We start from the raw sequence: 113,545 nt of genomic DNA, 5'->3' as shown, positions 1-113,545 counted from the left end.
GCGAGTGCCTTGCGGACCTGTCCCAGCGTCCATCCGGTCCACCATTTGATATCACCGATCGGTGCGGGCCCGAAGGTGTGCAACCACGATCGGACGATTTCGGTGCGGGCCGCCTCGGCCTCGATATCGACGAGGGGGCCGGGCAACCAGGACTCCACCGGCGTCCATGAGTACTGGCTGCTCGACCAGGTACCGTTCGGCCGTGCCCGCACGATCCGGCCCTCGGTGCCGAGCAGCACCAGCACCCAGCTGGTGATATTGGTGGGCCGCGAATACGACTTCCCCGGCGCGGTATCGATCTGTGTACGTAGTTCGGGAACGTCCTTGCTCAACTGGGCCCCGGTGGCACTGCCGCGCGCGAGCAGCGCCCGATGCGTACGATCGGCGATCTCGGCCAGCCAGCCCGGAGCGTCGCCCTCCCCGATCCCCGCCTGCTCCAGATACCGCGCGTAGGTCCGGCGCTGTTCGGCCGCGAGATCGGCACCGCAGGAGGCGTGCAGCACGGGTACCAGATCGACCGGCGCGACGAACATCGTGCGCCGCATCGCCAGCATCCGCACCAGCGACCGATCCTCGTAGAGGGCCCGCTCGACCTGCCCGGGACCGAGATCGTGACCGCGGGCCGCCACCGACAGATGCACAGTGGCCGGATCGGTGGCGTGCAGTACCACCATCGACCGCGTGATCTCGGCCGGATCGGCGCTGCGATGCGCACCGGAGAGCCGGTGGCGGACGCCGATCCGGGCACGGCGTTGCGCAGTACTGATCGAATACATGGCCCGGATGTTAGCGGCGGGATCCGACACCCGGGCTCGTCCGGCCGGGTTCCTGCGAATGTGGCCCGCGCCGTGCAATATTCGAAGGATGAGCAGACGCGCAGTGAGCTTCCTGGCCGGGGTGCTGCTACCGGCGTTGACGGCGACGCTGCTGGCCGGGGCGCCCGCCGCCGCGACCCAGGCGTGCACGGTCCAGAGCCGTCCGATCTCGGTGCCGGTCGACGGTGAGCAGGCCACCGGCCTGGTCTACCAACCACGAGGGTGCGCGGTCGGTAACGCACTGATCGTGGCCGCGCACGGGCACAAGGGCTCGGCGACCCAGTATTCCGAATACCTCACCTCGATCGCCGCGCGCACCGGGACACCGGTCGTCTCGATGGATATGCGGGGTAGTGCTCAGTGGCGTACCGGGGAGTGGAATCTGTGGGCCGGGTGGCAGGATCTGGTCGCCGCGACCCAGTGGTACAAGAATTCGCATCCCGGTGTGGCGCGCACCATCCTGTGGGGCTGGAGCCAGGGCGCGATGACCTCCGGGCTGGCCGCCGCCTACGGTCCGGCCGGACTGTTCGACTACTGGGTGGACACCTTCGGCCCGTCGGATCTGTTCACCCACTGGTCGGGCCCGGCCGCCGACTATCCCGCCCTCCAAGCGCAGATCCAGCGTGACGCCGGCAATTGCATTCCCATCGTCTGCCCGCTCGCCTACGCCGACCGGTCCCCGGCGCTACAGGCCGGCCGGATGGGTATCCGCCACGCCTTCCTCGTCCACGGCACGGCCGACGAAGTGGTGCCCTACACCGCCAGCACCCAGATGCGGGCCGCCCTCATGCTCGCCGGTAAGCCCAGCACGCTGTACTCCATCGTCAGCGGGCGCACCCTGAACGGAGTGGTCGAACCCGGCCGCCACAATATCGGCCCGGCCCTGTTCGAGGCGGGCTGTGTGGTGGAGCGGCTCGCTCTGGGCACCGAACCGCTCGACGGCAACCGGGACTATGTGGTCGATGTGGCCCGGGGCATCGTGGCTGCGCCCCCACCGCCGCCGAACGCCAAATGCGCCGCTTAGCCGGGGTACCCGGTGGGCCAGGGTGCCACCGCGTTGACCCGGATACGTGCGTGGCGAGTATTTACCGCCAGGTGGGCCGTCGGCCGGTGTCAGAGTGATTTCACCCAGTTGGAGAGCAGTTGTGCGCCGGCGTCACCCGATTTCTCCGGATGGAACTGCGTCGCCGAGAGCGCACCGTTCTCCACCGCGGCCAGGAATCGGCCGGTGCCGTATTCGCACCAGGTCAGCCGAGGTGCTGCGAGATGTTCGCTGGGCGGCAGTTCCCAGGCGCGGGCGGCGTAGGTGTGCACGAAATAGAACCGGGTGGTGGGGTCCATTCCAGCGAAGAGCACGCTGTCCGCGGGCGCGGAGACGGTGTTCCAGCCCATATGCGGCAGGACCGGCGCTTCGAGTTTGTCTACGATGCCCGGCCATTCACCACAACCGTCGGTCTCCACCCCGAACTCCACGCCGCGGTCGAACAGGATCTGCATCCCTACGCAGATGCCCAGTACCGGCCGGCCACCGGCCAGCCGCTGACCGATGATCCGTTCCCCGCGCACCGCGCGCAGCCCGGCCATACAGGAGGCGAAGGCGCCGACACCGGGCACCACCAGGCCGTCGGCGGCGAGCGCGGCCTCTGGATCGGCGGTCACCTCGACCCGCGCACCCGCCCGGACCAGCGCCCGTTCGGCGGAATGCAGATTGCCGGACCCATAGTCCAGCAGAACCACCGAAGTCATAGTGCCTTCTCCCCACCGGATGCATGTGATTCGCGGAGGCAGGAGCGCAGGTAATCCATCACACCATCCCCACTATCGCTCTGCGTGCGGACGCGGAAGCCGCAGCGAGGGCGGCGGTATCGCAGCATCACAGTGCTCCCTTGGTCGACGGCACACCCTGTACCCGCGGGTCGGGTTCCACGGCGGCACGCAGCGCGCGCGCCACCGCCTTGTACTCCGCTTCGGTCACATGATGCTGGTCACGGCCGTAGAGCACCCGGACGTGCAACGCGATCCGGGCGTTGAGGGCGATCGATTCGAAGACGTGGCGGTTGAGCACCGTCGAATACGGGGCCCCGGGATCGTTACGACCGCGCACCGGCGCGCCGGGGATCACCGCGTGCAGCAGATGGTCCGGTTCACCGGTGTGCACACAGTAGGGCCGCCCGGAGACGTCCACCGCGGCATGCGCCAACGTCTCGTCCATCGGAATGTAGGCGTCGCCGAACCGGCGGATGCCCGACTTGTCGCCGAGTGCCTGTCCGAGTGCCTGTCCGAACACGATCGCCGTGTCCTCGACGGTGTGGTGCGCCTCGATCTCGATATCGCCGTCGCTGCGTACGGTCAGATCGAAACTGGCGTGGGCGCCGAGCGCGGTGAGCATATGGTCGTAGAACGGGACACCGGTGGAGATATCGGTCTTTCCGGTGCCGTCCAGGTTCAGCTCCACCACGATGCTCGATTCCTTGGTGGTGCGCTCCACCCGCGCGGTTCGGTTCATACTCTCTTCCGTCTCGGTGATCAGCGCTGCGCTGTCGGTTCGGTGGCGGTCAGTTTCGCGCTGACCCGCAGGAATTCGTCGTTCTCGGTGGCCAATCCGATAGTGGCGCGCAGATATCCGCTGATTCCGACATCGCGGATCAGCACGCCTTCGTCCAGGTAGTGCTGCCAGGCGCGCGCGGCGTTCTCGAACTTGCCGAACAGCAGGAAGTTCGCGTCGCTGGGTACCACCTCGTACCCCATCTCGGCCAGCCCCCGGGCTACCCGGTCGCGCTGGGCGGCCAATTCGGCGACACTGCCCAGGGTTTCGTCGGCGTGCCGCAGCGCGGCCCGTGCGGCCGCCTGGGTCACCACCGACAGGTGGTACGGCAGCCGGACCAGCAGCAGTGCGTCGATGACCGCGGGGGCGGCGACCAGATAACCGAGTCGCCCGCCGGCGAACGCGAACGCCTTGCTCATCGTCCGGCTGACGACGAGTTTCGCCGGGTAGCGGTCGATGAGGCCGATTGCGCTGGGCGTCGAGGAGAACTCGGCGTAGGCCTCGTCCACAATGACGATTCCGGGTGCCGCGTCGAGTATCCGGGCCAGGTCGGCGGGCGCGATACTGTGCCCGGTGGGGTTGTTCGGGCTGGTCACGAAGACCACGTCGGGCCGGCGTTCGGCGATGGCGGCCGGCGCGGCGTCGATATCGATAGCGAAATCGGCGCCGCGTTTCGCCTCGACCCATTCGGTATCGATGCCCTCGGAGATGATCGGATGCATCGAATAGGACGGAACGAAACCGAGCGCCCGCCGGCCGGGGCCGCCGAAGGCCTGTAGCAGCTGCTGCAGGATCTCGTTGGAACCGTTGGCCGCCCACACATTGGCCGTATCCACCGCGAACCCGGTTTGCCGGGTGAGATACGCGGCGAGATCGGTGCGCAGAGCCACCGCGTCGCGGTCGGGGTAGCGGTGCAGATCCGCGGCTGCGGCTCGGACGGCCTCGGCCACATCGTCGACCAGCGCCCGGCTCGGCGGATGCGGGTTCTCGTTGGTGTTGAGCTGGACCGGAACACTGAGTTGCGGTGCGCCGTACGGGGATTTGCCCCGCAGGTTCTCCCGCAGCGGCAGCGCGTCGAGCCCGACGCCGGATCCGGGAACAGTGGTCGCAGTGGTGTTTTCGGAGTCGGGAGTGCTCACGACAGCGCCTCGAACCGCGCGCGGACGGCCTGTCCGTGCGCGGGCAGATCCTCGGCGTCGGCCAGCGCGACCACATGCCCGGCCACATCTTTCAGCGCCGACTCGCTGTACTCCACGACGTGGATCCCGCGCAGGAAGGTCTGCACACTGAGGCCCGACGAGTGCCGCGCGCAGCCGGCTGTGGGCAGCACGTGATTGGATCCGGCGCAGTAGTCGCCGAGGCTCACCGGCGCATAGGGGCCCACGAAGATCGCGCCGGCACTGCGTACCCGCGCGGCCACGCCCGTGGCGTCCGCGGTCTGGATCTCGAGGTGTTCGGCGGCGTAGGCATTGACCACCCGTAGACCCTGATCTATATCGTCGACCAGCACGGTTCCCGACTGGGTGCCGGTCAGCGCGGTGGTGACCCGGTCGGCGTGTTTCACCACGGACAGCTGCGCGGTGAGCGCGGCATCCACGGCATCGGCGAGTTCGGGGCTGTCGGTCACCAGCACACTGGCGGCGAGTACATCGTGTTCGGCCTGGCTGATGAGATCGGCCGCCACGTGCACCGGATCAGCGGTGGCATCGGCCAGTACCGCGATCTCGGTCGGACCCGCCTCGGCGTCGATCCCGACCAGGCCGCGGCACAATCGCTTGGCTGCGGTGACGTAGATATTGCCGGGGCCGGTGATCAGATCCACCGGCAGCAGATCGGTGCCGTCGGTGTCGGTACCGCCGTAGGACAGCAGCGCCACCGCCTGCGCGCCGCCGACCGCCCAGACCTCCTCGACGCCCAGCAGCCGGGCCGCGGCCAGGATGGTCGGATGCGGGAGCCCGCCGAACTGCTGCTGCGGCGGCGAGGCCACCACCAGCGAGTCCACCCCGGCGGCCTGGGCCGGGACCACGTTCATCACGACGCTCGACGGGTACACGGCGTTACCGCCGGGTACGTACAGCCCGACCCGCTCCACCGGAACCCAGCGTTCGGTCACGGTACCGCCCGATACCACCTGGGTGGTGGTATCGGTCCGGCGCTGATCGGCGTGGACCGTGCGGGTGCGTTCGATCGCGACCTCGAGTGCGGTGCGTACCGCGGGATCGAGCTCGTCCAGGGCGGTGGCCAGCCTGTTCGCCGGGACACGGACGGATTCCGGGGTGACCCCGTCGAATTTCGCGCCGAATTCCAGCGCGGCGGCCGCTCCGCGGTCGCGGACGGCCTCCACCATGGGCTGCACCTGATGCAGTACCGAGTCCACATCGACCCCGCCGCGCGGCAGCGCGGTGCGCAATTGCGCGGTAGTGGGAGTGCGACCGCGTAGATCGACGCGGGCGAGCTCGATACGGGATGTCATGGTGGTTCCGGTCCTTGTCTTCGGCCTGGCTACATCAGCACAAGGTGCCGTTCCAGCCTAATAGGTGCTGTTGGGCGGGGCCCATCCGCAGTCCCGCGCACGGCCGGAGCGAAGGCGGAGGTACGCAGAACGCGCACGGCCGGAGCGAAGGCGGAGGTACGCCGATGGCGAATCAGCGTGGTCGGTGATCAGGAGATCCGTGTGTAGGTGAAGTCGAGCTTGTGATCCCAGCTGCGCGGGTCCAGTTCGGAGTCCGAGTGCTCCCAGGTGGCGCGGAATGTGCTTCCCGTCTCGTCCAGGTTCCCGGTGAACCGCTGGGAATGGCCGGGCGCATCACGCCACACCCGCCAGAGCGGTCCGTCGAAGGAACCCTGGTAGACGCGGTGCTCGCCGTACTGGTCGTAGTGCAGGATGACGAGGTGGTCCTGGTGCAGATCGTCTGCGCCGACGAGCCATGTCCAGCTGACCCCGGGATCCGGGACCGTGTAGCGGACCACCAGGAACCGTGCGTTGGGTATCCACTCGATCGTCGTGAGCCCGGTGAGATCGGGGTGCAGGCTCGTGGTCGTCTGCCATTCACCGACCATCCTGGCCATCGCGTTCAGTGCCGACTCGGTCATCTGCGCGTCTCCCATCGGTGGCGAAGTCGGATGTTCAGCTACAGCGGCGACGCAGTTCCGGGACCCCTCGCCCTCGAGCTCGTCGAGGAGCACCGGACGGCCCCACCACCGCCAACGCTAGCGCCTCACCCGGCCCCTGTACCGGAGGACCGGACCCCTTGACCCAGTCGAAATCTGTCGGGGCGAGTTGTAACCCCCTCGTATACCACCATGAGCGGGCGAACGGATCGGCCGGGCGGAGCCGGGGCCGGCAGCGCGAGACCGAGCCCGGTGCCGTTCCGCCGAAAACCATGCCGTACACGAAAACCCGGCCGGACTCCGGTTTCCCGGCGCCGACCGGCAGTCTCAGTGGGTATCGCTGTCGATCAGCAGAGTGCCGCCGGAGCTGATGATCCGCAAGATCGGATTGCTGGTCTGGCCGCCGTAGCTGAGGTTGTTCACCCGCATATCCACCGAGCCGTCGGGGTTGTTGCCCTTGTATGCCTCGATGCGGCTGAAATTCTGTACGGTCCGGGTCGACCAGTACTGCTGGAAATCCTGCTGGCTGCCGTATGCCTGCTGTGCGGCCGGTGTCAGCAGTGACCACGAACCCGTGGGGTCGAGATAGAACTGCTCCACCAGCTGACCTGCCTGCACCCATTCGACCGAGCCGGTACTGGGGGTGGACCCGAGCGCGGGGCTGTTCGCAGCGGGGATATCGGGCGAGTTCGAGACAGTGGCGCTGGTCGAGGTATCCGCCTGTGCCGCGCCGCTGTCCCCGGAATCGGAGGAGTTGAAGAACAGCACCCCGCCGACGACCGCAGCCCCGGCGATGCCGCCGATGGCCACGGCGCGTTTGACCCCACCGTTACCGCCGGATTTCCGCGCGACCGGCTGGGCGCTCGTCGGTGGATGGTTCGCCGACCGGCGTGGTGGCCGGGCATCCTGGCCGTCGCGTCCCGCGGACCGCGGTTCCGCCCGGCGCCGCGGCGGGGTGTCCCCGGCCGGGCCGCTGTACCGGCCGGGCACCGGGGACTCCATGGTGCTGACAGCGGCGCCGCCGTGGCCGTTGCGGTCGTGGCCGTTGCGGTCGAAGGCTTCGCGCGCCGGAACGAAACCGGCGTGCTCGGACGCCGCGCTGTCGTAGCCCGCGAAACGCGCCAGCGCTTCCCGGGCCTCACGCATACTCGGCCGGTCGCTCGGATCGGAACTGAGTAGATCCAACACGAAATCGGTAGCGGGCCCGGCATTCTGCGGCTCGCTCACCTGGCCGTTGGCCGCCGCGTAGAGCACCTTCAACGGATTGCCGGACCCGAACGGCGGTTCGCCCTCCAAGGCGTGGAAAAGAGTGGCACCGAGCGCGAATACATCCGCGGCGGGCGTCGGATCGGCGCCGCGCGCCACCTCCGGTGCCAGATACGCGGCGGTACCGCAGATCAGACCGGTCTCGGTGAGCGTGACGTCGCCGGTGGCCCGGGAGATACCGAAATCGGTGATCTTGACGGTGCCGTGATCGTCGAGCAGGATATTGCCCGGTTTCACATCGCGATGCACGATGCCGGCCGCATGTGCCGCGATGAGCGCGGAGGCTACCTGTTCACCGATCCGGGCCACCTGCGGGAGTGGTAGCGGGCCCTGCGCCGACAGCACCATAGCGAGGCTGCGGGATTTCATGTACTCCATCACCAGGCACGGATCGCCGCCGTGTTCGGTGATGTCGAAGACCACAATGGCGTTCGGATGCTGGAACCGCGCCGCGTTGCGGGCTTCCCGGGTCGCCCGCTGCCGGAGCACATCGCGCTCGGCGGGCGGCAGGCTGGGTTTGATATGGATCTGCTTGATCGCCACCGACCGTTGCAGACGCTCGTCGACGGCACGCCAGACAACGCCTGTGCCGCCGCTACCAATCTGCTCGACCAGGCGGTAGTGATCCGCGATCAACTGACCGGTATCGATGGCGCCTACTCCGAACCTTCTCGAAATCGTGACATGCCGCGTCCTTGACCACTCACGCGTTCGGGACGAGTGTAGCGGGCACCTCGACCGCCCCAGTGGGTGATGTCACCTTAACGGGCACCGGTTCGCCGGCTCGCGGCGGCCGGGTGGTCGCCACGGGCCGGGTGCGGACTGCGGATGGGCCTCGCCCGACCACACCTACTACGCTGTTCCGAGTGAGTCTTGTGCTGCTGCCCGCTGTCGATGTCGCCAATGGAGAGGCCGTCCGCCTGGTACAGGGCGCGGCGGGTAGCGAAACCAGTTACGGTTCGCCCCGCGACGCGGCGCTCGCCTGGCAGGAGTCGGGCGCGCAATGGGTGCATCTGGTCGATCTGGACGCGGCATTCGGCCGGGGGTCCAATCGTGAACTGCTGGCCGCGGTTGTCGGCGAACTCGACGTGGCCGTGGAACTGTCCGGTGGCATCCGCGACGACGAATCGTTGAAGGCCGCCATGGCCACGGGCTGCGCCCGGGTCAACCTCGGGACTGCCGCGCTGGAAGACCCGCAGTGGTGTGCCCGGGCCATCGCGGAGTACGGCGAGCGGGTCGCGGTCGGCCTGGATGTGCAGAAGGTCGACGGTGAGTACCGGCTGCGCGGCCGCGGCTGGGTCAGCGACGGCGGTGATCTGTGGGAAGTACTCGAACGGCTCGAGCGCGACGGTTGCTCCCGTTACGTCGTCACCGATGTCACCAAGGACGGCACCCTGACCGGGCCGAACCTGGATCTGCTGAGTGAGGTGTGCATGGCCACCGATGCGCCGGTGATCGCCTCCGGCGGGGTGTCGGCACTGGCCGATCTGACCGCGATCGCCGATCTGGTACCCGAGGGTGTGGAGGGCGCGATCGTGGGCAAAGCCCTCTACGCGGGCCGGTTCACCCTTCCCGAGGCGTTGGCCGCGGTCCGTTGAGCCGCGATGATCGGGGCCTGAGGCGATGACCGGGACAGAGACCGAGCTGGCCACCCTGATGGCCACCGCCGCCGAAATCCTCGACAGCGTGAGCGAACGTTTCCTCGAGGGCCGCGGCGCACCCAGCGCGGTGGCCAAGGGATCACGGGATTTCGCGACCGAACTGGATCTCGAACTCGAACGCACTATTTCCGGTCAACTCCTCGACCGGACCGGAATCGAGGTACACGGTGAGGAATTCGGCGGGCCCGCGCTCGCCAGTGGCACCGCCTGGGTACTGGACCCCATCGACGGCACTTTCAACTATTCCAACGGACACCCGCTGACCGGCACCCTGCTGGCCCTCGTCCGCGACGGGGAACCGGTGATCGGCCTGGCCTGGTTCCCGCCGCTGGACCGGCGGTACGCGGCCGTCCTGGGGGGGCCGCTGCTGCTCGACGGCAAACCGCAGCCGCCGCTGGCTCCGGCGGTACTGGACGAGGCGATGATCGGTTTCGGCGCCTTCAACATCGAATCCACCGGCCGGGTGCCGGGACTGTTCCGGCACCGGGTCCTCGGCACGCTCAGCGCGCTGTCGTCGCGGGTTCGGATGCACGGGTCCACCGGAATCGATCTCGCCTTCACCGCGGAAGGCACCCTCGGCGGGGCCATCGTCTTCGGCCACCATCCCTGGGACAACGCCGCGGGGGCGCTCATGGTGCGTTGCGCGGGCGGGGTGGTCACCGATCTCGAGGGTGTCGACTGGACCATCGAATCCGGCTCGGTATTGGCAGCCGCGCCGGGGGTGCACGCCGAACTGCTCGATATGATCGCCGCGACCCGGGGCAGCGGATACACCGCCGTTTCCGACCGTATGGATACGGCTGCGCCGCGCGGCGAGGAGCAGGACCGATGATTCGATACTGCGATCCCTCCGTCTTCGCTACGGCCTCCGCGGACCGCATGCACTGCCTTCGCTGCGGCCTCCGTGGATTGCATGTACCGGCCTCGATAGGACGTCTATGACACTGGCTACTCGGGTGATTCCTTGTCTGGATGTCGATTCCGGGCGCGTGGTCAAGGGGATCAACTTCCAGAACCTGCGCGATGCCGGAGATCCCGTGCAACTCGCCGCGGCCTACGATGCCCAGGGCGCCGACGAACTCACCTTCCTCGATGTCACCGCCTCCAGCGGTGATCGGGGCACCATGCTCGATGTGGTGACCCGCACCGCCGAACAGATCTTCATCCCGCTCACCGTCGGCGGCGGGGTCCGCACGGTCGAGGATGTGGACCGGCTACTGCGTGCGGGGGCGGACAAGGTTTCGGTCAACACCGCCGCGATCGCGCGCCCCGAGGTGCTGCACGAGATGTCGCAGCGGTTCGGCTCCCAGTGCATCGTGCTGTCCGTCGACGCCCGAACCGTGCCGGACGGCGAGCCGGAGACCCCGTCGGGCTGGGAGGTCACCACCCATGGTGGCCGGCGCGGGACCGGTATCGACGCGGTCGAATGGGCGATCCGCGGCGCCGAACTCGGGGTGGGCGAGATCCTGCTCAACTCGATGGACGCCGACGGCACGAAGACCGGCTTCGACCTCCGGATGATCGCGGCGGTGCGCGCAGCGGTCTCGATTCCGGTGATCGCATCGGGCGGCGCCGGCTCGGTGGAACATTTCGCCCCGGCGGTACAGGCGGGTGCGGATGCCGTTCTGGCCGCCAGCGTTTTTCATTTCGGCGAGCTGACCATCGCGCAGGTCAAGGACGGTTTACGGGCGACCGGACTGGTGGTGCGCTGATGAGTCTCGATCCGGTGATCGCGGCACGACTCAAACGTAACGAGGCCGGGCTGGTAGCCGCGGTCGCCCAGGAGCGCGATTCCGGTGCGGTCTTGATGATGGCCTGGATGGACGACGAGGCGCTGGCCCGCACGCTCGCCACCCGCCGCGCGACCTACTATTCGCGCTCCCGCCGGCAGTACTGGGTGAAGGGGGAGACCTCCGGCCACACCCAGTACGTGCACGAGGTACGGCTCGACTGTGACGGCGATACGGTGCTGCTGATCGTCGACCAGGAGGGCGCGGCGTGTCATACCGGCACGCACACCTGTTTCGATACCGATGTCCTGCTGCCCGCGGACTAGTGGCGCGGTCGGCGATTCGAGTACGCGGCGGCAGTCCGGTCGACGACAGAAGCGGCCCGGTCCCGCTCGCGGCGAGAATCGAACGGATTCACGAAATACGAATAGCCTCTGTACTTCTCGCTGACCTGCTGTTGATCTCGGCGACCGTGTCGTGCTGGTCGTCGGCCGCCGCTGGATGACTCCGGAGGTACCCGCGAGCTCTGAGTTCCAGCCCGATCCTCGGGCTCCTGGCGGATTGAATCGATTGATTCGCAATCGGTTTCATGTACCGGCTCCCATGGATGGGGAGGGCCGGTCCCTTGACCGGTGACCTGCAACACACGAAACTCTAACTGCTCCAGTAGTTCTGGAGACTTGTCGGCCGACAGGGTGAGTTCTTAGTGAATCGAGGACCGGGCTATGACGACGAGTATCGCGGCCGTTTCTGCCGAAACCGAAGTGCCCGCTGCGGATTTCGACACGACCCATCTGAAAGAGAACCTGCGCTGGGGCCATTTGTTCTGGCCGGGTTCCGCGGCATTGACCGAGGAGCAGATCGACGATCGAGTAACTCGCTACCAGCGGTCGCTCGAGCGCTTCCGGGCCAGCGGCATGGAGGGCAACTATCTGCCCGATGACCTGGAAGTGGATTCGGCGTGGCATGCGCACCAGTGCGATCCGGTGGGGTACATGGAGTTCTGCACCCGCTACTTCGGCGGAATTCTCGCCCACACGGTGCAGCTGTGTATCTGCAAGTTGGTCGATCTCGACAAGAAGTGATCCCCGCTTCGGGCAACGATCAGTGACCTGTCCGGCGTAGCTCCCCTACCAGGGGAGCTACGCTCCGGACCGCTCGGATCCGACTGTCGGTGCAGCCGGTGACGACCGGCCGTTCGCTGTCCGATCCGAGCGAGATCACGCGGCTACCCGGCCGATCGGCCGGGTAGCCTGTCGGTTCTCGCGGGTCCCTGGGTCCGAAGGTGTCCCGCCGACCCGGCGGTATCCGACCCTCTTCCACGGCCGCAAAGCTTTCGAGGAGCGAGCAATGAAGTACTCGACCGAACAGGCGCAGGACGCGACGGTCACCTCCGGACGCATCACGCGAGAAGATTGGGCGGCCGAATTCTTCGACGAAGGTTTCCGCGAAACATTCTCCACCCTGGGTGTCTACGATGACACCGACAGCGAGGTCGACGCGATTGTCGCCCTGCTCGGGTTGCCCCCCGGAGCGCGAATTCTCGATGTGCCGTGCGGCTTCGGCCGCCACGCCGGCCCGCTCGGCCGGCGTGGCTATCGCGTAGTCGGTATAGACAACTCGCCGGAGCAACTCGACGACGCCCGCCGTCGATACCCCGGCTGCACCTTCGTCCTGACGGATATGCGAACGCCACCCGCCGGTCCCTACGACGCGATCCTGAATCTGTGGACCAGCTTCGGTTTCTTCGATACCCGCGAGGAAGACCTCGCGGCCCTCACGGCATGGGCTCGCGTTCTGGCCCCGGGGGGCAGACTCGTCATGGAAATCGATACTCTCGAGTGCTTCGAGCATCGTGCACGCAATGGCAGCGAATTGCTCAGTACCCAGCTCACTCGCCGTTCCGATCTCGTAGGTAACGCCCGATATGATTGGAGCGCACAGGAACTCGAACTCCACTGGACGCGTCCCGGTTGGTCCCGGCAGTGCCGGCTCCACATGTATTCCCGCCCGCAACTCGAGGCGGCATTCCACGAGGCCGGATTCGGCGATGTGGCGTTCATGGGTGACTTTCACGGCGGGCCGGTGGACCCGGAGAAGAGAACCGTCATCGTCGTAACCAAGTAACGCCGGGCTGGTTCCCGGCGGTGCCAGGGGTCGACCGGCGGGTAGGTGGCACAGCGGCCTGAAAACGGCGACCTGTTGCGTTACGACGGAACGGTCAGCGGCCCGGTTTCGACGCGATCGGTTGCCCGGATCGGCCGAGTGTGGCGGCCAGATGGTCGATGAGCGTCTCCCCGAGATCGGCCAGGGCCGCGGTCTGCTCGGCATCCAACGCGTCGAAGACCAGGCGGCGAACCACGTCCATATAGCCGGGTGCCGCCTCCACGACTTTCTGATGGCCCTCGTCGGTGAGCAGGGCCAGCACACCGCGACGGCCGGTAGTGGCCGTGCGGGTCGCCCATCCCATGCGCTCCAGTTTCGACACGACATGCGAAAGCCTGGATAGCGATGAATTAGCTCTATGGGCGAGTTCGCTCATCTGCAGCCGGCGGTCCGGCGCTTCCGACAGCAGGGTGAGCACCCAGAACTCGAAATGAGTGACACCGGATTCTCGCTGCAGATCTGTGTCCAGGGCGCCCGGCAGGCGATTCAGCAGCGCGACCACCGCGCGCCAGGCGCGTCCTTCGACTGGGTTCAGCCAATCCGTCACTAGTCCGCCTTCTCTCCACCCCGGCGACGATTGCGGCACGCTCGCTCGGCTATGAAGAGTTTGCCACGACTTCGCTCGGTCGTGCGGCATCTCGGAAACGAAGGTGAGTTCACTCACAAGGCCGGGCGGAGTGGCCGGGCGGATCAGGCTCCGGCGCGCTCGCGCAGGAAGACCAGCGCATTGTCCGCGTGCACATTCGCGCGCAGTTCACTGCTGATCACAGTGAGAATGTGGCGGTCGGGGGCGATCACGAAGGTATGTCGTTTCACGGGCATGAGCTTGCCCAGCAGACCGCGTTTCACGCCGTACTGCTCGGCGACCGCGCCGTCGATATCGGAGAGCAGCGGGTATTCCAGCCGCTGTGATCCCGCGAACCCGGCCTGCACGTCCACCGCATCGGCGCTGATTCCCGCGCAACCGGCGCCGAGCGCGGAGAATTCGGCGGTGAGGTCGCGGAAATGACATGCCTCGGCCGTGCACACCGGCGTATTCGCGGCCGGATAGAAGAACAGGACGAGTGGCCCGTCGGCTACCAGGGAATCGAGGGACCGCAGAGTTCCGGTCTGATCCGGGAGTTCGAACGTGGGGGCGAGCTGGCCGATCTTCATACCCGGACAGTACCGGCGGCGGCGAGTTGCGCGGGGTGCGTCGCGACGGCGGGGGACGGAGCTGGAATGATGGTGCGAATGCACGGCGCGCCTACTCCCGCGACTACCTCCCGCGAACAGTTCCTCGAACTCGCCGCCGAACACCGGGTCGTCCCCGTGACCCGGAAGGTGCTGGCGGATTCGGAGACACCGCTGTCGGCCTACCGCAAACTGGCCGGTGACCGCGCGGGCACCTTCTTGTTCGAATCGGCGGAGAACGGCCGATCGTGGTCGCGCTGGTCGTTCATCGGCGCGGGCAGTCCGTCCGCGCTCACCGCGGTGGACGGCGCCGCCACCTGGCTCGGCGCCACCCCGGCGGGCGCTCCTTCGGGCGGCGACCCGCTGGACGCGCTGCACGAGACCCTGGAGTTGCTGCGCACCGAACGGCTGCCCGGACTGCCGCCGCTCACCGGTGGCATGGTCGGTTACCTCGGCTACGACGCGGTGCGCCGGATGGAACGCCTGCCCGAACAGGCGCTCGACGATCTGCGGCTGCCGGAGATGGTGCTGCTGCTGGCCACCGACCTGGCCGCGTTCGACCATCACGAAGGCGCGATCACCCTGATCGCCAACGCGGTGAACTGGAACGGCACCTCTGAGAATGTTGACGCGGCCTATGACGACGCCGTGGCCCGGCTGGACCGGATGACCGCCGCGCTGGCCGCGCCCGCGCCCTCCACCGTCTCGGTGTTCGATCAGCCCGAACCGCAGTTCCGGCGGGCCCGCACCCCCGATGAGTTCGGGGCCGGAGTGCGTCGCCTGGTTTCGGAGATCGAGGCCGGTGAGGCGTTCCAGGTGGTGCTCTCGCAGCGGTTCGAGATGGACTACGCCGGTTCGCCCATCGACCTCTACCGCATGTTGCGCGCGTCCAACCCGAGCCCCTATATGTTCCTGCTGCACATCCCCGACGGGCAGGGCGATACCGCGTTCTCCATCGTCGGGTCCAGCCCGGAGTCGCTGGTCGCGGTGCAGGACGGGGTCGCGACCACCCATCCGATCGCGGGTACCCGGTGGCGCGGAGCGACCGAGGCGGACGATCTACTGCTCGAGAAGGGCCTGCTGGCCGACGAGAAGGAGAACGCCGAACATCTGATGCTGGTCGACCTCGGCCGCAACGACCTGGGCCGGGTGTGTGTACCGGGTACGGTGCGTGTCACCGAATACCGGCACGTCGAGCGGTACAGCCATGTGATGCACCTGGTCTCCACGGTCACCGGGCGGCTCGCCCCGGGCAAGATCGCGCTCGACGCGGTCCGCGCCTGTTTCCCGGCAGGCACGCTCTCCGGGGCGCCCAAGGTCCGGGCCATGCAGTTGATCGAGGAACTCGAACCCACCCGGCGCGGCGTCTACGGCGGGGTGGTCGGCTATCTCGATTTCGCCGGTGACGCCGATACCGCGATCGCGATTCGCACCGCCTTGCTGAAGGACGGGATCGCCTATGTGCAGGCGGGTGCCGGAGTGGTCGCCGATTCCGAAGCGGAATACGAGGACACCGAATCCCGCAACAAGGCGATGGCGGTGCTACGCGCGGTCGCCGCTGCCGAAACAGTACGCGCCCTCGACGAGGGAGCTGATCCCCCGGACCGGGAAGCCGCTGCCTCCCTCCCCGGCGGCAGCGCATGACGGCCGCCGGGGACCCTGCTTCCGGTCCGGTGGATGCGGCCGGCTCCGGCGGTGGCGAGCCCCCCGGCTCTTCGGCCGGTGTCCCGAAGCCGGGTCCGGCCGACTGGGGTGACGACGAACTACCACCCGGTGAGACCGCCGTGCCCGCCCGGGGCGCCCGATATCCGCTGACCGCGATCGCGTTGCTCGCCGTCGCCGCGGCGGCGCTGTGGGGATCCTCGCGACTGACCTGGGTGACCGTTGATTCGGCGGACGGCCTCACCGAACCTCGCACCGACGAGTTGAACGGTGGGGTCTGGTTCGGTGCGCTGACGCCGCTGGCGCTGGTACTGCTCGCCGCGATCGCCGCTGTCCTGGCCACCCGGGGCTGGGTCCGCCGGTTGGTGGGAGTCCTGGTCGCCTTGATCGCCGCGGTGACCGCGGTGCCGGCGCTGGCGTTGCTCACCGGGTCCGGCGCGACCAGCGAGCGGGCGGCGGCATTGGCCGAACTGCCCGGCCGGGCCGAGGTGCAGGAACTGGTGACGGCACCCGGCCCCGCGGTACTCGCGCTGGTCGGGGCGCTGGCGGCGTTCGGGGCCGGGCTGTCGCTGGCTCGCATGCCGGCCGCTGCGAAACAGCTCTCCGGGAAGTACGACGCCCCGGCCACACGCAAGGCCGCCGCGACCCGGGCGGTTCAGGAGGGGACAGCGGGCGGCCCGCTTCCGGAACGGGTGCTGTGGGACGCCCTCGACGCCGGCGCCGACCCGACCGACTCCGCGGACCCGGACCTCGACTCGGCGTCCGGCCACGCGCGGGACACGCCGAAACGGTCCACTACCCGATCCGGCACATCCGGAAACATCGAAAGTGGGCGTGTGCAGGCCGGGAACCCGCCCGATACGGCGGGGAAGGCCGGTTCGAAGGGATCCGGCGACGCCCCCTAGCAGGTCGGCCGGGGCAGGGTGACCCGCCCCCGGCGTCACGGCGCGGCGCCCTTCCATTTACTCTTGTTCAGCATCGGTGAGACATCGCCTGGGGGAATCCTTCAGGCAATAACTCGCGTCTCCCCAGAAAGGATTCGAGCCAGATGACGGTACTCGACTCGATTCTCGACGGGGTCCGCTCGGATGTAGCCGCTCGGGAAGCGGTGCTGGACTTCCCGGCGGTGAAAGCAGCGGCCGCCGCCGCCACGCCGCCGCTCGATGCGAAGGCAGCGCTTCTCGAAGACGGTATCGGCGTGATCGCCGAGGTCAAGCGGGCCAGCCCTTCCAAGGGGGCTCTCGCCGAGATCATCGATCCGGCCAGCCTCGCCAAGTCCTACGAAGACGGTGGCGCGCGTGTGATCAGCGTGCTCACCGAAGGTCGTCGCTTCCACGGATCGCTGGACGATCTCGACGCGGTTCGCGCCACGGTGAACATTCCCGTGCTGCGCAAGGATTTCGTCGTCGGTCCCTACCAGATCCACGAGGCCCGAGCCCACGGCGCCGACGTGATCCTGCTGATCGTCGCGGCGCTGGAACAGGACACACTGGCCTCGCTCATCGATCGCACCGAATCGCTCGGGATGACCGCGCTGGTCGAAGTGCATACCGAGGAGGAGGCCGATCGGGCACTCACCGCGGGTGCCACTGTTATCGGCGTCAACGCCCGTAACCTCAAAACACTCGAGGTCGACCGGGACTGCTTCTCCCGGATCGCACCGGGTCTGCCCACCGAGGTGATCCGGATTGCCGAGTCCGGTGTCCGCGGTACCGCCGATCTGCTCGCCTACGCCGGTGCCGGCGCGGACGCGGTACTGGTCGGCGAAGGGTTGGTCACCAGTGGCGACCCGCGTGCGGCAGTTTCCGAATTGGTCACCGCGGGCACGCACCCGTCCTGCCCCAAGCCGGCCCGGCGGGGTCGATGATGGCCGGAGGCGGACCGTCCTCCACCAGTGTCCCGCTGCCCCCCGCCAGCCGCGGGGTCGCGCAGCGCAGTGACCACGAACCCGACCAGGGTGGTCATTTCGGCGTCTACGGCGGTCGGCATGTGCCCGAGGCGCTGATGGCGGTGATCGAGGAGGTCACCGCCGAATACGACAAGGCGCGGCTGGATCCGGACTTCCTCGGCGAACTGGACCGGTTGCAGCGTGACTACACCGGTCGTCCCTCGCCGGTCTTCGAATGCGCGAATCTGGCCGAGCACGCCGGTGGGGCGCGGATCCTGCTCAAACGCGAGGATCTGAACCACACCGGCTCGCACAAGATCAACAACGTACTGGGCCAGGCGCTGCTCGCCAAGCGGATGGGCAAGACCCGCATCATCGCCGAAACGGGCGCGGGCCAGCACGGTGTCGCCACCGCCACCGCGTGCGCGCTGCTCGGGCTCGACTGCATCGTCTACATGGGCGCGGTCGATACCGCGCGGCAGGCGCTGAACGTGGCCCGGATGCGGCTGCTCGGTGCCGAGGTCATCTCGGTGACACTGGGGTCGCAGACCCTCAAGGACGCGATCAACGAGGCACTGCGCGACTGGGTGACCAACGCCGACGACACCTACTACTGTTTCGGCACCGCCGCCGGGCCCCACCCCTTCCCGGTGATGGTCCGCGATTTCCAGCGGGTCGTCGGACTGGAGGCCCGCGCCCAGGTGCAGACTCTCACCGGGCGGCTGCCCGACGCGGTCACCGCCTGCGTGGGCGGCGGTTCCAACGCGATCGGTATCTTCCACGCCTTCATCGACGACCCCGGCGTCCGGTTGATCGGCTACGAGGCGGCCGGCGACGGGGTGGAGACCGGCCGGCACGCAGCCACCTTCGCCGGCGGATCGCCGGGCGCTTTCCAAGGTGCCTACTCGTACCTCCTGCAGGACGAAGACGGCCAGACCATCGATTCGCATTCCATCTCCGCCGGTCTCGACTATCCGGGTGTCGGTCCCGAACACGCCTTCCTCCGGGATACCGGCCGCGCCCAGTATCTGCCGGTGACCGATTCCGCCGCGATGGACGCCCTGCTGCTGCTGAGCCGCGCCGAGGGCATCATTCCGGCCATCGAATCGGCGCACGCTGTCGCGGGCGCGATGGAACTGGGCCGCGAACTCGGCGAGGGCACGATCATCCTGGTGAACCTGTCCGGGCGCGGCGACAAGGACATGGACACCGCCGCCCGCTGGTTCGGGCTCTTCGACGATGCGGACACCGGCAAGGAGAACGGTCAGTGAGCTCCGAATCCCGCCTGGGTGCCACCTTCGCCGCCTGCCGAGCCGAGAACCGGGCCGCGCTCATCGGGTATCTGCCCGCAGGCTACCCGGACCTCGAGGGTTCGCGCCGGATCGTGCGCGCCATGGTCGAATCCGGCTGCGATATCGTCGAGGTCGGGGTCGCCTACTCCGATCCGGTGATGGACGGGCCCACCATCCAGTCCGCGGCCGAACAGGCGTTGCGCGGCGGGGTCCGGGTGCGCGATGTGTTCTCGGTGGTCGAAGCCGTCACCGAGGCGGGCGCACAGGCGGTGGTCATGAGCTACTGGAACCCGGTGCTCAAATACGGTGTCGACCGTTTCGCCCGGGACCTGGCCGGCGTGGGCGGTGCCGGAATCATCACCCCGAACCTCATCCCGGAGGAAGCCGGCGACTGGTTCGCCGCCTCGGACGCCCATTCACTCGACCGGATCTTCCTGGTGGCCCCTTCCTCGACCGAGGAACGTCTGGCGTCGACACTCGAGGCGAGTTCCGGTTTCGTCTACGCGGCGTCCACGATGGGTGTCACCGGAGCCCGGGACGCTGTCTCGACCATGGCGCCCGCCCTGTGCACCCGGATCCGCGAGCACAGCGATATTGCGATCGGGGTCGGCCTGGGCGTGCGTTCCGGCGTTCAGGCCGCCGAGATCGCAGCTTATGCCGACGGCGTGATAGTCGGTTCGGCGCTGGTTTCCGCGGCGGCCGTCGGTCTGGACGCGGTGCGCGCGCTGACCGGTGAGCTGGCGGGCGGAGTCCGCGCCGCGGCCGTCGCATCCTGATCCGGATGGGGTCGATGACACACGGGCGGAGCCCGTACTTGCTCCGATGATCCGCTCGGCTACGGTTGCCCCGTGACCGTTATCGCCGCACCGGAGACCGTCGCGACCGCCGGAACCCCCGGCGGCGCTTTCCCGCGCACCGCCGATCTGCTGGCCTATCTGCCCAGCCCCCCTCAGGGCGTCTGGGATATCGGGCCGTTCCCGCTGCGGGCGTACGCGATCTGCATCATCATCGGCATCATCGTCGCCATCTGGTGGGGCGAGAAACGCTGGCAGGCTCGCGGAGGTGAAGCCGGCACCGTCTTGGACGTCGCGGTTTTCGCCGTCCCGTTCGGACTCATCGGCGGGCGCCTCTACCACGTCGCCACCGACTGGCAGAAGTACTTCGGTGCCGACGGCAACCCGGTGGACGCACTGAAGATCTATCAGGGTGGTCTCGGGATCTGGGGCGCGGTCTTCTTCGGCGCCATCGGCGCCTGGATCGCCTGCCGCATCTACAAGGTTCCGCTGCCCGCACTCGGTGACGCGATCGCTCCGGCGATTCTGCTGGCCCAGGCCATCGGGCGGCTCGGCAACTACTTCAACCAGGAACTCTACGGTCGCGAGACCGATCTGCCGTGGGGCCTGGAAATCTATCTCCGATTCGACGATGCCGGTCGTCTCGACATGATGAACGGTGTGTCCTCCGGCGAGGTGCATGCGGTCGTGCACCCGACGTTCCTCTACGAACTGATCTGGAACGTCCTGGTCGTGATCGCACTGGTGCTGATCGACCGCCGCTTCCGGATCGGCCACGGCCGGCTGTTCGCCCTGTACGTGGCCGGATACTGCTTCGGTCGTTTCTTCGTCGAACTGATGCGTGACGATGAGGCCACCCAGATCGCGGGGATCCGGATCAATTCGTTCACCTCCGGTCTGGTGTTCCTGGCGGCCGTCGCCTATGTCCTGTTCGCGACGAAGGGCCGGGAGACCCCCGAGCAGTTGAGCCCCGACGCGGGCCCACGCCCGTGGCCCTGGCAGCTGGGTGCGTTGCGTGCGGCCGGTGTGGGTGCGGTTGTGGTGTCCCCGGCATCCGAGGATGCCGCCGCTGCGGCGACCGAGGACGACGAATCCGGTAGCGCCGAAAAGTCTGCCGAGCCCGTGGCGGAGAAGGTTTCCGATGAGCCCGAGGCTGCCGGATCGGAGCCCTCGGACACCGTCGCGGACCCTGCTGCGCCGCAGGGGAAAACCGATTCCGCTAGCGGGTCGAGCACCGAGGACGCGCCGGGTACCGAGCCCGATTCATCCGATGATTCCGCGGTGGAAAAGGACGGCGCGTCCGCCGAATCCGCTGCTCCGCGAGGTAAATAGGACTCCGTTCGGCGGTCGGTGCGGGTGTCTGGCAGCATCGTGGCGGAGGGGAGGCGACATCCGGTTGTCCTCCACTGCCCGGGGGCATCGACCGAGGAGGAATCATGACCGATCCGTACCAGCAGGGTGGGCCGCAGTACGGCCCACCCGGAACCGGCCCGGATCTGAGCAAATCGCCGGGCGCGCCGGGCTACCCGTCGCAGCCGCAACAGCAGCCGTACCAGTCCGAGCCGTACCAGTCCCAGCCGTATCCGTCGCAGCCGCAGCAGTACCCGCCGCCGGGTGCGCAGTACGGGGCCCCGTACGGGCAGCCGCAGGCCGGCTACGGCGCGCCGATGGGGCCGGGCGGGTACAACCCGATGGATCCCGAAGCTCCCTACGGCCGCGATATGAACGGCGTGCCGTACTCGGACAAGCAGAAGCTGACCGCGGGTCTCCTGCAGATCTTCCTCGGCGCGTTCGGTGCCGGCCGGTTCTACATCGGCGATACGGGTATCGCTGTGGCGCAGATCGCGGTCACCTGGCTCACCTGTGGTTTCGGCGGTATCTGGCCGCTCATCGACGGCATCATGATGCTCACCGGGAGCGTGCAGGATCCGCAGGGCCGGCCCCTGCGCGAGAACTGACCGCCACGCGTTGCGACAGGCCCTCGGGTTGCTCCGGGGGCCTTTTCGCTGCTGTGTGCACCCGGCACTCGTGCCGCCACCCGGGACGGGAGAACCCGGCCGGGTGCGGGAGGACGCTCCCGCGCGCAGCCGGAAGTTCATCGGGGTGTAACAAGGTGATCAACCAGGTGAACCACCATGATTCGGGCAGAAGTCCACTCCCGAGTCCCGGAGACCTCCGGCCGCGGGCCGGGCGGAACGGGACAACCCGGCAGGATTAGGCTCGACACGTGATGCGACGGACGAAGATTGTGTGCACCCTCGGCCCGGCCACTGCCACCGAGGAACGTATTCGAGAGCTCGTCGAGAGCGGTATGGATGTCGCCCGGCTCAATTTCAGCCACGGCGAGCACTCCGACCATGCCGAGAACTACAAGAAGGTGCGGCAGGCCTGCGACGATCTCAGCCGTGCCGTCGGCATACTCGCCGATCTTCAGGGCCCCAAGATCCGGTTGGGCCGCTTCGCCGAGGAACGGACCGTCTGGGCGACCGGTGAGACCGTCCGTATCACTGTCGACGAGATCGTCGGCAGCCACGACCGGGTCTCCACCACCTACAAACAACTCGCCGCCGACGCCAAATCCGGCGACCGGCTGCTGGTCGACGACGGCAAGGTCGGACTGGAAGTCATCCGCGTCGAGGGCAACGATGTGGTCTGCGAGGTCACCGAGGGTGGCCCGGTCAGCAACAACAAGGGTGTTTCGCTGCCGGGCATGGACGTCTCGGTACCCGCGCTGTCCACGAAGGACATCGAAGACCTGGAATTCGCCCTCGAGCTGGGCGTGGATTTCATCGCGCTGTCGTTCGTGCGGTCGCCGTCGGATATCGAACTCGTCCACGATGTGATGGACCGGGTCGGCCGCCGGGTGCCGGTGATCGGCAAACTGGAGAAGCCGGAGGCCATCGACAATCTCGAGGCCGTGGTCCTGGCTTTCGACGCGGTGATGGTGGCCCGCGGCGATCTCGGTGTGGAACTGCCGCTCGAGCAGGTGCCGATCGTGCAGAAACGGGCGATCCAGATGGCCCGGGAGAATGCGAAACCGGTTATCGTGGCCACCCAGATGCTCGAATCGATGATCGAGAATTCCCGCCCGACCCGTGCCGAGGCCTCGGATGTGGCCAACGCGGTACTCGACGGCGCCGATGCGGTGATGCTGTCGGGGGAGACCTCGGTCGGCAAGTATCCGATCGAAACCGTACGCACCATGGCCCGCATCGTGAACGCGGTGGAGGCCGAGTCGACCAATGTTCCCCCGCTGACCCACACTCCGCGTACCAAGCGCGGTGTCATCTCCTACGCGGCGCGCGATATCGGGGAGCGCCTCAATGCGAAGGCGCTGGTCGCGTTCACCCAGTCGGGTGACACGGTGCGCCGCCTGGCGCGACTGCACACGCCGCTGCCGCTGCTGGCGTTCACCCCTCTTCCTGAAGTGCGCAGCCAGTTGGCGCTCACCTGGGGTACCGAAACGTTCATCGTGCCCACCGTGGACAGCACCGACGCCATGATCCAGCAGGTCGATCAAGCACTGCTGAGTATGAATCGGTATCGCAAAGGCGATCTCGTGGTCATCGTGGCGGGCTCCCCGCCCGGTACGGTCGGTTCCACCAACCTGATCCATGTGCACCGTATCGGCGAGGAGGACCACTGATGATCGAGGACCGCGGAGTCACTCGGTGAGCGCGCCGGTCGGCGAAACCGTGGCGGCGAACCACTCCGATCTCGATACCCTGCTGGAACTGCTGGATCTCGAGGAGGTGTCGGAGGATGTTTTCCTCGGACACCATCCGGAGAAGGTCTCCAGCCGGACCTTCGGCGGCCAACTGGTGTCCCAGGCGGTGATCGCGGCGGGACGTACCGCCGGACATCGCCCGATCCACGTTCTCAACGCCCATTTCGTGCGCGGTGGCGACGTGAAGAAGCCGATCGAGTACCACGTGGAGCGGCATCGCGACGGGCGGGCATTCGCCAACCGCACCGTCACCGCGACCCAGGACGGCCAGGAACTGTTCGTCATGCTGGCGTCGTTCCAGGAGTGGGGCAAGGGCCTCGAGCACGCGCACGAGCGGCCCGAGGTGCCCGCCCCCGAGACGCTGCCCCGGATCCAGGAGAGCTTCGCCGGGTTCGAGGACGAACTCGAGATGTTCGTCAACGCCCCGCACCCGATCGATATGCGGTACACCAACGATCCGGCCTGGATCCTCAAGGGAACCGGGGAGAAGCTCAATCACAACCGGGTATGGATGCGCGCCGACGGAACCCTGCCCGACGATCCGCTGATCCATGTCGCCGCGCTGAGCTATTCCTCCGACACCACCGTGCTCGACTCGATCATCACCACGCACGGTCTTTCCTGGGGCCTGGACCGGATCGTCGCCGCCACGGTGAACCATTCCATCTGGTTCCACCGGCCGTTCCGCTTCGACGACTGGGCCCTGTACTCCACCGAATCCCCGGTTGCCGCGGGCTCTCGTGGGCTGGCCACCGGCCGGTTCTACTCGCGCGAGGGTGACCTGCTGGCCACCACCGTGCAGGAGGGTGTGATCCGGCACTTCCCGGCCCGCCGCTGAGCGGTTACCGACTGCCGGATCAGAGCCGCTCCGGCAGCAGCGGCTCCATCTCCCTGTCGAGATCGGTGCGCTGTTCGGCGCTGAGGGTGAACGGAGCGCCCGGTCCCAGTGTGTCCAGGCCCCGCAGCAATCGGTGTTCCAGTGCGGTGAGATAGCTGTCGGTGAGTTCGGCCGGCTCGCCGGCCAGACTCAACGCGATCTCGAACGTCGCGCGGCCCTGCGGTTCGGCTCCCGGGTTCGCGATGCGCCAGCGGCTGTCGAAATCCCGGTGCCGGGAATCGTCCTCGGCGATCGGCAGGGTGAAACGCCACGCACAGATGTCACCGTCGCCCAGATGCTCGGCCAGTTCCGTCCGCACGGTGTCGACGAGATCTTCCAGGATTTCCGGTGTCACGTAAACATGAAGCGAAACATCCGAAATGCGTTTCGGCATGCCTGATTCCTGTCGTGTGTCGAACCTGCAACGGGATCGGATTCTTCGGATCGATGGTCCGGATGGCGAGTGTAGTGCCCTGAACGTGGAAAGTCAGTGTGCACGTCGGAATTCGCGGCCGGCGGGCCGGATCGTGGCCGGTTCACGGTCGCGGTGCACGTGCTGTGCCGGATCGGCCGCCGCTGAGCGCGGACCACCGGGTCGCGGGCGGACCGTGCGCCGGTCAGCACCGTATTCCGGCTCGAGTTCTCCTGCGTACCAGCCGGTGTGCTGGGCGGCGATCAACGGCGACCGGAGGGGCGTGGCCGTACTCGGCCCGACCGTCAGCGGCGGCCGACCCCAATGCCCGTCCCCGGGCGTGGCGGCAGGGGTCAGGGCCACCAGCAGCGGAACCAGGGCATCGGCGATCTTGTCACCGGCCTCGCAGTACGCCTTGGCCGACAACCCCACCGGGTCGGGGATGTTCTCCCGCCCGACCCGGGACATACTCGACGACGTTCCGGTATCCGGGGGGAGAACGCCTGGGAGGTTGCGATCGACGATTTGACTACCGATTTCGGTGGCGCGCGGCATGCTGTTCCGCAGGCTGTGCATCGGTCGCCCGGTGCGTTTCCGGCAGTGCTGCTCGCGGCCGGTCGGCCGCTGACACTGCGGGGCGCCGGGCATTCTTGCGACGGGCAGACCGTCACCGACGCCGAAATGCTGGTGACCTGGTCGCGGAATGGCACCGCGGCCGCGGTGCGGGATCTGGGCGAGGGGCTGGTCGAGGTTCCCGCCGGGACGAGTTGGTACATCGTGGAGCGGTACCTCAACCAACGGGGCAGGTCGTTCCCGGTGCTGACCGATCATCTTCCGGTGAGCGTGGGTGGGACTCTGTCCGTGGGCGGTATCGGGGTCGGGTCGGTGCGGTACGGCATGCAGATCGATCATGTCGAGCGGATCCAGCTGACCGATGGCGTGGGTATCAGCCGCTGGTGCTCGCGGACCGACCACCCGGAGTTGTTCCGCTTCGCTCTCGGTGGGCTCGGCTCCCTCGGGCTGATCGAGCGGGTGGTGCTGCGTACGGTGCCCCACCAGCCCTACATTCATGTGCGCCACCGGCGGCACAGTACCCTCGCCGAACTGATCGCCTACACCGAGCAGATCGCCCAGCGCGACGATATCGACATCTATTGCGGCTCCCTGCGCCGCGGTGTCCTACGCTCGACCACCGGCCGACACAGCGATCCGCGGCGATGCGACGGTGACGCCCCCGGTTTCGCGGTCGAACGGCTGCGGGTGCCCGCCGACCATGCGCGGACCACCGCGCTGCCGGACGACCGCGTGCGTATGTGGTCCGACTATCTCGTCCCTGCGGGACTTCTCGAACCGATGGTCGATGCGCTGCGGCGTCGGGTACGCCTGGACCGTCTATCGGTGATGTTGTACCTGCTGGTGGTTCGCCGTTCGCCCAGCGCGACGCCGTTCGCCTTCGCCCCGGCCGGTCCGGCGCCGGTCTCGATCGGGCTGGGCGTATACGCCTCGGTTCCGCGTGAGTCTGCCGCGATGGCGGCCATCCGGCGAATGTTCGGCGAGCTCATGAGTGCCTGTTACGAACTGGGCGGGCGTCCGTACCTGTACGGCATTCACGACTTCGACGACGCGTCGGCCCAGCGGCTGTACGGGCCGGACCTCGATCGTCTTGCGCAGTTGCGCGTCTCGCACAGCCTGGAGCACGTCAATGCGCATCTCGCGCTGGTCGAGGCCGCACAGCGCGATCCCACCGGACGGGCTGTTACCGCTCGCGAGACCCAGGGAGATTCCGCTCGCGCCGACAGCGCGGCGGGAACGGAATCGGTGTAAGCGGAAATCGGCGGTAGAGGTCGCCGAACGTGGACCGCCGCGGTTCACCCGGTGCGGGTGAACCGGGGCCCGGAAACGGCGGTGTACGGTCGGCCCGAGTGCGCCCGGAGAGACTGTCGAGCGAGGAAGGCAGCTGCTGATGGCCGGTTCTGGTGGTTTCGCCGCGTCGAAGATGACCCGGGAATATGCGCGGGCGGTGGCGCGAACAGCGTACCTGTGGGGTTGGCCGCTGGTGAACATGCGCAACCGGCGCGCGTTCATGGAACAACTGCCCGAGCCCGGCCTGTTGTCCGGGATCGTGCCCGCCGGTCCACCTGGGACGATCGGGATGCTGCGCGATTACATCAGGCCCGAGGAACGGGTTGTGGCGTGCCCGAATCAGGATGTCGTCTACGGGTTCGGTGTCCTGGACGCGCAGCTGGAGCCTTCGGTGGTGCAGGTGCCCGAATTCGGCGACCGGTTCTGGGTGTACCAGGTGGTGGATCAGCGCACCGATTCGTTCGTCCGGCTCGGCCGGATGTACGGCACTGCGCCCGGGTTCTACCTGCTCGCGCCCGAGTCCTGGGAGGGCACGGTACCCGCCGGGATCGCCGATGTGTTCCGCTATGACACTCGCTGCGGTGTGGTGATCCCGCGGGTCTTCCTCGACGACACCGCGCGCGATCGGGCCGCGATCGCGCCGCTGGTGGACCGGATCTGTATGTATCCGCTGTCGGAGTTCGACGGCACCGTGCAGGTCGTCGACTGGTCTGCGGTGCCGTCGTTCGGCGGTGGCGTCGGGACCGGGGATCAGGGTGAAACGCAATGGGTGGATCCGGAGGAATTCTTCACCGTCCTGGGGGAGGTGCTGGACGAGGTGCCGGCGCTGCCCGGCGAGGAGGCGCTGTACGGCTGGTTTCGCTCTATCCTCGCCGCCGCCGAACACGACACCGATATCGCCGATGTGCTGCGGCAGACGGCACTCGATACCGATGGCGTGGTCGGGGAGCTGTTCGAGTTCCGCAATATCGGTATTCCGGTGGCCCGTAACTGGACCACCCAGCGCAGTGGCGCCGCGTTCGAAACCGACTATCTGTCGCGGACTGCGATCGGAAAATCGAATATCTTCGTCAACACTGCGAACGAAACCGCCTACTACTACCAAGATCTCGACGATGAAGGGAAGCGCCTGGATGGTTCCGGGGCCTACACCGTGCACTTCCCGGCCGGACAACTGCCGCCGGTCCGCGGGTTCTGGTCGTTGACGGTCTACAACAAGCGCCACTTCTTCCACTCCAACGAACTGGACCGGTATTCGCTGGGTACCAAGAACCAGGACCTGACGTTCGGCGACGACGGATCGCTGACGCTGACGGTGGGCGGTGCGGGCCCCAGCGATCCGAAGCTGCTCGCCAACTGGCTTCCCGCGCCCCATGCCGAATTCAGCCTCTTCCTGCGCGCCTACTGGCCCGAAGCCGGCATCGTCGACGGCAGCTGGGAGCCCCCGGCGGTCACGCCGCAGGCCTGACCGAGGATTCGTCGGGGTAGGTGTTCCACTACCTATGTAGACTACGGTCGTGCGGAAGACTCACTCACTGGTGCGGGTCGCGCTGGCGCTGCTGGCCGAACCGGATGCCCGGCACTGGGGCTACGACCTGGGTAAACGCTCCGGTATCCGGTCCGGGGTGCTCTATCCGATGCTCACCAGAATGCTGGACGAAGGCTGGGTGACCGACGGCTGGGAAGACCCCACGACCCTGACCGAGCGGCGTCCGCCGCGTCGCTACTACGAGCTCACCGAGCGCGGAAAGCTGGAACTGGCCGGCACGATCCGGTCGGCCCGGGCCGACCGCCGGTTCACGGCCCTGGACCTGGGATGGGCATGATGGCGACCTTGCTGGAGATCGTGGGCTCCTGGCAAAGCCTCACCGTGTTCCTGGTCGCGGTGGCGACGTTCGGATTCTTTCCCGGCTTCCTCCTCCGCATCCTGGTGCGGATCTATCCCGCCGACGACCTCCGGCGCCGGGAACTGCCCGCCGAGCTGTACACGGTGCCGCGACTGGTGCGCCCGTTCTGGGTCGCCGAGCAGCTAGAGACCGTACTGCACGAAGGCACCGGATTGCGCTGTCGCGACCGGCGGACGCGACGGCTCGCGAAACGGCTGACCGTGGACGGGCTCGCTGCCCTGGACGCGGAGGCCCTGCGTGCCATCGAGGAAGCCGACGCCGCCGACGACGATATGGTGTTCGTCGCTCTCGGGTCCACCACGCTGATCGCGCAGCGGGTGGGTGCCGTGCGCCGGGGGGAGCGGCGCGGCCGGGAGCGATCGCGATCCGCGGTCCGGCAGGCCCTGCTGTCCCGGCGGCGGAAGCGCTACATCCGGGACCTGCGGCTCCGGTTGACCGCCCGGGTCGGGTCGCCGATGCCCCGCATGAGCGAACGTCCGGACCATCCGAGTTTGCGGGAGGCGGTGAAGGGGACGGTGGGTGACGGAGAATTTCGCGGCGGCGGAGTGAATGACGCTCGAGGCGCGAGTGGCAACGAACCCGGTGTGGATTGTATGAGAGGAAGACGGCCGAATCCGGAAATGCCGTCCGACCTCGGTGCCGAGTGTGGGACTCGAACCCACACGTCCTTTCGGACAACGGTTTTTGAGACCGTCGCGTCTGCCAGTTCCGCCAACTCGGCGCACCGGGTGCATATATTAGCCGCTGGTCGGGAGAACACCGAATCGCGGGGCTCGCGGTGGCCGCACAACCGTGTTACGCAGGGTATATGCATTGCCGATCAGCGTGAAAGGTAGTCTCTACACCACCCGATCGCGTGACGGCGGATCGATGGCCGTGCCTCGGCTGAGATCCGCTGTTCGTGCTCTCGGGACGAGGCATCGGAACCAGAGGGGTCGTTTGATGAGCACTAGTGCGGACGCCGCGGCGAAACGCGTAGTCGTCGCCGAGGACGAGGCGTTGATCCGGATGGATCTGGTCGAGATGCTGACCGAAGAGGGATACCAGGTGGTGGGGGAGGCCGGCGACGGTCAGCAGGCGGTGGACCTCGCGGTGGAGCACCGGCCCGATCTGGTGATCATGGATGTGAAGATGCCCCGGCGCGACGGGATCGATGCCGCGGCCGAGATCGCTTCCAAACGTGTGGCGCCCGTGGTCATCCTGACCGCGTTCAGCCAGCGCGACCTGGTGGAGCGCGCACGCGACGCCGGTGCCATGGCCTATCTCGTGAAACCGTTCACCAAATCGGATCTGGTTCCGGCGATCGAACTGGCGGCCAGCCGGTTCCACGAGATCACCGCGCTGGAGAGCGAGGTCGCGGGTCTTTCCGAGCGGCTGGAGACGCGCAAACTGGTCGAACGAGCCAAGGGTGTACTCATGCAGACCCAGGGGCTCAGTGAACCGCAGGCCTTCAAATGGATTCAGCGCACGGCGATGGATCGGCGCACGACGATGAAGGCGGTGGCCGAGGTCGTGCTGGAGAATCTCACCCCGCAGTAGTTCCCGCGACATAATGTGCGGGGACATCATCGGAGATGATCCGAAGGTGACGCGGGATCGACCTGCCGGAGTTATCGGCGGTTGCGCGCCGGCGGACTCACGGGCCCGTGGCGCTGGGTGTATCTCACGGTCACCGGGCCGGCCAGGTGTACGCCGTCCTGCTATTGAGCAGCGTGCTCATGTTCTACTCGGCGGTGCGCAGAGCCTCGGCGACCTCGAATATCGGGGTGGCCTCGGTGGTGTCGGCGGCGATCGGCCCGGTACGGCGAAGCATCGGGGACGTCGCCCGTACGCAGTGGAGCGGGTGTCGGTGCGGGTCCCTAGACTCTCGGAGTGTGACCTCACCGACCACTGCGCAGCCGACGACCGCCTCCGCCGCTACCGATGCTCCCGGTGCCTCGGGGGAACGGCCCACGCTGCTGCTACTGGACGGGCATTCGCTGGCCTACCGGGCCTTCTACGCACTTCCCGCGGAGAATTTCCAGACGGTCACCGGGCAGACCACCAATGCGGTGTACGGGTTCACCGCCATGCTCATCAACCTGTTGCGCGACGAGAAACCGACTCATGTGGCGGCGGCGTTCGACGTCTCCCGGCAGACCTTCCGGGTCGAGGCCTACCCGGAGTACAAGGCGAACCGGTCCGCTACCCCCGACGAATTCCGCGGGCAGGTCGAGCTCACCAAGGAGGTCCTGGGCGCCCTCGGTATCCCGGTGATGGCGATCGAGGGCTACGAGGCCGACGACATCATCGCCACGATCACCACCCAAGCCGTCCCGCAGGGCTACCGGGTGCTCGTGGTCACCGGGGACCGTGATTCGATCCAGCTGGTCAACGACGACGTGACGGTGCTGTATCCCCGCAAGGGCGTTTCCGAGCTCACCCGGTTCACTCCCGAAGAAGTCGAGAAGAAGTACGGCCTCACCCCTGTGCAATACCCGGATTACGCCGCGCTGCGCGGCGACCCGAGTGACAACCTCCCGGGTATCCCGGGTGTGGGGGAGAAGACCGCCGCCAAATGGATTCGTGAGTACGGGGATCTGAACACCCTCGTCGACAAGGTCGACGAGGTCCGCGGCAAGGTCGGTGACGCGTTGCGCGCCAATCTGAGCAGTGTGGTCCTCAACCGGCAGCTCACCGAGATGGTTCGCGACGTCCCCCTGCCGTATACCCCCGATCAGCTCGCTCAGGGGGCCTGGAACCGGGAGCGGATCCACCAGCTGTTCGACGATCTGGAATTCCGGGTCCTGCGCGACCGCCTCTTCGAGACCTTGGCCCCGCCGACCGTGGAAGCCGAATCGGGTTTCGAGATCAGCGGGCAGGCGCTGGAGCCGGGCAGCGTGGCGGACTGGCTCGACGAGCACGCGAAATCCGGTGCCCGGCACGGGCTCTCGCTGTCCGGTACCGGGACACCCGCAGCCGGTGACGTCCGTGCGCTCGCCATCGCGGCCGCCGACGGTGAATCCGGCTATATCGATATCACCGGCCTCACCGCCGAGGACGAATCGGCGCTCGGTGCCTGGCTCACCGACCCGGCGTACCGTAAAGCCCTGCACGAGGCCAAGAGCGCCCTGCACGCGCTGCGCGGTCGCGGCTGGACGCTGGGCGGTCTGAGCAGCGATACCGCGCTGGCCGCCTATCTGGTCCGGCCCGGGCAGCGCAGTTTCAACCTCGACGATCTGTCGCTGCGGTACCTGCACCGGGAACTGCGCACCGAAACCGAGGCGGCGCCGCAGCTGTCACTGCTGGACGCCGAGGACGCGGTCGACGCCGAACTCGCGCAGAACGAGATGTTGCGTGCCCGCGCGGTCGCCGATCTGGCCGGCGCGCTGGACGAGGAGCTCGCGAAGATCGAGTCCACCCCGCTGCTCGACGAGATGGAACTGCCGCTGCTCGGGGTGCTCGCCCAACTCGAGGACGCCGGTATCGCCGTCGATACCGATCAGCTCGGCGCACTGCAACGGCAGTTCGCGGACAAGGTCGCCGAGGCCGCGAACGCCGCCTACGACGTGATCGGCAAGCAGATCAATCTCGGATCCCCGAAACAGCTGCAGGTGGTGCTGTTCGACGAACTCGATATGCCCAAGACCAAACGCACCAAGACCGGTTACACCACCGACGCGGATGCCTTGGAATCTCTCTACGAGAAGACCGAACATCCCTTCCTGCAACATCTGCTCGCGCACCGGGACGCCACCCGCCTCAAGGTCACCGTGGACGGACTGCTGAAATCCGTCGCCGACGACGGCCGGATCCACACCACCTTCAACCAGACCATCGCGGCCACCGGCCGGTTGTCCTCCACCGAACCCAATCTGCAGAACATTCCGATCCGGACCGATACCGGCCGGATGATCCGCGATACGTTCGTGGTCGGCCCGGGCTACGAATCGCTGATGACCGCCGACTACAGCCAGATCGAAATGCGGATCATGGCGCACCTTTCCGGTGACGAAGGCCTGATCGAGGCTTTCAACTCCGGCGAGGACCTGCACAGTTTCGTCGCCTCCAAGGCGTTCGACATCCCGATCTCCGAGGTCTCCCCGGAAGTGCGCCGCCGTATCAAGGCCATGTCCTACGGTCTCGCCTACGGCCTGAGCTCCTACGGGCTCTCCGCCCAGCTGAAGATCAGTACCCAGGAGGCGAAGGAGCAGATGGACATCTACTTCGCCCGGTTCGGCGGTATCCGCGACTACCTGCACGCCGTCGTGGAGCAGGCCCGCAAGGTCGGTTATACCCAGACCCTCTTCGGCCGCCGCCGTTATCTGCCCGACCTCGACCACAGCAACCGGCAGCGACGTGAAGCCGCCGAGCGGATGGCGCTCAATGCCCCCATTCAGGGCACTGCCGCCGATATCATCAAAGTCGCGATGATCAATGTGCAGACCGCGCTCGCGGAATCGGGGCTGAGTTCGCGGATGTTGTTGCAGATCCACGACGAACTCGTGTTCGAGGTCGCGCCGGGCGAGCGCGAACAATTGCAGGAGCTGGCCCGGGAGCAGATGGCCTCGGCCATCGAACTCTCGGTGCCACTGAGTGTTTCGGTCGGTGTCGGGCGAAGCTGGGACGCCGCCGCGCACTGACGGATCGCAGGCGCCGAGGACGCCGGCCACGCCGTGATTTCGGCGGAATGCCGGTTTCCTGTAGTGGCGGGTTGACGAAGTCCCGCGAGAGAAAAGCGGGTGCGTCCGACGGCGCGTGGCCGGCACCCGGAGATCGCAGGGTGTTTATGATGCTCGGCAAGTACTGGCGCCGACTGTGTCGGTGATTATCCGGGTGCGGTACGAAACCGTTTCCGGCTGCCTCGGGCGAAATTCCGGGCTCGTATCCATGGCCCGAATTCGCGGCGGTCGACGGTGTGTGAGTTCGTGTGTGAATTTCCGATACGTCCGAGACTGACTGGAGCACGATGAACCGCAAGAATTCCTACCCGCTGGCCGCGATCGCCACGGTGATATTGGCCGTCGCCGGCGCTGTGACCGTCGACGGCTCCGCGCGGGCGGAGCCGGGCGAAATCGGTTCCGGCGGACTGCACATGGTCGCATCCGCGAATTCCAACAATGTCGTTCCGTCGCCCGAGACGGCCCTGGGGGTGCCGTTCGCGCACTCGGTCAAAGTATCCGGCGATTTCTCGGTCGCCCTCGACGGCGAATCGCAGCTGCGGGGCGGCGAGATCGTGGCGGGTTATTTGATCGGCTGCGCGATCGATCTCTCCAACGGAATCTCGATCGGGATCGCGCCCAGCGTCGGGGCCAGTGCCGCGATCGCCCCCTCTGTCGGTGTGGATTTCGGTGTCGATCTCGGCCTGGCCATAGACGCGCCTCCCACTGTCGGCATCGGTGCCGGGGTCGGATTCGCGATCCAACCTTCGGTCGGCGTCGAGAGTGGTCTGGCCGCCGAACTCGCGGTCGGTCTGGCCCCGGGGACGGTGACCGCGGCGGTGATCGGTGCGGCCGAACTCGACGAGGAGTCGACGTTCCCCTACACCTTCGCGCACAGCAATACGCCGTTGAATGTCAGCGGTTGTCTGTCACCGGCATCGGCCATGCCGTTCGTCACCGTTCGCGCCGATTCCCGAGGTGGCAGCGTGCAGACCACAGGCTACGGGGCTCCGTTCGGGTTCTGATCCGCCGCGCTTCCGTGACCGCTGGAAACCTGCGGTATGCCTCCGCTCCGAGAGCGGGCCGGGTCTGCTCCGTCACTCCGGCCGGAGCCGAATTTCGGGTTGCGTGCCGGTGACCAGGTAGAACAGTATTCGACGGTAGGAGAAACGGCGTGCGAATATGGTTGCCATCTTCCCATTGAGTCTTTATTCTCGACCCCGTGCAAATTCCTGCCGACGGCCTGTGCGCCGCGCCGATGTTCGCAGATCGCGACGGTGCGGTGCTTCTCTCGCGTACCGCGGAGTCGGCTCGTCGGCTACTTGCCGTAGTAGTAACCCGCCGTAGCGGGGTCTGATCAGGACCGGCCCCCTCGCTGCGGGCCCCTTTTTCTGCTTTTGCTGGTCCCCCAATTCTGCCGACCATCTCTGGGAAGACCTACGTACTCATGACCACACTGACTCTGGAAAACGACGCCCTGACCACGGCCGCTCCGCGTAGCCTGCGCACCGAATGCGCGGAACTGACGGCCGCGCAATTCCGCGACCGCTACGGCGAATGTCCCGGTCCGATCCGGCTCGCGGGCTGGTCGTCCACCGGTGCGCGGGGTGGCGCCTTCACCGCGACCCTCGAATTCACGGGCTGGTCCCGATCGGTCGTGGCGGCGGGCAGCCCGATCGCCGCCATGACCTCGGCACTCTACGATGCCGGCCATCCCGTCGAGATCCTGCGGTTCCACCAGCGCCGGACTCCGGCGGGCACCGCGACCTTCGTGCAGTGTGAAAGTGACGGCCGTCACGGATGGGGCGCTGCCCTCGCCTCCGACGGTGCGGAATCCTCGGTGCGGGCGATGATCGCCAGCGTGAACCGCCTCGGGGCGCTGCGCTAGCGGTTCACCGACGACCGCACGGAAACAACGACAACGGCGGGCTCCACACCATCCCCGGAAAGTGTGGAGCCCGCCGTCGTTCGCCGATTCTATTCGGCTACTTCGCCATTGGCCGCCTGCTGCTCGGCGAGTTGCTTACGAACCTCGTCCATATCCAGGTCTTTCACCTGGGAGACCAGATCCTCGAGCGCCGCCGGCGGGAGCGCCCCGGGCTGGGCGAAGACGAGGACACCTTCGCGGAAGGCCATGATGGTCGGGATGGACTGGATATTGGCGGCCGCGGCCAGGCCCTGTTCGGCCTCGGTGTCGACCTTGCCGTGCACGACATCGGGGTGCTTGTCCGAGGACGCCTCGTAGGTCGGGGCGAAACTGCGGCACGGTCCGCACCAGGAAGCCCAGAAATCGACGAGTACTACGTCATTACCGGTGACTATGTCATCGAAGTTCTGCTGGGTCAGTGTCTGGGTGGCCATGACGTCCTCTCGTGGTCGGTTTCAGGCTGTAACGCCGGCCCCGGCCGCGGTGTTCCACGGCGGTGTCGTACGCCACCGGCACTCACCCTACGTGGCGAGGTCCGGCACCGCGCCGGCTCCGTTTCAGCCGTGTTCGGCGACCTGCCACGCCCGGCGCTGGTCGCCGTCCCAGCGCCGGATCCCCACCACGGTCGCGGTGGTGTCCCGGTCCGCCGCGATCGCCGCCACCGCGTCGCCGATGCGTTGCTGCAGGATCCGGCGGGCCAGCGTGATATGCGGCGTCCATTGATCGGGACGCAGATTCGCCGGTATATCGGGGCACGGCTCCACCACCTGATGGATACGTCGATGCCAGGCCAGCAGTTGTTCGGAAGGGACCACGGCCCGCACCAGGATCGGCCGCCGTGCGCCGAACACCAGCACGCCGCCGAGACGTACCGGGAACGGCCGGAACGACAACCGGTCGAGATCCTGTTCGATACGCGGCCAGATCTGCCGCGCTACCGCAACGGTGATGTGTGGCCGATGGCTTTCGGTATCCCCGTCGCGTCTGCCGTGCCCGAGCCCGGGCAGTCCCGCTTCGGCGAGCAGTTCCCACTGTCGCCGGATTCGCTGCTCCGCTGCCTCGTCGAGCAGTAACTCCACCGACTGCACCATGACTGCAGACGGTAGCGGGTCGTCCGCCGGAGCATCGTGGGTTGTGCGGGACCGGACGCCGCGCCCGAGATCGATCTCGGGTTACTCCGGATGTTCCGCGCGCCGCTCTCGCCTACTGTGCCTGACAACGTCGACGATCGGTCGAGGGCCGACGATTATTCGCGAGCGGCAGGTGGTGGCGTGTGGTTGATCGTGCGGGGATCCGGGTACGGCGGATGCTGTGCGGCCTGGCGGGTGTGCTGCTGGTGGCCGGGTGCGTGACCAATATCGAGGACACCGGCCCGGTGCCGTCGAAGGTGCCGGTGCGGCCGGTGGCCGCGTTGGCGGCACGGCTGCCGCCGGATATCGCCGCCGCCGGTGAGGTGGTGGTCGGGGTGAATGTGCCGTATCAGCCGAACGAGTACCGCGACCGGCACGGTGCGATCGTCGGTTTCGATGTCGACCTGATGGACGCGGTCACCGCGGTGCTCGGTATCCGGGCCCGCTACGCCGAATCGGCGTTCGAGAAGATCATCCCCGCTGTCCAGGCCGGTACCTACGACGTGGGCATGTCCTCGATCACCGACTCGGCGGAACGGGAGGAACAGGTCGATTTCGTCACCTATTTCAGCGCCGGGGTGCAGTGGGCGCAGCGTGCCGGTCACCCTATCGACCCCGAGGACGCCTGCGGTAGACGTGTCGCAGTTCAGGCGACGACGGTAGAGCATATCGACGAGGTCCCGGCGAAGAGTGAGGCCTGCGTCGCGGCGGGGAAGGACCCGATCATCATCGACGCCTTCGACGAACAGAGTGCGGTGACCAACGCACTGGTACTCGGCCAGGTCGACGCCATGTCCGCGGATTCTCCGGTCACCGCTTACGCGATAAAACAGACCGCCGGCAAGATCGAACCGGCCGGCCCGGTGTTCGATTCCGCGCCGTACGGATGGGCCGTCGCGAAGGGGGCACCGCTGGCGCCGGTGCTGCGCGACGCGGTGCAGTACCTGATGGACAACGGGCAATACCGGCAGATCTCCGAGAACTGGGGTGTCCAGGAAGGCGCACTGCGCACCTCCGTGATCAACGGCGCCAGGGAGTCCGCACGATGACCGCCGATCCGAACACGACCGCCGGTATGGCAGCCGAACCCGAACCGATAGTCGCGGTGCCGTTGCGCCGGCCCGGCCGCTGGGTTTCCGCGGCGGTGATCCTGGCGCTCGCCGGGCTCTTCGTCTACGGCGCGGCCACCAATCCCGCCTACCGGTGGGATGTGTACTGGAAGTATCTGCGCGACACCCGGATCGCGGAGGGTGCGGTGGTCACCCTCGAACTGACCGTGCTCGCGATGTTCATCGCGGTCGCACTGGGAACCCTGCTGGCGGTGATGCGGTTGTCGCCGAACCCGGTGCTGCGGTCGAGTGCCTGGGTCTACCTGTGGGTCTTCCGGGGGACTCCGGTGTACATACAGCTGGTCTTCTGGGGGTTGGTGCCGTCGCTGTACCAGAACGTGGCGTTCGGCGTACCCTTCGGCCCGCGTCTGCTCGAGATCGATGTGCAGAGCCTGCAGGCCGGATTCGCGTTCGCCGTGATCGGGCTGGGGCTCAACGAGGCCGCGTATATGGCCGAGATCGTCCGGGCCGGTATCAACTCGGTCGGTGAAGGGCAGCGTGAGGCCTCGATCGCGCTCGGTATGTCCTGGTCGCAGACGATGCGCCGTACAGTTCTCCCTCAGGCTATGCGAGTCATCATTCCGCCGACCGGTAACGAACTCATCAGCATGCTCAAGACCACCGCGCTGGTCACCGCGATACCGCTGAGTACGGATCTGTTCGGTCGGGCCCGCGATATCTACGGGGTCAACTTCCTGCCGATCCCGCTGTTGCTGGTCACCGCGACCTGGTATCTGGCGATAACCAGCGTGCTGATGGTCGGCCAGTACTACCTGGAGAAATACTATTCGCGCGGTATCTCCCGGCAGCTGACCGCGAAACAACTGCAGGAACTGGCCGACGCGCGCGGGGAGGCACCGGCGAAATGACCACCACGAGTTCGGAACCCATGATCCGCGCCGAACGGGTCTGCAAGAGTTTCGGGGCCCTGCGGGTACTCAACGGTATCTCCCTCGATGTGCGGCACGGGCAGGTGCTGTGCCTCATCGGGCCCTCCGGTTCGGGTAAGTCCACTTTCCTGCGATGTATCAACCACCTGGAGCAGGTCGACGCGGGCCGGTTGTATGTGGACGGCGAACTCGTCGGCTACCGCGAGAAGGGCGGAAAGCTCTACGAACTGCATCCACGCGACGCCGCCCGGCAGCGGCGTGAGATAGGCATGGTGTTCCAGCATTTCAACCTTTTTCCGCATCGCACCGCGCTCGCCAACATCATCGAAGCGCCGACCCAGGTGAAGAAGATACGCAGATCCGATGCGGTGTCCCGGGCGAAGGAATTGCTCGACCGGGTCGGGCTGGCGGACAAGGCCAACGCCTATCCGGCCCAGCTGTCCGGTGGCCAGCAGCAGCGGGTGGCGATCGCGCGGGCGCTGGCGATGGATCCGAAGCTGATGTTGTTCGACGAGCCGACCTCTGCGCTGGACCCGGAACTGGTCGGTGAAGTGCTCACCGTGATGCGCGAACTCGCCGCGTCCGGGATGACGATGATCGTGGTCACTCACGAGATGGGTTTCGCACGTGAGGTGGCCGACCAGTTGGTGTTCATGGACGGGGGAGTGGTGGTCGAGGCCGGGGCACCCGGCGACCTGCTGACCCGCCCGGAGCACGCGCGCACCAAGACATTCCTGTCGCGACTGCTGTAGCCGCTTTCTCGCCAGAACCACAACGTTCTGCGCCGGGACGACGTCACAGGCGGTGAACGCGGGCGGTGACCTGCTCGGTGAACTCGCTCGTCGACGCCTGGCCGCCGAGATCGGCTGTCGCGATTCCGGCGGCGAAGGTCGCTGCGACCGCGTGCTCGATCCGTATCGCCGCCCGAGTGAGTACCGTCCGGTCGTGCCGGGCCGCCAGCCAGCGCAGGAGCATGGCCGCGGACCGGTGCAGGGCAACCGGATTCGCCCGGTTGCGACCGGCCAGATCGGGCGCCGCGCCGTGCACCGCCTGTGCCATCGCCCGGTCGGCGGAGCAGTTCAGGGAGGCGGCGGTACCCAGTGACCCGCCGAGTTGAGCGGCGAGGTCGGAGAGGATATCGCCGAACAGATTCTCGGTGACCAGCACATCGAAATCACCGGGGGCACGGACCAGGTGGGCGGCTGCCGCGTCGACGTGTTCGTCGTCCACGGTCACCCCGGGGTACTCCGATGCCACGGCGTAGCAGCTATCGCGGAACAGCCCCATGGTCAGCGGTAGGACGTTCGCCTTGTGCACGATGGTCACCCGCCCGCGTCGCCCGGCGGCCAGCCGGAACGCTTCGTGCGCGATCCGCTCGGAGGCCGCGCGGGTGACCAGACCGACCGACAGCGCGATATCGGGAGTGGGGCAGAACTCGCCGGATCCGACGGCCATATTCCGGTCGGCGTAGAAGCCTTCGCTGTTCTCGCGGACCACTACCAGATCGATATCCGGCGCGGCGGCGGCGATTCCGGGGAATGCCTCGACCGGCCGGATATTGGCGTACAGCCCGAAGTGGCGCCGGATCGCGCCGCCGGGTGCGATCCGGTGCTCCGGCGGATAGGAGGCGTTGTCGTGCGGGCCCAGGAGCCAGCCGTCGGTCCCGAGCAGGCCGGTGAGTGTGGATTCCGGTAGGGCGGTGCCGAATTCCTCGATCGCCCGGCGTCCCATCGGCAGCGTGACCCAGTCGATCGCGGGTGCGCCGGCGGCGGTCAGCGCCTCGTCCATCACGCGGCGGGCCGAAACCACCACTTCCGGTCCGATCCCGTCGCCTTCGATCAGCCCGAGCCGTAGCCGCTCACCCTGTGCCTTCTGGTCCATTCGCACATGGTCGCAGGGTGTGTCGGGGGCCGGTCGAGGGCCCACGCGGGCTGCCGACGCCGGTCGTGCGCTATCGGTACCGAGGCAGGATGCTATCTTAGTGATATCACTTTGATAGAGGGAGGATGTCATGACATTCCGGAACGCCACGCGGGTCAACGGGTTCGTCGTACTACTGATCTGGCTGGTGCTCACGATCGCCGTGGCGGCCGTGGCGGTAGCGGGATTCGCGCAACATCGAAACCCCCTGGCGCTGGCCGGGGCGATCGTCGCGTGCGTGGTGGGGGCCATCCTCCTGCTCGGTATCACCGGCCTGGTGGTGGTGAACCCGAACGAGGCCAAGGTCGTGCAGTTCTTCGGCCGCTATATCGGCTCGGTCAGCGAACCCGGATTCTTCTCGGTACTGCCCCTGACCGACCGGCGCAGCATCTCGTTGCGGGTCCGCAACTTCGAAACCCAGAAGCTGAAGGTCAACGACGCCGACGGTAATCCCGTGGAAATCGCGGCGGTGGTCGTCTACAAGGTGGTCGACAGTTTCAAGGCCGCCTTCGCCGTGGACGACTACGAGGAATACGTGGAAACCCAGTCCGAGGCGGCTGTCCGGCATCTGGCCACCACTCACCCCTACGACGCGCACGACGCCGACCGCACCAGCCTGCGTGACGGCGCCGAGGTGGCAGAAGAACTCACGGTGGAACTGCGCGACCGCACCGAAACCGCGGGCATCGAGGTGATCGAGGCCCGGATCACCCATCTCGCGTACGCACCCGAGATCGCCCAGGCGATGCTGGTCCGCCAGCAGGCGGCGCAGGTGGTGGCCGCTCGGGCCCAGATCGTCGAGGGAGCGGTGGGTATGGTCGGGCTGGCACTCGATCGCCTCGCCGCCGAGGGCATGGTGGAACTCGACGAGGAACGCAAAGCCGCCATGGTCTCGAATCTTCTGGTGGTGCTGTGCGGTGACCGGCCGACGCAGCCCGTGGTCAATGCGGGATCGCTGTACAACTGATGGCCGAACGTAAGAAGGTCCTGCTCCGGCTCGACCCCGCGGTGTACGACGCGGTCGCGAAATGGGCGGCCGACGATCTGCGCAGCGTCAACGCGCAGATCGAGTTCGCCCTCCGGCGTGCGCTGGATCAGGCCGGACGTTCCCCGCGACAGCCGCGCGGCGACGAGTCCTGATCGGACCGGGCTCCCGGCTCACGGATACACCGTGAGTCGGGAGATGCTCGTCCGGGCCATCGCCGAGCACGTCCGCTCTCGCCGGGCCGATTCACCTCGTCGCGGTCGCTTCCGGGCCTCGCGGTTTATGGGTGACGAAGATGGCCGTACCCGGAAACAATTGCCCCCGTAGCGGACTCCATTGGCCCCATTCCCGGTCCAGCCATTCGGGCCAATCCGGTTCGACGATATCGTCGAGCACCAATCCGGCTCCCACTATTTCCCGGACCCGGTCACCGATCGTCCGGTGGTGCTCCACATAGGTGCAGCGGCCCTCACTGTCGATCTCGGTGTACGGGGTGCGATCGAAATAGGGGATCACCGCTTCGAGGCCGTCCGGTCCGGGATCGTCGCGGAATATCCAGCGCATCGGATGGTTCACCGCGAACACCCAGCGACCGCCCGGCCGCAGCACCCGGGAGACCTCTCGCATCGCCAGAGCGGAGTCCGCGACGAACGGGATCGCCCCGAAGGCCGAACAGGCGAGATCGAAGGATTCGTCCGCGAACGGCAGTGCCTCGGCGCCGGCTTGGACCAGCGGTACCCGCGGTCCGCCCTGGTCCATGGCGGCGAGCCCCCGCGCCAGCATTCCCATCGAGATGTCCAGACCGATCGGTCGCGCGCCCTGCCCGGCCAGCCAGCGGGCGCACGGGGCCGACCCGCAGCCGATCTCCAGGATCCTTTTGCCGGCGAGTTCGCCGAGGAAGCCCATATCCCCTTCGTGCAGTCCCTCCGGGCACCAGACGAACTCGCCGCCGGTGCTGTCGGTACCCAGGAATTCCCCGTGCGTATCGTGGTACTGGCCGGCGTCGGCATCCCACCAGCGCCGGTTCGCGCGTTCGCTCTCGGCCGAGCCGACCCGCAGGCGCGCCGCACCCGCGGTGCCCAGTAGTTCGGTGGCCAGGGCGTGGCGATCTTGAACGAGGTCGTCGGACACGTCGCGAAGCCTATAGATCCGCTCCGGGGGGTCGTTTGCCCGCCCGGTTCCGGGTCGCGTACGCTGAACGCGCAAGTGATCACACCTGGAGCAGCTGGGTGTATCGCAGCGTACCGAAAGTCTCAATGTCCGCAACCGATCACAATCCGTCCGGAGCAAACCGCCACATGCCCACCACCGTCACCTCGCCGCAGGTAGCCGTTAACGACATCGGCTCCGCCGAGGATTTCCTCGCCGCCATCGACGCTACGATCAAGTACTTCAACGACGGCGATATCGTCGAAGGAACCATCGTCAAAGTCGACCGCGACGAGGTCCTGCTCGACATCGGTTACAAGACCGAAGGCGTCATTCCGTCTCGCGAGCTCTCCATCAAGCACGATGTCGACCCGAACGAGGTCGTTTCCGTGGGCGATGAGGTGGAAGCTCTGGTCCTCACCAAGGAGGACAAAGAGGGGCGCTTGATCCTGTCCAAGAAGCGGGCTCAGTACGAGCGCGCCTGGGGCACGATCGAGGAGCTCAAGGAGAAGGACGAGGCCGTCCGCGGCACCGTGATCGAGGTCGTGAAGGGTGGTCTGATCCTCGACATCGGGCTGCGCGGCTTCCTGCCCGCCTCGTTGGTCGAGATGCGCCGCGTCCGCGATCTGCAGCCGTACGTCGGCAAGGAGATCGAGGCCAAGATCATCGAGCTCGACAAGAACCGCAACAACGTGGTTCTGTCGCGCCGGGCCTGGCTGGAGCAGACGCAGTCCGAGGTGCGCAGCGAGTTCCTGAACCAGCTGCAGAAGGGCCAGGTCCGCAAGGGTGTGGTCTCCTCCATCGTCAACTTCGGCGCGTTCGTCGATCTCGGCGGTGTCGACGGTCTGGTGCACGTCTCCGAACTGTCCTGGAAGCACATCGATCACCCGTCCGAGGTGGTCGAGGTGGGCAACGAGGTCACCGTCGAGGTGCTCGAGGTCGACCGGGACCGCGAGCGTGTCTCGCTGTCGCTGAAGGCCACCCAGGAAGATCCCTGGCGCCAGTTCGCCCGCACTCACGCCATCGGCCAGATCGTGCCGGGTAAGGTCACCAAGCTGGTGCCGTTCGGCGCGTTCGTCCGCGTCGAAGAGGGCATCGAGGGCCTCGTGCACATCTCCGAGCTGGCCGAGCGTCACGTCGAGGTGCCGGACCAGGTCGTGGTCGTCGGCGACGACGCGATGGTCAAGGTCATCGATATCGACCTGGAGCGTCGTCGGATCTCGCTGAGCCTCAAGCAGGCCAACGAGGACTACAACGCCGAGTTCGATCCGTCGAAGTACGGTATGGCCGACAGCTACGACGAGCAGGGCAACTACATCTTCCCCGAGGGCTTCGATCCCGAGACCAACGAATGGCTCGACGGCTTCGACAAGCAGCGCGAAGAGTGGGAAGGCCGCTACGCCGAGGCGGAGCGCCGGCACAAGATGCACACCGCGCAGATGGAGAAGATGGCGGCCGACGCCGCCGCCGAGGCCGTCAACGGCAGCGGTTCGTCGAACTACTCTTCCGAGAGCGGCGGCGCGCAGTCGACCTCCAGCCAGCCGGAATCGGCCGGCGGTGGGTCGCTGGCCAGCGATGCGCAGCTCGCGGCCCTGCGGGAGAAGCTGTCCGGTAACGCCTGAGGCGAATATCGGTAGCCGATAGTCGAACGAAAAGACCCCGGTCTCTCAGGACCGGGGTCTTTCGTGTCGGTGCCCGATGGTGAACCGGCTCAGTACCCGACCGTGAACCGGCGCTGGATGTATTGCGGAAGGTGCGCCTCGTCCAGTAATGCCATCGCGAGATTCTCCGCGGAGATATCGCGCCCGCCGGTATCGAGCAGTTGATCGCCGCCGATCCGGAAACGGCCGGTGCGTTCACCGGGGTCGACGCGGCCCGAGCATGGGCTGAGATACGTCCAGAGACGATCCGATGTGCGGTAGACGTTCAGCGCGTCGCGCAGCGCGGCGACGACGCGGTAGTGCTCGCGTGGTACTCCGAGGCCGGTGATCAGGTTGTCCGCGAAGCCGGGCTCGTCCACGAGTTGTCGGCCGAGCGCGACCTCCAGACTGCCCGCGCCGCCGACCACGAGAACTCGGGTTGCCGGATGTCGCGCCAGGGCTGTCACCATCGCGTGCGCACCCGATACGAAATCATGGGGTCCGGTCGCGCTGGAGGTGTACGGCCATCTGGGGCCGCAATCGGCGGATCCGGCGAAACTGTGCCGCGCGGAGATGCTCGATCTCGTCCGTGAACTGGGGTTGTAACCGTCGGCGGCGAACGGTATTCGAGTGCGGCGGTATCCGCGGTCGGATTCGGAGCGCGGATATCCGACGTTATCACCCGAAGACAACAGTGGCCCGGTCCGAAGACCGGGCCACCGTTGTCCGTCGAGAACTAGCCTGCCGGGACCGGGACCCAGCGCGGCCAGACGATCGACGGACGCGGGCGATGAGCAGCCAGACTGTGCCGAGGCGCGATGGTGAAAACACGGAACCAGGGGCGGTGGTTCTTCGACAGACAGGCCGCTACGGCCGGAATGGCGAGACAGTGCACCCGGCCCGGCGCCCCCAGCCGGTGCCGGCCTGTGCGGTAGTACCTGATGCGCATGCTCGTTCCTTTGCTGTCCGTGACAGAAGCTGTGAATCGGGCCGTGCACTCAGGCCGAACACTAGCCCAATACCTGGCGTAATCAGGACATTTGTGTCGTTCCGCCGTGGCTGGGCGTGTCGAGAGGGTATAGAGCGGCAACCTCGCGGCCGATCCGGTACTCGCGGATGCGAGACTGATCGAATGCTACGAATCGGGCTCACCGGCGGTATGGGAGCGGGTAAATCGACGGTCGCGCGGGCGCTCGTGCAACGCGGCGCGGTGCTCATCGATTCCGATGTCATCGCTCGCGAAGTGGTCGCTCCCGGAACGCCGGGACTCACCGCCCTGACCGAGGCATTCGGCACGGAAATTCTGGATGCCGACGGGAGTCTCGATCGCCCGGCTCTGGCGGCCAAGGCATTTCGCGACGACAAATCCCGAACCACGCTGAACTCGATCACTCATCCGCTGGTCGGGCAGCGCACGGCCGAACTCTTCGCCACCGCCGCACCGGACGCCATCGTGGTGCAGGATGTTCCGCTGCTGGTGGAGAACCATATGGCGCCCTTCATGAACCTGGTGCTGATCGTGGATGTCGCTGCGGAGACACGGATCCGGCGCCTGATCGAGTTCCGCGGCGTACCGGAGGCCGACGCGCGGGCTCGGATCGCCGCCCAGGCGACCGATGAACAGCGCTACGCGGCCGCGGATGTGCTGCTGGACAACAACGGTCCCGCCGGTGCGGTCGAAGCGGCGGTCCACCGGCTCTGGGATGAACGCCTGGTGCCCTTCGAGGCCAATCTGCGTTCCGGCGATGCGGTACGCCCGGCGCCCCGGATCGTGGAACCGGATCCACAGTGGGCGGCGCAGGCGCAGCGGCTGATCGCGCGGCTACGGGTGGCCGCGGGTGCGGTGGCCGTGCGGATCGACCACATCGGCTCGACCTCGGTACCCGGTCTGCCCGCGAAGGACGTGCTCGACCTGCAGATCACGGTCGCCGATCTCGCCGCCGCCGATACCATCCGCGACGCGTTGGCGAATGCCGGTTTCCCGGCGATACCGGAGTACATCCACGACAATCCGAAGCCGACCCCCGGGGACGAATCGGCAACAGATCTGCGCCGCTGGGAGAAACGTCTGCACGGCAGCGCGGACCCGGGCCGTCCGGCCTATGTTCACCTGCGTGCCGAGGGGAGTCCCGGGCAGCAGTTCGCGCTCGCGTTTCGTGACTGGCTGCGCGCCGATGCCGACGCACGCGCGGAGTACACGGAAGTGAAGCGCAAGGCTGCGGCCGCGGCTGCCGGGCTGCGGGCCCACGAGGCGACCGCGGCCTATCTGGCGGTGAAGGAATTCTGGTTCGATTCGGTGTACGAGCGGGTGTCGGACCGGCGCGGTATCTACCCGGAATAGCAGCACCTGTGCGCCGATCTTCCCCGCTCACAGCCAGGTGAGCGGCATATCGAGGGAAGCCGTCCAGGCCTGGAAGTCGTGACCGTGGGCAGCGATACCGTCGATCGCCCGGGTGGCGGTGGCCACTGCCTTCTCGGCGGTGGCCGCGTCGAGCAGGCCGGCGGTGTGCGCGGCCAGCAGTTCGTCGATATCCAGTAGCTCGGTTTCCCGGCCCGTCCGGACGACCAGGTCCAGATAATGGTCGATCGAACGCCATTTCTTCGGCTCGACCTCGCCGAATTCGCCGATATCGACGTAGTAGTCCTGATCGCGCATATGTGCGGGATGGAAATGGAAAACCGACGCGCGCAGATTCACCGTCGGCAGCAGCCACGATTCCAGATAATGGAATTGCGGATGGTCGGCGGTGCGAGCCATGTACAACCCCCAGGGTTCGAGGTGGTAGCGCTCCACCTCGCGGATGAAACCCTTCGGGTCGGTATTGGTCAGTTCCGTGATATCGAAGTACTCCACCTTGGGCCGGTGGACGTCCACGCTGGATACCTGTGTCACAGGTGCCGAATCTACCCACTCGGGCGGTGGGCGGCGGCTCCCGCCCGGCGGGCGCCGGGCGACGACGGGATTCTGTCGGTGACCGGGCCTAGTCTGGGGGCATGGCATTCGCAACCGAACTCCGTGCGGCCGGCGTCACCGGGACCGAGGCCGACGGGGAGACTCCGCTGGCCAAATCGGAGTTCCGCCCGGTCGGCGAGATCGAGCGCACCGGTGGCCGGTTCGAGGTGGTCAGCCCGCATCAGCCGGCCGGTGACCAGCCCGCCGCGATCGAGGAACTCGAACGCCGGATCAACGCGGGAGAACCCGATGTGGTGTTGCTGGGCGCCACCGGTACCGGTAAATCGGCGACCACGGCCTGGCTCATCGAACGCTTGCAGCGGCCGACGCTGGTGATGGCCCCGAACAAGACGCTGGCGGCGCAATTGGCCAACGAACTACGCGAGATGTTCCCGCACAACGCGGTGGAGTATTTCGTCTCCTATTACGACTACTACCAGCCCGAGGCCTATATCGCGCAGACCGATACCTATATCGAGAAGGACAGCTCGATCAACGACGATGTGGAGCGGCTGCGCCATTCGGCGACCTCGGCACTGCTGTCGCGCCGGGATGTGGTCGTCGTCGCATCGGTGTCGTGTATCTACGGTCTCGGTACGCCGCAGTCCTATCTGGATCGCTCTGTACTGCTCGAGGTGGGGTCGGAGGTCGACCGCGACGCATTTCTGCGGATGCTGGTGGATGTCCAGTACACGCGCAACGACATGGCGTTCACACGGGGTTCGTTCCGGGTACGCGGCGATACCGTCGAGATCATCCCCTCTTACGAGGAACTGGCGGTACGCATCGAATTCTTCGGCGACGAGATCGAGGAACTCTACTATCTGCATCCGCTCACCGGAGATGTCGTGCGCAAGGTCGATACGGTCCGTATCTTCCCGGCCACGCACTATGTGGCGGGTCCGGATCGGATGGAACGGGCGGTCGTCGATATCGAGGCCGAGCTCGAGGAACGCCTCGCCGAACTCGAGCGCAAAGGCAAATTGCTCGAGGCCCAGCGGTTGCGGATGCGCACCCAGTACGACCTCGAGATGATCCGGCAGGTCGGCTTCTGCTCCGGTATCGAGAACTATTCGCGTCATATCGACGGACGGCCGGCCGGTTCGGCCCCCGCCACCCTGTTGGATTACTTCCCGGACGATTTCCTGCTGGTGATCGACGAGTCCCATGTGACGGTGCCGCAGATCGGCGGTATGTACGAGGGGGATATGTCGCGTAAGCGCAATCTGGTGGAATTCGGCTTCCGGCTGCCGTCGGCCGTGGACAACCGGCCGCTCACGTGGGAGGAATTCGCCGAACGGATCGGCCAGGCGGTCTACTTGTCCGCCACCCCGGGCAATTATGAGCTCGGTCGTGTCAACGGCGAGGTGGTGGAGCAGGTCATCCGCCCGACCGGTCTGGTCGATCCGAAGGTCGAGGTGAAACCCACCAAGGGACAGATCGACGATCTGGTGCACGAAATCCGGTTGCGCACCGAGCGCGACGAGCGGGTGCTGGTCACCACGCTCACCAAGAAGATGTCCGAGGATCTGACCGACTATCTGCTCGGGCTCGGCGTGCGGGTGCGCTATCTGCACTCCGAGATCGATACCCTCCGCCGCGTCGAACTGCTGCGGCAGCTGCGCCTCGGGGAATACGACGTGCTGGTCGGTATCAATCTGCTGCGCGAGGGCCTGGACCTGCCGGAGGTATCGCTGGTCGCGATTCTGGACGCGGACAAGGAAGGGTTCCTGCGCAGTTCGAAGAGCCTGATCCAAACCATCGGCCGCGCCGCACGCAATGTGTCCGGTGAGGTGCACATGTACGCGGACAAGATCACCGATTCGATGCGGAACGCGATCGACGAGACCGAACGCCGCCGTGCCAAACAACTCGCCTACAACGCGGAGATGGGGATCGATCCGCAGCCGCTGCGCAAGAAGATCGCCGATATCCTCGATCAGGTCTATTCCGAGGTCGGCGACGAGGTCGAGGTCGGCGGTTCCGGCCGCAACGCCAGCCGTGGGCGCCGGGCCCAGGGAGAACCGGGCCGGGCGGTGAGTGCGGGGATCGTCGAGGGGCGCGATATCAAGTCCATGCCGCGTGCGGAGCTGGCCGATCTGGTCGCCGAACTCACCGATCAGATGATGAACGCGGCCCGCGACCTGCAGTTCGAGCTCGCGGGCCGGCTGCGTGACGAGATCGCCGATCTGAAGAAGGAGCTGCGCGGTATGGACGCGGCCGGACTGCAGTGACCGGATCCATACCGCGCTGCCGTACCGGGTCAGACCTGGGCGGCCATCCATTCGTTCACGCGGCGTTCGGCTTCCTCCCGGGAGACGTCCTCGACTCGGGTCATGACGACCCAGCGATGCCCGAACGGGTCCTTCAGGGCGCCGTAGCGGTCCCCGGTGACGAAGGTGGCGGGATCCTCGGCGACGGTGGCGCCGTGCGCGCGGGCCCGGGCGATCACGGCGTCGACATCGGGGCAGTAGTGGACGAGGGAGGTATGCACCCAGTCGCCGGTGGGCGCCAGCACGTTCTGGTCCGGCACCGGGAGTCCCAGCTGGATGGTGGAATCGCCGATCTTCAGTTCGGCGTGGGCAGGCTGCCCGTCGGGCATATCGTTGCGCGAGATCACCTCGGCGCCGAACACCGTCGTGTAGAAGTCGATGGCGGCGTTGCCGTCGGATACCGCGATGAACACGGTGATGGAGTGGTAGCCCGCGGGGATGGGATCGACTGTTTCGCTCATGAATACGACTCTGCCGGGCTCCGGCGGCGGATTATTGTAAGAAAGCGACAGCTCCCGCGGGCTTCGCGACCGGCATACACACACCGGCCGGGCATTCCGGTAGGGCGTGTGCCGTCGTCCGGCGGCGTTGATCTCACGCCGCGCACGGTCGTGGGTACCGGGCGCGGACCCGGATCGGACACCGCATCGCTGCCCGGACACACGACACCACTGTGGCGGCGGGCCGGCCCACGCTCGACAAGGCGCGCCGGTGGCTGACGCGAGGATTCCGGCCCCGGAGGTGCCCGCCGCGGGCGACCGCAAGGCGATCCTGCACCCGCACGAGCAGGAGCGGTTCCGAACCCTCGACAGGCTGCCCGCGGGTGAGTCCGTATCGGACTATGTGGAGTGGTATTGGTCGGTGCGCTGGGATATGCGTGGTCGGGCGCCCTACGCTGCGCAGGTGCTTCCATATCCGTGCGTGCACATCACTTTCGAACGTGACGGTGACCGATGCGGTGGTTTCGTGAACGGGGTCTGCACCCGGAAATTCGTCCGTGCGCTCACCGGCCGGGGGGAGACATTCGGTGTCCGGTTCCGGCCCGGCGGTTTCGGAGCCTTCACCGGGCTCGATATCGGCGTGCTGCGGGATCGTGCGGTGCCGCTGGAGGAGGTGCTGCCCGATATCGATGACCTCGTCGCCCGGGTTCTCGCGGAACCCGCCGATCCCGACCGGCGCCGTCTGGTCGAAGAGCATCTGGGCGCCCACGCGCGCCGGGACGATCCGAACTACCGGCTCGTGCTGACGATCGCCGACGCGATGGCCGGCGACCGCGAACTGACGCGGGTCGATCAGGTGACCGAGCGGTTCGGGGTGCCGGTGCGGACACTGCAACGACTCTTCCGACGCTATATCGGCGCGGGTCCGAAATGGGTCCTGCGTCGATATCGATTACAGGACGGCGCCGATCTACTGGCCCGCGGTCGTATCGCGGACCTGGCCGCGCTCGCGGCCGAGCTCGGATATTTCGATCAAGCGCATTTCACTCGCGAGTTCACCGCCGAAGTCGGAATGGCGCCGCTGGAATATGCCAAGAATTCGTTACGCTCGCGCGATGAGGTGACGTCCAAGGTTCTGCCGGCCTCATAATCGAAGATGGCATCTCGACCGAAGCGGTACCCGTCGGCGACAGTCGGCATGAGCGAGCCGGGCCCCGAGGCGGTCGCGTAGCGTGACCACGTAGGCCCTCGCTCATGCCTTATGGATATTGAGGAGCTGGACATGGATGTCGTGGTGTTGATCGGCCGGGTTATGTTCGTCATTCTGTTCCTGAGCTCGGCGCTGGGCCATTTCACCCAGACCAAGGCCATGGCGGGTTACGCGCGAGCCAAGGGCGTGCCGATGCCGGAGCTCGCCGTCCAGGGATCCGGGCTGCTGATGCTGCTGGGCAGTATCAGCATCCTGTTCGGGATCTGGGCTGATCTGGGTGCCCTGCTGCTGCTGATCATGCTCGTCCCGACCATGATCATGATGCACAGTTTCTGGAAGGAGACCGACGCGGAGGCCACCCAGATGGAGACGATCCAGTTCAACAAAGACCTCGCGCTCGCAGGCGCCTGTGTCATGCTGTTCGCGTTTTTCGCGCACACCGATGAATTGGGTCTGACGATAACGGGGCCGCTGTTCTCGCTCTGATCCGGGAAATGGTGCGGGTGCCCGCCTGTACCGGGCGGGCCCGGCACTGTGAGGAAAATCCCAGGGTGTCAACGACGTTCGAATTCCTTGTGACCGCTCACAGGTTTACCCGGGTCCGGTCGGGAATCAGCAGGTAGGCGGCGCCTCCGCAGTTCGGCCCGGGCGAAATGTGAAACGTCACCGTAGCCGGGTTCGTATGTGATGTACAACGAATCCGGATATTCGGGCCCAGGTTTCCGGCTATGGTCTACGCAGTCGCTGCGCCGCTGCCCGACTTTCTGTCGAGCTTCCGGCGCGGCCGCGTTTATACCCCGCACAGTTGGAGGAGAGAATGACCGCCTACCGGACCGTTGTCGTCGGTACCGACGGCTCGGACTCGTCGTACGTCGCCGTGGAAAAGGCCGCTTCACTGGCCGGCGCCGCGGGCTCGACGCTCATCGTGGCCTGCGCCTACTACCCGACCGATGACCGTGATGTCGCCGCCGCGAGCGATATGCTCAAGGACGAGGCGTACCAGGTACGGGGTTCGGCGCCCACGAACGAGATCCTGCGCACCGCCCGCGACAAGGCGACAGCCGCCGGCGCGAAGGAGATCGTCGAGAAGGCCATCGTCGGCGAACCGGTCGAATCCCTGCTGGACCTGGTCAGGGAAACCCAGGCGGATCTGCTCGTGGTCGGTAACCGGGGCCTGAACACGCTGGCCGGTCGTCTGCTGGGCTCGGTGCCCTCGGATGTCGCGCGCAAATCGAAGTCCGACGTGCTGATCGTGCACACCGTGCGCTGAAATCCACCCCGTGCGCTGAAATCCACACCGTGCGCTGATATCGCGACCGCGAACAACGCCCCGCCCCGGAATGTGCCTCCCGGGTGGGGCGTCCGCGTCTGTACGGGTCCGTGGTCAGTGGGCCAGACGCCGCAGTTCCGGGGGAAGCTCTCCACTGTGTACCACCGTGAGCCGCTGTGTGGCCCGGGTGATCGCGACGTACAGATCGTTGCGCCCGCGCGGTGATTCGGCGATCACCGCAGCCGGTTCCACGAGATACACCGCGTCGAATTCCAGGCCTTTGACTTCGCCCACCGTGAGCACCCGTACGGATTCGCTTGCCAGCCCGGAGAATTCGGCGACGAGTTCAGCGGGCGTCAGGACCGCGACGGTGCCGGGGCCCTGTTCCTCGGTGAGCAGACCGGCCAGGGCCGGTGCCAGTTCCGCCGCGGCCACCCGATGCGCCCGCGGCGGCCTTCCCGAATCGCGGACCGAGCGCGGCACCTCGGCGGTGGGATCGATGGTGGCCAGGACGTCGGCAGCCACCGCCATGATCTCCGACGGGGTCCGGTAGTTCACGGTGAGCTCGGTGCGTTTCCACCGCTTCGCCACATACGGCTCGAGCATGTCCGACCACGAGCTCGCGCCTGCCGGATCACCGGTCTGCGCGATATCGCCGACCACGGTGATCCACCGGTTCGGGATCCGGCGCATCACCATGCGCCAGGCCATCTCCGACAACTCCTGCGCCTCGTCCACGATCACATGGCCGTAGGTCCAGGTGCGATCGCCCGCGGCGCGCTCGGCCGTCGTCTGCCGGTTGCGCACCTGCTGGCGTTCGGCGAGCTGGCTCGCGTCGATGAGGTCGTAGGCCATCAGGATCTCCGGGTCGAGTTCGTCCTCGAGGTCCTGCGGGGCTGATCCGGTGAGGATGTCCAGCGCGTCCTGGGCCTCGGCGAGCTGGGCGCGCCAGCGCCGCCGGGCACGTTCACGCTCCTCCGCGTCGTCGGTGCCCAGGAGTTCGGCGAGCTCGTCCAACAAGGGGGCGTCGGCGGCACTGAACTCGCCGGTGCCGGTGCCGGTGCGCAGCAGTTCGGCTCGGTCGGCCGGTTCGAGCAGTTTGCCGGCGGCGCGGTCGAGACGATCGGAGTCGGCGAACAGATCGCCCAGTACCTGCTGCGGAGTGAGCAACGGCCACAGTTCGGCCAGCACCCGCTGCACCTTCGGGTCGGCACGCAATTCGTCGCTGATCTCGGACAGATCGGCGGCGCTGAGCAGGCTGCGCCCGTTACCGGCCGGATCGGCTCCCATGGTCTGCGCGAGCTGGTCGGTGAGCGCTTCGATCACCATCGAGGCGAAGACGGGGCGAGCCAGGTTGTGCGAGCGGCGCGACGAGCGAGCCCGGCCCCGGGCCCGGGTGACGATCTTACGGTCCAGGGTCACCGGGTATCCGTCGAAACTCAGGGTGACGGGTTCACTCGGCACCTGCTGTCGGTCGCGCACGGCGTTCTTCAGGATCTCCAGCACGCTCGTCGAACCCTTGAGCTCCCCGGCCCGGAGCGAGTCGGTCAGCGTAGCCTTCACACCCGGATACAGATCACCGATGGTGGACAGCAACACCCCGGTCTCACCCAGTGACGGCAATACCTGGCCGATGTAGTTCAGGAAGGTGGCGTTGGGGCCGATGATGAGCACACCGCTCTTGGCCAGCTGCTGTCGATAGGTGTACAGGAGATAGGCCGCACGGTGCAGGGCCACCGCGGTCTTGCCGGTGCCGGGACCGCCCTGCACCACGAGCACACTCTTGTGCTCGGCACGGATGATCGCGTCCTGTTCGCTCTGGATCGTTTCCACGATGTCGGCCATCTGACCCGTGCGGGCGGCGTTCAACGCCGCCAGCAGCGCGCTCTCGCTGCCGACTCCACCCTCCGACGCGGTGGCTCCGGCCTGCCGGGCCACATCCAGATCCAGGTATTCGTCGTTGACCGCGGTCACCCGGCGGTTGCGGGAGCGGATATGGCGGCGGCGCAGCACACCGTCGGGTGCGGCGGTGGTGGCCAGATAGAACGGCCGGGCCAGCGGGGCCCGCCAGTCCAGTAGCAGGGGTTCGTAATCGTTGTCCTCATCGAGGATCCCCAGACGGCCGATATAGCGCTGTTCCGGATCGCTGTGGTCGTCGGCCAGATCGATCCGGCCGAAACACAGGCCGTGTTCGGCGGCATCGTATTTGGCGAGATCCTCGGTATAGAGCTGGGTGAACGATTCCCGTTCGGTGCGCGCCTGCGGAGTACCCCCGTTTTCCAGCAGGACGGTGCGCAGCCGGTTGTCGGCGTACGCGCGCATCCCGTCGAGCCGCTCGTAGAGCACCGACAGATATGCCTGTTCGTGATCGAGGTCCCGCGTCGCCGCGTCCGGAGGCGCCGCGGCGGCGGGCGCCAGGTCGGTGGGGCGTTCCTCGGTGCGGTTGTCGGGCAAGTCCTGACTCCTTCTCACCCACGGCGGGACGGGCTCGGCGAGGCACGGCGGGATCGCGTGCACAGAGTTGTCGATTCTACTGCGGGTTCGTACTGGATGTTGTTCCCGCAGGTCGTGGCGGTGAGATCAGGAGACGTTCGAGTTGTCGCCGCGGATCGCGCGACCCAGCGCGCCGTCGCGCCGGGTCGGCGATTTCGCCTGGTACATGGCCACATCCGCGTCGTGCAGCACCGCCTCCGGGGTCCGGGTATCCCCGGGCTCCAACGTGGTCACACCGATGGACGCGTTGACCGCGATCCGGTGCCCGCGGGCGACGATCGGCTCGGCCATGGCTGCTCGCAACCGTTGGACCAGCGGTTCGAGCTCTTCATCGCCCGGCCGCCCGGCCAGCAGCACCAGGAATTCGTCACCGCCGAGCCGGCCCACCAGATCGTCGGCGCGTAGCGCGCGCTGTAGGCGGTGGGCCACGATCCGCAGGACGGTGTCGCCGATGGCGTGCCCCATCGTGTCGTTGATCGATTTGAAGCCGTCGAGGTCGATGAACATGACCGTGGACACCCGTTGGGTACCGCTGGCCGCGAGCGCCCCCGACAATTGGGAAAGGATCAGCGACCGGTTCGCCAAGCCGGTGAGCGGATCGTGGGTGGCCTGATACTCGAGCTGGCGGCGGCTGGCCAGGTGTTCGGTGATATCGGCGAACGAACACACCGCTGCGGTGCCCTGCTCGTCGGGGTTGAGCAATCGGCTCGACACCGACAGCCAGCGCTGCTGGCCGTCCGGGCGGACGATCGCGAAAACGTAGGCGGTGACGGTTTCACCGGTGGCCAGCGTCCGGGCCACCGGATGCCGTTCCCGAGGCAGTGACCGGCCGTTCGCGTCCAGCAGCTCCAGGGGCAGCTCGGTGATGTTGGCACCCACCAGCTGGGTCCGGTCGTCGATGCCGAAGATCCGGCGGGCGGCGGGGTTGGCCGAGGCGATGGTGCCGTCCCGATAGAAGACCGCCACCCCCTCCTCGAGCTGGGAGACCACCGTGGTGAAGTGCTGTTCGGCGCGGCGCTGGGCTCGCTCGGCCGCTTTCTGGGCGGTGAGATCGTGGATCACCACCTGGTAGGCGAGGCGGTCGTGCCAGGCGGTGAGTACCGAGACGGTTTCCACCGGAACCTCACGCCCGTCCAGCGCCAGCAACACCATCTCGCTGGCTTCGGAAGCGATACCGGTCGCGGTCAGGCCGGCGATGCGTTCGTACATCGGCTGCCGGAAATCCGGATGGACGAAACGGGCGATGTGCTGACCCAGTACCTCGGCGAGCTTCTCGGCACCCATGATCCGCAGGGCCGCGGGATTGGCGTAGACGACGATGCCGCGTTCGTGGACGCAGACGCCGTCAGGGGAGTGTTCGACCAGGGAGCGGTACCGATGCGCGAGCTGCTCAGCGGCAGTTGCCCTGCGCTCTCCCATACCAACCCCCATCGTCGGCGGACCCCGAACAATTCAAACACGGCGCTACTCCGGTATCCACACGCATAAAATCCGACAGAGTGGACGTGATAACTCGATAGATCACGCCACATCGTGTTCCCGGCGGTGCCGAGGGCTGGGAACCGGCGAGGGAGATTGTCATGGCGGGGACCGGACTCAGCATCGATCTTATGTCGATAACCGGGATCGGTGCGGTCACCGGGTACGGATGGGGGCGGGAAACATTCTGGGCGGGGGTAACGAGCGGTCGATCCGCGGCCCGGTTCGAACCCGGATACGGGTTGGAACCGGGGACCGGCGGCTGGGCGGCGCTGGTACCCGAGGGCGGTGATCCCGCGTACGGCACGCGCTACGGGCGGGCGGTGTTCGCGGCGGTCGACGAGGCGTTCACCGATGCCCGGGCCCGCGGCTGGGAGCCCGGTCCCCGAGTGGGTCTGGTGCACGCGGCGGTGCTCGGTGACGTCCGGCACCGGCGGGATTTCTCCGGACCCGCCGGGGAGAGTTTCCGGGGCCGGGATTTCCTCCGTCTGCTGCCCTCCACACCTGCCTCGGTGGTGACCCAGGCCTTCGGTTTCACCGGGCCGGTGATGGGGGTCTCCGCGGCGTGCAGCTCGGCCAATGTCGCGATATTGCAGGCGCGGCTGTGGTTCGCCGCGGGGCTGGTGGACGATGTGGTGTGCGTGGCCTCGGATCTGTCGGCCACTCCGGAGCTCATCCGGCAGTTCGCGAAACTCGGCGCCGCCGTCGTCGATGTCGAATCGCTGCGTGGGTGCCGACCGTTCCAGGAGGGCAGCCGAGGTTTCAGTGTAGGAGAGGCCGCGGTGGGGTTCGTGCTCAGTCGCGGTTCGGGCCGGGCCTACGCCACCATCCTCGGTGGGGCGATGAACAGCGAGGCCCATCATGTGGTTTCGGTGGAGCCGAGCCACGATCGGATCGTGGACTGCGCTAGGCACGCCCTGGCCGATGCCGGGGTCACCGCAGCGGAGATCGAGTTCTTCAACGCGCACGGTACGGGAACCGCCCAGTGCGACCGTGCCGAACGGGATCTGCTCACCCGGGTGTTCGACGACCGGCCCGCGGTGTACTCGATGAAACCGCTGGCCGGGCACTGCCAGTCCGCTTCCGGCGCCGTCGAGCTCGCGGCCGCGGCGCTGGGGTACGAGCGCGGGATCATCCCGGCACCACCCGCGTCGGCGGCGGCCCACCCCCGGCTGTTGAACGGTGCGTCCCCGGCCGGGCCCGGACTCACGGCCAAACTGTCGCTCGGGATGGGCGGTAACAATTCGATGGTGGTTCTGGGGCCGGGCGGAGCCTGAGCGGTAGGTCACCGCGGTAGAGAGTGGCCGGTGCCACGCCCCCTGGACACCTCCGGGTGGCCTACTCTGGAGAAGTGAGCCCGTCCGGCCGGCCCGTGCCGCCGGTCGTCGGCGCCCGCTCCGAAACACTGCCGGGGTGCACCCGCGTACCGGGAGGCGCGGCAGTCGGGTCACACCGAAAACGTCCGGGACCCCCGATCGGCGAAACTTGTCGGTGGTCGGTCCTACGATCACCGCGGGCCCGCCATGCGGCCCGGCGCGCGAATGCCGACCGGGCCGTCCGGGCTGTTCACCGCCCTGCGCGGACACGGTGTGAACGCATCCGGTGCCACAAGCTGGGGCTGCACAATCGACGACGAATGATGACGAGAAGGGACCGACCTGGTGGCGGAACGCCTGACTGTGCGCGGAGCTCGGGAGCACAACCTCAAGGGGGTCGATCTCGATCTGCCCCGCGACAGTCTCATCGTCTTCACCGGTTTGTCCGGGTCGGGCAAGTCCAGTCTGGCGTTCGACACGATCTTCGCGGAGGGCCAGCGCCGCTACGTGGAATCGCTGTCCGCGTACGCCCGGCAGTTCCTCGGCCAGATGGACAAACCGGATGTGGATTTCATCGAGGGGCTCTCACCGGCCGTCTCGATCGACCAGAAATCGACCAACCGCAACCCCCGGTCCACGGTCGGCACCATTACCGAGGTGCACGACTATCTGCGCCTGCTGTACGCCCGCGCCGGTGTCCCGCACTGCCCGGTGTGCTCGGAGCTGATCGCCAAGCAGACACCGCAGCAGATCGTCGACCAGGTCCTCGCCATGGAATCCGGGGTCCGGTTCCAGGTGCTGGCGCCGGTGGTGCGGACCCGCAAGGGTGAATTCGTCGACCTCTTCGACCAGTTACACGCCCAGGGCTACGCCCGGGTCCGAGTCGACGGGGTCGTGTATCCGCTCACCGATCCGCCGAAGCTGAAAAAGCAGGAGAAACACGATGTCGAGGTGGTGGTCGACCGCCTCGCGGTGAAACCGACCGCCAAACAGCGGCTGACCGATTCCATCGAAACCGCGCTGCGCCTGGCCGACGGCATCGTGGTGCTCGATTTCGTGGACCGCGCCGAGCACGCGCACGACCGGGAGCGCCGATTCTCCGAGAAGCTGGCCTGCCCCAACGGCCATCCTCTCGATATCGAGGACCTCGAACCGCGGTCGTTCTCCTTCAACTCCCCCTACGGCGCCTGTCCCGACTGCACCGGCCTGGGTGTCCGCAAGGAGGTGGACCCGGAGCTCGTAGTGCCCGATCCGGAACTCAGCCTCGCCGACGGGGCGATCGCACCGTGGTCGCGCGGGCAGAGCGCGGAGTACTTCCTGCGACTGCTGTCCGGGTTGGCCGCGGCGCAGGGTTTCGATCTGGACACGCCGTGGCGTGAGCTGACGCCGCGGGCGCGTAAGGCCGTGCTCGAGGGCAGTTCGGATCAGGTGCACATCGTCTACACCAACCGCTACGGCCGGAAGCGTTCCTACTACGCCGATTTCGAAGGTGTCATGCCGTTCCTGCAGCGGCGGCTCGACTCCACCGAGTCCGAGCAGATGAAGGAACACTACGAGGGCTATATGCGCGATGTCCCGTGCCCGGTCTGCAACGGGGCACGGTTGCGGCCGGAGATCCTGGCGGTCACCCTCACCGCGGATTCGGACCGGAAATCCATCGCCGAGGTCAGCGAACTGTCCATCCGCGACTGCTCGCAGTTCCTCAACGCGCTGACCCTGGGCGGACGGCAGGCGGCCATCGCCGGGCAGGTGCTCAAGGAGGTGCAGGCCCGGCTCGGATTCCTGCTCGATGTCGGTCTCGACTATCTGACGCTGTCGCGGGCCGCGGCCACGTTGTCCGGCGGCGAGGCACAACGGATCCGATTGGCCACCCAGATCGGATCCGGTCTGGTCGGGGTGCTCTACGTCCTGGACGAGCCGTCGATCGGCCTGCACCAGCGGGACAACCGGCGGCTCATCGAAACGCTGACCCGGCTGAAGAACCTCGGCAACACACTGATCGTGGTCGAGCACGACGAGGACACCATTCGGGCCTCGGACTGGGTGGTCGATATCGGTCCGCTCGCCGGTGAGCACGGCGGCCGGGTGGTTCACAGCGGCACCTACGCGGACCTGCTCACCGACGAGCACTCGCTGACCGGCGCGTATCTCTCCGGCCGGGAGCGCATCGAGCTCCCGATGATGCGTCGCCCGGTTAACAAGAAGCGGCGGGTCACCGTGGTGGGCGCGACGGAGAACAACCTCCGGGGTATCGATGTGGCCTTCCCACTAGGGGTGCTCACCGCCGTGACGGGTGTTTCCGGTTCGGGTAAGTCCACCCTGGTCAACGACATCCTGGCGACCGTCATGGCGAACAAACTCAACGGCGCCCGGCAGGTCCCCGGTCGGCACACCCGGGTCAACGGGCTCGATCAGCTGGACAAGCTCGTGCGGGTGGACCAGTCACCGATCGGTCGCACCCCGCGATCCAATCCGGCCACCTACACCGGGGTCTTCGACAAGATCCGCAGCCTGTTCGCCTCCACCACCGAGGCGAAGGTGCGCGGGTACCAGCCGGGCCGGTTCTCCTTCAACGTGAAGGGCGGCCGCTGCGAGGCGTGTTCCGGTGACGGCACCCTCAAGATCGAGATGAATTTCCTGCCGGACGTCTACGTTCCGTGCGAGGTCTGCCAAGGTGCCCGCTACAACCGGGAGACCTTGGAGGTGCACTACAAGGGCAAGACCATCGCCGAGGTACTCGATATGCCGATCGAGGAGGCCGCCGAATTCTTCGAACCGGTGACCTCCATCCACCGCTACCTGTCGACCCTGGTCGATGTCGGGCTGGGCTATGTCCGGCTGGGGCAGAGCGCCACGACCCTGTCCGGTGGTGAGGCGCAGCGCGTGAAACTGGCTGCCGAACTGCAGAAACGCTCCAACGGGCGGACGGTCTACATTCTCGACGAACCCACCACGGGCCTGCATTTCGAGGACATCCGCAAACTGCTCGCCGTGATCAACGGCCTGGTCGACAAAGGCAATACGGTGATCGTCATCGAACACAACCTCGATGTGATCAAAACTGCCGACTGGGTCGTCGACATGGGGCCCGAGGGTGGTTCCGGTGGCGGCACCGTGGTCGGGGAAGGAACTCCCGAGGACATCGCCGCGAACCCCGACAGCTACACCGGCCAGTTCCTGAAGGAGATCCTCGCCGCTCCGGCCGCAGGTGCTTCGGCGAAGAAGCGGGCCACAGCGGCGCGAAAGAAGGCGGCACCGGCGAAGAAGGCCGCCGCGCAGGCCGAACCGCCCGTGCAGGCACCGGACCCGCAGAAAGCGAAACGCCTGGCCCGCAAGGCGGCCGCCCTGCGTTGAGCCGCGATGCGGTGGGGGTCGCTCAGTAGACCGGGCCGGTGTACTTCTCGCCCGGCCCGGTTCCGGGTGCGTCGGGAACGGCCGAGCTCTCGCGGAACGCCTTCTGCAGTGACTGGAGCCCCTCGCGCAGAGGACCGGCGTGCGGGCCGAGATATTCGACCGATGCCGTGATCAGCCCGGCCAGCGCGGTGATGACGCGCCGCGCTTCGTCCATATCGCGGCGCGGGCTGCTGTCCGGATCGTCGTCGCCGAGCCCGAGCTTTTCCGCCGCCGAGCTCATCAGCATCACGGCGGCACGGCTGATCACCTCCACAGCGGGGATATCGGCCAGTTCGCGCACATCGCCTTCGGGCTGTTCGGTCATGGGTCCAGGCTAGAGAACCGGCGGGCAGGCTCAGCGCGCCGGTCCGGCGGCGCGCAGCAAACGCAGCTGGCCGATCTCGCTCACGTTCTTCATCAGTTCCGCAGCCACCCACGCGGCCAGGTGCGCGACGGTCAGCCCGGCGTCGGCGGGCCAGGGGTAGGACGCGGGGGCGTCGAGCTCCGCGTCGCCGGCGCCGTCGAGGATCACGAGCCATTGCTCGCGCAGGGCGGCCAGCCGGGCCAGGGCCGCGACGGTATCGCCCGGCCAGTGCACTTCGGTGCGTTCGGGCACCGGCCGGCCCTCGGCATGGGCGATGGCCGAACTCCACCACCAGCCGATATGCCAGGTGAGCCACCCGATGGTCGGTACCGGGATCGGATCGGGTTCGATCTCCGCGAAATCGGGGCGCCACACATCGTCGGTGCCGCGGTGCACCGTCCAGCTCACCCGGGCAGGTGCCCAGTGCGTATCGTCGTCGGTCAGGGCCTCGAAATGCACCTGGGACAGCGACCAGACGAGGTCGAATTGCCAGCGCAGGAGGTCACGTCGGTTGCTCACGGGCGTCGAGCCTGGCACCGAGGCCGCGCTCGGGCAACTGATTTCCCGCCGGGCGGTGAGCGGGCGATTCGGAGATCCGAACGGCAGCTGTTAAACTTTCCGGCGACGACCGCCCCGGTACTGTCCGGGGCAGCCAAGTGGAGCCCGACTCCCACCGTTGCCGGCGATGATCGCCTGGTCAAACGGTCCGGTCACCCGCCCTTCGATGGGTGGGTTTCACGATCTCGCTCCGGCGGAATCGTGAGTGCAGGCCTATAACCTGCACAGACCGGTCGACATCGGGCCTCGTAGCGGCGAAATACCGCGACGGGGCCTTCGTGTTGAACAAGGGGTTCATTGCGAGCGGTCGTCGGACGACACCGCTAGACCTAGGAGGCCCCATCAGCACTGAGACCCGCATCAACGATCGCATCCGTGTTCCCGAGGTCCGGCTCATCGGACCCGGCGGCGAACAGGTTGGGATCGTGCGTGTTGAAGATGCACTACGCGTCGCCCTGGAAGCAGACCTCGACCTCGTAGAGGTCGCGCCGGACGCACGTCCGCCGGTCTGCAAGATCATGGACTACGGCAAGTTCAAGTACGAGACCGCGCAGAAAGCGCGCGAGTCCCGGAAGAACCAGGTCCAGACCGTGATCAAGGAACAGAAGCTGCGACCCAAGATCGACGATCACGACTACGAGACCAAGAAGCGCAATGTGGTGCGCTTCCTGGAAGCGGGGTCGAAGGTCAAGGTCACCATCATGTTCCGTGGGCGCGAACAGTCCCGGCCCGAGCTCGGGTTCCGGCTGCTGCAGCGGCTGGCCTCCGACGTGGCGGAATTGGGTTTCGTCGAGACCTCGGCCAAGCAGGACGGCCGCAACATGACGATGGTCCTCGCCCCGCACAAGGGTGCGAAGACGCGGGCCAAGGCCGCGGAGGATTCCGTCCGGTCGCAGCCCGGCGGCGCGGCGCCGAATGCCGGTCGGCCGGTCGCGCAATAACAACGGCGTAGGCCGCACACTGCGGCGCCACGCCGCACTATGGCGGCGAACGCCGCAGCGTCATTGCATCGAGTCCGCAATAACGCTGATCAGTACACCTGGTCCGCCCCTGCGCGGGCACGACACAGATTGAGGTTGCCATGCCGAAGATGAAGAGCCACAGCGGCGCTTCGAAGCGTTTCAAGGTGACCGGTAAGGGCAAGCTGCGCCGTCAGCAGGCCAACCGCCGGCACCTGCTCGAGCACAAGTCCTCCCGCCGGACTCGTCGTCTGGACGGCACGGAATCGGTCGCCCCGGCCGATGTCCGCCGTGTGAAGAAGCTGCTGGGTATCTGATCCCCTCACCGGGATCGATACCGTCCGGTACCGCCTCTGCGACCGGACGCCGAAGAACCGACCCACTCGGGTGCGCTCGACCGGGCACCCCCAAGATCGATTAGGACTGACCAGTGGCACGCGTCAAGAGGGCCGTCAACGCTCAGAAGAAGCGCCGTTCCATCCTCGAGGCCTCGAAGGGCTACCGCGGGCAGCGCTCGCGCCTGTACCGCAAGGCCAAGGAACAGCAGCTGCACTCGCTCACCTACGCCTACCGGGACCGCCGTGCCCGCAAGGGTGATTTCCGCAAGCTGTGGATCGCCCGCATCAACGCCGCGGCCCGCGCCAACGACATCACCTACAACCGCTTTGTGCAGGGCCTGAAGGCCGCCGGTGTGGAGGTCGATCGTAAGAACCTCGCCGAGCTGGCCGTTTCCGACCCGCAGGCGTTCGCCGGCCTGGTCGCCGTCGCCAAGGCCGCGCTGCCCGAGGATGTCAACGCTCCGGCTGCCTGAGTCGTATTCCGGATCGGTCCATAGGTCCGCCCGGTGTGGAAGGCCCCCTCCCGCTGGAGGGGGCCTTCCGGCTGTCCGGGGGCGTCGCGCGATTCGGCCTATCGGCGCCGCCGATGCGCGCGAACGTGACCGGGTGAACCTGTCACGATCATGCCTTCGGACCCCGGGGCGGTTCTGCGTTTGCCAGGGCGCGTTCGAGCAAGTCGCCCAGGTGCCGGATATCGGCGTCGGCGAGTCCGTCGAACAGATCCGCCGCGCTGCGGCCGAAAGCGGGTACGAGGGCGGGTATCGATCGCTGCCCCGAGTCGGTGAGTTCGAGGATCACGGCCCGGCGGTCGGTGGTGTCACGGTGGCGCCGCAGCATCCCCTTTGTCTCGAGCCGGTCGATGAGCCGCGTCGTTCCGGCGGTGTCGGTGCTCAGCATCGTCGCCAACCGCTTCGGGCTCGTCTCGCCGTTGGCGACGTTGATCAGCAAGGCTGCCTGCTGGGCTGTCACCTCGTGGGAAGCGAGCTGGCGGTCGAGCAGCCTCGTCAGTATTCGCGCCGTGTCGTGCAGCAGGGAAGCGGTGCGTAGGGCGCTGGCGTTCTCCATATGCGGATTTTAACTGTAAAGACAGTAGTTGTCGCGACAGTTGATTGCAGGTTCGGCTCGGCCGGAGCGAACGCCGACGGCAACACCCGCCGATTCGGGGCATGCGCCGGTCGGAAGCATTGATAACGTAGCGGCTCGGCGTCACGTTACCGAGGAGTCCTCATGAGCCGTACGGTGCTGAATGCCATTGCCGCAGGGGCGGTTTCCCTTGTGATCGGCCTACAACCGGCATCGGCCGCCGCGTCAGGGGTACCGATGGTGCCCGGCGCGCCGACCGAGCGGATCGAGACGACGACGGCACCGTTCGATCCGATCTGCCCGCTGTGCTTCGTTCGCGAATTCCTCGAGAGTCTCTCCTAGTTCAGGTTCCGGGGGGCCGGCTCTCGATATCGAACTCGGCGGCCCAGGCGTCGGCCCAGGCGGCGAGCGGCCGGAGATGCTCGAGGAGCCGCTCTCCCGGGTCGGTGAGCGCATAGCCGGATTCGGCCCGCTCGACCAGGTGGGTTTCGCTGAGTTCGCGGAGCCGGCGGGTCAGCAAGCTGGAAGACATATCGTCGCACCGTGTGCGCAGTTCGCGGAAGGTCGGGGGATGCGGGGCCCGGTGCAGCTCCCAGAGGATGCGCAGCGACCAACGGCGGCCGACAAGGTCCAGCAGCGCCATAACCGGCCGGCCGGTGGACGATCCGCGGACGGATCGCCCGGGCTCGGGGGTCGCGGACACCTGGATCCGCCGCTACTCGGACCGCGCGGGCAGCGGCGAGTGTTCGAGTAGCGCACGCATTGCGGCCATCGCTGTACGCAGGGCCGCATACGGCCGGAGGAACAGCGTGATGTGGACGAGGTGGCCAGTCGAATCGCGCTCCTCATGGAGGACGCCCTCGACTTCGCCGCCGCCGATATGTGCGGCGAAGCGGTGGAACACGTCCGAGTTCTCGGACCGTTCTCGGATGGGGCCGGGCTCCTCCACGACCTCGCCGATCAGCCCGAGTATGTGTAGTGCCGCGTCCCGCCCGCGATAGTCCGTGACCGGACTGGAGAACACCACATCGTCGGAGACCGCCGCCGCCAAGGCTCCGATGTCTCCGGTCCGCCATGCGGTGAGAACCGGGGAAGTGATCATGCCTCTAAAATAGAGGCACCCGGCCGCCGCCGGCAACCTGCCGGATCGGCTCCGCTGTGGCACATCGACTACGAGGCAATCGAGCGCCGGGCCGATGCGACGGCAACATATGCGGGTTTCCGGTCCGTTTCATCCCCGGGACGGCGGTGAGGTCGAGGCGTGCGAGCCGGTCGTGGTCGGAGAGGATGTCGATGGCGGTGATGCGGTTGTCGAATCCGCCGAAAGGATCGCGGCAGTCGCCACCTGGCGTGACGCCCCCTATTTCGCCGAGCCCGAACGGGCCGCACTGGCCTTGGTCGACGCCGTCCTGCAACCGGTTACACATGGTGAGCGAATACCTGTTTCGGTCCGATAATCCGCACCCACTCGGATACGTGCGTGCTGTACGGCGACACCGAACCGCCGGTCCTGCCGACGCTGATCCAGGCGGACGGTAGCCGACTTCGTGCCGCAATGAAGAGGGCGACGATCGGTGTGCGCTCGCCGCGGCGACGGCACCGATACGATGCCTCCCCGAGGTTCCTGTGGGCGAGGGACTATGGGAAGTTCGACAACTATCTCCCGAGGAGACATGCAGAATCTCTACGTGGTGAGCCACCCGCACGCAGAACACACCGAAGCCGACCTGGTCGGCGGCTGGTACGACTCTCACCTGACAGCGCTCGGCCGACGCGATGCACACCTGATCGCCGAGGAGCTCCGGCACCGCCGCGACACACTGCGGCCGATCCGCATCACAACCTCCGACCTGACCAGATGCGTCGAAACTGCCGGAATTCTCGCCACAGCCCTCGAGGCTCCGGTCGCCACGGATCCGCGTCTGCGCGAGATCAGCTTCGGCGATGCCGAGGGCCGGTCGAACGAGTGGCTCGCGCAGCGGCAGATCCCCGCACCGGACCACGACCGGCTCGACCACCGCGGTCCCGTTCCCGGTGCCGAGACCCGGCGCGAGGTCGCCACCCGAGTCGGAGCTTGCACACAGGAGCTGATGATCGACACCGGCTACGACCATGTCGTGATCACCCACGGATACGCACTGACATTCGTCATCACCGGCTGGATGCGGATGCCCGTCGACGCGGTCGGATTCGCCTCGTTCGCGACAACGCCGGGCGCGATCACTCAACTATGCCTCGACGACTATTGGCACAACCGCACGCTGCTCAGCCTTGCCGACACTGCCCACTTGAACACCGATAGGATTCGACCGATCACCGAGCAGGCACCGTGAACGACGTCGATTCGCACCGGCGGTTCCGTGCCGCGTCGGTGGTCTCGATCGGAGCGGTGGATCGGCGCGGTTCCGGGCACCGGCACCCTCTACGATCGCTGGGTGCCCGACCGACATGAACCTGTGGACATCCGGAACCCTCGTGTAGTCGCTGCCGCCAAACTCCACCGGGGTGCGGCGCGGAAGCGGGCCGGGCGTTTTCTGGCCGAAGGCGCCAATTCGGTCGGTGCCGCCCTCGAATCCGGCCGGGTCCGCGAGCTCTTCTACTCCGCCGAGGGCGCTGTCCGGGAGCATGCGCTGATCGCGGGGGCCGAGGCCGACGGCGTGCGCACCACGCTGGTGGCCGACCGGGCCGCGCAGGCGCTGGGGGAGACGGTCACGCCGCCCGGGCTGGTGGCGGTCTGCGATCTGGTCGATGTGCCGCTGGACCGCGCGGTGCCGGCCGGTGATTCTACGGTGGAGATCCCGCGCATCCTCGCCGTACCGGTCGCGATCGCCGACCCCGGCAACGCGGGCACTCTCATCCGGGTCGCCGACGCGGTGGGTGTGGACGCGGTGGTGCTGGCCGGGGACAGCGTGGATCCGCACAACGGCAAATGCGTGCGCTCCTGCGCCGGCAGTCTCTTCCACGTGCCGATCGTTCGCGAACGCGATACCGCGGTGGTACTGGATCGCATCGAAGCCGCCGGGATCGCCACGATGGCGACTGCCGCCGACGGGGAGGTCGATCTCGACGACGCCGACGAACTGTTCACCCGGCCGGTCGCCTGGTTGTTCGGAAACGAAGCCCACGGCCTGGACCCGGAGGTCGCGCGACGGGCGCGTCACCGTATCCGGATCCCGATCCGGGGGGGAGCCGAAAGCCTCAACCTGGCCACGGCGGCGGCGATCTGTCTCTACGCGAACTCGCGGACCCGGTTCGGCCGCGGCTGATCGAAAGGTCGCGGCCGTGGGCGGGTTGGGTTCACATGCCGTGCTCGTGCAGATCGGTGAGGATGTCCTGGGCCCAGTCGGCTGTGATCGCCTCCGGGCCCGTCACCCGAAGTGCGGCCATCACGGTGAGCAACATGCCGGTCGAGAGGAATTTCCGGGTCTCGGCGACCGAGGCGCCGGTGAGTTCCCGCAGGAGCCGGTAGATGCGGCCGTATCTATCGCGGACGACCGGCCCGATCTCGGGGTCGCCCGCCGCCGCGAACGCGTGCAGTAGTACTTGCAGAAGGTTGCGCTCGGCCAGGAACCGATCGTATGCCTCCGACAGTGCGTCGAGAGAAGCGTCGGGACCGGCGCCGGTCGCGGCCTCGGTGAAAACAGCCTCGATGCGATCGCAGACCTGTGCGACCGCGGCGAGGAAGAGTCGCTGTTTGGAGCCGAAGAGGCGGATGACGTAGGGCTGGGAGACTCCGGCCCGGCGGGCGATCTCGTCGGTGCGGGTGGCGGTGTAGCCGGTCTCCGCGAAAGCGGATACCGCTGCGGCCAGCACCTGCGCTCCGCGCTCGTGGGCGGTCATCCTCGTCCTGCTCGATTCCGGCATGGTCCTCCTTGTCGATCCGGGTGACTCTTGACATGTTATCAGTCGATGCATACCGTGAGCTCCAGTCTAGTTATCAGTCGATTACAACAAGGATTGGATATGACCGAGATACTGAGCCCACCAGCTACCCCCGGAAGTCCCGTCGCGCCCGATGTATCGGTACGGCGACCACTGGCGGCCGTGCTCGCCGCCGTCGGCATCCCGATGTTCATGGTCACGCTGGACAATCTCGTGGTCACCAACGCCCTTCCGGTGATCCGCACCGAACTGGGCGCCTCCCTCGGCGACCTCCAATGGTTCGTCAACGCCTACACGTTGTCGTTCGCGGCCCTGCTGCTCACGGCGTCCGCGCTCGGTGATCGCCTGGGCCGCCGCCGTGTCTTTCTGGCGGGTATCGCGGTATTCACGCTCGCCTCGGCGGCCTGCGCCCTCGCGACCGATCCCGGGACGCTGGTCGCTGCCCGGGTGGTGCAGGGTTTCGGTGGGGCCGCGGTGATGCCGCTGTCGCTGACCTTGCTCTCGGACGCGGTACCCGAACGGTTGCGCAGCGCCGCCATCGGAATCTGGGGCGGGATCGCGGGCCTGGGAGTAGCGGCCGGTCCGCTGCTCGGCGGAGCCGTGGTCGATGGGCTGAGCTGGCAGTGGATCTTCTGGGTCAATGTGCCGATCGGAGTGCTGGTCCTGCCGCTGGTGGTCTGGACACTGCGCGACTCACGCGGGAGCGGCGGACGGCTCGACCCGATCGGTCTGGTGCTGGCCTCGGCCGGAGTGCTGGCCGTCGTCTGGGGGATCGTGCACGGGGCCGACGACGGCTGGAGTTCGCCCGGTGTACTCGCTTCGCTGCTCGGCGGCGCGGTCCTGCTGGGCGCGCTCATAGTCTGGGAGCGCCGGGCCGCCGCCCCCATGCTCGCGCCGCGACTGTTCCGGATCCGGGCCTTCAGCGTGGCGAATATGGTGGCCTTCGCCTTCTCCATCGGGGTGTTCGGGTCGATCTTCCTGCTCGCCCAGTTCTTCCAGGTGGTGCAGGGATACACCCCCCTCGAATCCGGTATCCGGACCATGCCGTGGACCATGGCGCCGATGGTGGTGGCCCCACTCGCCGGACTGGTGATCGACCGGATCGGCGCCCGGATACTGCTGGTGACCGGGCAGGCGCTCCTGGCGGTGGCGCTGGCCTGGATGGCCGCGACCACCTCGGTGGACCTCGCCTACGGCACCTTTGTGGCGCCGTTGCTGCTCGCCGGCGTCGGGATGGGGTTGACCTTCGCGCCCCTGGCGACAGTGGTGATGGGCGCCGTCCCGGAGTCGGATCGCTCCATGGCCTCGGGCACCAACAACACGGTGCGGGAAGTCGGCGTGGCCATGGGTATCGCGGTCCTCGCCTCGGTGTTCGCCTCGCACGGCGCGTACACCGACCCACAGAGCTATGTGGACGGACTGGTGCCGGCGGTATGGGTCGGCGCCGCGGTCGTCGCCATCGGCGCGCTGGCCGCGGCTCTGCTGCCGGGCCGGACCGCCCCACAGCCGCCGGTGAGCCGATAGGCCGCGGCCCTGTCGCGCGGGCAGGCCGGACTTCGGGCGGATCGGTCGGCGGCGGACGTACCGGCGACTCGCCGATCAGCGTTCGCGGACCGAGACCAGCGCATCCTCGGAGCCGGTGGGAACGGGTCGGGGCACCGTCCGCTGCCGCCGGCTCGCGGTCGCGTACAGCACCACCAACAGCAGGCTGAACCACACGTAGCCGTTACCTATGACCTTCTGCCAGGCCGTCCACTCCAACTCCCGGCCGTCGTTCCCGGGCAGGTCGTTGTGTTCGGCCAGCACGAACACCACCACCGTGGCCGTCGCCGCGGCGTACCAGCCGCGCACCTCGGACCACGGCCGGGTGGTGGCGTAGCCGGCCATCGCCAGCAGCGCCGGTGCCACCCACACCCAGTGATGTGACCAGGAGATGGGTGAGACGAGCAGCGCGACCACCGCGTTGACGGCCAGTGCGATCATCGGCGGCGTTCCCGTCCGCCGGATGGCCGCCACCGCCACCGCCACGAGCGCGACCGCGGCGAGCAGCCACAGCGCGGTGGCCAGGGCGCCGGTGATCTCGAAGCGGGCCAGGACGGCCTGGATCGACTGGTTGGTCTGGAATTCCGACCCGCTCAGGCCGCCGACGTTACCGAATCCGCCGAACCAGTACCGCACCGACTCGTCGGGCATCACCGCGAAACCGATCGCGGTGGCGATCGCTCCACTGATCGCGGCCGTCGCGGCAGCCTTGTAGTCCTTGCGGATGAGGAAGAACAGAACGAATGCGGCGGGGGTCAGTTTGATCGCGGCGGCGATACCGAGTAGTACGCCGCGCGGCCAGCGCGGATTGCGGGTCAGGCAATCGGCTGCGACCAGGCCCATCAGGATCAGATTGACCTGGCCGAAATCCAGAGTCGACCAGATCGGCTCCAGCAGCAGCGACAGCGGGGTCGCGGTGGCGGTGACCAGCAGTGCGAGCCTGAGCTGGTCCTGGCGTGGCCAGACCTGCCTGGCCACCAGGTACAGCGTCATCGCCAGTGCGCCGATGGAGACCACCAGATACGTGATCACCGTCGCGGCCCACGGCAGTAGCGCGTAGATCCCGAGCGCCAACGCGGCGAACGGCGGATAGATGAAGGGAAGGCTGATATCGGCGGCCGTCTCCGGGAGATGGCCGTAGAGATCGCCGCCCGAGCGCCACTGCTCGACCCCGAGGCGATAGACCTCGAGGTCGATGTATTCGCCGCTGATGGCGCGGAACGGGTCGATCGGGTGCGACATACACACCCACGTCACGACCACCGCCAGAAGCGGCAGCAGCCAGACCGCCTGCCGGCGGGCACGTCCGGCGAGCGTCTCGGTGCGGGTCAAGGCGTTCGTCATCGGAGGGGACTTTACCGGTTGCGGGTGTCCGCGTACCGGGCAGTGATCGACGGGGGATATCGACGTGAGCCGGGTAGGGGCCATCGAATACGATTCCACCAGCAGCAATACGGGCGCCGGAGCCGAGCGCGCCTGTCCATCGATACCCAGGGGAGAGACGAGTAGACCGTGGCCGACGACACCGACGCAGGCGCAGCGACCGGCGGGCAGGAATCCGCGCTCACCGAAGAAGCCCTGGCCGCCGCGGCCGCGGCGGCGGAGAAAGCCTTTGCGGCCGCCGCCGATCTGGACGCGCTCGCCGCCGCGAAAACCGAGTACATGGGTGGCCGGTCACCGATCGCCCTGGCCCAGCGCTCACTGGGCGCCTTGCCCAAATCGGAGAAGGCCGACGCCGGTAAGCGGGTGAACAAAGCGCGGGCGCGGGTATCGGAGGCGTTCGAGGAACGGCAGCGGGTGTTGCTCGCCGAACGCGATGCCGCGGTACTGGTCGCCGAAGCGATCGATGTCACCCTCCCGGCCAACCGGGGACCGGTGGGTGCCCGGCATCCGATCACCGTTATCTCCGAGCAGGTCGCCGACGTGTTCGTCGGAATGGGCTGGGAGATCGCCGAGGGCCCGGAGGTGGAGACCGAGCATTTCAACTTCGACGCGCTCAACTTCCTGCCCGACCATCCCGCCCGCACCATGCAGGACACCTTCCATATCGCACCGGCCGGTTCGCGCCAGGTGCTGCGCACCCACACCTCCCCGGTGCAGGTGCGATCGATGCTGGAACGCGAACTGCCGATCTATGTGGTGTGCCCGGGCCGCACCTTCCGCACCGACGAACTCGATGCCACCCATACGCCGGTGTTCTCCCAGGTCGAGGGTTTGGCCATCGACAAGGGCCTGACCATGGCCCATCTGCGTGGCACCCTGGACGCTTTCGCCCGGGCCCTGTTCGGTCCCGACACCACCACCCGGATCCGGCCCAACTACTTTCCGTTCACCGAACCCTCGGCCGAGGTCGATGTGTGGTTCCCGGACAAGAAGGGCGGCGCCGGCTGGGTCGAATGGGGCGGCTGCGGCATGGTCAACCCGAAGGTGCTGATCGCCAGCGGTATCGACCCCGCCGAGTACAGCGGATTCGCCTTCGGGATGGGGCTGGAGCGGACCCTGCAGTTCCGCAACGGCATCCCCGATATGCGCGACATCGTCGAGGGCGATGTGCGGTTCACCCTGCCCTTCGGTATCCGGTCCTGAACTTCCGAGCGAGAGAGCGAACGTCACAGTGCGAGTAGCGCAGTCCTGGCTGACCGAAACGATCCGCCGCACCGTCCCCGGTTGGTCGGTGACGCCGGAAGAGCTCGATGCCGGATTCGTCCGGGTCGGGCTCGAAGTCGAAGAGGTCGACACCCTCGAACGGGTCGGCGGAGATATCGAACATCCGCTGGTGGTCGGGCGGGTCGCCGAGATCACCGAACTCACCGAGTTCAAGAAACCCATCCGGTTCTGCAAAGTCGATATCGGCGCGGAACAACTCCAGGAGATCGTCTGCGGCGCATCCAATTTCGCCGTCGGCGATCTGGTTGTCGTGGTGTTGCCGGGCGGTGTACTGCCGGGCGGTTTCACCATCTCCTCCCGAAAAACCTACGGGCACGTCTCCCACGGCATGATCTGCTCGGTCGCCGAACTCGGTATCGGCAAGGATCATTCGGGCATCCTCGTGCTGGAACCCGGTACGGCCGAACCCGGTACCGATGCCAACGAACTTCTCGGCCTCGGCGATACCGTCATCGAACTGAACATCACCCCCGACCGCGGCTACTGCTTCTCGGTCCGCGGCCTGGCCCGCGAACTGGCCTGCAGCTTCGATCTCGAATACGCGGACCCGGCCGTCCGCACCCTGGGTGACGGGGACGAGGCATGGCCGATCCGGGTGGAACCGGAAACGCAGTGCACGCGGTTCGGCGCCCGCCGGGTGACCGGTATCGATCCGCGCGCGGTGAGCCCGTGGTGGTTGCAGCGCCGGTTGCTGCTCTCGGGTGTGCGGCCGATCTCCCCGGCCGTCGACGTCACCAACTATGTGATGCTGGAACTCGGTCAGCCGCTGCACGCCTTCGACGCCGCGAAACTCAGCGGTGGCCTGGTGGTACGTCATGCGCGCGCCGGTGAGACCCTGCGCACCCTCGACGATGTCGAACGTGAACTCGACGTCGAGGATGTGGTGATCGCCGACGACACCGGGGCCGTCTCGCTCGCCGGTGTGATGGGTGGCGCGTCCACCGAGGTGGGCCCGGAATCGACCGATATCGTCCTCGAGGCCGCGACCTGGGATCCGCTGTTCATCTACCGCACCGCCCGCCGGCACAAGCTGGTGTCGGAAGCGAGTAAACGCTACGAGCGAGTGGTGGATCCCGAACTCGACCTGGCCGCGCTGGACCGGGCCGCCACGCTACTCGCCGAAATCGCCGGGGGCATGGTGGAACCTGCCCTCACCGATATACGGCTGCCGCTGTCTCCGCCGGAACCGATTCGCATGGATATCGATCTGCCCGACCGCGTGGCCGGTGTGCAGTACGCCCCCGGTACCTCCGCGCGCCGTCTCACTCAGATCGGCTGCCATGTCGAGGTCGCGGTAGACGAGACCAGCGGCCACGGTCAGTTGGTGGTCACCCCGGCGAGCTGGCGGCCCGACCTCGCGCAGCCCGCCGATCTGGTGGAAGAGGTGCTGCGGCTGGAGGGCCTGGAGCGGATCCCGCTGGTACTGCCGCAGGCGCCGGCCGGGCGCGGACTGACCGCGGTGCAGCGCCGTCGCCGGGCAGTGAGCCGGGCGCTGGCCTTCGCCGGCTGCGTCGAGGTGCTGCCACCGGTATTCCTGCCCGCGGAGGTTTTCGACACCTGGGGGCTGGACGACGACGACCCCCGACGCGCCACCACCCGCGTGCTGAACCCGCTCGATATCGAACGCGCCGAACTCGCCACCACACTGCTGCCGGGTCTGCTGGAGGTCGCGGTCCGCAATATCTCGCGCGGCGCCCGCGATCTATCGCTCTACGGCATCGCCCAGGTGGTGTTGCCCGGGCCGGATACCAAACCGGTGGAACCCCTGCCGGTGGACCGTCGCCCGACCGACGCGGAGGTCGGTGAACTGCTGGCCTCGCTGCCGGATCAGCCGCAGCATGTCGCGGTGGTGCTCACCGGACGCCGGGAACCGCGCGGTCCGTGGGGCCCGGGCCGGGCGGTCGAGGCCGCCGACGCGTTCGCGCTCGCCGATGTGATCGCTGAGGCCGCCGGGATCGAACTCCGACGCCGGCCCGGCAAACAGTTGCCGTGGCATCCGGGGCGATGCGCTGAGCTGACGGTGGACGGCATCGTGGTCGGTTATGCCGGTGAACTGCATCCCGGGGTGCTGGAACGGTCCGGTCTGCCGCCGCGCACCTGCGCTCTGGAACTCGACCTGGACGCTCTGCCGCTGCGCGATTCCCGGCCTGCCCCGGCCATCTCGCCGTTCCCGGCCGTCCTCCAGGATGTTTCGGTGAGCGTCGCCACCGAGATCCCCGCGGGTGCCGTGGAAACGGCGCTGCGATCCGGCGGTGGCGAACTGCTCGAGGATATCGCGCTGTTCGACGTGTACGCGGGCGCGCAGGCCGGGGCGGGGCGTAAATCGCTCACCTACGCGCTGCGGTTCCGGGCCGCCGACCGCACCCTCACCGAGGATGAGGCCAGCGCGGCCCGTGACGCCGCCGTGGCCGCTGCCTCGGATGCGGTGGGCGCGGTGATCCGTTCCTAGGCAACGCGTTCTCGGACGACGTCGTCCGGTCCGTCCGAACGGACGGGCCGGACGTCGTAGGCTGGTCGTATGAGTGAACCGAGCGCAGGCGATCCGGGCGCGCTCGCCGCGCGGTTGGCGGCCCTGCCCGACGAGCAGTTGCTGGCCGTTCTCGTCGTGGCCACTGCGGGCCGCGACGAGCTGACCCCCCTCTACGAAGCCGCCACCCGGTTGCTGTCGGAAACCGGGCAGAGCGGTCCGGTCGCCGATGTGATTCCGGGCACCCCGGGTGCGCCCGGCTATGGGTCCGCGCCCGATATCACTTCGTCTTCGCAGGTCGGCGAGGATATCGGTGCGGTGGCCGGGCAGGTCGCGGGAGTCGCCGGTGCGGTCGGGGGCTACTCCCGCTCCGGGGTACCGACGTTCGGGTCCGTCCGCGATAAGGTCGAGCGGCGTATCGGCACCGCGTTCGGCGCCCGGGCACTCGATCGGCAGAGCCCGGCCGGCCGCGGCGCCGACGAACAGTGGGAAGCGCGTGAACAGGCCGCGCGGGAACGCCTGGCCCAGATTCGCACCTCCCTGCACGACGGCGAGGGCGAAGGGTCCTGATTCCCGCCCGGCCCGCGCCGGAGCGACAGGGAACCGACCCGATGAGGCGATACCTCCGCCTTCGCTGCGGCCTCCGCCGACCGTATGAAGCTGCTCCGAAGGAGAATCTGTGATCGAGGCCGATATCGCACGCGTGCTCGCCGACCGGCTGCTCGACGCGCAGGTGCAATGGCTGCTCGACGAAGTGAGTGGTGACCGGTTCGCCGAAGTCGTCGCCCGTGATGTGGCCACCGTGCTCGACGTCGCGGGCACGGTGAACGCGGGCGGGGTGGTCGAGGTCGAACACCTCGAGCAGACCGTGGCGACCCTTGTCGACAAGGTCGGTGGAAGTGCGGTGCTGGCCGATACCGTGGGCTTGTTCGCCGACGCCGTCTACGACAGTATCGCCGCCAACGAGGACCACACCCTGGGCGAACTCGTCGAACGCGAACCGGTCGAGGCGCTGCTGCAGAAGATCGTGGATATGCACCGGACTCAGGAACGGGTCCTGGAACGTCTGACCGACAGCCCGCTGGTCGCCACCGTCGCCTCGAAGTTCGTCGACAAACTCGTCGGGGACTTCGTGGAGGTCAACCGGCAACGTGCCGAGAAGATCCCCGGTATGGGCACGCTGATGTCGATCGGTCAGTCCGCCGCCGACCGTGCTCGCAAGGTCGCCGAGTCCAACACCCTTCTGGGTGATATCGCCGGCAAGGGTGCCGTGTACGCGCTCAAACGCACCAACAACGCGATCCGCGAAATGCTGCGCGACGCCCCGGTGCACGACGCGACCATGGAGTTCTGGGATCTGCACGCCGACGAACCGATCAGCGGCCTGCGGGAGTACCTCACCAAACAAGACCTCAACGAGCTCGTCCTGCTCTGCTATCGGATCGCGGTGACCACCCGGGAGAAGGAGTACTTCGGTCTGCTGGTGGCCGAATGTGTGCAGGTGTTCCATGAGAGGTACCGCGACCACACGCTCGCCGCGCTGCTGGTCGAACTCGGACTGACCGGTGAGGACATCGTCACCGAGATCCTGCGCTACGGCCCGGCGGTGGTGGAGGCCGCCAAACGGGACGGGGTGCTGGCCCGGCTTATCCGGGAACGGCTGGAGCCGTTCTACTACTCGGATGAAGTCCTGAAGATTCTGACCCCGGCCGGGTAGAGCCAAGTAGAGCCACGGGCCGGATCAGGGACTCCAGCCACCTGCGCCGTCCAGCCCGGAGTCACGCAGGATGAGCGCGAGGGTCTCCGGGTCCACGGGGCGCTCGGGTGGATCGTCGGGCTCGGCGGCATTGGCTCGGGCGAGCGGCAGGAGTTCGTCGTAACCGTCCTCGCCCGGCTGCAATTCCTCGTACCCGCGGTAGTGGATACCGTCCTCGGTCCGGCCACGCAGCGGGAGTCGGATGGTGACGCCGTCCGGCGCGAGCACCGGCGGGCTGGTGTCGTCAGAGTACGCGGTCAAAGTAGGCCTTCAATCGGTGGGCGAGGACTCTGTCACCCAGGGTGAACGTCTCCAGTTTAGAGGTGCCGCCGTGCACCCAGGCGGTGAAGGCTTCGGCGAAGGCTTCCGCCGGCTTGTTGTAGTAGCTGTTCCACCCGCCGCGCCCGTCCAGCGCCTGGAGCATATCCGCGTGCAGGCTGCTCCACTCGGGGCCGGCACTCAGCCATCGTCCACCTGTTCCGTAGGCGGCGTCGGTGGCATGCCCGAACTCGTGCCATACGACATTCGCGCTACCCGAATCGCCACCGGTATTGATGATGATCCGCCGGGGCCCACCCATGTACACACCTTGTACGTTGTTCCAGCTTGTACCCGGTTTCCGGCCGAACGGGGTGTGGCCGCGCAGACTGTCGGAACCGGGCATGTCCAGCAGCGGCCGGTTACCGATCACGATTCCGCCGCCGGGAACCGCGTTCATATGTTCGCTCACCCGCTGGTAGATATGGCTGTGAATGTGGGTGAGTGCGGCGAGTGCCTCCTTTACCCCCTCCGTCTCGGGCGATGAATCCATGATGTCGACGAACGGCCCGCCCTCCGGCGGCGGGAACGCGACGGTGAAGTCGTATCCGCCGCCCAGGTCGACGTGGTCGCCCGGATGCAATGTCATCTGCGTACCGGGCGCGATCGTCGTTTCGTTGATCCGAGTGCCGTTGGTGGAGCTCTCGTCCCGGATCCAGACCCGCCCGGAGGGGTGGACCCCGACTTCTGCGTGGTGCCAAGAGACCCGATCGCCGGTCGGCAGGGCGGGGTTGCTCCGTCCGAGGACCATCGGCTCCCCGCCGCGCGGAAGCTCGAACGACCGATCCCCGTGCGAACTGTTGAGTTTCACTGTCGTGTTCTTCGGCGTGACCGAGGTTTCGCCGTTCGCGTACTGGGCGCCGCCCACCCAATCCCCGAACCGGACGGAATCGCCCGGGCGCAAGGGCACCGGTGGCGCATCCGGGTCGACCTTCAGACCGTTGACATAGGTTCCCTGTTCGGAATGGTTGTCCCGCACCATCAGGTTCCCGTAGGCGTCCCGGAAGATCGTCGCGTGCTGTGGGGATACCGAGTGGTTCGTGCGAAGCTGATCCGCCAACGGCGAGGCCGGATCACGACCGATGAGTATTTCCTCACCGCGGCGCAGGTACAGCGGATCCAGGTTCCGGTTATCGGACAGGCGCAGGGAGAGCGGCCGCTCCTCGCCCACCTCGAGCCGAGATCGGCGTCCATCGATCGACAGTGTGTCCTCGGGCCCGATATACCGCTTCTCCCCGGCCTCGAGCGCCCGGCCGTTCACCTGGGTGGCCGGACGCAGTTCCGGTTCCGGATCACGAACCCACACCCGGCCGTCCGGGTCGCGGCCGATGAAGACCTCGCGAACGCCCGTCCTGATATTTTGCACCGCATTGCTGGGACGGTTCGATTCGCCGACCATATACCGGACCTGGACGGGCGCTTCCTGTCCCGGATCCAGCCGGATCGGCGGCAACCGGAGTTCCGGCGCGAAATGCACGACCGCGGGCGGATGTACCGGTGTGCCACCCAGATGCGCGGGTGCGACGAAAGTGTTGCCGAGCCCGACCCGATCGCCTTCGTTCAGCGTCACCCGCTGATTCGGGGCGATCCGGTCGCCGTTGACCCAGACCCCGCCGGATCCGGGGTGGTCCCGGATCCACACGCGGCCCTCGTAGCCCATACCCAATGTCGCATGCTGTTCGGAGACTCCCGGATGCCTGCTCAGCTGTCGCGCGAACGGCGAACTCTGGTCGGTCCCCAGCAGTACCGACCGCCCGGGCTGCAACTGCATGGGTATCGCATCCGGTCCGTTGCCGAAACGCATCTGTATCGGCGGCGCTTCGATGCTGCCGTCGGCCGGTAGGAACTGTGCTTCACCGCGGGCCAGCCCGAATCGCAGCGAGTCGCCCGGGCGCAACGTGCGCTGCTCACCCGGGCCGAGCGGTTCGTCGTTGACCTTGGTGCCGTTCGTGGAACCGTCGTCCTGGATCCACACCCGGCCGTCGTCGTCCATGCCGACCACGACGTGATCCTTCGACATGGTGAGGAGGTCGGCGTTGTTCGGTCGTTGTACGAAGTCCCGACCGATCCCCATGCTCTGCCCGCGGTGCAATCGCAGCGGTGGTGCGTCGTTGCCGAACAGCCGGACGTCCGCCACCTGACGACGGAAGTCGAGGCCGAGGTCGAAATCGCGGCTCAGCATGAGTTGCTGACCGTCGTAGACACGTACCCACTCGCCGCCGCTCAGCTGTTTGCCGTCGACGAATGTCCCGTTCCGCGAATTGTCGTCGCGGAGGAAGACGTGGCCGGCATCGTCGACTCTGAGGGTGGCATGCCGGCGTGACACGAACTCGCTCGTCATACCGTGCAGGAGTGCGTCTCTACCGCTGCCCAGGACGTATTCGTTGCCCGGCATCAGTCTCAGCGGCAGGTCGTTGCCGCCGCGCGGTGTGAACACGACATCGACGTGACCGCTGTCCGGGTGGCGGAAGAACTGGGTCTGACCCGGCGGCGGCGCCGCGGCGAGGTCGTAGGCGTCGCGATCGGTCGGTCGGTTGTCGGGCGCGGTCCGCGAGAGCGGTCGAGTCGGGGGGCCGTCGTAGGACTCTTCTCGCGGAACAGGCGCTCCGTCCGCGGGCTGTCCATCCGCAGTGGTACGGACATCGACAGTCCTGGGTGGCAGGACGGATTCGGATCGGCTGTCGCGTCTTCCCGGGGCGTGGTCCTCCGCCGCGTCGACCCGGGGTATCGACCGATCCTGCCGCGCGGGTGGCCGGACCTGTGCGCGCTGGTCGCCGGATTCGGCCCGGTTGTCCCGTGGCGGAACGCGATCCGGTCCCGTCCGGCGATCGCCGGGAATCTGGTGCTGCGTGTCCACTGTCGTCCTGCGGGGCTGCCCGGGGATATCGCCGGGACCGTGCGGTGGTGGAACGACGCCTCTCGACTCGGTGGAAGACGGTGGCGGGGCCGCTTCGGCCATTCCGTCCAGCCGCTGGATGACCCCCTCATGCCATTCGTTGCGTCCGAGTGCGGAGAACACCGGCTGTAGTTCGTCGACGCGCTGCCGTATTTCCGATACCTCGGCGCGGGAGAAATCGTGCTCCTTCCACTGCACGGTGCCTTCCGCGGGGCCGTGGTCCAGGAATTGTTTCGCGAAAGCGCCGATCCGGCCGTCCGGTTCGAACGCCAGACTGTGGTCGATGCCCCAGACATCGCCCGTCGGATCGACCATCCAGTTCTCGGCGTTGCGATCGGGGACGTCGATCACGGCATCGAGCACCCCGAGCCGGCTCGCCGAAGGTGTGCCGTGGAAGCGGTTTTCGGGTGTCCAGTCCCTCGGGTATGCGTCGTGCGCATTCTTGCCGGGGACCACCTCCATGTAGACGTGCCGCCCGTCGATGTGTACTGCCGGTACCCGGGCGCCGACAGCGTCGCCGACGACCGAGGCGAGGAACTCCGCGTGCGCGTGTCGCGGGTCGGATACGACCTTGTGCACTATCTGGCTGCCGTCCGGGAAGGTCAGCAGTTCCGCGGTCCGCGCGGAATTGTCCAGGGTGCTCTGCCGGGCCAGCGGTTCCGCTCCCGGGGGTTCACCCGCGAGCAGTCGGTCGACGCGGCTGCCGAAGTCCAGTTGCCGCCGGGCGATCGGCGCAAGCTCGGTATTGCCCCGTACGCCGCCGACACCCGCTCGGTGTACGCGCAGCGCGCTGCCCGCCGCGCCGACGAAACCGCTGCCGAAGCCGACCACCGCGGATTCACGCACCATTTTGAACATATCGCCGAAACTGTGGATGTTCTCGTAATGGATGATCAGCGAGGGGATCGCGCCGGCGATACCACCGGTGACCCCACCGGCACCGCCGATCAACATGGTCCCGCCGATATGCGCGGTGAACCGGCCCATAACGCCGGTGGCCCGACCGCCCAGGCGTCCGAGAACGCGGGGGGCGACCCGCCGCCCGACTTCCGCACCGACCACACCACCGACGATCCCGCCCGCCACCATCTCACCCAGCGAGCCCATATCGAATTCGTCGCGGACCCCGGTCTCGAGATCCCAGACCTGGGCACCGACACTGATCGCGACGCTGGTGAGGGCGCCGATCTTCGCGGCGTGGACGGCGCCGTGCAGGGCAGCCCGGCGCGCCGTCCCGGCTGCCGCCCTGGTGGCTACCGTGGTCACCAATCTGGTCACCGCGGCGCGCATCGCCTGTTCGGCGGCCAACCTGTCGGCCAGTGCTTTGAATCCGCCGCCGTAGAGGAAGAGCAGCGCGTCGTAGGCGAGCTGGACGCCGAGGACTATTCCGGTGACGATCAGCAGGTGCTGTGTCTGTTCGGTGAGGTCGGCGACATCGTGGCACTGCCGGCCCATGTCCTCACACACCGCGGCCTGGTTGCGCATCGCGGCGACCACTGTGCGATTTCGTTCGGAAAGGCCCGAGCGGGTAGCCCCCTGTAACGCCTCCTCGGCGTCTTTACCGTCCACTTCGTACTGGTCGGCGGCCGTATGAAGCCCTCGACCGGTCTCGATATAGAGGTCCCCGCGGGCGCGCATTCGTGGCACGTCCTGCTCGGGCCAGTGTCCGATGACCAGGTCGCGTGCGGCGCCTGGAACCTCGGCCAGGAGTGCGCTGGCGTTCATCCCGGTCGGCCTCCCGGAATCTTTCTGCCCTGATCAGGCGCCCTCATTCGCCCGATGCGAACTCGATACTCGCACAGTTGGCGGCGCTATGTCCGGTTCGGGTAGTTCCAGGAGTTTGCTGCGGGCAGGGATATGGCAGTATCGAAGGCGATTCCGTGTGCCGGTCGGAAGGCGGTCTGCATTGTGGGCGAGGAGTTTCGAGCCGATCCCGAGCGGTTGCGTGCCAAGGTCCCGGCCTTCCAGCAATTGGGTGCCGAGGTGGAAGCGCTGGTGCAGCGATTGCACGACCTGGTGTCCTCCGATGCCGCGCCCTGGGGCACCGACGACTCCGGTAAAGCGTTTGCCGACACCTTCGCCCCGGAGGAACAGCGCACGCTGAGTGATCTGAACAGCCTCACCGAGGTGATCCGGCAGACCGGCCCGGATCTGCAGCAGGTTGCCGCGAATTTCGAACAGCAGGATCTGCACAGCGCTCAGGTGCTGCGGAACACCGAATCGGAGATCCGCACCGGCCCGGACCCGATGACGGTGAACCCTGTTCCCTTCGGCGGTCTCGCTTCGAATGTCTCGGCATCCGCGCCGGTCTCTCCGGTCTCGGTGCCGACCGGGGCAGCCGGAAAAGACACGGTCGCCCGGACTCCCGGGCAGGTGCCGGGAGCGCCATCGCCGGAGGCAGGCGCCGCGGGCCGCCCACCGCTCGGTGAATCCGCTCCGGCTGCGGGTGGAGACGACCCGTCGTCCGGCACACAACAGCAACGATCACCCGAACAACCACAGCAGCGGAGCGACCCGGGCGTTCGGGATGGGCAACGAGTCGAACCGACGGCCGTGACCGCGTCACCGATCACCACCCCGGCACAGACCACCACCGGCGCGGGCCCGACTGCTCCCACGCCTTCCCGCATCGGGCCTGCCGCGGCACCCGACGTGACCCGGCCGGCTCGCACGGGCTCGGCGGCCTCCGCAGGGTCTCCGTGGTCGAAAACCACGTCGGGTGGCGCACCCCGGGTATCGGCGGCCGCGTCGGGTCCGACCGATACCCCGCCGCGGATACCGGGCGGCCCGCCGAACCGGCCCGCGGAAAAGCCCGCGGAACCGGAACGTCGAGTAGGCGAAGGCACGGTCGAACCGATCGCTGTCCGCCTGACCCGGGAACTGGCCGAACGGCACGGAGTCCGGGCATTCGGATTCGATACACCGGGCGTGCCTCCAGAAGTGCTGATGGAGATGGTGGCGGCGGTGAACGACGTCCTACCGCGACATCCGGCGATTACGCTGTCCGCCATCGGCATCGCTGATCTGCCCGGTTCCGCGGCGACCCGGTTGGACCTCGAGCCGGCGGATCCCGGGCCCCGTGACACGTCGCCGGATACAGTCGCCGGCGGCATCGCGCGGATCACACTGTCGGTCCGGTCGGCCGTCGAACCGGCGGAGCTGGAACGGGCGGTTCGGTCGGACGAAGACGCGGGTGTGCTCGCGCCCGGTTGCGCGCAGCGGCCCGTGTACTCCACCGTGGTCCGTGAACTGGGGCGCGTTCTCGACGCGGCGGGTGGTTTCCGGGCGAGGACCGCGACCCGGCACGCGCTCGTCGCCGCCTATCTGCCGCTGGCGAGCCCGGAAAACACCGATTCGCTGGCCCGGACGGTCAGCGGGTTCAGGGAATGGCGGGCGCAGTTGAGCGGTGCTTTCCGGGGCGGCCGATTCGACCCCGAGGCGGCGCTGGCCGAGGCGTTCACCGAGGTGGTGCTCGATGTTGCTCGGGCTTCACTGCCGGCCCGCGCTCTCCACCGGCTGTTGGTGGAGACGGCGGGTTCGCGGCGTACCGGGTCCGGGGACACCGCGACCTGAAGGACGGCCGCGCGGAAATCCGATCACCGCCGGGCGACGACCGCCCGTTCTACCGCGCCGAAGGCGATATCGCTGAGTTCGCCGAGCGCGGCCGGCAGCACGATCTTCGGTTGTTCGCCGCAGCCACAGCAACAGCGGGGGACCGCGCAGCGCGGTGGCCGGTCCGAAGCTGCGTCGCACCCGCGTGCGATCGTCCGGGACTCAGGACGAGTGCACCCGCTCGGCGTCCTTCTTGCTCAGCTCCGGCCGCCCGGCCTGTTCGGCGAGTAGATCGCGGATTTCGGTGAGCAGCGCGATATCGGCCGGGGTCGACGGTTCGGCTTCCACGTTGTTCCGGGCGTAGAAACGCCTCTGCATGGACTTCATCGGCAGGATGAGAGCGAAGTACAGCACTGCCGCGACCATGATGAAGTCGATGGCGGCGCTGATGATCGGGCCCAGGGCGATGAAGGTCGCGGGTTTGCCCGCCATCAGCGTGACACCGAAGCCGAACTGGCCGCTCCCGCCCAGTACGGCCAGCAACGGCTCCACCACACCCTTGGTCACCGAGCTCACCACCGCGGTGAACGCAGTGCCCATCACCACGGCGACGGCCAGATCGATGACGTTCCCGCGCATGAGGAAGTCTTTGAAACCTTTGAGCATCAACTCACTCCGTATCGAACACTGCTTGTCCCGCCGGTCCCGGTCCCGGCCGATGAGCGGTATCGCTGCGATCGAGGTTCCGGCGCTGCACCGCAGGTGATAGTGGCAGCCGGGAATGCCCCGCGCAAACCGGCAGCGATCCGGCGGGCGGCCCACCCGGCCCGGATCTCCGCTGCGACCGGGTGCTCAGGCGATCGGCGATGCGCCCGCCCCGCGCTAGAGTCGGGCATCGGAGTGGACAGCGACCAGGAGGACCGAGTGACATCGACGACGCTGCTGGGCCGGGCGGTCCGGGGCTTCAACACAGGCATAGTGGCCCTGCTCGATATCCCGTTGCTGGGGCCGTTGCTGGGCAAGGGTTTCGTGGAGATCGAGTACGTGGGCCGCCGGTCCGGGCAGACTTTCCGGACGCCGGTCAATTACCTGAAGAAGGACGGCGACCTGGTCATCGGTGTCGCCATGCCGGACAGGAAGCGCTGGTGGCGGAACTTCTCGAGCGAGGGCGCGCCGATACTGCTGCACCTGCGCGACGGCGATCGGCGTGGACACGCGACGGCCCGGCGCGACGAGAAGGGCCGGGTCACTGTGCGGGTCCGGCTCGACGATCCGAGCTGAGTACTTCGGGCTTCCGGGGTCACCGTCGCGAGCCGGTGTCCGGAAAATAATTGGGCGATCACGTCTGCGAGTCGCTAATCTCTGTCGCATGTCGAGCCCGGAGGCATCCAGAGCAGGGCTGCCGGTCATCCCCGTCAGCCCCTGAACTTTCGCTGTGCAGTGGCCGTGCCGTGTTTCGACCGGCACGGTGATCCGGTGATTCCCGGGCGTTGACCGGGGTGCCGAGACGATTCCTGTCTCTTCCACCTCGGAGTCCTCCATGCCTTTTGCTCTCTATCTGCTCGCACTGGCGATCTTCGCCATGGGCACCTCGGAATTCATGCTGGCCGGATTGGTCCCGGATATCGCGGCCGATCTCGGTGTGGGCCTCGGCGCCACCGGCCTACTGACCTCGGCATTCGCGGTCGGGATGGTTGTGGGTGCACCGCTGATGGCGGCTCTCGCGCGGAACTGGCCGATGCGGTCCGGTCTGCTGGGCTTCCTGCTCGTGTTCCTGGCCGCGCATATGGCCGGTGCCGTGACCGGCAGCTTCGCTTTCCTCGTGGCCACCCGGGTGGTGGCAGCCGTCGCGAACGCCGGATTTCTCGCCGTCGCGCTGACCGCGGCCGTCGCGCTGGTTCCGGCCGGGAACAAGGGGCGGGCACTGGCGGTCCTGCTGGCCGGCACCGCCGTGGCCACGGTGGCGGGGGTGCCGGGCGGGGCGTTGCTCGGTACGTTGTTCGGCTGGCGGGCCACCTTCTGGGCGATCGCGGTGATCTGCCTGCCGGTGGCAGCCGGGGTTCTCGCCGGGATTCCGGAGCGCCTGCCTACGACCGATCTTCCCGCGCGCCCGCATCTCCGCCGGGAACTCGCCCAGTTGCGCCGTCCGCGGCTGCTCGTGGTCATGGTGCTGGGGGCCCTCGTGAACGCCGCCACCTTCGGCAGTTTCACCTTCCTCGCACCGCTGGTGACCGGGACTGCCGGGCTCGCCCCGCTCTGGGTGCCGGTGGCCCTCGTCCTATTCGGTGCGGGTTCCTTCGCGGGGGTGACGGCCGCCGGGCGGTTGTCCGACAACCGTGCCGGGGCGGTGATCGTGGTGGCCGGGCCGCTGCTCTGTGGTGGGTGGTTCGCGCTCGCCACGACCGCCGACCGTCCCATCGCGCTGCTCACCTTGGTGTGCATGCAGGGCGCGCTGTCCTTCGCGGTGGGGAGCACCCTCATCGCCCGGGTCCTCTACGAGGCCGCGGCGGCTCCGACCATGGCGGGTTCCTATGCGACCGCGGCCCTGAACCTCGGTGCCGCGGCCGGTCCCGTGCTGGCGGCGTTCGCTCTGGATACGGGCGCGGGTGAGCTGGGTCCGATATGGGTGAGCGCGGCGCTGGTAGCGGTGGCACTGCTGCTCGCACTGAAGTGGCGCGCGGTACTCACCGCAGGGCCGGAGCCGGCGCGCGCGGATCGGTAGCGCCGGTGCTGACACCGGATCGCCACTCGGTTAACAGAAGGTGGTGTAAACGGAAAGTAACAGTGTCCAGAGTTCGACGACACACGACCCGAACCGGTGTGCCGGCCCCCGCCGGTTCGTTAATCTCGGCATCACCATCCGGAGTGGCCGAGTGGTGTGGCGCAACGGCCAGGGGTGATGGAGGTACCGAGCGTGGGTACACCGTCTGCGATCGATATGCGGGCCCGCGGCCTGCGTTTATATCACGTGCACCAGGAACATCCGCTGGCCGTCGCGCTGCTCGCGGAACTCGCCATCGACCACAGCATCCGGTACGGGGACACCGCCGGCGCGATCCACCGGCGGCTCCGGGATTGCCCCGCCACCGATTTCGCCGCACCCGACGGCGATCTGCTGGTGCTGGTGGACCACGGCGGCCCGGTCGCGGGCGGTGGTTTCCGCAGGGGCGATGCGACGACCGCCGAGCTGAAGCGTGTGTGGACCGCGCGTGAGCATCGCCGCGCCGGGCTGGCGACCCGGGTTCTCGCCGAGCTGGAGGCGGAGATGATCAGGCTCGGCTACCGGCGGGTGGCGGCGACGGTCGGAGATCGCCAACCCGAGGCTCGGGCGCTCTACACGGCGGCGGAGTTCGCAGAGGTGGCTTCCGGTATCGCCCGGCTGTGCCGGTTCGAGAAGGACCTGGGTACCGGTGCGCGCCCCCTCGGCACGCAGTCCGGTGCGGCCGTCGAAGTCCTGGATAGACGTCCTGGATAGACGTCGCCGGCACCGCTGAGGCGACGCGGTCGGCACCGCTGCGCTCCGGCGCCGGTATCGTGGCCGACCGGCCCCGGTGAACGCGGGCGGGAAGGATGCCTGTGCTCGCCGCCGGACTTTTCGCGGTACTCGCCGCCGGACAACTGACACTCGCCGTCCGGTGCGTACTCAGGATCCGGCGGACCGGGGATCGCCTGCCGATCGTGCCCGCACTGGTGTGTGCGGCACTGGCCTATGACAACGCAGTGCTCGCGGCGGGGTATCGGATCGGGGCGGGCCCGGTCTTGGAGTCCTGGTCGGTGCCCCGTTTCGTGGCGCACATCGTGCTCACGCCACTGCTGATGCCGTGGGCGTGCGCCGCCGCGGCCCGGGCGGGGGTCGGCTGGGCTCACAGCGCCTGGGTGCGGGTGGCAGTGTGGGGGACAACTGTGGCCGTGATCGTGCTGGGGGTGTTCGGCGAACTGACGCCGCTCACTCTGGAACCGCGGGAATGGGCGGGCACTGTGCGTTATACGACCGCGCACGCGTCGGTCGCCGGAGTACTGCCGCCGGTCGTGACCGTGCTGGTGGTTCTCGTGGCGGCGGTCGCGGTATGGCGGGTCCGGGATTATCGGCTGTGGACGGTGACCACCGTGATCATGACGGTGGTCTCGGCGGCGATGCCGCCTGTGCTGGTCACCAACTGTGCCGAACTGGTGTTCACCGCGGGTGTGGTCGCGACCGCGATGTGGCTGTCGCGGCCGGACGAGACCGCTCCCGGGTGGTGCCGATAGCCGGAGTTCGCGGCCTCCGGCGCACACGGTTCGGCCGGACCGTGTGTGCCGTTACAGCTACCGGCACGGTGGCCGTCCATACTGTCTGATCATGGGCGATGCGCAGACCGCTGAAGGAAACGACGCGACCCTGCCGCTGCGCGAGGACATCCGGTTCCTCGGCGGCGTACTCGGTGACACCATTCGCGATCACGAGGGCCCGGAGGTCTTCGATCTAGTGGAGCGGGTACGCGTGGAGGCGTTCCGGGTCCGACGTGCGGAGGTCGAGCGCAGCGCTGTCGGCGAGATGCTGACCGGAGTCGACATCTCGGTCGCCCTTCCGCTGATCCGGGCGTTCAGCTATTTCGTCTTGCTGGCCAATCTCGCCGAGGATATCCAGCGTGACAGACGCCGCGCCGCCCACGAGGCGGCCGGCGAAGCACCGCAGGATTCGTCCCTGGCCGCCACCTACCGGAAGCTGGACGCGGCCGCCGTGCCGGGTGCGCGGGTGGCCGAACTGCTGTCCGACGCGTTGGTGTCACCGGTGATCACGGCGCATCCCACCGAGACCCGGCGCCGCACGGTCTTCGACACCCAGAGCCGTATCACCGAACTCATGCGGCAACGGCTGCGTGCCCCGGAGCCCGAACGGAAAACTCTGGAGATCGAGATCCGGCGGCAGGTGCTCACCCTCTGGCGTACCGCCCTGATCCGGTTGGCGCGGCTGCGCATCCAGGACGAGATCGCGGTCGGCCTCCGGTACTACGAGCTCACCTTGCTCGATGTCATCCCCGCGATCAATGCCGGGGTGCGGGCGGCGCTGAGGTCCCGCTGGCCCGAACAACGGCTTTTACCGAAACCCATACTGCGGCCCGGTTCGTGGATCGGCGGTGACCGGGACGGGAACCCGTATGTGACAGCGGAGGTGGTGCGGACGGCCGCCGTCCAAGCCGCGGCAGTGGCGTTCGGGCGCTATCTGCGGGATCTGGTGCAGCTGGAGAAGACGCTGGCGTTGTCGGCACGACTGGTCTCGGTGACCCCGGCGCTGCGCGCGCTCGCCGAGGGCGGTTACCCGGACCCGCAGACCTACGCCGACGAACCGTATCGGCGGGCGCTGTACGGCATCCGGGTCCGGCTCACCGCTACGGCGCGGCAGGCCGTCGCCGCACTGGATCCGGCCGCGCCCGGCCCCTGGGAGTTCGAATCTTTCGGCGCGGGCGATCCCGACGGAGGTACTCCGTATCCGACACCCCAGGATCTGCTCGACGACCTCGACGCCGTCGACGCCTCGCTGCGGGCCGGTGGGGACGCGTTGCTCGCCGACGATCTACTCGCGACGCTGCGGTATTCGGTGGAGACGTTCGGATTCCACCTCCAGGGACTGGATATGCGGCAGAATTCCGATACCCACGAGCAGGTCGTCACGGAACTGCTGGCCTGGGCCGGTGTGCACCCGGACTATCCGAGCCTGCCCGAGTCCGAACGGGTCGAACTGCTCGCCCGGGAGCTGCGCACCCGCCGGCCGCTGCTGAGCCCCTGGGCGCGGCTGAGCGAGCCGGCCGTCAAGGAACTGGGTATCGTGCGCGCGGCCGCCGCTGTGGTGGCCGCGCTCGGGCCGGACGCGGTGCCCAACTACATCATCTCCATGTGCACCTCGGTCAGCGATCTGCTCGAAGCGGCGCTGCTGCTCAAGGAGGGCGGCCTGCTCGATCCGGGCGGTGCCGACAGCGGACCCTCCTGCCCGGCCGGGATCGTTCCGCTGTTCGAGACCATCGAGGATCTCGCGGCCGGGGCCTCGACGCTGGCCGCGGCCTTGCAGGTGCCCGAGTACCGGGAGTTGGTCGCCGCGCGCGGTATGCGCCAGGAGGTGATGCTCGGCTACTCCGATTCGAACAAGGACGGCGGGTATCTGGCCGCGAACTGGGCGCTGTACCGCGCGGAACTGGATCTGGTCGAACTGGCGCGTGAACACGATATCCGGCTGCGGCTCTTCCACGGCCGCGGTGGCACGGTCGGCCGGGGCGGCGGTCGCAGCTACGACGCGATCCTCGCCCAGCCCGCGGGCGCCGTACGGGGTTCGCTGCGGCTCACCGAACAGGGTGAGGTCATCGCCGCGAAGTACGCCGAACGCGGTTCGGCGCACCGCAATCTCGAATCGCTCATCGCGGGCACGCTCGAATCGACGCTGCTCGATGTCGAGGGCCTGGGTGCCGATGCCGAACCCTCCTACGCGCTCATGGACGAACTCGCGGCCCGGGCCCGCACCGCTTACGCGCAGTTGGTGCACGAGACTCCCGGTTTCGTGGAGTACTTCCGGCAATCGACTCCGGTCGCCGAGGTGGGCGACCTCAATATCGGCAGCCGTCCCGCGTCCCGCAAGGCCACCGACTCGGTCTCCGATCTGCGCGCCATTCCGTGGGTGATGTCGTGGAGCCAGGCCCGGGTGATGCTGCCCGGCTGGTACGGCACCGGTACCGCGCTCACGGAATGGATCGACGGCGATCCCGAGCGGCTCGCCCGGCTCTCCGATCTGTACCGCCGGTGGCCGTTCTTCCGGACCGTGCTGTCGAATCTCGCGCAGGTGCTGGCCAAGAGCGACCTCGATATCGCCGCCCGCTACGCCGAACTGGTCGAGGACGCCGAGCTACGGGGTCGTATTTTCGCGATGATCGAACGCGAGCACGCCCGGACGGTGGCCGTCCACGCCGCCATCACCGGTAACGACCATCTGCTGGCCGACAACCCGTCGCTGGCCGAATCCATTCGCAACCGGTTCCCGTACCTGGAACCGTTGAACCAGATGCAGGTCGAACTGCTGCGCCGGTTGCGTGCCGGTGACGATTCCGAACTGGTCAAACGCGGCATCCTGCTCACCATGAACGGGCTGGCCACCGCACTGCGCAATTCCGGCTGACACCGGTTCGCGCCTTCGTGGGTACGGCAGGCAGTTCCCGGTTCGGGTGCCCGTCGGGCCTTCGGTCTCGATCCGGGTCGTCCCGGCCTGCGACCACGGTGGAAGTCGTAACGTCGCCTGTATGACGACATGGAGTGAATTCACCGCCGAGGCGCCGCGGATCAGCGAGATCTTCCGTCGTCGCCACACCGCGACGAGCAATCTGTGCATGCTCGCCACGCTGCGCTCGGACGGATTCCCCCGGATCAGTCCGGTGGAGCCGCTGATCTTCGAAGAGAAACTGGTGATTCTCGGGATGCCGGGCACCACCAAGTTCCGGGATCTCGTCCGTGATCCCCGCTTCTGCCTGCACACTGCGACCGAGGACACGATGGTGGCCGAGGGCGACGCGAAACTGTTCGGCGTGGTGGTCGACGATCCGGATACCGCGCTGCACGCGCGTTTCGCCGAGTACCTGTACGAGGACAGCGGCCTGGATCTGCGGAACCAGCCGTTCGACCATTTCTTCGTCGCCGACCTCACCTCGGCGTCGTCGGTGGAGGTCGCCGACGACCTGCTGAAGGTCACCATCTGGAAACCGGGTGAAGGGGAGCGAGTGGTCGAGAAGCAGTAGCGGATCGCGGATCCTGCCTACATCAGTTTCCGGTGAAGCGGGGCGCGCGCCGCTCCGGCATCGCGGCGACCGCCTCGTCGCGGTCGCCGGTGTGATGGGTGACGGCCTGCATCGCGGCCGAGAGTTCGACATTCCCGCCGGCACTGAACGCCGGTGCCGGCCCGGTGAGGATGGCCACCCGGATCGAATGGTCGCGGTCACGGTCGCTCCTCGGGCCACGATGCTGGGGGCACCGGAAAAAATGCCCGATCGTCTCGGGTAAGGCGAGTGCCGAGGTGCGGTTCACCAGCACGGGTCCGTTTCGGTCGGGCCCGAGAGTTCTGGTGTGGTCGGTTCGCCGGAGAGTGCGCTGGGGTGCGGGGTATTCCGGCGGTGGCGCTCGTGCGTGAGCCGGATCGTGAGACCCGCGAGATTGCGTGTTCGTGATTCCAGCCGGGCTGTCGACTCGCTCAGTTCGATATCGGATATCGCGGTGAGCTCGCAGGTGAGCAGTGCTTCGACCGCTTGCTCCAGGGTGCTGAGCCGGTCCCGGAAGCTGTTGTTCGAACGCATGTTCTAATACTAGCCGATCTCCACGGCGCAAGCGCCGGCGCGAGCCGCCGGGCGGAGGTTCGCGATCGGCGGCCGGTGGCCGGCATCGAATTCGTTGCTGACGTTCGGTGCGTCGGGGTGGGTGTTGCGAGGCGGTGCGGACCGATTTGTGAATGAGCTTGCATGGTCGTGCATAATCATCACATGGCTGATCTCACGGATATGCCCGACCGGAACGGACCCCTGCGCGTGGCCGTCGCCGGTGCCAGTGGTTACGCGGGCGGAGAAGTGCTGCGTCTTTTGCTGGGCCATCCGGAGTACCGAGCCGGGCGCCTCGAGATCGGGGCGCTGACCGCCGGTAACAACGCGGGCACTGCCCTCGGCGCGCTGCAACCGCAGCTGCTGCCGTTGGCGGACCGGATCCTCGCCCCGACCACCGCCGCCGAGCTGGCCGGGCACGACATCGTCTTCCTCGGCCTGCCGCACGGGCAATCCGCCGCCCTGGCAGCCGAACTGCCGGAGACGACCGTGATCATCGACTGCGGTGCGGATTTCCGGCTCACCGATCCGGCCGCCTGGGACCGCTACTACGGCGGCCCGCACGCGGGCAGCTGGCCCTACGGTCTACCGGAGCTACCCGGGGCGCGGGATGCCTTGCGCGGCGCCACTCGGATCGCGGTCCCGGGCTGCTATCCGACCGTCAGCAGCCTGGCCCTGGCCCCCGCGATCGCCGCGGGCATCGTCGAACCCGCGGTCAACGTTGTCGCGGTCAGCGGTACATCCGGCGCGGGCCGCAAACTCGATGTGAGCCTGCTCGGATCCGAGGTCATGGGGTCCGCGCGGGCCTACGGGGTGGCGGGTGCGCACCGGCATACCCCGGAGATCGCGCAGAACCTGTCGGCAGTGGCCGGTACGCCGGTCCGGGTATCGTTCACCCCCGTGCTGGCGCCCATGCCGCGCGGAATTCTCGCCACCTGCACCGCGCCGGTGCGGGTGGACGCGGCCGCGGCGCGCGCCGTCTACGACAAGGCCTACGCCGACGAACCGTTCGTCCATCTCCTGCCCGAGGGCGTCCTGCCCCAGACCGGTTCGGTACTGGGCGCCAACTCCGTCACCCTGCAGGTCGCCGTCGATACCGACGCGGGTCTGCTGGTCGTGATCGGTGCGATCGACAATCTGACCAAGGGCACGGCCGGGGGTGCGGTCCAGTCCATGAACCTCGCGCTCGGCTTCGACGAGACCGCCGGGCTGTCCACTGTAGGAGTGGCACCGTGACCACCGACAAGAACGGAAACCTCGTGCACAACCAGGGTGTCACCGCACCGCTCGGCTTCCGGGCCGCCGGGATCGCCGCGGGACTCAAGACCAGCGGCGCGCCCGACCTCGCGCTCGTCTTCAACGAAGGGCCGGACTACGCCGCGGCGGGCGTGTTCACCAGCAACAAGGTGAAGGCCGCGCCGGTGTTGTGGTCACAGCAGGTCCTGAAAGCCGGACGGCTGCGTGCGGTGATCCTGAATTCGGGCGGGGCCAACGCCTGCACCGGGCCGCTGGGGTTCCAGGACACCCATCGCACGGCCGAGGAACTGGCCACGGCGCTGAGTAACTGGGGTACCGAAACCGGTGCCGGGGAGATCGCGGTCTGTTCCACCGGGCTGATCGGGGATCGGCTGCCGATGGACAAACTGCTGCCCGCGGTCACCGAGATCGTGCACGAGATGGGCGGGGGGATGTCGGGCGGTACCGAGGCCGCACACGCCATCATGACCACCGATACGGTGCCGAAGCAGGCATCGCTGCACCATCCGGACAAGTGGAATATCGGCGGAATGGCCAAGGGCGCGGGCATGCTGGCCCCTTCGCTGGCGACGATGCTGGTCGTGCTGACCACCGACGCCGTCGCGAGTGCCGAGCAGCTCGATACCGCGCTCCGGCGGGCCACGAAGCTCACCTTCGACCGGCTCGATGTGGACGGCTCGATGTCGACGAACGACACGGTGCTGCTGCTCGCCAACGGCGCCAGTGAGGTCACGCCGAACCAGGCGGAATTGGACGCGGCCGTACTCGCGGTCTGCGACGATCTGGCCGGTCAGCTGATGGCCGATGCCGAGGGAGTCACCAAGCGGGTGCTGGTGACGGTCGAGGGCGCGCACAGTGAGGACGACGCCCTGGTCGCGGCTCGGATCATCGCCCGCGACAGCCTGGTCAAAACCGCCATGTTCGGTTCCGACCCGAACTGGGGCCGGGTCCTGGCCGCGGTCGGCACCGCGCCGATCGAACTGGACCCGGACCTGATCTCGGTATCGTTCAACGGGTTCCCGGTCTGCGTAGACGGCACCGGCGCACCCGGTGCGCGGCAGGTCGATCTGTCCGGTGCGGATATCCATGTGGTGGTCGACCTGCGGCTGGGCGACGGGACGGCCACCGTCCGTACCACCGATCTGTCCTACGGCTATGTCGAAGAGAATTCGGCCTACAGCTCATGACCGAAGCGCTGCACGAACTGTCCGCGCTGGACAAAGCGCATATTCTCGCCGGTGCCCTGCCCTGGCTGCAGAAATTCCGGGACAAGATCGTCGTCGTCAAATACGGCGGCAACGCCATGGTCGACGACGGGCTCAAGCGGGCGTTCGCCGCCGATATGGCTTTCCTGCGCACCGTGGGCGTGCATCCGGTGGTCGTGCACGGGGGTGGTCCGCAGATCTCGGCCATGCTGAAACGTCTCGGTATGTCCGGGGAGTTCCGCGGCGGTTTCCGGGTCACCACACCAGAAGTGATGGATGTGGTGCGGATGGTGCTGTTCGGGCAGGTCGGCAGGGAACTGGTCGGATTGATCAACGCACACGGACCGTTCGCTGTCGGGATCTCCGGTGAGGACGCGCGACTGTTCACCGCCACCCGCCGTACCGTTTTCGTCGACGGTTCGGCCACCGATATCGGGCTGGTCGGCGATGTCACCGACGTCCATCCGGATTCGGTGCTCGACCTCATCCGCGCGGGCCGGATCCCGGTGGTCTCCACCATCGCCCCCGATGCCGACGGTGTGGTGCACAACATCAACGCCGATACCGCGGCCGCCGCACTGGCCGAAGGTATCGGAGCCGAGAAACTGGTAGTGCTGACCGACGTCGAGGGCCTGTACACCGACTGGCCCGACCGGTCGTCGCTGACCAGTGCGATCGACACCGACGCGCTGGCCGAGCTGCTGCCGTCGCTGGATTCGGGAATGGTGCCCAAAATGGAGGCATGTCTGCGTGCCGTCCGGGGCGGAGTATCGGGTGCGCATGTCATCGACGGTCGCGTACCCCATTCGGTACTACTGGAGCTTTTCACCGGGGAGGGTATCGGGACCATGGTCACACTGCCGGCGGACGAGGAAAACGGAGTCAGAGCATGAACACTGCGGAACTGCGGCAACGTTGGTCGAACGTGATGATGCGCAACTACCCCACTCCGGAGGTCGTGCTGACCCGGGGGACCGGCGCGGTGGTGTACGACGCGGACGGCAACCGCTACGTCGATTTCGTGGGCGGTATCGCGGTCAACAGTCTCGGCCACGCGCATCAGGCGATTCTGAGCGCGGTGATGGATCAGCTCGGCACGCTCGGCCATGTGTCGAACCTGTACGGCAGCGAACCGGTGATCGAGCTGGCCGAGCGGCTGCTCGGGCATTTCGGTGACGGTGACGGCCGGGCGTTCTTCTGCAACTCCGGTACCGAGGCCAACGAGGCCGCCTTCAAGATGGCCCGGCTCACCGGCCGGCGCAAGATCATCGCCTGTGACGAGGCATTCCACGGCCGCACCATGGGCGCGCTCGCGCTCACCGGCCAGCCGTCCAAGCGTGCGCCGTTCGAACCGATGCCGCCGGGTGTGGTGCACATCCCCTACGGGGATACTCGGATCCTCGAGCGGGCGGTCGATGCCGATACCGCCGCGGTCTTCCTGGAGCCGATGCTCGGCGAGAGCGGCGTCGTGGTCCCGCCGATGGACTACCTGGTCCGGGCCCGCGAGATCACCGCACGAGCGGGCGCCCTGCTGATTCTGGACGAGGTGCAGACCGGTATCGGCCGCACCGGCAAGATGTTCGCCCACCAATCCTTCGGCATCACCCCCGACGTCATCACGCTCGCCAAGGGGTTGGGCGCCGGCCTGCCGATCGGCGCGGTCCTGGCGACCGGGCCGGCGGCCGAATTGTTCACCCCCGGGTTGCATGGCACCACCTTCGGTGGCAATCCGGTCTGCGCGGCCGCGGCGCTCGCCGTCCTGCGCACACTCGAGGACGACGGCCTGCTCGAGCACGTCGAATCGGTCGGTAAACGGCTCAGCGATGGGATCGCGGTGCTCGAGCATCCGCTGGTCGCGGAGGTGCGCGGGGCCGGACTGCTGATCGGGATCGGCCTCACCGAACCGGTGGCGCCCCGCGTGGAAGCCCGAGCGCGTGCCGCGGGCTATCTGGTGAACCCCGCCAAACCCGATGTGATCCGGTTGGCGCCCCCACTGGTACTCACCGAAACACAGGCCGACAACCTGGTCCTGGATCTTCCGGGGATCCTCGACGACGTGCTGGCCGAAACGAAAGGACTACGCGGATGACCGCCTCCCTACAACGGGCCACCGCTGTCCGCCATTTCCTGCGTGACGACGATCTGACTCCTGCCGAACAGGGCGAGGTGCTGGCCCTGGCGGCCGAGCTGAAGAAGCGGCCGTTCTCGCACCGGCCGCTGGAAGGGCCGCGGGGCGTGGGGGTCATCTTCGACAAGAACTCCACGCGTACCCGTTTCTCTTTCGAACTGGGTATCGCCCAGCTCGGCGGGCACGCCGTGGTGGTGGACGGACAGACGACCCAGCTGGGTCGTGACGAAACCCTCGCCGACACCGGACGGGTCCTGTCGCGTTACGTCGAGGCCGTTGTCTGGCGGACTTTCGGTCAGGAGCGGCTGGAGGAGATGGCATCGACCGCCACGGTTCCGGTGGTGAATGCGCTGTCCGACGAATTCCATCCCTGCCAGGTGCTGGCCGATCTGCTGACCATCACCGAGCGCAAGGGCGGGCTGCGCGGGCTGCGGCTGGCCTATTTCGGTGACGGTGCCAACAATATGGCTCATTCGCTGCTGCTGGGCGGCGCCACCGCCGGACTGCACGTCCGGATCGCCGCCCCCGCCGGATTCCTGCCGTCGCCGGCCGTGGTCGCGGCCGCCGAGGCCCGGGTCGCCGAAACCGGCGGCAGTATCGTCGTCACGGAGGACCCGCTGGTCGCGGCCAAGGGTGCCGATGTACTGGTCACCGACACCTGGACCTCTATGGGGCAGGAGGGCGACGGCCTGGACCGGGTCGGTCCGTTCCGTCCGTACCAGGTGAACAGCGAACTGCTGGCCCGCGCCGGTGCCGACGCGATCGTGCTGCACTGCCTGCCCGCTCACCGCGGTGAGGAGATCACCGACGAGGTCCTCGACGGCCCGCAGAGTGTGGTGTGGGACGAAGCGGAGAACCGGCTGCACGCCCAGAAGGCGCTGCTGGTGTGGCTGCTCGGACACAAGGACACGCGACGACGATGAGCGAGACCCGGATACATTCGGCGGGCCCGGTCACCGCCGCCACCCGTGCCGGTCGGCAGTCGCGGATCATCGCGCTGCTGGCCGCGCATCCGGTGCGCAGCCAGACCGAACTCGCCACCCTGCTCGCCGCGGAGGGGATCGAGACAACCCAGGCGACGCTGTCCCGCGATCTGGACGAGCTCGGAGCGGTGAAACTGCGCGCGGCCGACGGCGGGGCGGGCGTGTACGTGGTGCCGGAGGACGGCAGTCCGGTTCGCGGCGTCACCGGCGGGACCGGCCGGTTGGCCAAACTCCTCGGTGATCTGCTGGTTTCCACCGATTCCAGCGGCAATATCGCGGTCCTGCGCACGCCTCCGGGCGCCGCGCACTTTCTGGCCAGTGCCCTGGACCGGGCATCGCTGCCGTATATCGTCGGCACGATCGCGGGGGACGACACCATCGCGGTGATCGCCCGCGAACCTCTGACCGGCGCCGAGCTGGCGGCAAAGATCGAGAACCTGGCCTGACGCCCAGAAATTGCACGTGCGCTACTTCAGCCCGGGGATCCGGCTATTCCTTCGGCAGGCTCGTATTCCCGGCGGGCCATGCTGGACCGCTCGCCCTCGTATGCGGGCTCAGTGGTTGTTCACCAGCTCCTGTAGGAGGGGCGTGGCCAATTCGATGCTCAGTTTTCCGATAGTCAGGGCAGCATTGCCGAGGTTGACCACGATGAAACCGATCGTCTCGTAATTGTCCTGCGCCCACTGCTGCAATGTCTGCACGGTCTCCCACCTCCTTGTGCGCGCGACGGCTCATTCGTGTGACCAGCGTCTCATGATGGCGGGGGGCGAGAAAGAGCTCGGCATCGATCGAGACCTCGGGTGAGACGGATGTCCGCGCAGGTAGCGGCCACGGTACCCCCGATTGTGAATGAGATTGCATCATCGTGCATAATCATTTGTAGCGGCAGGGTCGGCCGGACCGGCAGCGGGCCAGCATACTGCTGGAGACGGCGGGCCGCCCGCGAACACGGCAGACCTACCAGCACATCCCCACTATCGAACCCACTATCGAAGCCATCCGAGGAGCACCAGAACATGTCCGATCGCGTCGTACTCGCCTACTCCGGTGGGCTGGACACCTCCGTGGCCATCAGCTGGATCGGCAAGGAGACCGGCGCCGAGGTCGTGGCCGTGGCCATCGACCTGGGGCAGGGCGGCGAGGATATGAACGTGGTGCGTCAGCGCGCCCTCGACTGCGGTGCCGTCGAAGCGGTCGTGGTGGACGCCCGTGACGAGTTCGCCGACGAATACTGCCTGCCCACCATCCAGGCCAACGCGCTCTACCAGAGCGAGTACCCGCTGGTCTCGGCTATCAGCCGTCCACTCATCGTCAAACATCTGGTGGAGGCCGCGAAGTTCCACGGCGCCGGTACCGTCGCGCACGGCTGCACCGGCAAGGGCAACGACCAGGTCCGGTTCGAGGTCGGCATCGGCGCGCTTGCTCCCGATCTGAACGTGATCGCCCCGGTCCGCGACTACGCCTGGACCCGGGAGAAGGCCATCGCCTTCGCCGAGGAGAACAAGCTCCCGATCAACGTCACCAAGAAGTCGCCGTTCTCCATCGACCAGAACGTCTGGGGTCGCGCCGTCGAGACCGGCTTCCTCGAGGATCTCTGGAACGCCCCCACCAAAGACGTCTACGACTACACCACCGACCCGACCGTCAACTTCGAGGCGCCGGACGAACTGATCGTCACCTTCGACCGCGGTGTGCCGGTCGCCATCGACGGCCGCCAGGTCAGCGTGCTGGAGGCGATCACCGAACTGAACAGCCGCGCGGGCCGGCAGGGCGTCGGCAGGCTCGATATGGTCGAGGACCGGCTCGTCGGGATCAAGAGCCGGGAGATCTACGAGGCCCCCGGCGCCATCGCACTGATCACCGCACATCGCGCGTTGGAGAGCGTGACCCTGGAGCGGGAACTCGGCCGCTACAAGAGGCAGGTCGAACAGCGCTGGGGCGAGCTGGCCTACGACGGCCTGTGGTTCTCGCCGTTGAAGCGGGCCCTGGACGCCTTCGTCGCGGAGACCCAGCAGCATGTATCCGGCGATATCCGGATGGTGCTGCATGCCGGCAACGTCGTGGTCAACGGCCGCCGCAGCGACCAGTCGCTCTACGACTTCAACCTGGCCACCTACGACGAGGGCGACAGCTTCGACCAGTCGCTGGCCAAGGGCTTCGTACAGATCCACGGCCTGTCCTCCAAAGTCGCCGCGAAGCGGGATCTGAACCAGAAGTAACCCGGAGTCCGGCGATCGCCTGGAACTCCGGCGGCGGAGCGTTCGTCCGGTCGTGATGGGGCGGACGAGTCCGGATCCGGTGGTCCACGCCGTGCGGGGCTGCATCCAGCCGGGCCCGCCCGGTGTCGGGCTACCCCGAGGGTGCCGAGTCGCGGGAGAGCTTGGCAGGGTGGGGTGCGCTCCGGCGCTCACCCGGCGAATACCGTGGGCCGACAAGACGAACAGCCAACCGACATGTGGGAGAGGTAGTGGGCACCAACGAGGGCGCGTTGTGGGGTGGGCGGTTCGCTTCCGGCCCCGCCGAGGCGATGGCGGCGCTGAGCAAATCGACCCAGTTCGACTGGGTGCTGGCGCCCTACGATATCCGCGCCTCCAAAGCGCACGCCCGGGTGCTGAACAAGGCCGGACTGCTGTCGGAGGCCGATCTGGCCGATATGCTCGCCGGCCTGGACCGGCTCGCCGCCGATGTCGAATCCGGCGCGTTCGCCCCCGCGGAGTCGGACGAGGATGTGCACGGCGCGCTCGAACGCGGCCTCATCGACCGGGTCGGCCCGGAAGTCGGTGGCCGGTTGCGCGCCGGACGTTCGCGCAACGACCAGGTCGCCACGCTGTTCCGGATGTGGTTGCGCGATGCCGTGCGGCGGATCGCGGCCGGGCTGGTGGCGGTGGTGGACGCACTCACTGCCCAGGCCGCGGCGCACCCGGACGCGGTGATGCCCGGCAAAACCCATCTGCAGGCCGCTCAGCCGGTTCTGCTGGCCCACCACCTGCTGGCGCATGCGCACCCGCTCTTGCGTGATATCGACCGGTTGCGCGATTTCGACAAACGGGCCGCCGTTTCGCCGTACGGATCCGGGGCCCTCGCCGGTTCCTCGCTCGGTCTGGATCCGGAGGCCATCGCGGCCGAACTGGATTTCACCGCCGCCGCCGCCAATTCCATCGACGCCACGTCCGCCCGTGATTTCGCGGCCGAGGCTGCCTTCGTGCTGGCGATGATCGGCGTGGATCTCAGCCGGATGGCCGAGGAAGTCATTCTCTGGAGCACGCCGGAATTCGGCTATATCACCCTGGCCGACGCGTGGTCCACCGGTTCGTCGATCATGCCGCAGAAGAAGAACCCGGATGTCTCCGAACTCACCCGCGGTAAGGCGGGCCGGCTGATCGGTAACCTCACCGGGCTCCTCGCCACCCTGAAGGCCCAGCCGCTGGCATACAACCGGGACCTGCAGGAGGACAAGGAACCGCTGTTCGACTCGGTCGCCCAGCTGGAACTGCTGCTGCCCGCCATCGCCGGTCTGGTTTCCACGCTCACCTTCCACACCGGCCGGATGGCCGAACTCGCGCCCGCGGGGTTCACCCTGGCGACCGATATCGCCGAATGGATGGTCCGGCACGGGGTGCCGTTCCGGGTCGCGCACGAAGCGGCCGGTGCCTGTGTGCGCACGGCGGAGGCACGGGGCGTCGGGCTGGACGAACTGACCGATGAGGAATTCGCGGCGATCGATCCCGCGCTCACCCCGCGGGTGCGCGAGGTGCTCACGGTCGCCGGTTCGGTCGCATCGCGCAATGCTCGAGGTGGTACGGCGGGGGAGCGGGTGGCCGAACAACTCGGCGGTATCCGCGCCGCGGCCGACGATGTCCGCGCCTGGCTCGACTGAACCCGCGCTCGGCCGGTGTTGCGCGATCCACGGGAGAATCCGGGTTCCGCGACAGGCCTGTTCGGATGCGGTGTATTGCGGCAGTAACCGCGCCCGGCTTCCGAACGGGCGCCCGCCCTGTCGAAATTGTCTTACCTGGATATGCGCATCTAACTATTCGTCGTTGCGACGGACACCGCCGGGACGGACACCGCCGCAACGGGAGTTCGGGATCGGCGTGTGGCTCAGGCGCGAACCGGAGGAGCGGCGACGGCGATCTCCAGCACTCCGGCGAGCCAGGGGCTGAAATCGTCGGGGTCCTCCCGCAGCCGGTCGCGCAATTCGTCCGGGCCGATCCAGCGATAGTCGGCGACCTCGGCCGGATCCGGATCCGGCCGTACCCCGTCGAGCAGTCCCACCAGCACGTGATCCCATTCGTCCTCGACGAATCCGGTGCGGGGATCACCCGCTCGATAGCTGTACACGCCGACCTCGGTCAACGGCACCCGGAGTCCCATCTCCTCGAACAGCCGGACGCCGGCCGCCTCGGCCACGGGCACGTCCGGTGCCGGATGGCCGCAGCAGGTATTGGACCAGCGTGCCGGGAACCGGGTCTTACCGGTCGCCCGCTGCTGCAGCAGTGTCCGGCCCTCGGTGTCGAAGATCAGTACCGAGAAGGCTCGGTGCGGGAGTCCGGGGGCACGGTGGGCTTCGGCCACCGGGCACGAGCCGACCGTATTGCCGGTGGAATCCACGAGCTCGACGAGCAGCGTCTCCCGGTCGACGGCCGCCGCGGGATGGGCTGGTGGGAGGGTCGGATCGGTCACGATCTTCACCCTATCGGCGCGGGTGCGGAGCTCCGCCGAGGCGTCGGGTACATGATGTAGATGTCACAACGGAACCGACGGGTGCCGGGTGCGATATGGCAGGCTTTGGTGCATACCGCAGGGTTTGTGAGGTATGCCACGCCACAGGTAGGGCTGGGAGCGGAACGTGAAGTTGAGTGTGCGAGGTCTGGCGGGGTCGGCACGGCGGGTGATGTCGACGGCGCAGAACGGTCTGGAAGTGATCCGCTTCGGCGGGCTGGGCCGCGATACCGAATCCTCGCCCTTCGAGATCGCCGAGCGGCGCCCCATGTACCGCCTGCGTCACTACTTCCCCGGCGCCCCCACGGGCGGCCCCGTCGCGCTGTTCGTACCGCCGCTCATGGTCAACGCCGATATCTGGGATGTCAACGGTGACGACGGCGCGGTGGGGATCCTGCATCGTGGCGGTGTCGACTGCTGGGTGATCGACTTCGGTTCGCCCTCAGTGGAGGAGGGCGGTTGGAAACGTGACCTCGCCGACCACGTCCTCGCGGTGAACAACGCCATCGATACGGTGTGTGCGGCGACCGGCCGGAATGTGCACCTGATGGGGTACTCGCAGGGTGGGATGTTCGCCTACCAGACCGCGTCGTTCCGGGCCGGTAAGGGCATCGCGAGCATAGTGACCTTCGGCAGTCCGGTCGATATCGTGGCCGGGATGCCGCTGGGGTTGCCGCACGCCGCAGTCTCGGATCTGGTGGATTTCGCCGCCGACCACGTGGTGCCGCGGTTGCCCATCACCGATCGGATGGTGCGGATCGGATTCCAGCTGCTCGACCCGGTGAAAACCACGAAGGCGCGGGTCGATTTCCTGCGCCAGTTGCACGACCGGGAAGCATTGCTGCCGAAGGAACGGCAGCGGCGCTTCCTGGCCAACGAGGGCTGGATCGGCTACGCGGGGCCGGCCGCGGCCGATCTGCTCAAACAATTCGTCGTCCACAACCGGATGATGCTGGGTGGTTTCGTCATCCGGGATCAGCCGATCTCGCTGGCCGATCTGAAGTGCCCGATCCTGGCGTTCGTCGGCGAGGTGGACGAGATCGGGCAGCCTGCGGCTGTGCGCGGGATCGTCCGGGCCGCACCGCGCGCCGAGGTGTACGAATCCAAGCTGGTGTCGGGTCATTTCGGTCTAGTGGCGGGTTCGGTGGCGACCAGGTGCACCTGGCCGCAGGTCCGGGACTGGGTGGGCTGGATCGACGGCAGCAATCCGCTGCCCGAGGAGATCGCGCCGATGTCGGAGCATGTGCCCGAAGGAGTGCCGCGGACAGCGCTGCGGCGCGCGGTACACACCGCGGCGGTCTTGGCCGAGGCGGGCGCCGAGGTGGGCCGAACCCTGGAACATCTGGCCGCGAATACGCTGCGCGGCTCGGTCGGGGTGGTCGAGGGCGCCGCGCGCACCCTGCCGCGCCTGACCCGGCTCGGTACGATCGAACCGGGCACCCGCATCTCCATCGGCCGGTTGATGGCCGAACAGACCCGTCGATCGCCGCGCGGTGAATGCTTCCTCTTCGACGACCGGGTCCACAGCAACGCCGCCGTCGATACCCGGATCGGCAATGTGGTGCGGGGGTTGATATCGGTCGGGATCCGTCCGGCGACCCGGGTCGGCGTGGTGATGGAGACTCGGCCCAGCGCACTGGTGACCCTGGCGGCGCTGTCGCGTATCGGTGCCGTCGCGGTGCTCATGGCACCGGAGAGCGATCTGACCACGGCGCTGGCGCGGACCGGGACAAAGATCCTGGTCTCGGATCCGGAGAATGTCCGTCACGCCGTGGCAACGGGTGCCCGGGTGCTCGTACTGGGCGGCGGCGACGCCCGGGGCCTGCCGGTCCCGGCCGGTACCGATGTCGTCGATCTCGAACAGATCGATCCCGAGCGGGTCCGGGTGCCCAGTTGGTACCGCCCGAACCCCGGCCGCGCGCGTGAGCTGGCCTTTGTTCTGGTCGCCGGGGTCGGCGATCGGCTCGACATCAAATACATCACCAACCACCGGTGGGCGCTGTCGGCGTTCGGTACCGCCTCGGCGGCCGATCTGGACCACAAGGACACGGTCTACTGCCTGGCACCGCTGCACCATTCGTCCGGACTGCTGGTGAGTCTGGGTGGCGCTATCGCCGGCGGGAGCCGGATCGCGCTGGCCCGCTCCCTGGATCCGGCCCAGTTCGCCGAAGAGGTGCACCGCTACGGCGTCACCGTCGTGACCTACACGTGGACGATGCTGCGCGATATTCTCGACGCCGAAGTCTTCCCCGCCGGGCACGCGCATCCGGTGCGCCTGTTCATCGGTTCCGGTATGCCCGCCGGATTGTGGCGGCGCACCATCGAACAGTTCGCTCCGGCCCGGGTCCTAGAGTTCTACGCCTCGATCGAGGGTGATGTGGTGCTGGCGAACGTGCCGGGAGTGAAGTTCGGCTGCAAAGGTCGTCCGGTGCCCGGGACGGCGAGAGTGGAGCTGGTCGCCTACGATCCGGTGTCCGGGCAGGTCCAGATGGACGACAACGGTTACGCCCGGCGCTGTGCCGATAACGAGGTCGGGCTGCTGATCGGCTCGGCCGGGGCGACGGTGGATCTATCGCGGGGCGGGTTGCGCGGTGTGTTCGAGCCGGAGGATTCCTGGCTGCCCACCGAGAATCTTTTCCGGCGTGACGGTGACGGTGACTACTGGCTGGTCGACCGGATCGACACGGTGATCCGGACGCGCCGCGGCCCGGTGTTCACCCAGCCGATCGTCGACGTGCTCAACGATATCGCCGCAGTCGATATGGAGGTCGCCTACGCGCTCCCGGCTCGTGACCGGGTGCTCGCGGTCGCGGCGGTGAGCGTGCGGCCGGGATTCCGGCTCGAACCCGTCGATATCACCGATGCCCTGCACTCCTTGGCTCCGGATCAGCGCCCGGACGTGGTCTATGTCGTCGACGATATTCCACGCAGTCCATGGTTCCGGCCTTCGGCGCATGCCGTCGCCGCGGCGGGCGGCCCACGACCCGGCCCGCTCACCTGGTGGTACGAGCCCGAATCGGGGACCTACGCCGTTCTCACCGATACCGACGCGGCGTGGTTGTGACCGGTCGTCCGGGCCCGGTTCAGCACCGGTAGGCGCTCACGGCGTCGACCACGCGGTCGAGCTGATCGCGGGTGAGCATGGGCCACAGTGGTAACCGGACGATGGTCGCCGCGAACCGGGCGCTGCGGGTGCACGGATTCGGTGTCCGGCCGTATTTCAGCCCGGCGGCGCTGGAATCGAGTGGTACGTAGTGGAACGGTGCCACGATCCCGCGGTCGGCGAGATGCCGGATCAAACCGTCGCGTGCCTCTTCGGTGGGCATCCGCAGATAGAACAGGTGCGCGGTGTGCCGGCGGTCCGGTGGAACCGTCATCGGCGCCACCCCGTGGTCGGCCGCCCACGCGCCGAGCCCGGCCGCGTAGGTGTGCCATACCCGGTGCCGGGCGCACTGAATGGTGTGGAATTCGGCGAGCTGGGCGTCGAGTACGGCGGCATTGAGCTCGCTGGGCAGATAACTGGACCCGATGTCCTGCCAGGAGTATTTGTCTACCTGGCCGCGCAGGAACCGGGCGCGGTCGGTGCCCTTCTCGCGCATGATCTCCGCGCGGCCCATCAGGATGTCGTCGGAGAGCAGCAGGGCCCCGCCCTCTCCGCAGTGCACGTTCTTGGTGTCGTGGAAACTCTGCGTGCCCAGCGTGCCCAGGGTTCCGAGTGCGCGTCCCCGCCACGTCCCGCCCAGACCGTGGGCGTTGTCCTCGATGAGCGCCAGACCGTGCCGGTCGGTGAGTTGCCGCAGGGCGGCCATATCGGCGGCGACTCCGCCGTAGTGCATGACCACGATGGCCTTGGTGTGGTCGGTGACCGCCGCCGCGGCGGCCTGTGGGTCGATATTGCCGGTGGCGCTGTCGATATCGACGAATACACATGTCGCGCCGTGAACCGCGAACGCGGTAGCGGCGGAGGTGAACGCGAAGCTCGGCACGATCACCTCGTCGCCCGGTCCCAGTTCCAGCAGCAGCGCGGCCAGCTCCAGCGCATGGGTGCACGAGGTGGTCAGCAGTGCGTGGCGCGCACCGGTGATCACCCGGAGTTTCGCTGTCGCGGCGGCGGTGAACGGACCGTCACCGTGGCAGTGGTCGGAATCGAGAACGGCGGTCACATTCGCCAGTTCGGCCGCCGACCGGTAGGGCCGGCTGAAGATGATCCGGCCGCTCACCCGGCCGCCGCCTCGGCGGGTCTGCGCACAGCCGGTTCCCGGGCTTCTTCCGGTGGCCGGGGGGTCGGTGACTCCACCGTCAGGTACAGCGGTTTGCCGACCAGGATGTGCAACACCACCCCCAGGTATTCCGCGATGAGACCCAGCGAGAACAGCACCGCGCCCGAACACAGCAGCAGTACCACGATGATCGAAGCCCACCCTTCGGGCTCTCCGTCGTCGCCGGTCAGTGCCGTGTAGACGATCGCGCCGGCCAGGACCGCCCCGGCAAGCGCGAGTGTCACTCCGAGCAGGCTCACCACCCGCAGCCCGCGGGTCCCGGTGCACAGCACCATCTTCCAGAACAGGGAGAAGAGCCGCCGGTAGTTGTAACCGGATTCCTCCCGCCCCTCGGCCCGAAGCAGCACCGGAACCGTGGCGGTCCGGCCTACGACCCACGTCAGCGCGACATCGAGATAGGCGCCGTTACCGGCGACCTCGGCCAGGTGGCGTCCGATATCGCCGCGGATGAGCCGGAAACTCTCGAACCGGGTCGAGGCAGGGAAGGCGAACAGGGTGGCCAGCACCGTTTTCGCGCCGCGCGAGGTGAGGTTGCGCAGGGGGCCGTGCGGGCGGGTGTTGGTGGGTCGGGAGTAGACCAGATCGGCGCGTTCGCGATAGGCGGCGTCGAGGAACGCCGCGATACAACCCGGATCGTGCTGGCCGTCCTCGTCCATGGTGACGATCCAGCGACCGCGGGCTGCGGCCATGCCGGCGATCGTGGCGGCGTCCTGTCCGTAGTTGCGGCTCAGCCAGATCACCCGGACCCGCCCGTATTCGCGGGCCAGCCGTTGCAGCACGATATCGGACCGATCGGGGCCGTGGTCGTGGACCAGCACGATCTCCTCGACGCGGAACCCGATCCCGCCGGGTGTCGTCGCCGCGGTGAGTGTGTGCAATTCGCGCACCAGAGCGGCAACGGTCTGTTCGCCGCGGTACACCGGGACAACCACCGAAATACCGCACACTTCGGGCGAATCGGATTCCAGCTCGATGACCGGGCCTGTCGACTCCGGCCACGGGACGGACGGAGCGTGCGCCGGGTAGAGCGGGCCGACCGGGGCCCGGTCGGTGACCGGAGTGGAGGCGAACCTGGGAGAAAACGGCATTGGCGAGATCGACTTTCGACGGTGGATAACGCGTGCCGGGTCTCGATGACGCTGGTGAGCCCGAGAAATGTGAACTCTAGCAGGCATACCGGGTGCCGCGCGGGCAGATCCGGATGCGCGTCGTTGCGGCCGCGGAACCCGATGCGGGAGGTAGGGTCTGGGACCCGTGGCGGATGGTCGAACCGAGAATCGGCGGGAAGTGTTGCGGTGGGGTCTGGTGTGCGCGGCGGGGGTGCTCGCCGCCTATCTTGCTGTCCTGCTGGCGAACTCCCGGCACTTCTACACCGATGACACCGAAGCCCAGTATGCGCCGCTGTGGGTGATGACGGGCCGTGCCCTGCGGGAGGGGCGGTTCCCGGTCCTGGTGCCGGAGCACTGGCTGGCCGGCAACTATGCGATCGAAGAAGCCGGTCTGCTCAATCCGCCGCAGCTGCTGATCGATCTGCTCGCGGTATCGGTGGACGACCTCGCGCTCTACGCGACCGTCGTGAAACTGCTGGTCGCGATCGTTCTCGGACTCGGCGTCTACCGGGTCTGCCTGGCGTACGGCGGTCGCCCGGCCTGGTCGGCGGTGGCCGGTGTGGCGTTTCCGTGTAGCGGATTTCTGCTGTTCTTCGACGCGGCGAGCTGGATGACCGCGTTCACCGGGACGGCCTGGCTCGTGCATGCCTGGGCGTCGGGTGTGCGCTACGCCCGCGGGCGGGGCGGGCCTGTCCCGGTTTTCGTCTTCCTCTATCTGACGATCTCGGTGCAATACGTTTTTCCCGCCGTCGAAGCGGGAGTCCTGTTCGCCACCGTTCTCGTGGGCGAATTCGTGTTTCGGCGGCAGTGGGCCCCGGTGGTCCGGCTCGCTGTCGTCGCCGGGTGCGCCGCGCTCGCCGGGCTGGCCACCTATCTGCCGAGTCTGCTCACCGCGGATGTCACCTGGCGTGGCGTGTCGGAGATCCGCAACGACCAGTTCCTGGCCGTGCCCTGGTCGGAATCGCTGAACGCGAGTCTGCCCAGCACTCTGCCGGCCTTCACGTCCTGGTGGGGATATGTACAGCCGTTGCCGATGGTCTATATCGCCTGGTTTCTGGTCCCGGCGCTGGCATTCATCGACTGGAAGCGCGCCGCGGGTGCGGCACGGGAGATGAGCGGCCCCGCCCTGTTCGCGGTGCTGACCCTGCTCTGGACTGCCGGACCCGGCACCATGGGTCCGCTACGCTGGCCGGCCCGGGTCCTGCCGATGGTCGCGCTGGCGTTGTTGGTGCTGGTGTGTGTACTGCTCGGCCGATTCGGCACGGTCGCCGGGAGCCGGCGCCGCGGTCTCGCGGCCGGTCTCTTGGTGCTGCTGCTGCTCGCGCGCTCCGCCGCGGCCGCCCCGGAGCCGGTGCTCGCTCATCTCGCGGCGGCCGTAGGGGTCGGAGCGCTGGGCGCGGTGGTCGTGTGGCTGGGCAGGACACGCGGTCGTGCCGCAGCCTGTCTGCTGACGCTCGCCGCGGCCGCTCCGATCGCCTACCTGCAGGTACACGCGGCGCAACCTACACCGATGAGCTGGAATCTGCCGACGAAACGGTCGGAGATGAAAGCCGTCTTCCCCGATTTTCCCGGGACCACGCTACAACTGGGCGACCGGGCACTGATCGCCCCCGCCGAACGCACACTCGCCGGCGCCTACGGTTCACTGGCCTTCGGTAACTACGCCAAGAACCTGGAAGCCGACTATGTGGGTGGCTACACCCCCAACGGCCATTTCTACTTCGGTCATCTGCTGTGCATGCGCTGGGATGCCAGCGTCTGCCCCGATGCCTACCGGCGAGCCTTCACGTCCGAACCCGAGACCGGACGCCCGCTGGTGGATCTGATGCGGATCGACCGCGTGGTACTGCAGAACGCGCTGTTTCCCGCGGCCCGCGAGCAGCCTGCGCCGCCGGGCTGGAAATGGGTCGACTACCCGGGTCACGAGCGGTACATAGCGGTCCTCGAACGTGAGTCCGGCCCGGTATCCGGCCGTACCGGCCGTGTTGCCCACACCGCCGGGGTCACTGTCGCCGCGCCTGCCGAATCCGATACCACCAGCCGGGTCCGGGTCGATTCACCCGGCGGCGGCCGGATCGTTTTCGCCAGGCTGGGCTGGCCGGGGTACCGGGCTCACCTCGACGGCCGGCAGATCCCGATCGACGTGGTCGCGAACAGCTTTGTCGCGGTGGACATCCCGCCCGGCACTCGCGCGGCCGAACTCGAACTCACCTGGCGGCCGCCCGGCTGGAAGATCGGCGCCGCACTCGCGGCAGCCGGCTTGTTCGGCCTCGCGATCCTGGAAGTCGAGCACCGGCGCGGCTGCCGGCGCCGAGCAGCGCCGCCGGTACCTCTACCCGCCGAACCGGTCGCCGGTGAACCCGGTCTGGTGGTCGCGCGCTCGTGACCGATTCCGCCGGACAACCGGCCGCCCCCTGCGCGACCACTTCGGAAGAACCCGCCGATCCCGGCCCGCTGCTGCGGCTGGTCCGCCGGCAGGAGCTCGCTTTCGCCGTCGTGGGCGCTGTCAATACGGCGATGGGGATCGGTCTGACCGTCGGCTGGATGTGGGTCCTCGGGGTGTCGGTACCGCCATCGGTGGCGGTGGCGGCCGCGTACACCACGGGGGTCGGGATCGCCTTCGTCCTGCACCGTCGGCTCGTGTTCCGGGTTCGCGGCCGGGTCCTCCGCGATTTCGTGGGCTTCCTTGCTGTCAACAGCGGCGGACTCGTCGCCAATGCGCTACTGCTCGAACTCGCCGTCACCGTGCTCGGTTTCCCGCGAGCTCCCGCTGCCGTTGTGGTGATGGGCGCGGTCGCGGTCGGTAGCTATTTCGGCCACCGATATATCTCGTTCCGCCGACCGGTAGGTTGAAGCCCATGTCGGAGGAAACCATTCTGGACCCCACCCTGCTGAGTCTGCTGGCGTGCCCGCAGGACAAAGGCCGGCTGCACCTGGTGTGTGCCGCCGACGGTGCGGATCTGCTGTACAACCCGAGGCTTCGGGTGGCCTATCCCATCGACAGCGGTATTCCGGTATTGCTCGCCGATGAGGCGCGCGGTGTCGACGATGCCGAGCACGCTGATTTCGCCCGCCAGTTCGGCGAATGACACCACCGGGTCAGGGCTTCCCGGCGACGGGCGAGTCCTGATCCAGATCCCCGGTGAGATACCGCTGGACCGTCGGCCCGACGGCCGCGACGAGCTGCGGCAGCGGCAGACCGCTCACCGGTTGCAGGTCCAGAATCTTGCGGGAGATCACCAGGCCCGCCATCTGCGAGGCGGCCAGCGCCACCCGGAGCCGGCCGTCGTCGGTATCGGTGGCGATCCGCTGCCGCACCCGCTCCAATATCACCGATAGCAGGAATTCCCTGGCCAGCGACGTGTCTCCGTTCGCGACCATGCTGCGCACCAGCGCCACCGCGCCGGTGCCCGCCGGGGAATCCCACAGGCCGACCACCGCGGCGACGATGGTTTCGCCGAGCCGATCCAGTGGTACCGCGTCGACTCGGCGCAGCACGACCTCCGGATCCACCGGTAACTCCACCACCGCCGCGAACAGTTGCTGTTTGGTGCCGAAGTAGTGGTGCACCAGCGCCGGATCCACCTCGGCGTCGGCCGCGACTGCCCGGATGGAGGTCTTGTCGAATCCCGCCTTCGCGAAGCGTTCCCGAGCTGCGGCGAGAATCGTTTCCCGGGTCCCGGACTGTCCGGGACGCCGCCCCGCCCGTGCGCGTGCGGGGCGCACCCCCGCCGATTCCGCCGCGCTCATGCGGTCCGGCGGCGTAGCGTCGCGGCGGCCAGGCACAGGGCCACCACGGCGAATCCCGCGACGATCGCCAGATCACGCCACATCAGCCCGGTGGGATCGGTATGCACCGAGACCTCGTGAAGCGCGTCGACCGCGTAGCTCAGCGGCATGACATCGCTGATCACCTCCAGCCAGCCGGGCAGCTGGGAGCGGGGCACCAATAAGCCGCACAGGAAGATCTGCGGCGCCACCACCAGCGGCATGAACTGCACCGCCTGGAACTCGGTACGGGCGAACGCACTGCACAGCAGCCCCAGCGCGACCCCCAATATCGCGTCGACCATCGCGATCAGCACCACCCATCCGGGATTTCCGGCCGCCTTCAGGCCCAGCAATCCGAACGACACCGCGCACGCCACCGCTGCCTGGGCGGCGGCCGCGAGCGAGAACGCGCTGCCGTATCCGCCGAGCAGGTCGAGTTTGCTCAGCGGGGTGGTGAGCAGCCGTTCCAGCGTTCCCGATACGCGTTCGCGCTGCATGGCGATCGCGGTGATCAGAAACATCACGATGAACGGCAGGATGCCGAGCATGCTGATCCCGACCCGGTCGAACAGGCTCGCCGACTGCGGGGGAGTGGCAGGTACGTCCTGATAGATGAAGTACAGCAGGGTCATCAGCAGCGCCGGCACCACCAGGATCATCGCGACCGTCCGGCGGTCGTTGCGCAGTTGCCGCAGGATCCGCGTGGTCGTCGCCAGATATGCCATGCCCGGCCGGGGCCCGATCGGGGCGGGCGCGATGGATTCCTTCCGGTGGGTTTCCGGGATCTCGGCCGCTTCCGTGCGCTGGTCGCTCATGCTGTGGCTCCCATCGTGATGAGGGCGAGGAACGCCTGTTCCAGGTTTTGTTCTCCGGTGTGTTCGCGGAGTTCGTCGGGACTCAGCTGGGCCAGCAGATCACCCTCGCGCAGGAGAAGCAGCCGGTCACAGTGTTCGGCCTCGTCCATCACATGGCTCGAGACAAGGAGGGTCGTACCGCCGGCCGCCAATTCGCGGAACTGTCTCCACAATTCCACTCGCAGGACAGGGTCCAATCCGACGGTCGGTTCGTCGAGGACGAGCAATTCCGGGCCGGCCACCAGCGCGCAAGCCAGGGAGGCGCGGGTCCGCTGCCCGCCGGACAACTGGTCACCGCGCTGCGACTGGTGATCCAGGAGACCCACCGTACTCAACGCGGATTCGACCGAGTCCCGGTTTCCGCCGGAGAGTGCCGCGAAGTAGGCGACATTGTCACGGACACTGATATCGGCGTAGATGCTCGGCGCCTGGGTCACGTAGCCGATCCGCCGCCGCAACACCGCGCTTCCCACCGGGAGACCGAGCGCCGTGATCTCTCCGGCAGCCACCAGTTGGGTGCCGACGATGCTGCGCATGAGCGTGGTCTTGCCGCAGCCCGACGGGCCGAGCAGCCCGGAGATCGATCCGCGCGGGATGCTCAGCGAAATATCGTGTAGCACTTCCCGTTTACCGCGGCGCACGGTGAGGTTACGCACCTCGACGGCGGCCTGCGCGCCGGCTTCGGACATGATCCGCCTCAATTCATCCGGTGTTGAATTCATCCTTGGGTGAATTATTCGCCCGGTACGGATCCACCGCAAGCCCCGGTCGGATCGACCTGTCGACCCCGCTTTCGCTGACAGGAGTACCCACACCACGGAGCCGAGTGCGCGATATCGGCTGCGACAATCCAGGTGTGAGTGCTGAGGAACTGGCTGTCGATCCGCTGACCGCCGCCCGGCGTCTGCTCTGTGCGACGTTGTGGTCGGGTCCGGTCGGCGCCCGCATCGTCGAGGTCGAGGCCTATGGTGGCGATCCGTCCGGCCCCTGGCACGATCCGGCCGCGCATTCCGGTCGCGGACGCACCCCGCGCAGCGCGGTGATGTTCGGTCCGCCGGGCAGGCTCTACTGCTATTTCAGCTACGGCATGCACACCTGTGTGAACATCATCAGCGGACCCGACGGTATAGCCGGCGGCGTGCTGCTCCGGGCGGCGGAGATCGTCGCCGGTATCGACACGGCCCGCAGTCGCCGGCCCGGCGCGCGCACCGACTCCGACCTGGCCAAGGGACCCGGAAACCTGGGTAGTGCGCTCGGTATCGGTCTGAGCGACTACGGCACCGATGTCTTCGATCGAGACTCCCCGATTCGGCTGGAACTGGACGGCCCGGTCGATGCGACGCGTATCGCTCTCGGACCACGCGTCGGTGTGAGCGTCGAAGCGGACCGCCCCTGGCGGATATGGCTCGCCGGTTCCCCAGCGG

At 67.5% G+C, this 113,545-nt stretch carries 109 protein-coding genes, 1 tRNA gene and 1 pseudogene (2 of these 111 running past the window's edge); 69 read left to right on the top strand and 42 right to left on the bottom strand.

From position 1 onward, the window contains the following. Positions 1-776, bottom strand: the 5' portion of a protein-coding gene (locus tag OG405_RS17285) for a winged helix DNA-binding domain-containing protein (protein WP_327147515.1). Its footprint begins 403 nt before the window's first position; only the first 776 of its 1,179 coding nucleotides appear in the window; it begins with the start codon at positions 774-776; its stop codon lies off the left edge, out of view. Between the two features lie 88 nt (positions 777-864). Here OG405_RS17285 and OG405_RS17280 point away from each other — a divergent pair, with 88 nt between their 5' ends. Next, the gene (locus tag OG405_RS17280) at positions 865-1,839 is read left to right on the top strand and encodes an alpha/beta hydrolase family protein (protein WP_327147514.1); all 975 of its coding nucleotides are present in this window, start codon (positions 865-867) and stop codon (positions 1,837-1,839) included. An 89-nt stretch (positions 1,840-1,928) separates the two neighbouring features. Here OG405_RS17280 and hisH read toward each other — a convergent pair whose 3' ends face one another. From hisH to OG405_RS17250, 6 genes are all read right to left on the bottom strand, one after another. After that, the gene (gene hisH / locus OG405_RS17275) at positions 1,929-2,561 is read right to left on the bottom strand and encodes an imidazole glycerol phosphate synthase subunit HisH (RefSeq protein WP_327147513.1); all 633 of its coding nucleotides are present in this window, start codon (positions 2,559-2,561) and stop codon (positions 1,929-1,931) included. A 127-nt stretch (positions 2,562-2,688) separates the two neighbouring features. Continuing rightward, the gene (gene hisB, locus OG405_RS17270; protein ID WP_327147512.1) at positions 2,689-3,321 is read right to left on the bottom strand and encodes an imidazoleglycerol-phosphate dehydratase HisB; all 633 of its coding nucleotides are present in this window, start codon (positions 3,319-3,321) and stop codon (positions 2,689-2,691) included. 20 nt (positions 3,322-3,341) lie between these two features. Then, entirely contained in the window at positions 3,342-4,499 is a 1,158-nt protein-coding gene (locus OG405_RS17265) for a histidinol-phosphate transaminase (RefSeq protein ID WP_327147511.1), read from the bottom strand. After that, entirely contained in the window at positions 4,496-5,833 is a 1,338-nt protein-coding gene (gene hisD, locus OG405_RS17260) for a histidinol dehydrogenase (RefSeq protein ID WP_327147510.1), read from the bottom strand. The genes OG405_RS17265 and hisD overlap by 4 nt, the downstream gene beginning before the upstream one ends. 188 nt (positions 5,834-6,021) lie before the next feature. After that, on the bottom strand, positions 6,022-6,453 hold the full coding sequence (locus OG405_RS17255; protein WP_327147509.1) for a hypothetical protein: 432 nt from the start codon (positions 6,451-6,453) through the stop codon (positions 6,022-6,024). A 345-nt stretch (positions 6,454-6,798) separates the two neighbouring features. Continuing rightward, entirely contained in the window at positions 6,799-8,340 is a 1,542-nt protein-coding gene (locus tag OG405_RS17250) for a serine/threonine-protein kinase (protein WP_327152370.1), read from the bottom strand. Here OG405_RS17250 and OG405_RS17245 point away from each other — a divergent pair. From OG405_RS17245 to OG405_RS17215, 7 genes are all read left to right on the top strand, one after another. Continuing rightward, positions 8,260-8,436: a hypothetical protein gene (locus OG405_RS17245; protein ID WP_327152629.1), complete on the top strand. Its 177-nt coding sequence runs from the start codon at positions 8,260-8,262 to the stop codon at positions 8,434-8,436. The genes OG405_RS17250 and OG405_RS17245 overlap by 81 nt on opposite strands. 167 nt (positions 8,437-8,603) lie before the next feature. After that, the gene (gene priA, locus OG405_RS17240) at positions 8,604-9,335 is read left to right on the top strand and encodes a bifunctional 1-(5-phosphoribosyl)-5-((5-phosphoribosylamino)methylideneamino)imidazole-4-carboxamide isomerase/phosphoribosylanthranilate isomerase PriA (protein ID WP_327147508.1); all 732 of its coding nucleotides are present in this window, start codon (positions 8,604-8,606) and stop codon (positions 9,333-9,335) included. 25 nt (positions 9,336-9,360) lie between these two features. After that, the gene (locus tag OG405_RS17235) at positions 9,361-10,230 is read left to right on the top strand and encodes an inositol monophosphatase family protein (protein WP_327147507.1); all 870 of its coding nucleotides are present in this window, start codon (positions 9,361-9,363) and stop codon (positions 10,228-10,230) included. Positions 10,231-10,336: 106 nt separating this feature from the next. Beyond that, positions 10,337-11,110: an imidazole glycerol phosphate synthase subunit HisF gene (gene hisF, locus OG405_RS17230; protein ID WP_327147506.1), complete on the top strand. Its 774-nt coding sequence runs from the start codon at positions 10,337-10,339 to the stop codon at positions 11,108-11,110. Continuing rightward, positions 11,110-11,454, top strand: a complete 345-nt coding sequence (hisI, locus tag OG405_RS17225) for a phosphoribosyl-AMP cyclohydrolase (protein ID WP_327147505.1) — start codon at positions 11,110-11,112, stop codon at positions 11,452-11,454. Before hisF ends, hisI begins: the two co-directional genes overlap by 1 nt. Positions 11,455-11,853: 399 nt before the next feature. Continuing rightward, complete coding sequence (locus OG405_RS17220; protein WP_327147504.1) at positions 11,854-12,213, top strand: hypothetical protein; 360 nt, start codon at positions 11,854-11,856, stop codon at positions 12,211-12,213. Between the two features lie 265 nt (positions 12,214-12,478). Next, on the top strand, positions 12,479-13,255 hold the full coding sequence (locus tag OG405_RS17215) for a class I SAM-dependent methyltransferase (protein WP_327147503.1): 777 nt from the start codon (positions 12,479-12,481) through the stop codon (positions 13,253-13,255). 94 nt (positions 13,256-13,349) lie between these two features. Here the strand turns inward: OG405_RS17215 and OG405_RS17210 are convergent, their stop codons facing one another. Beyond that, the gene (locus OG405_RS17210) at positions 13,350-13,841 is read right to left on the bottom strand and encodes a MarR family winged helix-turn-helix transcriptional regulator (RefSeq protein ID WP_327147502.1); all 492 of its coding nucleotides are present in this window, start codon (positions 13,839-13,841) and stop codon (positions 13,350-13,352) included. 143 nt (positions 13,842-13,984) lie between these two features. After that, positions 13,985-14,449 carry a peroxiredoxin gene (locus tag OG405_RS17205; protein WP_327147501.1) on the bottom strand — a complete coding sequence of 155 codons (465 nt, stop codon included), beginning with the start codon at positions 14,447-14,449 and terminating at the stop codon, positions 13,985-13,987. Between the two features lie 66 nt (positions 14,450-14,515). Between OG405_RS17205 and OG405_RS17200 the strand changes: the two genes are divergently transcribed. The 9 genes and pseudogenes from OG405_RS17200 to OG405_RS17160 all read left to right on the top strand — a co-directional run bounded on the left by OG405_RS17200 (position 14,516) and on the right by OG405_RS17160 (position 24,668). After that, a complete protein-coding gene (locus tag OG405_RS17200) occupies positions 14,516-16,111 on the top strand; it encodes an anthranilate synthase component I (RefSeq protein ID WP_442790573.1) in 1,596 nt (531 codons plus the stop codon). Continuing rightward, positions 16,108-16,914: pseudogene (locus OG405_RS17195) on the top strand (TIGR02234 family membrane protein); the annotation flags it as partial. The gene OG405_RS17200 and the pseudogene OG405_RS17195, both read left to right, overlap by 4 nt. 263 nt (positions 16,915-17,177) lie before the next feature. Beyond that, the gene (gene trpC, locus OG405_RS17190; RefSeq protein WP_327147499.1) at positions 17,178-17,996 is read left to right on the top strand and encodes an indole-3-glycerol phosphate synthase TrpC; all 819 of its coding nucleotides are present in this window, start codon (positions 17,178-17,180) and stop codon (positions 17,994-17,996) included. Beyond that, positions 17,993-19,288, top strand: coding sequence for a tryptophan synthase subunit beta (gene trpB, locus OG405_RS17185; protein WP_327147498.1), 1,296 nt, complete (start codon positions 17,993-17,995; stop codon positions 19,286-19,288). Before trpC ends, trpB begins: the two co-directional genes overlap by 4 nt. Further along, a complete protein-coding gene (gene trpA / locus OG405_RS17180; RefSeq protein ID WP_327147497.1) occupies positions 19,285-20,085 on the top strand; it encodes a tryptophan synthase subunit alpha in 801 nt (266 codons plus the stop codon). The genes trpB and trpA overlap by 4 nt, the downstream gene beginning before the upstream one ends. Before the next feature lie 147 nt (positions 20,086-20,232). Further along, positions 20,233-21,435 carry a prolipoprotein diacylglyceryl transferase gene (lgt, locus tag OG405_RS17175; protein WP_327152368.1) on the top strand — a complete coding sequence of 401 codons (1,203 nt, stop codon included), beginning with the start codon at positions 20,233-20,235 and terminating at the stop codon, positions 21,433-21,435. A 104-nt stretch (positions 21,436-21,539) separates the two neighbouring features. Beyond that, positions 21,540-22,061 carry a TM2 domain-containing protein gene (locus OG405_RS17170; RefSeq protein ID WP_327147496.1) on the top strand — a complete coding sequence of 174 codons (522 nt, stop codon included), beginning with the start codon at positions 21,540-21,542 and terminating at the stop codon, positions 22,059-22,061. 269 nt (positions 22,062-22,330) lie between these two features. Beyond that, entirely contained in the window at positions 22,331-23,749 is a 1,419-nt protein-coding gene (gene pyk / locus OG405_RS17165) for a pyruvate kinase (RefSeq protein ID WP_327147495.1), read from the top strand. A gap of 25 nt (positions 23,750-23,774) precedes the next feature. Continuing rightward, positions 23,775-24,668 (top strand): acyl-CoA thioesterase, encoded by an 894-nt coding sequence (locus tag OG405_RS17160; protein ID WP_327147494.1) that lies wholly within the window; start codon positions 23,775-23,777, stop codon positions 24,666-24,668. Positions 24,669-24,687: 19 nt separating this feature from the next. Here OG405_RS17160 and OG405_RS17155 read toward each other — a convergent pair whose 3' ends face one another. Both OG405_RS17155 and OG405_RS17150 read right to left on the bottom strand, forming a co-directional pair. Next, the gene (locus tag OG405_RS17155; RefSeq protein ID WP_327147493.1) at positions 24,688-25,062 is read right to left on the bottom strand and encodes a hypothetical protein; all 375 of its coding nucleotides are present in this window, start codon (positions 25,060-25,062) and stop codon (positions 24,688-24,690) included. 132 nt (positions 25,063-25,194) lie between these two features. Further along, positions 25,195-25,587, bottom strand: coding sequence for a hypothetical protein (locus tag OG405_RS17150; RefSeq protein ID WP_327147492.1), 393 nt, complete (start codon positions 25,585-25,587; stop codon positions 25,195-25,197). A 57-nt stretch (positions 25,588-25,644) separates the two neighbouring features. Between OG405_RS17150 and OG405_RS17145 the strand changes: the two genes are divergently transcribed. The 3 genes from OG405_RS17145 (at position 25,645) to OG405_RS17135 (ending at position 28,808) form a co-directional block, all read left to right on the top strand. Further along, positions 25,645-26,943, top strand: a complete 1,299-nt coding sequence (locus tag OG405_RS17145) for an FAD-binding oxidoreductase (protein ID WP_327147491.1) — start codon at positions 25,645-25,647, stop codon at positions 26,941-26,943. A gap of 139 nt (positions 26,944-27,082) precedes the next feature. Beyond that, a complete protein-coding gene (locus OG405_RS17140) occupies positions 27,083-28,450 on the top strand; it encodes a DUF1214 domain-containing protein (RefSeq protein ID WP_327147490.1) in 1,368 nt (455 codons plus the stop codon). A gap of 49 nt (positions 28,451-28,499) precedes the next feature. Then, on the top strand, positions 28,500-28,808 hold the full coding sequence (locus OG405_RS17135) for a PadR family transcriptional regulator (RefSeq protein ID WP_327147489.1): 309 nt from the start codon (positions 28,500-28,502) through the stop codon (positions 28,806-28,808). 203 nt (positions 28,809-29,011) lie between these two features. Here the strand turns inward: OG405_RS17135 and OG405_RS17130 are convergent, their stop codons facing one another. Both OG405_RS17130 and OG405_RS17125 read right to left on the bottom strand, forming a co-directional pair. Beyond that, entirely contained in the window at positions 29,012-29,374 is a 363-nt protein-coding gene (locus OG405_RS17130; RefSeq protein WP_327147488.1) for a hypothetical protein, read from the bottom strand. A gap of 152 nt (positions 29,375-29,526) precedes the next feature. Next, a tRNA-Leu gene (locus OG405_RS17125) sits at positions 29,527-29,610 on the bottom strand. 221 nt (positions 29,611-29,831) lie between these two features. Between OG405_RS17125 and OG405_RS17120 the strand changes: the two genes are divergently transcribed. The 4 genes from OG405_RS17120 (at position 29,832) to OG405_RS17105 (ending at position 35,417) form a co-directional block, all read left to right on the top strand. Further along, positions 29,832-30,428, top strand: a complete 597-nt coding sequence (locus OG405_RS17120) for an ANTAR domain-containing response regulator (protein WP_030523743.1) — start codon at positions 29,832-29,834, stop codon at positions 30,426-30,428. A 335-nt stretch (positions 30,429-30,763) separates the two neighbouring features. Then, complete coding sequence (gene polA / locus OG405_RS17115) at positions 30,764-33,511, top strand: DNA polymerase I (RefSeq protein WP_327147487.1); 2,748 nt, start codon at positions 30,764-30,766, stop codon at positions 33,509-33,511. A 326-nt stretch (positions 33,512-33,837) separates the two neighbouring features. Next, positions 33,838-34,554, top strand: a complete 717-nt coding sequence (locus OG405_RS17110; protein WP_327147486.1) for an MspA family porin — start codon at positions 33,838-33,840, stop codon at positions 34,552-34,554. 422 nt (positions 34,555-34,976) lie between these two features. After that, positions 34,977-35,417, top strand: coding sequence for an alpha-isopropylmalate synthase regulatory domain-containing protein (locus tag OG405_RS17105; RefSeq protein WP_327147485.1), 441 nt, complete (start codon positions 34,977-34,979; stop codon positions 35,415-35,417). A gap of 89 nt (positions 35,418-35,506) precedes the next feature. Here OG405_RS17105 and trxA read toward each other — a convergent pair whose 3' ends face one another. Both trxA and OG405_RS17095 read right to left on the bottom strand, forming a co-directional pair. Further along, complete coding sequence (gene trxA, locus OG405_RS17100) at positions 35,507-35,890, bottom strand: thioredoxin (protein ID WP_327147484.1); 384 nt, start codon at positions 35,888-35,890, stop codon at positions 35,507-35,509. Between the two features lie 123 nt (positions 35,891-36,013). Beyond that, complete coding sequence (locus OG405_RS17095; RefSeq protein ID WP_327147483.1) at positions 36,014-36,547, bottom strand: 2'-5' RNA ligase family protein; 534 nt, start codon at positions 36,545-36,547, stop codon at positions 36,014-36,016. Positions 36,548-36,762: 215 nt separating this feature from the next. On the opposite strand from OG405_RS17095, the gene OG405_RS17090 reads away from it, so the two are divergent. From OG405_RS17090 to OG405_RS17080, 3 genes are read left to right on the top strand one after another with little or no spacing between them, the layout of a single operon-like run. After that, on the top strand, positions 36,763-37,635 hold the full coding sequence (locus OG405_RS17090; RefSeq protein WP_327152367.1) for an ABC transporter substrate-binding protein: 873 nt from the start codon (positions 36,763-36,765) through the stop codon (positions 37,633-37,635). Beyond that, complete coding sequence (locus OG405_RS17085) at positions 37,632-38,564, top strand: amino acid ABC transporter permease (RefSeq protein ID WP_327147482.1); 933 nt, start codon at positions 37,632-37,634, stop codon at positions 38,562-38,564. Before OG405_RS17090 ends, OG405_RS17085 begins: the two co-directional genes overlap by 4 nt. A 20-nt stretch (positions 38,565-38,584) precedes the next feature. Next, complete coding sequence (locus tag OG405_RS17080) at positions 38,585-39,337, top strand: amino acid ABC transporter ATP-binding protein (RefSeq protein WP_442790758.1); 753 nt, start codon at positions 38,585-38,587, stop codon at positions 39,335-39,337. 43 nt (positions 39,338-39,380) lie between these two features. On the opposite strand, the gene OG405_RS17075 is transcribed toward OG405_RS17080, so the two are convergent. Further along, the gene (locus OG405_RS17075) at positions 39,381-40,466 is read right to left on the bottom strand and encodes an isocitrate/isopropylmalate dehydrogenase family protein (RefSeq protein WP_327147480.1); all 1,086 of its coding nucleotides are present in this window, start codon (positions 40,464-40,466) and stop codon (positions 39,381-39,383) included. A 130-nt stretch (positions 40,467-40,596) separates the two neighbouring features. On the opposite strand from OG405_RS17075, the gene OG405_RS17070 reads away from it, so the two are divergent. Together OG405_RS17070 and OG405_RS17065 are read left to right on the top strand one after the other, a co-directional pair. Beyond that, complete coding sequence (locus OG405_RS17070) at positions 40,597-41,472, top strand: SPFH domain-containing protein (protein WP_327147479.1); 876 nt, start codon at positions 40,597-40,599, stop codon at positions 41,470-41,472. Then, positions 41,472-41,645, top strand: a complete 174-nt coding sequence (locus tag OG405_RS17065) for a hypothetical protein (protein ID WP_327147478.1) — start codon at positions 41,472-41,474, stop codon at positions 41,643-41,645. The genes OG405_RS17070 and OG405_RS17065 overlap by 1 nt, the downstream gene beginning before the upstream one ends. Positions 41,646-41,736: 91 nt before the next feature. Here OG405_RS17065 and OG405_RS17060 read toward each other — a convergent pair whose 3' ends face one another. After that, positions 41,737-42,621 (bottom strand): class I SAM-dependent methyltransferase, encoded by an 885-nt coding sequence (locus tag OG405_RS17060; protein ID WP_327147477.1) that lies wholly within the window; start codon positions 42,619-42,621, stop codon positions 41,737-41,739. 167 nt (positions 42,622-42,788) lie between these two features. Between OG405_RS17060 and rpsA the strand changes: the two genes are divergently transcribed. Continuing rightward, positions 42,789-44,261, top strand: coding sequence for a 30S ribosomal protein S1 (gene rpsA, locus OG405_RS17055; RefSeq protein ID WP_327147476.1), 1,473 nt, complete (start codon positions 42,789-42,791; stop codon positions 44,259-44,261). An 89-nt stretch (positions 44,262-44,350) separates the two neighbouring features. Here the strand turns inward: rpsA and OG405_RS17050 are convergent, their stop codons facing one another. Beyond that, positions 44,351-44,749: an NAD(P)-dependent oxidoreductase gene (locus OG405_RS17050; protein WP_327147475.1), complete on the bottom strand. Its 399-nt coding sequence runs from the start codon at positions 44,747-44,749 to the stop codon at positions 44,351-44,353. Between the two features lie 266 nt (positions 44,750-45,015). Then, a complete protein-coding gene (locus OG405_RS17045; RefSeq protein ID WP_327147474.1) occupies positions 45,016-45,228 on the bottom strand; it encodes a hypothetical protein in 213 nt (70 codons plus the stop codon). Between the two features lie 183 nt (positions 45,229-45,411). On the opposite strand from OG405_RS17045, the gene coaE reads away from it, so the two are divergent. Beyond that, entirely contained in the window at positions 45,412-46,620 is a 1,209-nt protein-coding gene (gene coaE, locus OG405_RS17040; protein WP_327147473.1) for a dephospho-CoA kinase, read from the top strand. A gap of 27 nt (positions 46,621-46,647) precedes the next feature. Here the strand turns inward: coaE and OG405_RS17035 are convergent, their stop codons facing one another. Then, complete coding sequence (locus OG405_RS17035; RefSeq protein ID WP_327147472.1) at positions 46,648-47,172, bottom strand: DUF402 domain-containing protein; 525 nt, start codon at positions 47,170-47,172, stop codon at positions 46,648-46,650. Between the two features lie 101 nt (positions 47,173-47,273). On the opposite strand from OG405_RS17035, the gene uvrB reads away from it, so the two are divergent. Beyond that, positions 47,274-49,466 carry an excinuclease ABC subunit UvrB gene (gene uvrB, locus OG405_RS17030; protein ID WP_327147471.1) on the top strand — a complete coding sequence of 731 codons (2,193 nt, stop codon included), beginning with the start codon at positions 47,274-47,276 and terminating at the stop codon, positions 49,464-49,466. A 29-nt stretch (positions 49,467-49,495) separates the two neighbouring features. Here the strand turns inward: uvrB and OG405_RS17025 are convergent, their stop codons facing one another. Further along, complete coding sequence (locus OG405_RS17025) at positions 49,496-49,966, bottom strand: VOC family protein (protein WP_327147470.1); 471 nt, start codon at positions 49,964-49,966, stop codon at positions 49,496-49,498. Between the two features lie 250 nt (positions 49,967-50,216). Between OG405_RS17025 and OG405_RS17020 the strand changes: the two genes are divergently transcribed. From OG405_RS17020 to OG405_RS17010, 3 genes are all read left to right on the top strand, one after another. Next, positions 50,217-51,095, top strand: coding sequence for a DUF6597 domain-containing transcriptional factor (locus tag OG405_RS17020; protein ID WP_327147469.1), 879 nt, complete (start codon positions 50,217-50,219; stop codon positions 51,093-51,095). A 132-nt stretch (positions 51,096-51,227) separates the two neighbouring features. Next, positions 51,228-51,641 (top strand): DoxX family protein, encoded by a 414-nt coding sequence (locus OG405_RS17015; RefSeq protein ID WP_327147468.1) that lies wholly within the window; start codon positions 51,228-51,230, stop codon positions 51,639-51,641. Between the two features lie 331 nt (positions 51,642-51,972). Continuing rightward, positions 51,973-52,425 (top strand): universal stress protein, encoded by a 453-nt coding sequence (locus OG405_RS17010; protein ID WP_327147467.1) that lies wholly within the window; start codon positions 51,973-51,975, stop codon positions 52,423-52,425. Between the two features lie 114 nt (positions 52,426-52,539). Here the strand turns inward: OG405_RS17010 and OG405_RS17005 are convergent, their stop codons facing one another. Beyond that, a complete protein-coding gene (locus OG405_RS17005; protein WP_327152366.1) occupies positions 52,540-54,843 on the bottom strand; it encodes a HelD family protein in 2,304 nt (767 codons plus the stop codon). 162 nt (positions 54,844-55,005) lie between these two features. Beyond that, positions 55,006-56,337: a diguanylate cyclase domain-containing protein gene (locus tag OG405_RS17000; RefSeq protein ID WP_327147466.1), complete on the bottom strand. Its 1,332-nt coding sequence runs from the start codon at positions 56,335-56,337 to the stop codon at positions 55,006-55,008. 191 nt (positions 56,338-56,528) lie between these two features. Between OG405_RS17000 and OG405_RS16995 the strand changes: the two genes are divergently transcribed. Together OG405_RS16995 and uvrA are read left to right on the top strand one after the other, a co-directional pair. Further along, on the top strand, positions 56,529-57,674 hold the full coding sequence (locus OG405_RS16995) for a beta-ketoacyl synthase N-terminal-like domain-containing protein (protein WP_327147465.1): 1,146 nt from the start codon (positions 56,529-56,531) through the stop codon (positions 57,672-57,674). Positions 57,675-58,058: 384 nt separating this feature from the next. Beyond that, a complete protein-coding gene (gene uvrA, locus OG405_RS16990; RefSeq protein WP_327147464.1) occupies positions 58,059-61,067 on the top strand; it encodes an excinuclease ABC subunit UvrA in 3,009 nt (1,002 codons plus the stop codon). 22 nt (positions 61,068-61,089) lie between these two features. Here the strand turns inward: uvrA and OG405_RS16985 are convergent, their stop codons facing one another. Together OG405_RS16985 and OG405_RS16980 are read right to left on the bottom strand one after the other, a co-directional pair. Then, positions 61,090-61,431: a DUF1844 domain-containing protein gene (locus tag OG405_RS16985; protein ID WP_327147463.1), complete on the bottom strand. Its 342-nt coding sequence runs from the start codon at positions 61,429-61,431 to the stop codon at positions 61,090-61,092. A gap of 30 nt (positions 61,432-61,461) precedes the next feature. Beyond that, positions 61,462-61,989: a DinB family protein gene (locus tag OG405_RS16980; protein ID WP_327147462.1), complete on the bottom strand. Its 528-nt coding sequence runs from the start codon at positions 61,987-61,989 to the stop codon at positions 61,462-61,464. Between the two features lie 335 nt (positions 61,990-62,324). Here OG405_RS16980 and infC point away from each other — a divergent pair, with 335 nt between their 5' ends. The 3 genes from infC (at position 62,325) to rplT (ending at position 63,798) form a co-directional block, all read left to right on the top strand. After that, positions 62,325-62,969: a translation initiation factor IF-3 gene (gene infC / locus OG405_RS16975; RefSeq protein WP_063036558.1), complete on the top strand. Its 645-nt coding sequence runs from the start codon at positions 62,325-62,327 to the stop codon at positions 62,967-62,969. Between the two features lie 140 nt (positions 62,970-63,109). Beyond that, positions 63,110-63,304, top strand: a complete 195-nt coding sequence (rpmI, locus tag OG405_RS16970; protein WP_327147461.1) for a 50S ribosomal protein L35 — start codon at positions 63,110-63,112, stop codon at positions 63,302-63,304. A 113-nt stretch (positions 63,305-63,417) separates the two neighbouring features. Continuing rightward, positions 63,418-63,798, top strand: a complete 381-nt coding sequence (gene rplT, locus OG405_RS16965) for a 50S ribosomal protein L20 (RefSeq protein WP_058856755.1) — start codon at positions 63,418-63,420, stop codon at positions 63,796-63,798. 148 nt (positions 63,799-63,946) lie between these two features. Here rplT and OG405_RS16960 read toward each other — a convergent pair whose 3' ends face one another. Further along, complete coding sequence (locus OG405_RS16960) at positions 63,947-64,390, bottom strand: MarR family winged helix-turn-helix transcriptional regulator (protein ID WP_327147460.1); 444 nt, start codon at positions 64,388-64,390, stop codon at positions 63,947-63,949. A 162-nt stretch (positions 64,391-64,552) separates the two neighbouring features. On the opposite strand from OG405_RS16960, the gene OG405_RS16955 reads away from it, so the two are divergent. After that, entirely contained in the window at positions 64,553-64,750 is a 198-nt protein-coding gene (locus OG405_RS16955) for a hypothetical protein (protein ID WP_327147459.1), read from the top strand. 1 nt (position 64,751) lies between these two features. Here the strand turns inward: OG405_RS16955 and OG405_RS16950 are convergent, their stop codons facing one another. Continuing rightward, entirely contained in the window at positions 64,752-65,111 is a 360-nt protein-coding gene (locus tag OG405_RS16950) for a winged helix-turn-helix transcriptional regulator (protein WP_327147458.1), read from the bottom strand. 12 nt (positions 65,112-65,123) lie between these two features. Beyond that, entirely contained in the window at positions 65,124-65,510 is a 387-nt protein-coding gene (locus OG405_RS16945) for a nuclear transport factor 2 family protein (RefSeq protein WP_327147457.1), read from the bottom strand. Between the two features lie 94 nt (positions 65,511-65,604). Between OG405_RS16945 and OG405_RS16940 the strand changes: the two genes are divergently transcribed. The 3 genes from OG405_RS16940 (at position 65,605) to OG405_RS16930 (ending at position 67,674) form a co-directional block, all read left to right on the top strand. Beyond that, positions 65,605-65,865: a hypothetical protein gene (locus tag OG405_RS16940; RefSeq protein ID WP_327147456.1), complete on the top strand. Its 261-nt coding sequence runs from the start codon at positions 65,605-65,607 to the stop codon at positions 65,863-65,865. Between the two features lie 216 nt (positions 65,866-66,081). Continuing rightward, the gene (locus OG405_RS16935; RefSeq protein WP_327147455.1) at positions 66,082-66,741 is read left to right on the top strand and encodes a histidine phosphatase family protein; all 660 of its coding nucleotides are present in this window, start codon (positions 66,082-66,084) and stop codon (positions 66,739-66,741) included. 102 nt (positions 66,742-66,843) lie between these two features. Beyond that, a complete protein-coding gene (locus tag OG405_RS16930) occupies positions 66,844-67,674 on the top strand; it encodes a TrmH family RNA methyltransferase (RefSeq protein ID WP_327147454.1) in 831 nt (276 codons plus the stop codon). A 31-nt stretch (positions 67,675-67,705) separates the two neighbouring features. Here OG405_RS16930 and OG405_RS16925 read toward each other — a convergent pair whose 3' ends face one another. Then, entirely contained in the window at positions 67,706-68,248 is a 543-nt protein-coding gene (locus tag OG405_RS16925; protein ID WP_327147453.1) for a TetR/AcrR family transcriptional regulator, read from the bottom strand. Positions 68,249-68,371: 123 nt separating this feature from the next. Between OG405_RS16925 and OG405_RS16920 the strand changes: the two genes are divergently transcribed. Then, on the top strand, positions 68,372-69,814 hold the full coding sequence (locus OG405_RS16920) for an MFS transporter (protein WP_327147452.1): 1,443 nt from the start codon (positions 68,372-68,374) through the stop codon (positions 69,812-69,814). 75 nt (positions 69,815-69,889) lie between these two features. On the opposite strand, the gene OG405_RS16915 is transcribed toward OG405_RS16920, so the two are convergent. Then, a complete protein-coding gene (locus OG405_RS16915; RefSeq protein ID WP_327147451.1) occupies positions 69,890-71,176 on the bottom strand; it encodes a glycosyltransferase 87 family protein in 1,287 nt (428 codons plus the stop codon). Positions 71,177-71,344: 168 nt separating this feature from the next. Between OG405_RS16915 and pheS the strand changes: the two genes are divergently transcribed. The 4 genes from pheS to OG405_RS16895 all read left to right on the top strand — a co-directional run bounded on the left by pheS (position 71,345) and on the right by OG405_RS16895 (position 76,683). After that, positions 71,345-72,418 (top strand): phenylalanine--tRNA ligase subunit alpha, encoded by a 1,074-nt coding sequence (pheS, locus tag OG405_RS16910; RefSeq protein ID WP_327147450.1) that lies wholly within the window; start codon positions 71,345-71,347, stop codon positions 72,416-72,418. A gap of 28 nt (positions 72,419-72,446) precedes the next feature. Next, positions 72,447-74,948 carry a phenylalanine--tRNA ligase subunit beta gene (gene pheT, locus OG405_RS16905; protein ID WP_327147449.1) on the top strand — a complete coding sequence of 834 codons (2,502 nt, stop codon included), beginning with the start codon at positions 72,447-72,449 and terminating at the stop codon, positions 74,946-74,948. A gap of 69 nt (positions 74,949-75,017) precedes the next feature. After that, positions 75,018-75,536 (top strand): hypothetical protein, encoded by a 519-nt coding sequence (locus OG405_RS16900; protein ID WP_327147448.1) that lies wholly within the window; start codon positions 75,018-75,020, stop codon positions 75,534-75,536. Between the two features lie 109 nt (positions 75,537-75,645). Next, complete coding sequence (locus tag OG405_RS16895; protein ID WP_327147447.1) at positions 75,646-76,683, top strand: hypothetical protein; 1,038 nt, start codon at positions 75,646-75,648, stop codon at positions 76,681-76,683. Between the two features lie 24 nt (positions 76,684-76,707). Here the strand turns inward: OG405_RS16895 and OG405_RS16890 are convergent, their stop codons facing one another. Then, entirely contained in the window at positions 76,708-76,983 is a 276-nt protein-coding gene (locus OG405_RS16890; protein ID WP_327147446.1) for a hypothetical protein, read from the bottom strand. Continuing rightward, a complete protein-coding gene (locus tag OG405_RS16885; RefSeq protein WP_327147445.1) occupies positions 76,967-81,661 on the bottom strand; it encodes an FHA domain-containing protein in 4,695 nt (1,564 codons plus the stop codon). The genes OG405_RS16890 and OG405_RS16885 overlap by 17 nt, the downstream gene beginning before the upstream one ends. A 183-nt stretch (positions 81,662-81,844) precedes the next feature. On the opposite strand from OG405_RS16885, the gene OG405_RS16880 reads away from it, so the two are divergent. After that, positions 81,845-83,509 (top strand): WXG100 family type VII secretion target, encoded by a 1,665-nt coding sequence (locus tag OG405_RS16880; RefSeq protein ID WP_327147444.1) that lies wholly within the window; start codon positions 81,845-81,847, stop codon positions 83,507-83,509. A 201-nt stretch (positions 83,510-83,710) separates the two neighbouring features. On the opposite strand, the gene mscL is transcribed toward OG405_RS16880, so the two are convergent. Beyond that, positions 83,711-84,154 (bottom strand): large conductance mechanosensitive channel protein MscL, encoded by a 444-nt coding sequence (mscL, locus tag OG405_RS16875; RefSeq protein WP_327147443.1) that lies wholly within the window; start codon positions 84,152-84,154, stop codon positions 83,711-83,713. A gap of 258 nt (positions 84,155-84,412) precedes the next feature. Here mscL and OG405_RS16870 point away from each other — a divergent pair, with 258 nt between their 5' ends. From OG405_RS16870 to OG405_RS16845, 6 genes are all read left to right on the top strand, one after another. Then, complete coding sequence (locus tag OG405_RS16870) at positions 84,413-84,769, top strand: hypothetical protein (protein ID WP_327147442.1); 357 nt, start codon at positions 84,413-84,415, stop codon at positions 84,767-84,769. A gap of 259 nt (positions 84,770-85,028) precedes the next feature. After that, complete coding sequence (locus OG405_RS16865; protein WP_327147441.1) at positions 85,029-86,210, top strand: Cmx/CmrA family chloramphenicol efflux MFS transporter; 1,182 nt, start codon at positions 85,029-85,031, stop codon at positions 86,208-86,210. A gap of 192 nt (positions 86,211-86,402) precedes the next feature. Continuing rightward, complete coding sequence (locus tag OG405_RS16860; protein ID WP_327147440.1) at positions 86,403-86,963, top strand: GNAT family N-acetyltransferase; 561 nt, start codon at positions 86,403-86,405, stop codon at positions 86,961-86,963. Between the two features lie 95 nt (positions 86,964-87,058). Further along, a complete protein-coding gene (locus OG405_RS16855) occupies positions 87,059-87,736 on the top strand; it encodes a hypothetical protein (RefSeq protein WP_327147439.1) in 678 nt (225 codons plus the stop codon). 91 nt (positions 87,737-87,827) lie between these two features. After that, on the top strand, positions 87,828-90,629 hold the full coding sequence (gene ppc / locus OG405_RS16850) for a phosphoenolpyruvate carboxylase (protein ID WP_327147438.1): 2,802 nt from the start codon (positions 87,828-87,830) through the stop codon (positions 90,627-90,629). A gap of 121 nt (positions 90,630-90,750) precedes the next feature. Beyond that, positions 90,751-91,242: a pyridoxamine 5'-phosphate oxidase family protein gene (locus OG405_RS16845; protein ID WP_327147437.1), complete on the top strand. Its 492-nt coding sequence runs from the start codon at positions 90,751-90,753 to the stop codon at positions 91,240-91,242. A gap of 22 nt (positions 91,243-91,264) precedes the next feature. Here the strand turns inward: OG405_RS16845 and OG405_RS16840 are convergent, their stop codons facing one another. Both OG405_RS16840 and OG405_RS16835 read right to left on the bottom strand, forming a co-directional pair. After that, positions 91,265-91,420: a hypothetical protein gene (locus OG405_RS16840; protein ID WP_442790572.1), complete on the bottom strand. Its 156-nt coding sequence runs from the start codon at positions 91,418-91,420 to the stop codon at positions 91,265-91,267. A gap of 104 nt (positions 91,421-91,524) precedes the next feature. Beyond that, the gene (locus tag OG405_RS16835; RefSeq protein WP_327147436.1) at positions 91,525-91,794 is read right to left on the bottom strand and encodes a hypothetical protein; all 270 of its coding nucleotides are present in this window, start codon (positions 91,792-91,794) and stop codon (positions 91,525-91,527) included. A 183-nt stretch (positions 91,795-91,977) separates the two neighbouring features. Between OG405_RS16835 and argC the strand changes: the two genes are divergently transcribed. Genes argC through OG405_RS16805 form a run of 6 tightly spaced genes read left to right on the top strand, consistent with a single transcriptional unit; the run spans position 91,978 to position 97,831 of the window. Beyond that, complete coding sequence (gene argC, locus OG405_RS16830; protein WP_327147435.1) at positions 91,978-93,048, top strand: N-acetyl-gamma-glutamyl-phosphate reductase; 1,071 nt, start codon at positions 91,978-91,980, stop codon at positions 93,046-93,048. Next, entirely contained in the window at positions 93,045-94,256 is a 1,212-nt protein-coding gene (argJ, locus tag OG405_RS16825; RefSeq protein ID WP_327147434.1) for a bifunctional glutamate N-acetyltransferase/amino-acid acetyltransferase ArgJ, read from the top strand. Before argC ends, argJ begins: the two co-directional genes overlap by 4 nt. Further along, on the top strand, positions 94,253-95,167 hold the full coding sequence (gene argB / locus OG405_RS16820) for an acetylglutamate kinase (RefSeq protein ID WP_327147433.1): 915 nt from the start codon (positions 94,253-94,255) through the stop codon (positions 95,165-95,167). The genes argJ and argB overlap by 4 nt, the downstream gene beginning before the upstream one ends. Further along, a complete protein-coding gene (locus OG405_RS16815) occupies positions 95,164-96,363 on the top strand; it encodes an acetylornithine transaminase (RefSeq protein ID WP_327147432.1) in 1,200 nt (399 codons plus the stop codon). Before argB ends, OG405_RS16815 begins: the two co-directional genes overlap by 4 nt. Then, the gene (gene argF, locus OG405_RS16810; RefSeq protein WP_327147431.1) at positions 96,360-97,325 is read left to right on the top strand and encodes an ornithine carbamoyltransferase; all 966 of its coding nucleotides are present in this window, start codon (positions 96,360-96,362) and stop codon (positions 97,323-97,325) included. The genes OG405_RS16815 and argF overlap by 4 nt, the downstream gene beginning before the upstream one ends. Beyond that, the gene (locus OG405_RS16805; RefSeq protein WP_030523671.1) at positions 97,322-97,831 is read left to right on the top strand and encodes an arginine repressor; all 510 of its coding nucleotides are present in this window, start codon (positions 97,322-97,324) and stop codon (positions 97,829-97,831) included. Before argF ends, OG405_RS16805 begins: the two co-directional genes overlap by 4 nt. 108 nt (positions 97,832-97,939) lie before the next feature. Here OG405_RS16805 and OG405_RS16800 read toward each other — a convergent pair whose 3' ends face one another. Continuing rightward, a complete protein-coding gene (locus OG405_RS16800) occupies positions 97,940-98,086 on the bottom strand; it encodes a hypothetical protein (protein ID WP_327147430.1) in 147 nt (48 codons plus the stop codon). Between the two features lie 315 nt (positions 98,087-98,401). Between OG405_RS16800 and OG405_RS16795 the strand changes: the two genes are divergently transcribed. Next, positions 98,402-99,604: an argininosuccinate synthase gene (locus OG405_RS16795; protein WP_327147429.1), complete on the top strand. Its 1,203-nt coding sequence runs from the start codon at positions 98,402-98,404 to the stop codon at positions 99,602-99,604. 248 nt (positions 99,605-99,852) lie between these two features. After that, entirely contained in the window at positions 99,853-101,262 is a 1,410-nt protein-coding gene (argH, locus tag OG405_RS16790; protein WP_442790571.1) for an argininosuccinate lyase, read from the top strand. 224 nt (positions 101,263-101,486) lie between these two features. On the opposite strand, the gene idi is transcribed toward argH, so the two are convergent. Further along, on the bottom strand, positions 101,487-102,068 hold the full coding sequence (gene idi / locus OG405_RS16785) for an isopentenyl-diphosphate Delta-isomerase (protein ID WP_327147427.1): 582 nt from the start codon (positions 102,066-102,068) through the stop codon (positions 101,487-101,489). A gap of 211 nt (positions 102,069-102,279) precedes the next feature. Here idi and OG405_RS16780 point away from each other — a divergent pair, with 211 nt between their 5' ends. Further along, positions 102,280-105,171, top strand: coding sequence for an AMP-binding protein (locus tag OG405_RS16780; RefSeq protein WP_327152365.1), 2,892 nt, complete (start codon positions 102,280-102,282; stop codon positions 105,169-105,171). A 19-nt stretch (positions 105,172-105,190) separates the two neighbouring features. Here OG405_RS16780 and rffA read toward each other — a convergent pair whose 3' ends face one another. Continuing rightward, a complete protein-coding gene (rffA, locus tag OG405_RS16775; protein ID WP_327147426.1) occupies positions 105,191-106,327 on the bottom strand; it encodes a dTDP-4-amino-4,6-dideoxygalactose transaminase in 1,137 nt (378 codons plus the stop codon). Further along, positions 106,324-107,334 carry a glycosyltransferase gene (locus OG405_RS16770; protein ID WP_327152364.1) on the bottom strand — a complete coding sequence of 337 codons (1,011 nt, stop codon included), beginning with the start codon at positions 107,332-107,334 and terminating at the stop codon, positions 106,324-106,326. The genes rffA and OG405_RS16770 overlap by 4 nt, the downstream gene beginning before the upstream one ends. A gap of 307 nt (positions 107,335-107,641) precedes the next feature. On the opposite strand from OG405_RS16770, the gene OG405_RS16765 reads away from it, so the two are divergent. The 3 genes from OG405_RS16765 to OG405_RS16755 are packed head-to-tail and all read left to right on the top strand — an operon-like array spanning position 107,642 to position 110,585. Next, a complete protein-coding gene (locus tag OG405_RS16765; protein WP_442790570.1) occupies positions 107,642-109,882 on the top strand; it encodes a hypothetical protein in 2,241 nt (746 codons plus the stop codon). Next, positions 109,879-110,349: a GtrA family protein gene (locus OG405_RS16760; protein ID WP_327147425.1), complete on the top strand. Its 471-nt coding sequence runs from the start codon at positions 109,879-109,881 to the stop codon at positions 110,347-110,349. The genes OG405_RS16765 and OG405_RS16760 overlap by 4 nt, the downstream gene beginning before the upstream one ends. Before the next feature lie 5 nt (positions 110,350-110,354). Further along, positions 110,355-110,585 (top strand): Trm112 family protein, encoded by a 231-nt coding sequence (locus tag OG405_RS16755; RefSeq protein ID WP_327147424.1) that lies wholly within the window; start codon positions 110,355-110,357, stop codon positions 110,583-110,585. A 10-nt stretch (positions 110,586-110,595) separates the two neighbouring features. Here the strand turns inward: OG405_RS16755 and OG405_RS16750 are convergent, their stop codons facing one another. From OG405_RS16750 to OG405_RS16740, 3 genes are all read right to left on the bottom strand, one after another. Then, a complete protein-coding gene (locus OG405_RS16750) occupies positions 110,596-111,246 on the bottom strand; it encodes a TetR/AcrR family transcriptional regulator (protein WP_327147423.1) in 651 nt (216 codons plus the stop codon). Further along, positions 111,243-111,992, bottom strand: a complete 750-nt coding sequence (locus tag OG405_RS16745; protein ID WP_327152362.1) for an ABC transporter permease — start codon at positions 111,990-111,992, stop codon at positions 111,243-111,245. The genes OG405_RS16750 and OG405_RS16745 overlap by 4 nt, the downstream gene beginning before the upstream one ends. Positions 111,993-112,078: 86 nt before the next feature. Beyond that, the gene (locus tag OG405_RS16740) at positions 112,079-112,810 is read right to left on the bottom strand and encodes an ABC transporter ATP-binding protein (RefSeq protein ID WP_327147422.1); all 732 of its coding nucleotides are present in this window, start codon (positions 112,808-112,810) and stop codon (positions 112,079-112,081) included. A 167-nt stretch (positions 112,811-112,977) separates the two neighbouring features. Here OG405_RS16740 and OG405_RS16735 point away from each other — a divergent pair, with 167 nt between their 5' ends. Further along, positions 112,978-113,545 carry the 5' portion of a DNA-3-methyladenine glycosylase gene (locus OG405_RS16735; protein WP_327147421.1) on the top strand. 53 nt of this gene lie beyond the right edge of the window, so the window shows 568 of its 621 coding nt (coding positions 1-568); it begins with the start codon at positions 112,978-112,980; its stop codon lies off the right edge, out of view.

The organism is Nocardia sp. NBC_01329 (genome assembly GCF_035956715.1).
Taxonomy (GTDB): Bacteria; Actinomycetota; Actinomycetes; order Mycobacteriales; family Mycobacteriaceae; genus Nocardia.
This window is presented reverse-complemented; position numbering and strand designations above follow the sequence as displayed.

Bases quoted from the DNA above. Each gene is read 5' to 3' on its own strand.
- OG405_RS17280 (WP_327147514.1), top strand. From the start codon at position 865: ATGAGCAGACGCGCAGTGAGCTTCCTGGCCGGGGTGCTGCTACCGGCG.
- hisH (WP_327147513.1), bottom strand. From the start codon at position 2,561: ATGACTTCGGTGGTTCTGCTGGACTATGGGTCCGGCAATCTGCATTCC.
- hisB (WP_327147512.1), bottom strand. From the start codon at position 3,321: ATGAACCGAACCGCGCGGGTGGAGCGCACCACCAAGGAATCGAGCATC.
- hisD (WP_327147510.1), bottom strand. From the start codon at position 5,833: ATGACATCCCGTATCGAGCTCGCCCGCGTCGATCTACGCGGTCGCACT.
- OG405_RS17255 (WP_327147509.1), bottom strand. From the start codon at position 6,453: ATGACCGAGTCGGCACTGAACGCGATGGCCAGGATGGTCGGTGAATGG.
- OG405_RS17245 (WP_327152629.1), top strand. From the start codon at position 8,260: ATGGATCTGCTTGATCGCCACCGACCGTTGCAGACGCTCGTCGACGGC.
- OG405_RS17235 (WP_327147507.1), top strand. From the start codon at position 9,361: ATGACCGGGACAGAGACCGAGCTGGCCACCCTGATGGCCACCGCCGCC.
- hisF (WP_327147506.1), top strand. From the start codon at position 10,337: ATGACACTGGCTACTCGGGTGATTCCTTGTCTGGATGTCGATTCCGGG.
- hisI (WP_327147505.1), top strand. From the start codon at position 11,110: ATGAGTCTCGATCCGGTGATCGCGGCACGACTCAAACGTAACGAGGCC.
- OG405_RS17220 (WP_327147504.1), top strand. From the start codon at position 11,854: ATGACGACGAGTATCGCGGCCGTTTCTGCCGAAACCGAAGTGCCCGCT.
- OG405_RS17215 (WP_327147503.1), top strand. From the start codon at position 12,479: ATGAAGTACTCGACCGAACAGGCGCAGGACGCGACGGTCACCTCCGGA.
- OG405_RS17205 (WP_327147501.1), bottom strand. From the start codon at position 14,449: ATGAAGATCGGCCAGCTCGCCCCCACGTTCGAACTCCCGGATCAGACC.
- OG405_RS17200 (WP_442790573.1), top strand. From the start codon at position 14,516: ATGATGGTGCGAATGCACGGCGCGCCTACTCCCGCGACTACCTCCCGC.
- trpC (WP_327147499.1), top strand. From the start codon at position 17,178: ATGACGGTACTCGACTCGATTCTCGACGGGGTCCGCTCGGATGTAGCC.
- trpB (WP_327147498.1), top strand. From the start codon at position 17,993: ATGATGGCCGGAGGCGGACCGTCCTCCACCAGTGTCCCGCTGCCCCCC.
- OG405_RS17170 (WP_327147496.1), top strand. From the start codon at position 21,540: ATGACCGATCCGTACCAGCAGGGTGGGCCGCAGTACGGCCCACCCGGA.
- OG405_RS17150 (WP_327147492.1), bottom strand. From the start codon at position 25,587: ATGTCCCGGGTCGGGCGGGAGAACATCCCCGACCCGGTGGGGTTGTCG.
- OG405_RS17140 (WP_327147490.1), top strand. From the start codon at position 27,083: ATGGCCGGTTCTGGTGGTTTCGCCGCGTCGAAGATGACCCGGGAATAT.
- OG405_RS17130 (WP_327147488.1), bottom strand. From the start codon at position 29,374: ATGGTCCGGACGTTCGCTCATGCGGGGCATCGGCGACCCGACCCGGGC.
- OG405_RS17120 (WP_030523743.1), top strand. From the start codon at position 29,832: ATGAGCACTAGTGCGGACGCCGCGGCGAAACGCGTAGTCGTCGCCGAG.
- OG405_RS17110 (WP_327147486.1), top strand. From the start codon at position 33,838: ATGAACCGCAAGAATTCCTACCCGCTGGCCGCGATCGCCACGGTGATA.
- OG405_RS17105 (WP_327147485.1), top strand. From the start codon at position 34,977: ATGACCACACTGACTCTGGAAAACGACGCCCTGACCACGGCCGCTCCG.
- trxA (WP_327147484.1), bottom strand. From the start codon at position 35,890: ATGGCCACCCAGACACTGACCCAGCAGAACTTCGATGACATAGTCACC.
- OG405_RS17095 (WP_327147483.1), bottom strand. From the start codon at position 36,547: ATGGTGCAGTCGGTGGAGTTACTGCTCGACGAGGCAGCGGAGCAGCGA.
- OG405_RS17090 (WP_327152367.1), top strand. From the start codon at position 36,763: ATGCTGTGCGGCCTGGCGGGTGTGCTGCTGGTGGCCGGGTGCGTGACC.
- OG405_RS17085 (WP_327147482.1), top strand. From the start codon at position 37,632: ATGACCGCCGATCCGAACACGACCGCCGGTATGGCAGCCGAACCCGAA.
- OG405_RS17080 (WP_442790758.1), top strand. From the start codon at position 38,585: ATGATCCGCGCCGAACGGGTCTGCAAGAGTTTCGGGGCCCTGCGGGTA.
- OG405_RS17075 (WP_327147480.1), bottom strand. From the start codon at position 40,466: ATGGACCAGAAGGCACAGGGTGAGCGGCTACGGCTCGGGCTGATCGAA.
- OG405_RS17070 (WP_327147479.1), top strand. From the start codon at position 40,597: ATGACATTCCGGAACGCCACGCGGGTCAACGGGTTCGTCGTACTACTG.
- OG405_RS17065 (WP_327147478.1), top strand. From the start codon at position 41,472: ATGGCCGAACGTAAGAAGGTCCTGCTCCGGCTCGACCCCGCGGTGTAC.
- rpsA (WP_327147476.1), top strand. From the start codon at position 42,789: ATGCCCACCACCGTCACCTCGCCGCAGGTAGCCGTTAACGACATCGGC.
- OG405_RS17050 (WP_327147475.1), bottom strand. From the start codon at position 44,749: ATGGTGACAGCCCTGGCGCGACATCCGGCAACCCGAGTTCTCGTGGTC.
- OG405_RS17045 (WP_327147474.1), bottom strand. From the start codon at position 45,228: ATGCGCATCAGGTACTACCGCACAGGCCGGCACCGGCTGGGGGCGCCG.
- coaE (WP_327147473.1), top strand. From the start codon at position 45,412: ATGCTACGAATCGGGCTCACCGGCGGTATGGGAGCGGGTAAATCGACG.
- uvrB (WP_327147471.1), top strand. From the start codon at position 47,274: ATGGCATTCGCAACCGAACTCCGTGCGGCCGGCGTCACCGGGACCGAG.
- OG405_RS17025 (WP_327147470.1), bottom strand. From the start codon at position 49,966: ATGAGCGAAACAGTCGATCCCATCCCCGCGGGCTACCACTCCATCACC.
- OG405_RS17015 (WP_327147468.1), top strand. From the start codon at position 51,228: ATGGATGTCGTGGTGTTGATCGGCCGGGTTATGTTCGTCATTCTGTTC.
- OG405_RS17010 (WP_327147467.1), top strand. From the start codon at position 51,973: ATGACCGCCTACCGGACCGTTGTCGTCGGTACCGACGGCTCGGACTCG.
- OG405_RS17000 (WP_327147466.1), bottom strand. From the start codon at position 56,337: ATGGGAGAGCGCAGGGCAACTGCCGCTGAGCAGCTCGCGCATCGGTAC.
- OG405_RS16995 (WP_327147465.1), top strand. From the start codon at position 56,529: ATGTCGATAACCGGGATCGGTGCGGTCACCGGGTACGGATGGGGGCGG.
- OG405_RS16985 (WP_327147463.1), bottom strand. From the start codon at position 61,431: ATGACCGAACAGCCCGAAGGCGATGTGCGCGAACTGGCCGATATCCCC.
- rpmI (WP_327147461.1), top strand. From the start codon at position 63,110: ATGCCGAAGATGAAGAGCCACAGCGGCGCTTCGAAGCGTTTCAAGGTG.
- OG405_RS16960 (WP_327147460.1), bottom strand. From the start codon at position 64,390: ATGGAGAACGCCAGCGCCCTACGCACCGCTTCCCTGCTGCACGACACG.
- OG405_RS16955 (WP_327147459.1), top strand. From the start codon at position 64,553: ATGAGCCGTACGGTGCTGAATGCCATTGCCGCAGGGGCGGTTTCCCTT.
- OG405_RS16945 (WP_327147457.1), bottom strand. From the start codon at position 65,510: ATGATCACTTCCCCGGTTCTCACCGCATGGCGGACCGGAGACATCGGA.
- OG405_RS16940 (WP_327147456.1), top strand. From the start codon at position 65,605: ATGCGACGGCAACATATGCGGGTTTCCGGTCCGTTTCATCCCCGGGAC.
- OG405_RS16935 (WP_327147455.1), top strand. From the start codon at position 66,082: ATGCAGAATCTCTACGTGGTGAGCCACCCGCACGCAGAACACACCGAA.
- OG405_RS16925 (WP_327147453.1), bottom strand. From the start codon at position 68,248: ATGACCGCCCACGAGCGCGGAGCGCAGGTGCTGGCCGCAGCGGTATCC.
- OG405_RS16920 (WP_327147452.1), top strand. From the start codon at position 68,372: ATGACCGAGATACTGAGCCCACCAGCTACCCCCGGAAGTCCCGTCGCG.
- OG405_RS16915 (WP_327147451.1), bottom strand. From the start codon at position 71,176: ATGACGAACGCCTTGACCCGCACCGAGACGCTCGCCGGACGTGCCCGC.
- OG405_RS16900 (WP_327147448.1), top strand. From the start codon at position 75,018: ATGAGTGAACCGAGCGCAGGCGATCCGGGCGCGCTCGCCGCGCGGTTG.
- OG405_RS16885 (WP_327147445.1), bottom strand. From the start codon at position 81,661: ATGAACGCCAGCGCACTCCTGGCCGAGGTTCCAGGCGCCGCACGCGAC.
- mscL (WP_327147443.1), bottom strand. From the start codon at position 84,154: ATGCTCAAAGGTTTCAAAGACTTCCTCATGCGCGGGAACGTCATCGAT.
- OG405_RS16865 (WP_327147441.1), top strand. From the start codon at position 85,029: ATGCCTTTTGCTCTCTATCTGCTCGCACTGGCGATCTTCGCCATGGGC.
- OG405_RS16855 (WP_327147439.1), top strand. From the start codon at position 87,059: ATGCCTGTGCTCGCCGCCGGACTTTTCGCGGTACTCGCCGCCGGACAA.
- ppc (WP_327147438.1), top strand. From the start codon at position 87,828: ATGGGCGATGCGCAGACCGCTGAAGGAAACGACGCGACCCTGCCGCTG.
- OG405_RS16845 (WP_327147437.1), top strand. From the start codon at position 90,751: ATGACGACATGGAGTGAATTCACCGCCGAGGCGCCGCGGATCAGCGAG.
- OG405_RS16835 (WP_327147436.1), bottom strand. From the start codon at position 91,794: ATGCGTTCGAACAACAGCTTCCGGGACCGGCTCAGCACCCTGGAGCAA.
- argC (WP_327147435.1), top strand. From the start codon at position 91,978: ATGGCTGATCTCACGGATATGCCCGACCGGAACGGACCCCTGCGCGTG.
- argB (WP_327147433.1), top strand. From the start codon at position 94,253: ATGACCGAAGCGCTGCACGAACTGTCCGCGCTGGACAAAGCGCATATT.
- OG405_RS16815 (WP_327147432.1), top strand. From the start codon at position 95,164: ATGAACACTGCGGAACTGCGGCAACGTTGGTCGAACGTGATGATGCGC.
- argF (WP_327147431.1), top strand. From the start codon at position 96,360: ATGACCGCCTCCCTACAACGGGCCACCGCTGTCCGCCATTTCCTGCGT.
- OG405_RS16805 (WP_030523671.1), top strand. From the start codon at position 97,322: ATGAGCGAGACCCGGATACATTCGGCGGGCCCGGTCACCGCCGCCACC.
- OG405_RS16795 (WP_327147429.1), top strand. From the start codon at position 98,402: ATGTCCGATCGCGTCGTACTCGCCTACTCCGGTGGGCTGGACACCTCC.
- OG405_RS16780 (WP_327152365.1), top strand. From the start codon at position 102,280: ATGTCGACGGCGCAGAACGGTCTGGAAGTGATCCGCTTCGGCGGGCTG.
- OG405_RS16755 (WP_327147424.1), top strand. From the start codon at position 110,355: ATGTCGGAGGAAACCATTCTGGACCCCACCCTGCTGAGTCTGCTGGCG.
- OG405_RS16750 (WP_327147423.1), bottom strand. From the start codon at position 111,246: ATGAGCGCGGCGGAATCGGCGGGGGTGCGCCCCGCACGCGCACGGGCG.
- OG405_RS16745 (WP_327152362.1), bottom strand. From the start codon at position 111,992: ATGGCATATCTGGCGACGACCACGCGGATCCTGCGGCAACTGCGCAAC.
- OG405_RS16740 (WP_327147422.1), bottom strand. From the start codon at position 112,810: ATGTCCGAAGCCGGCGCGCAGGCCGCCGTCGAGGTGCGTAACCTCACC.